General features: G+C 43.8%; 91 protein-coding genes, 1 tRNA gene, 2 rRNA genes and 3 pseudogenes (2 of these 97 running past the window's edge). 34 read left to right on the top strand and 63 right to left on the bottom strand.

The features are described 5' to 3' along the window. From JEZ96_RS05225 to nhaD, 3 genes are all read left to right on the top strand, one after another. On the top strand, positions 1 to 684 hold the 3' portion of the coding sequence (locus JEZ96_RS05225) for an aspartate carbamoyltransferase (RefSeq protein ID WP_011790313.1). 336 nt of this gene lie to the left of the window's left edge; the window shows 684 of its 1,020 coding nt (coding positions 337-1,020); its start codon lies beyond the left edge, outside the window; the stop codon is at positions 682 to 684. A gap of 26 nt (positions 685 to 710) precedes the next feature. Continuing rightward, entirely contained in the window at positions 711 to 2,003 is a 1,293-nt protein-coding gene (gene hemL / locus JEZ96_RS05220) for a glutamate-1-semialdehyde 2,1-aminomutase (RefSeq protein ID WP_011790314.1), read from the top strand. A 413-nt stretch (positions 2,004 to 2,416) separates the two neighbouring features. Then, positions 2,417 to 3,664 carry a sodium:proton antiporter NhaD gene (gene nhaD / locus JEZ96_RS05215; protein ID WP_025007371.1) on the top strand — a complete coding sequence of 416 codons (1,248 nt, stop codon included), beginning with the start codon at positions 2,417 to 2,419 and terminating at the stop codon, positions 3,662 to 3,664. Positions 3,665 to 3,724: 60 nt separating this feature from the next. On the opposite strand, the gene JEZ96_RS05210 is transcribed toward nhaD, so the two are convergent. Together JEZ96_RS05210 and JEZ96_RS05205 are read right to left on the bottom strand one after the other, a co-directional pair. Further along, positions 3,725 to 4,792, bottom strand: a complete 1,068-nt coding sequence (locus JEZ96_RS05210) for a general secretion pathway protein GspB (RefSeq protein ID WP_011918873.1) — start codon at positions 4,790 to 4,792, stop codon at positions 3,725 to 3,727. Beyond that, entirely contained in the window at positions 4,792 to 6,471 is a 1,680-nt protein-coding gene (locus tag JEZ96_RS05205) for an ExeA family protein (RefSeq protein WP_061782648.1), read from the bottom strand. The genes JEZ96_RS05210 and JEZ96_RS05205 overlap by 1 nt, the downstream gene beginning before the upstream one ends. 178 nt (positions 6,472 to 6,649) lie before the next feature. On the opposite strand from JEZ96_RS05205, the gene JEZ96_RS05200 reads away from it, so the two are divergent. Together JEZ96_RS05200 and JEZ96_RS05195 are read left to right on the top strand one after the other, a co-directional pair. Beyond that, on the top strand, positions 6,650 to 7,888 hold the full coding sequence (locus JEZ96_RS05200) for a multifunctional CCA addition/repair protein (RefSeq protein ID WP_025007370.1): 1,239 nt from the start codon (positions 6,650 to 6,652) through the stop codon (positions 7,886 to 7,888). 246 nt (positions 7,889 to 8,134) lie between these two features. Beyond that, on the top strand, positions 8,135 to 8,401 hold the full coding sequence (locus tag JEZ96_RS05195) for an Lpp/OprI family alanine-zipper lipoprotein (RefSeq protein ID WP_011790319.1): 267 nt from the start codon (positions 8,135 to 8,137) through the stop codon (positions 8,399 to 8,401). Between the two features lie 205 nt (positions 8,402 to 8,606). Here the strand turns inward: JEZ96_RS05195 and JEZ96_RS05190 are convergent, their stop codons facing one another. The 4 genes from JEZ96_RS05190 to folB form a co-directional block, all read right to left on the bottom strand. Further along, positions 8,607 to 9,464, bottom strand: coding sequence for a putative RNA methyltransferase (locus JEZ96_RS05190; protein ID WP_011918870.1), 858 nt, complete (start codon positions 9,462 to 9,464; stop codon positions 8,607 to 8,609). Positions 9,465 to 9,548: 84 nt separating this feature from the next. Continuing rightward, positions 9,549 to 10,349, bottom strand: coding sequence for an undecaprenyl-diphosphate phosphatase (locus JEZ96_RS05185; protein WP_011790321.1), 801 nt, complete (start codon positions 10,347 to 10,349; stop codon positions 9,549 to 9,551). An 18-nt stretch (positions 10,350 to 10,367) separates the two neighbouring features. Next, on the bottom strand, positions 10,368 to 10,871 hold the full coding sequence (folK, locus tag JEZ96_RS05180; RefSeq protein WP_011790322.1) for a 2-amino-4-hydroxy-6-hydroxymethyldihydropteridine diphosphokinase: 504 nt from the start codon (positions 10,869 to 10,871) through the stop codon (positions 10,368 to 10,370). Positions 10,872 to 10,955: 84 nt separating this feature from the next. Beyond that, positions 10,956 to 11,306 carry a dihydroneopterin aldolase gene (folB, locus tag JEZ96_RS05175; RefSeq protein WP_011790323.1) on the bottom strand — a complete coding sequence of 117 codons (351 nt, stop codon included), beginning with the start codon at positions 11,304 to 11,306 and terminating at the stop codon, positions 10,956 to 10,958. Between the two features lie 268 nt (positions 11,307 to 11,574). Here folB and plsY point away from each other — a divergent pair, with 268 nt between their 5' ends. Beyond that, positions 11,575 to 12,186 (top strand): glycerol-3-phosphate 1-O-acyltransferase PlsY, encoded by a 612-nt coding sequence (plsY, locus tag JEZ96_RS05170; protein ID WP_011790324.1) that lies wholly within the window; start codon positions 11,575 to 11,577, stop codon positions 12,184 to 12,186. Positions 12,187 to 12,264: 78 nt separating this feature from the next. Here the strand turns inward: plsY and tsaD are convergent, their stop codons facing one another. Further along, entirely contained in the window at positions 12,265 to 13,281 is a 1,017-nt protein-coding gene (gene tsaD / locus JEZ96_RS05165; protein ID WP_011790325.1) for a tRNA (adenosine(37)-N6)-threonylcarbamoyltransferase complex transferase subunit TsaD, read from the bottom strand. A gap of 218 nt (positions 13,282 to 13,499) precedes the next feature. Between tsaD and rpsU the strand changes: the two genes are divergently transcribed. The 5 genes from rpsU to JEZ96_RS05140 all read left to right on the top strand — a co-directional run bounded on the left by rpsU (position 13,500) and on the right by JEZ96_RS05140 (position 18,306). Beyond that, positions 13,500 to 13,715 (top strand): 30S ribosomal protein S21, encoded by a 216-nt coding sequence (gene rpsU / locus JEZ96_RS05160; RefSeq protein ID WP_006080725.1) that lies wholly within the window; start codon positions 13,500 to 13,502, stop codon positions 13,713 to 13,715. Between the two features lie 6 nt (positions 13,716 to 13,721). After that, positions 13,722 to 14,165 (top strand): GatB/YqeY domain-containing protein, encoded by a 444-nt coding sequence (locus JEZ96_RS05155; protein ID WP_011918869.1) that lies wholly within the window; start codon positions 13,722 to 13,724, stop codon positions 14,163 to 14,165. A gap of 83 nt (positions 14,166 to 14,248) precedes the next feature. After that, the gene (dnaG, locus tag JEZ96_RS05150; RefSeq protein ID WP_014610095.1) at positions 14,249 to 15,973 is read left to right on the top strand and encodes a DNA primase; all 1,725 of its coding nucleotides are present in this window, start codon (positions 14,249 to 14,251) and stop codon (positions 15,971 to 15,973) included. A gap of 139 nt (positions 15,974 to 16,112) precedes the next feature. Further along, the gene (rpoD, locus tag JEZ96_RS05145) at positions 16,113 to 17,954 is read left to right on the top strand and encodes an RNA polymerase sigma factor RpoD (protein ID WP_014610094.1); all 1,842 of its coding nucleotides are present in this window, start codon (positions 16,113 to 16,115) and stop codon (positions 17,952 to 17,954) included. 275 nt (positions 17,955 to 18,229) lie between these two features. Further along, positions 18,230 to 18,306 (top strand) — tRNA-Ile (locus tag JEZ96_RS05140). A 148-nt stretch (positions 18,307 to 18,454) separates the two neighbouring features. Here JEZ96_RS05140 and JEZ96_RS05135 read toward each other — a convergent pair. Further along, a complete protein-coding gene (locus JEZ96_RS05135) occupies positions 18,455 to 20,575 on the bottom strand; it encodes a methyl-accepting chemotaxis protein (RefSeq protein WP_011790329.1) in 2,121 nt (706 codons plus the stop codon). Positions 20,576 to 20,921: 346 nt separating this feature from the next. Between JEZ96_RS05135 and JEZ96_RS05130 the strand changes: the two genes are divergently transcribed. Together JEZ96_RS05130 and JEZ96_RS05125 are read left to right on the top strand one after the other, a co-directional pair. Beyond that, positions 20,922 to 22,475: a peptide MFS transporter gene (locus JEZ96_RS05130; RefSeq protein WP_128090150.1), complete on the top strand. Its 1,554-nt coding sequence runs from the start codon at positions 20,922 to 20,924 to the stop codon at positions 22,473 to 22,475. 523 nt (positions 22,476 to 22,998) lie between these two features. After that, positions 22,999 to 24,006, top strand: a complete 1,008-nt coding sequence (locus JEZ96_RS05125; protein WP_014610091.1) for an LLM class flavin-dependent oxidoreductase — start codon at positions 22,999 to 23,001, stop codon at positions 24,004 to 24,006. A 146-nt stretch (positions 24,007 to 24,152) separates the two neighbouring features. On the opposite strand, the gene gabT is transcribed toward JEZ96_RS05125, so the two are convergent. From gabT to JEZ96_RS05075, 10 genes and pseudogenes are all read right to left on the bottom strand, one after another. Then, positions 24,153 to 25,430 carry a 4-aminobutyrate--2-oxoglutarate transaminase gene (gabT, locus tag JEZ96_RS05120; protein WP_061782646.1) on the bottom strand — a complete coding sequence of 426 codons (1,278 nt, stop codon included), beginning with the start codon at positions 25,428 to 25,430 and terminating at the stop codon, positions 24,153 to 24,155. A gap of 32 nt (positions 25,431 to 25,462) precedes the next feature. Continuing rightward, on the bottom strand, positions 25,463 to 26,911 hold the full coding sequence (gabD, locus tag JEZ96_RS05115; protein ID WP_025007365.1) for an NADP-dependent succinate-semialdehyde dehydrogenase: 1,449 nt from the start codon (positions 26,909 to 26,911) through the stop codon (positions 25,463 to 25,465). A 50-nt stretch (positions 26,912 to 26,961) separates the two neighbouring features. Next, entirely contained in the window at positions 26,962 to 28,248 is a 1,287-nt protein-coding gene (locus tag JEZ96_RS05110) for an NAD(P)/FAD-dependent oxidoreductase (RefSeq protein ID WP_011790334.1), read from the bottom strand. 257 nt (positions 28,249 to 28,505) lie between these two features. Beyond that, complete coding sequence (locus JEZ96_RS05105; protein ID WP_198779860.1) at positions 28,506 to 29,321, bottom strand: ABC transporter permease subunit; 816 nt, start codon at positions 29,319 to 29,321, stop codon at positions 28,506 to 28,508. Further along, on the bottom strand, positions 29,318 to 30,223 hold the full coding sequence (locus tag JEZ96_RS05100) for an ABC transporter permease subunit (RefSeq protein ID WP_011790336.1): 906 nt from the start codon (positions 30,221 to 30,223) through the stop codon (positions 29,318 to 29,320). Before JEZ96_RS05100 ends, JEZ96_RS05105 begins: the two co-directional genes overlap by 4 nt. Next, the gene (gene potA, locus JEZ96_RS05095) at positions 30,220 to 31,356 is read right to left on the bottom strand and encodes a polyamine ABC transporter ATP-binding protein (protein WP_011790337.1); all 1,137 of its coding nucleotides are present in this window, start codon (positions 31,354 to 31,356) and stop codon (positions 30,220 to 30,222) included. Before potA ends, JEZ96_RS05100 begins: the two co-directional genes overlap by 4 nt. Positions 31,357 to 31,531: 175 nt before the next feature. Next, positions 31,532 to 32,632 carry a polyamine ABC transporter substrate-binding protein gene (locus JEZ96_RS05090; RefSeq protein ID WP_011790338.1) on the bottom strand — a complete coding sequence of 367 codons (1,101 nt, stop codon included), beginning with the start codon at positions 32,630 to 32,632 and terminating at the stop codon, positions 31,532 to 31,534. Positions 32,633 to 33,252: 620 nt separating this feature from the next. Continuing rightward, positions 33,253 to 34,608 (bottom strand): glutamine synthetase family protein, encoded by a 1,356-nt coding sequence (locus tag JEZ96_RS05085; protein ID WP_011790339.1) that lies wholly within the window; start codon positions 34,606 to 34,608, stop codon positions 33,253 to 33,255. Between the two features lie 2 nt (positions 34,609 to 34,610). Then, positions 34,611 to 35,372, bottom strand: a pseudogene (locus JEZ96_RS05080) (gamma-glutamyl-gamma-aminobutyrate hydrolase family protein). A gap of 407 nt (positions 35,373 to 35,779) precedes the next feature. Next, positions 35,780 to 36,328 (bottom strand): cupin domain-containing protein, encoded by a 549-nt coding sequence (locus tag JEZ96_RS05075; protein WP_014610087.1) that lies wholly within the window; start codon positions 36,326 to 36,328, stop codon positions 35,780 to 35,782. A gap of 236 nt (positions 36,329 to 36,564) precedes the next feature. On the opposite strand from JEZ96_RS05075, the gene JEZ96_RS05070 reads away from it, so the two are divergent. Next, complete coding sequence (locus JEZ96_RS05070; protein WP_061782643.1) at positions 36,565 to 37,872, top strand: NAD(P)/FAD-dependent oxidoreductase; 1,308 nt, start codon at positions 36,565 to 36,567, stop codon at positions 37,870 to 37,872. Positions 37,873 to 37,996: 124 nt separating this feature from the next. On the opposite strand, the gene JEZ96_RS05065 is transcribed toward JEZ96_RS05070, so the two are convergent. From JEZ96_RS05065 to JEZ96_RS05040, 6 genes are all read right to left on the bottom strand, one after another. Next, the gene (locus tag JEZ96_RS05065) at positions 37,997 to 38,506 is read right to left on the bottom strand and encodes a DUF2937 family protein (protein ID WP_025007362.1); all 510 of its coding nucleotides are present in this window, start codon (positions 38,504 to 38,506) and stop codon (positions 37,997 to 37,999) included. A gap of 59 nt (positions 38,507 to 38,565) precedes the next feature. Next, positions 38,566 to 39,423: a sulfurtransferase gene (locus JEZ96_RS05060; RefSeq protein ID WP_025007361.1), complete on the bottom strand. Its 858-nt coding sequence runs from the start codon at positions 39,421 to 39,423 to the stop codon at positions 38,566 to 38,568. Between the two features lie 193 nt (positions 39,424 to 39,616). Continuing rightward, positions 39,617 to 40,030, bottom strand: a complete 414-nt coding sequence (locus JEZ96_RS05055; protein WP_025007360.1) for a septal ring lytic transglycosylase RlpA family protein — start codon at positions 40,028 to 40,030, stop codon at positions 39,617 to 39,619. 743 nt (positions 40,031 to 40,773) lie between these two features. Next, positions 40,774 to 41,166 carry a GCN5 family acetyltransferase gene (locus JEZ96_RS05050; RefSeq protein ID WP_174704329.1) on the bottom strand — a complete coding sequence of 131 codons (393 nt, stop codon included), beginning with the start codon at positions 41,164 to 41,166 and terminating at the stop codon, positions 40,774 to 40,776. A gap of 97 nt (positions 41,167 to 41,263) precedes the next feature. Then, positions 41,264 to 41,641, bottom strand: coding sequence for a hypothetical protein (locus JEZ96_RS05045; RefSeq protein WP_041408240.1), 378 nt, complete (start codon positions 41,639 to 41,641; stop codon positions 41,264 to 41,266). A gap of 714 nt (positions 41,642 to 42,355) precedes the next feature. Continuing rightward, positions 42,356 to 43,852 carry an aldehyde dehydrogenase gene (locus tag JEZ96_RS05040; protein WP_061782642.1) on the bottom strand — a complete coding sequence of 499 codons (1,497 nt, stop codon included), beginning with the start codon at positions 43,850 to 43,852 and terminating at the stop codon, positions 42,356 to 42,358. A 280-nt stretch (positions 43,853 to 44,132) separates the two neighbouring features. Here JEZ96_RS05040 and JEZ96_RS05035 point away from each other — a divergent pair, with 280 nt between their 5' ends. The 4 genes from JEZ96_RS05035 to JEZ96_RS05020 all read left to right on the top strand — a co-directional run bounded on the left by JEZ96_RS05035 (position 44,133) and on the right by JEZ96_RS05020 (position 48,350). Continuing rightward, positions 44,133 to 45,485, top strand: a complete 1,353-nt coding sequence (locus tag JEZ96_RS05035; RefSeq protein ID WP_061782641.1) for an aspartate aminotransferase family protein — start codon at positions 44,133 to 44,135, stop codon at positions 45,483 to 45,485. A 69-nt stretch (positions 45,486 to 45,554) separates the two neighbouring features. Beyond that, positions 45,555 to 47,045, top strand: coding sequence for a CoA-acylating methylmalonate-semialdehyde dehydrogenase (locus JEZ96_RS05030; protein WP_025007356.1), 1,491 nt, complete (start codon positions 45,555 to 45,557; stop codon positions 47,043 to 47,045). Positions 47,046 to 47,075: 30 nt separating this feature from the next. Further along, positions 47,076 to 47,441, top strand: a complete 366-nt coding sequence (locus JEZ96_RS05025; protein WP_011790350.1) for a cupin domain-containing protein — start codon at positions 47,076 to 47,078, stop codon at positions 47,439 to 47,441. A gap of 186 nt (positions 47,442 to 47,627) precedes the next feature. Beyond that, on the top strand, positions 47,628 to 48,350 hold the full coding sequence (locus JEZ96_RS05020) for a TorF family putative porin (RefSeq protein ID WP_061782640.1): 723 nt from the start codon (positions 47,628 to 47,630) through the stop codon (positions 48,348 to 48,350). A 124-nt stretch (positions 48,351 to 48,474) separates the two neighbouring features. Here JEZ96_RS05020 and nagP read toward each other — a convergent pair whose 3' ends face one another. From nagP to JEZ96_RS04985, 7 genes and pseudogenes are all read right to left on the bottom strand, one after another. Continuing rightward, positions 48,475 to 49,773 (bottom strand): N-acetylglucosamine MFS transporter NagP, encoded by a 1,299-nt coding sequence (gene nagP / locus JEZ96_RS05015; protein WP_011790352.1) that lies wholly within the window; start codon positions 49,771 to 49,773, stop codon positions 48,475 to 48,477. 317 nt (positions 49,774 to 50,090) lie between these two features. Next, the gene (nagX, locus tag JEZ96_RS05010) at positions 50,091 to 51,245 is read right to left on the bottom strand and encodes a transmembrane glucosamine N-acetyltransferase NagX (RefSeq protein WP_025007354.1); all 1,155 of its coding nucleotides are present in this window, start codon (positions 51,243 to 51,245) and stop codon (positions 50,091 to 50,093) included. A 157-nt stretch (positions 51,246 to 51,402) separates the two neighbouring features. After that, positions 51,403 to 52,557: an N-acetylglucosamine-6-phosphate deacetylase gene (gene nagA / locus JEZ96_RS05005; RefSeq protein ID WP_061782639.1), complete on the bottom strand. Its 1,155-nt coding sequence runs from the start codon at positions 52,555 to 52,557 to the stop codon at positions 51,403 to 51,405. A gap of 133 nt (positions 52,558 to 52,690) precedes the next feature. Further along, entirely contained in the window at positions 52,691 to 53,689 is a 999-nt protein-coding gene (gene nagB-II / locus JEZ96_RS05000; RefSeq protein WP_198779859.1) for a glucosamine-6-phosphate deaminase NagB-II, read from the bottom strand. Positions 53,690 to 53,706: 17 nt separating this feature from the next. Continuing rightward, a pseudogene (gene nagK, locus JEZ96_RS04995) lies at positions 53,707 to 54,644 on the bottom strand (N-acetylglucosamine kinase). Positions 54,645 to 54,865: 221 nt separating this feature from the next. After that, positions 54,866 to 57,568, bottom strand: coding sequence for a family 20 glycosylhydrolase (locus JEZ96_RS04990; protein ID WP_061782638.1), 2,703 nt, complete (start codon positions 57,566 to 57,568; stop codon positions 54,866 to 54,868). A 254-nt stretch (positions 57,569 to 57,822) separates the two neighbouring features. After that, the gene (locus JEZ96_RS04985; RefSeq protein ID WP_025007352.1) at positions 57,823 to 60,441 is read right to left on the bottom strand and encodes a TonB-dependent receptor; all 2,619 of its coding nucleotides are present in this window, start codon (positions 60,439 to 60,441) and stop codon (positions 57,823 to 57,825) included. A gap of 424 nt (positions 60,442 to 60,865) precedes the next feature. Here JEZ96_RS04985 and JEZ96_RS04980 point away from each other — a divergent pair, with 424 nt between their 5' ends. Then, positions 60,866 to 61,882: a LacI family DNA-binding transcriptional regulator gene (locus JEZ96_RS04980; RefSeq protein ID WP_011790358.1), complete on the top strand. Its 1,017-nt coding sequence runs from the start codon at positions 60,866 to 60,868 to the stop codon at positions 61,880 to 61,882. A gap of 63 nt (positions 61,883 to 61,945) precedes the next feature. Here JEZ96_RS04980 and JEZ96_RS04975 read toward each other — a convergent pair whose 3' ends face one another. Both JEZ96_RS04975 and glnB read right to left on the bottom strand, forming a co-directional pair. Further along, positions 61,946 to 63,235, bottom strand: a complete 1,290-nt coding sequence (locus JEZ96_RS04975) for an NAD(P)/FAD-dependent oxidoreductase (protein ID WP_011790359.1) — start codon at positions 63,233 to 63,235, stop codon at positions 61,946 to 61,948. A 188-nt stretch (positions 63,236 to 63,423) separates the two neighbouring features. Beyond that, positions 63,424 to 63,762, bottom strand: a complete 339-nt coding sequence (gene glnB, locus JEZ96_RS04970) for a nitrogen regulatory protein P-II (RefSeq protein WP_011790360.1) — start codon at positions 63,760 to 63,762, stop codon at positions 63,424 to 63,426. Between the two features lie 250 nt (positions 63,763 to 64,012). On the opposite strand from glnB, the gene JEZ96_RS04965 reads away from it, so the two are divergent. Together JEZ96_RS04965 and JEZ96_RS04960 are read left to right on the top strand one after the other, a co-directional pair. Then, positions 64,013 to 64,525 (top strand): GspH/FimT family pseudopilin, encoded by a 513-nt coding sequence (locus JEZ96_RS04965; RefSeq protein WP_011790361.1) that lies wholly within the window; start codon positions 64,013 to 64,015, stop codon positions 64,523 to 64,525. A 150-nt stretch (positions 64,526 to 64,675) separates the two neighbouring features. Beyond that, complete coding sequence (locus tag JEZ96_RS04960) at positions 64,676 to 65,161, top strand: GspH/FimT family pseudopilin (RefSeq protein ID WP_014610072.1); 486 nt, start codon at positions 64,676 to 64,678, stop codon at positions 65,159 to 65,161. A 103-nt stretch (positions 65,162 to 65,264) separates the two neighbouring features. Here JEZ96_RS04960 and JEZ96_RS04955 read toward each other — a convergent pair whose 3' ends face one another. The 12 genes from JEZ96_RS04955 to murJ all read right to left on the bottom strand — a co-directional run bounded on the left by JEZ96_RS04955 (position 65,265) and on the right by murJ (position 78,975). Then, on the bottom strand, positions 65,265 to 65,561 hold the full coding sequence (locus JEZ96_RS04955; protein ID WP_011790363.1) for a TapY2 family type IVa secretion system protein: 297 nt from the start codon (positions 65,559 to 65,561) through the stop codon (positions 65,265 to 65,267). Continuing rightward, positions 65,558 to 65,950 (bottom strand): type IV pilin protein, encoded by a 393-nt coding sequence (locus tag JEZ96_RS04950; protein WP_011790364.1) that lies wholly within the window; start codon positions 65,948 to 65,950, stop codon positions 65,558 to 65,560. Before JEZ96_RS04950 ends, JEZ96_RS04955 begins: the two co-directional genes overlap by 4 nt. A 6-nt stretch (positions 65,951 to 65,956) precedes the next feature. Further along, positions 65,957 to 69,454, bottom strand: a complete 3,498-nt coding sequence (locus JEZ96_RS04945; protein ID WP_025007351.1) for a pilus assembly protein — start codon at positions 69,452 to 69,454, stop codon at positions 65,957 to 65,959. A gap of 4 nt (positions 69,455 to 69,458) precedes the next feature. After that, positions 69,459 to 69,893, bottom strand: a complete 435-nt coding sequence (locus tag JEZ96_RS04940) for a pilus assembly PilX family protein (protein ID WP_128090151.1) — start codon at positions 69,891 to 69,893, stop codon at positions 69,459 to 69,461. A 12-nt stretch (positions 69,894 to 69,905) separates the two neighbouring features. Continuing rightward, a complete protein-coding gene (locus JEZ96_RS04935; protein WP_025007349.1) occupies positions 69,906 to 70,889 on the bottom strand; it encodes a PilW family protein in 984 nt (327 codons plus the stop codon). Next, a complete protein-coding gene (pilV, locus tag JEZ96_RS04930) occupies positions 70,890 to 71,441 on the bottom strand; it encodes a type IV pilus modification protein PilV (RefSeq protein WP_198779858.1) in 552 nt (183 codons plus the stop codon). A 216-nt stretch (positions 71,442 to 71,657) separates the two neighbouring features. Further along, complete coding sequence (gene ispH, locus JEZ96_RS04925) at positions 71,658 to 72,587, bottom strand: 4-hydroxy-3-methylbut-2-enyl diphosphate reductase (RefSeq protein ID WP_174520865.1); 930 nt, start codon at positions 72,585 to 72,587, stop codon at positions 71,658 to 71,660. Between the two features lie 28 nt (positions 72,588 to 72,615). Then, positions 72,616 to 73,038 carry an FKBP-type peptidyl-prolyl cis-trans isomerase gene (gene fkpB, locus JEZ96_RS04920; protein WP_011790370.1) on the bottom strand — a complete coding sequence of 141 codons (423 nt, stop codon included), beginning with the start codon at positions 73,036 to 73,038 and terminating at the stop codon, positions 72,616 to 72,618. Continuing rightward, positions 73,035 to 73,550, bottom strand: coding sequence for a signal peptidase II (lspA, locus tag JEZ96_RS04915; protein ID WP_011790371.1), 516 nt, complete (start codon positions 73,548 to 73,550; stop codon positions 73,035 to 73,037). Before lspA ends, fkpB begins: the two co-directional genes overlap by 4 nt. A 9-nt stretch (positions 73,551 to 73,559) precedes the next feature. Beyond that, entirely contained in the window at positions 73,560 to 76,382 is a 2,823-nt protein-coding gene (gene ileS, locus JEZ96_RS04910; RefSeq protein WP_025007348.1) for an isoleucine--tRNA ligase, read from the bottom strand. 32 nt (positions 76,383 to 76,414) lie between these two features. Continuing rightward, the gene (gene ribF / locus JEZ96_RS04905; RefSeq protein WP_011790373.1) at positions 76,415 to 77,350 is read right to left on the bottom strand and encodes a bifunctional riboflavin kinase/FAD synthetase; all 936 of its coding nucleotides are present in this window, start codon (positions 77,348 to 77,350) and stop codon (positions 76,415 to 76,417) included. 65 nt (positions 77,351 to 77,415) lie between these two features. Next, on the bottom strand, positions 77,416 to 78,975 hold the full coding sequence (gene murJ / locus JEZ96_RS04900) for a murein biosynthesis integral membrane protein MurJ (protein WP_198779857.1): 1,560 nt from the start codon (positions 78,973 to 78,975) through the stop codon (positions 77,416 to 77,418). A 252-nt stretch (positions 78,976 to 79,227) separates the two neighbouring features. Between murJ and rpsT the strand changes: the two genes are divergently transcribed. Next, on the top strand, positions 79,228 to 79,494 hold the full coding sequence (rpsT, locus tag JEZ96_RS04895) for a 30S ribosomal protein S20 (RefSeq protein WP_011790375.1): 267 nt from the start codon (positions 79,228 to 79,230) through the stop codon (positions 79,492 to 79,494). Between the two features lie 55 nt (positions 79,495 to 79,549). On the opposite strand, the gene JEZ96_RS04890 is transcribed toward rpsT, so the two are convergent. After that, positions 79,550 to 79,846 carry an ArsR/SmtB family transcription factor gene (locus tag JEZ96_RS04890; protein ID WP_006084975.1) on the bottom strand — a complete coding sequence of 99 codons (297 nt, stop codon included), beginning with the start codon at positions 79,844 to 79,846 and terminating at the stop codon, positions 79,550 to 79,552. A gap of 135 nt (positions 79,847 to 79,981) precedes the next feature. Between JEZ96_RS04890 and JEZ96_RS04885 the strand changes: the two genes are divergently transcribed. Then, a complete protein-coding gene (locus JEZ96_RS04885) occupies positions 79,982 to 81,391 on the top strand; it encodes a M28 family metallopeptidase (protein WP_061782635.1) in 1,410 nt (469 codons plus the stop codon). Positions 81,392 to 81,450: 59 nt separating this feature from the next. On the opposite strand, the gene yaaA is transcribed toward JEZ96_RS04885, so the two are convergent. After that, positions 81,451 to 82,224 (bottom strand): peroxide stress protein YaaA, encoded by a 774-nt coding sequence (gene yaaA, locus JEZ96_RS04880; RefSeq protein ID WP_011790377.1) that lies wholly within the window; start codon positions 82,222 to 82,224, stop codon positions 81,451 to 81,453. Positions 82,225 to 82,352: 128 nt separating this feature from the next. Beyond that, complete coding sequence (locus JEZ96_RS04875) at positions 82,353 to 83,798, bottom strand: alanine/glycine:cation symporter family protein (protein WP_011790378.1); 1,446 nt, start codon at positions 83,796 to 83,798, stop codon at positions 82,353 to 82,355. A gap of 427 nt (positions 83,799 to 84,225) precedes the next feature. Here JEZ96_RS04875 and JEZ96_RS04870 point away from each other — a divergent pair, with 427 nt between their 5' ends. From JEZ96_RS04870 to JEZ96_RS04850, 5 genes are all read left to right on the top strand, one after another. Next, on the top strand, positions 84,226 to 86,592 hold the full coding sequence (locus tag JEZ96_RS04870) for a phosphoketolase family protein (RefSeq protein WP_025008792.1): 2,367 nt from the start codon (positions 84,226 to 84,228) through the stop codon (positions 86,590 to 86,592). A gap of 253 nt (positions 86,593 to 86,845) precedes the next feature. After that, positions 86,846 to 87,946 (top strand): OmpA family protein, encoded by a 1,101-nt coding sequence (locus JEZ96_RS04865; RefSeq protein ID WP_025008791.1) that lies wholly within the window; start codon positions 86,846 to 86,848, stop codon positions 87,944 to 87,946. Between the two features lie 249 nt (positions 87,947 to 88,195). Then, entirely contained in the window at positions 88,196 to 89,152 is a 957-nt protein-coding gene (gene tal, locus JEZ96_RS04860; protein WP_011790381.1) for a transaldolase, read from the top strand. A 20-nt stretch (positions 89,153 to 89,172) separates the two neighbouring features. Beyond that, positions 89,173 to 90,810: a glucose-6-phosphate isomerase gene (gene pgi, locus JEZ96_RS04855; protein WP_011790382.1), complete on the top strand. Its 1,638-nt coding sequence runs from the start codon at positions 89,173 to 89,175 to the stop codon at positions 90,808 to 90,810. Between the two features lie 216 nt (positions 90,811 to 91,026). Further along, a complete protein-coding gene (locus JEZ96_RS04850) occupies positions 91,027 to 91,212 on the top strand; it encodes a DUF3545 family protein (RefSeq protein ID WP_011790383.1) in 186 nt (61 codons plus the stop codon). Positions 91,213 to 91,305: 93 nt separating this feature from the next. Here JEZ96_RS04850 and JEZ96_RS04845 read toward each other — a convergent pair whose 3' ends face one another. From JEZ96_RS04845 to JEZ96_RS04830, 4 genes are all read right to left on the bottom strand, one after another. Continuing rightward, on the bottom strand, positions 91,306 to 91,842 hold the full coding sequence (locus tag JEZ96_RS04845) for a hemerythrin domain-containing protein (protein ID WP_025008790.1): 537 nt from the start codon (positions 91,840 to 91,842) through the stop codon (positions 91,306 to 91,308). A 221-nt stretch (positions 91,843 to 92,063) separates the two neighbouring features. Then, on the bottom strand, positions 92,064 to 92,819 hold the full coding sequence (locus JEZ96_RS04840) for a hypothetical protein (protein ID WP_025008789.1): 756 nt from the start codon (positions 92,817 to 92,819) through the stop codon (positions 92,064 to 92,066). Further along, positions 92,812 to 93,417, bottom strand: a complete 606-nt coding sequence (locus JEZ96_RS04835) for a sigma-70 family RNA polymerase sigma factor (protein ID WP_025008788.1) — start codon at positions 93,415 to 93,417, stop codon at positions 92,812 to 92,814. Before JEZ96_RS04835 ends, JEZ96_RS04840 begins: the two co-directional genes overlap by 8 nt. A gap of 86 nt (positions 93,418 to 93,503) precedes the next feature. After that, positions 93,504 to 95,423: a vWA domain-containing protein gene (locus tag JEZ96_RS04830; RefSeq protein WP_198779856.1), complete on the bottom strand. Its 1,920-nt coding sequence runs from the start codon at positions 95,421 to 95,423 to the stop codon at positions 93,504 to 93,506. Between the two features lie 202 nt (positions 95,424 to 95,625). On the opposite strand from JEZ96_RS04830, the gene dauA reads away from it, so the two are divergent. From dauA to JEZ96_RS04810, 4 genes are all read left to right on the top strand, one after another. Continuing rightward, the gene (gene dauA, locus JEZ96_RS04825) at positions 95,626 to 97,383 is read left to right on the top strand and encodes a C4-dicarboxylic acid transporter DauA (RefSeq protein WP_025008787.1); all 1,758 of its coding nucleotides are present in this window, start codon (positions 95,626 to 95,628) and stop codon (positions 97,381 to 97,383) included. A 280-nt stretch (positions 97,384 to 97,663) separates the two neighbouring features. Then, the gene (gene purE / locus JEZ96_RS04820; RefSeq protein WP_011790389.1) at positions 97,664 to 98,155 is read left to right on the top strand and encodes a 5-(carboxyamino)imidazole ribonucleotide mutase; all 492 of its coding nucleotides are present in this window, start codon (positions 97,664 to 97,666) and stop codon (positions 98,153 to 98,155) included. Then, positions 98,155 to 99,252 carry a 5-(carboxyamino)imidazole ribonucleotide synthase gene (gene purK, locus JEZ96_RS04815; RefSeq protein ID WP_061782632.1) on the top strand — a complete coding sequence of 366 codons (1,098 nt, stop codon included), beginning with the start codon at positions 98,155 to 98,157 and terminating at the stop codon, positions 99,250 to 99,252. Before purE ends, purK begins: the two co-directional genes overlap by 1 nt. 152 nt (positions 99,253 to 99,404) lie before the next feature. Further along, the gene (locus JEZ96_RS04810) at positions 99,405 to 100,673 is read left to right on the top strand and encodes a sensor domain-containing diguanylate cyclase (protein ID WP_025008785.1); all 1,269 of its coding nucleotides are present in this window, start codon (positions 99,405 to 99,407) and stop codon (positions 100,671 to 100,673) included. 92 nt (positions 100,674 to 100,765) lie between these two features. Here JEZ96_RS04810 and JEZ96_RS04805 read toward each other — a convergent pair whose 3' ends face one another. The 5 genes from JEZ96_RS04805 to JEZ96_RS04785 all read right to left on the bottom strand — a co-directional run bounded on the left by JEZ96_RS04805 (position 100,766) and on the right by JEZ96_RS04785 (position 107,096). Beyond that, positions 100,766 to 101,383, bottom strand: a complete 618-nt coding sequence (locus JEZ96_RS04805; RefSeq protein WP_011790392.1) for a transglycosylase SLT domain-containing protein — start codon at positions 101,381 to 101,383, stop codon at positions 100,766 to 100,768. A 7-nt stretch (positions 101,384 to 101,390) separates the two neighbouring features. Further along, complete coding sequence (locus JEZ96_RS04800) at positions 101,391 to 101,834, bottom strand: hypothetical protein (RefSeq protein ID WP_011918837.1); 444 nt, start codon at positions 101,832 to 101,834, stop codon at positions 101,391 to 101,393. Between the two features lie 17 nt (positions 101,835 to 101,851). Further along, a complete protein-coding gene (gene gshA / locus JEZ96_RS04795; RefSeq protein WP_061782631.1) occupies positions 101,852 to 103,501 on the bottom strand; it encodes a glutamate--cysteine ligase in 1,650 nt (549 codons plus the stop codon). A gap of 185 nt (positions 103,502 to 103,686) precedes the next feature. Beyond that, entirely contained in the window at positions 103,687 to 106,521 is a 2,835-nt protein-coding gene (locus JEZ96_RS04790) for a M16 family metallopeptidase (RefSeq protein WP_061782630.1), read from the bottom strand. Between the two features lie 149 nt (positions 106,522 to 106,670). Beyond that, entirely contained in the window at positions 106,671 to 107,096 is a 426-nt protein-coding gene (locus tag JEZ96_RS04785; RefSeq protein ID WP_011790396.1) for a YqaA family protein, read from the bottom strand. 374 nt (positions 107,097 to 107,470) lie between these two features. On the opposite strand from JEZ96_RS04785, the gene JEZ96_RS04780 reads away from it, so the two are divergent. Next, on the top strand, positions 107,471 to 108,730 hold the full coding sequence (locus JEZ96_RS04780; RefSeq protein WP_128090152.1) for a dicarboxylate/amino acid:cation symporter: 1,260 nt from the start codon (positions 107,471 to 107,473) through the stop codon (positions 108,728 to 108,730). Positions 108,731 to 108,903: 173 nt separating this feature from the next. Further along, the gene (locus tag JEZ96_RS04775; RefSeq protein ID WP_011790398.1) at positions 108,904 to 109,071 is read left to right on the top strand and encodes a hypothetical protein; all 168 of its coding nucleotides are present in this window, start codon (positions 108,904 to 108,906) and stop codon (positions 109,069 to 109,071) included. A gap of 40 nt (positions 109,072 to 109,111) precedes the next feature. Here JEZ96_RS04775 and JEZ96_RS04770 read toward each other — a convergent pair whose 3' ends face one another. The 6 genes and pseudogenes from JEZ96_RS04770 to JEZ96_RS04745 form a co-directional block, all read right to left on the bottom strand. Beyond that, positions 109,112 to 110,242, bottom strand: coding sequence for a sodium ion-translocating decarboxylase subunit beta (locus JEZ96_RS04770; RefSeq protein ID WP_025008783.1), 1,131 nt, complete (start codon positions 110,240 to 110,242; stop codon positions 109,112 to 109,114). 8 nt (positions 110,243 to 110,250) lie between these two features. After that, complete coding sequence (gene oadA / locus JEZ96_RS04765; protein WP_198779855.1) at positions 110,251 to 112,077, bottom strand: sodium-extruding oxaloacetate decarboxylase subunit alpha; 1,827 nt, start codon at positions 112,075 to 112,077, stop codon at positions 110,251 to 110,253. Between the two features lie 11 nt (positions 112,078 to 112,088). Further along, positions 112,089 to 112,355, bottom strand: a complete 267-nt coding sequence (locus JEZ96_RS04760) for an OadG family protein (RefSeq protein WP_011790401.1) — start codon at positions 112,353 to 112,355, stop codon at positions 112,089 to 112,091. Between the two features lie 448 nt (positions 112,356 to 112,803). Then, positions 112,804 to 113,803 (bottom strand): annotated as a pseudogene (locus JEZ96_RS04755) (IS630 family transposase). 288 nt (positions 113,804 to 114,091) lie between these two features. Further along, positions 114,092 to 114,207, bottom strand: a 5S ribosomal RNA gene (gene rrf, locus JEZ96_RS04750). A gap of 278 nt (positions 114,208 to 114,485) precedes the next feature. Then, positions 114,486 to 115,343 (bottom strand): 23S ribosomal RNA (locus JEZ96_RS04745) (it continues 2,035 nt past the right edge of the window).

Raw genomic sequence — 115,343 nt, 5'->3', positions numbered from 1 at the left:
TACTCGGTAAAAGAGTTTGCCGAAGGCAGCCGCGTCCCAGTGATCAACGGCGGCGATGGTTCGAACGAACATCCGACTCAAGCCCTGCTCGATTTATTTACTATTCAAAAAGAACTTAAGTGTGCTGGCCGCGGTATCGATGGCATGCACATCGCTATGGTGGGCGACTTGAAATTTGGCCGTACAGTGCATTCTCTGTCGCGCTTACTCTGCATGTATAAGAACATTAGCTTCACACTGATTTCGCCTGCTGAATTAGCCATGCCTGATTATGTGATCTCTGACATTGAAAATGCTGGCCATAGCATCAAAATAACCGACCAACTTGAAGGCCATTTAGATAACGCAGATATTCTGTATCTTACTCGCATTCAAGAAGAACGCTTCCCTTCACAGGAAGAAGCGAATAAGTATCGCGGCAAGTTCCGCTTAAATCGCAGTATTTACACTCAGCATTGCAAATCTAACACTGTCATTATGCATCCGCTTCCAAGGGATTCACGTGCGCAAGCCAATGAGTTAGATAATGATTTAAACAGCCATCCTAATCTTGCTATCTTCAGACAGGCGGACAATGGGCTGTTAATTCGCATGGCTTTGTTTGCATTGACACTCGGCGTTGATAATCAACTCGAAAAATATGAGTGTCCAGTTAATTGGTATTCACGTAAAGCCGATCGCTAATTGGCTACAGACTTTAAGGACTAAACATGACCCGTTCCGAAGCACTATTTGAACAGGCTAAAAAAACCATCCCCGGCGGTGTTAACTCTCCGGTTCGTGCATTTAATGGTGTAGGCGGTTCACCCCTGTTTATTGAAAAAGCTAACGGCGCTTATATTTACGATGCCGATGGCAAAGCTTATATCGACTATGTCGGTTCTTGGGGCCCGATGATCCTTGGCCACAACCATCCTAAAATCCGTGCGGCGGTATTAGCGGCGGTGGAAAATGGCTTGTCTTTTGGTGCGCCAACTGAGCTTGAAGTGCAAATGGCCGAGAAAGTCATCTCTATGGTGCCTTCTATTGAGCAAGTACGCATGGTGAGTTCAGGTACGGAAGCTACTATGAGTGCTATCCGTTTAGCGCGTGGTTTTACCAATCGTGACAAGATCTTAAAATTTGAAGGCTGTTACCACGGCCACGCAGATTGCCTGTTAGTGAAAGCTGGTTCTGGCGCATTAACTTTAGGTCAACCTAGCTCACCCGGTATTCCTGAAGATTTCGCCAAGCACACCCTCACCGCTGTGTATAACGATTTAGATTCAGTTAGAACCCTGTTCGAACAGTATCCAACTGAGATTTCTTGCATCATCATCGAACCCGTTGCCGGCAACATGAACTGTATTCCACCTGTCCCAGGTTTCCTCCAAGGTCTGCGTGATATGTGTGATGAGTTTGGCGCGCTACTGATCATCGATGAAGTAATGACGGGTTTTCGCGTATCACAAAGTGGCGCGCAGGGGTATTACGGCGTCACACCAGACCTAACCACACTCGGTAAAGTGATTGGTGGCGGTATGCCAGTGGGCGCTTTCGGTGGCCGTAAAGATGTAATGCAATTTATCGCACCGACTGGCCCAGTGTATCAAGCGGGTACTCTATCAGGTAACCCCATTGCGATGTCAGCGGGTCTGGCACAAATGGACGCCCTGTGTGAAGAAGGTTTGTACGAAGCACTGAGTGCAAAAACCAAACGTATTGCAGAAGGCTTTAAAGCCGCGGCGGATAAGCACGGTATTCCAATGGCGATCAACTATGTTGGCGGCATGTTCGGCTTCTTCTTTACCGAACAGGAGCAGATCACTCGCTTCGATCAAGTGACCAAGTGCAATATTGAGCACTTCCGCACTTTCTACCACGGAATGTTAGACGAAGGTGTTTACTTAGCACCTAGCGCCTATGAAGCAGGCTTCCTATCTATGGCCCATGGTGAAGAAGAACTGCGCCTAACCTTAGAAGCCGCAGATCGTGTTTTAGCGAGTATGAAAACCGAAAGTTAATTTGCTGAGCATGTTATACAGCAGTAAAAAGAGACGCATTAGCGTCTCTTTTTTATGACATTTGAAAAATCGCACCCGTTAAATAGGATTAATTAAAGAATCGCACGCTAATCGCTTAGACTTTAATCGTAGATTTCACTTTACACTCAAACCCATTCCAGCATAAAAAACCAAAACAACATTATTAGAAATAATAAAACCAGCATAAAACACCACATCAAAAACAAATTCACCGAGATATGCATCACAAAACAACACAAAAACGAGTTACACCTAACGGTTGCGTTATTCATATCATTATGTTTTGATCCGCACGCGTTAACACAGCAAGCTTAATTTAGCCTTGAAAACGCCAATCTATAGTATGCCTCTAGCCTGCTATTACACTAAAAACAGCCGTTGGAATTGCAGTTATGTTATATACCTTTCTGATCATATTGGCCGTGCTCGCCCTGCTCAGTATTATTTTCGAAGAAGTGACCCACCTTAATAAAGCAAAAACCACCTTATTTTTTGGCTGCATTTCTTGGGTAGCGCTGTTTATGGCAGCAGGCGATCCTGAGCATGAGAAAATTATTGCAAATCAACTCAACGAAAACTTACTCGAAATTGCGACTCTTTGGTTGTTTCTGATGTCAACAATGACTTTTGTCGCTTACCTCAACGCAAAAGGCATGATCCAAATCATGGTGCAAAAGCTGTTTCCACAACAAGTTTCTGTACGAATGTTGATGATCCAAGTGGCTTTGTTTGCACTGGTTTTATCGGCATTCTGCGATAACGTTACCGCCACATTAGTGTCTTTAGGCCTATTAACCACCTTTAAGCTTGATAAACAAATGCGTCGTAGGATGGCAGTATTAATTATTTTCGCCGTTAACTCTGGCGGTGTTGCATTAATCACTGGTGACGTTACTACCCTGATGATTTTCTTAGGCGGGCATGTTCATATGTCCGAGCTATTAATACTGTTTATTCCCTCTGCCCTTAGCGTTATTTTACTCGCGACCTTGTTTTCACTTAAAGCAGAAGGTGTTGTCGCCACAACACCTATCAAACATACCTATCAAATAGTTGATGTGCTGATTGCTCTAGTATTCTTCTGCACTATTTTAATGACTATGTTATTCAATATTCTCTTTGGGATCCCACCAGTGCTGACATTCCTAACGGGTCTATCTGTTATGTTCCTCATTGGTCACACTACACGTAGCGATAAAGAGGAAATTAAAATTCTTGAATATATTCGACAAGTTGAATATGACACTTTATTGTTTTTCTTAGGTATTTTATTACTCGTTGGTATGCTAAAAGAAATCGGCACCTTAGATATGCTGACGAAAGCATATGCTATGTTCAACCCAAACATTTCTAACTTCGTCACGGGGATGGGCTCAGCCTTAATTGATAACGTGCCATTAACGGCGGCGTTATTAAAAGCAGAACCCGTACTCAGTACACCAGAATGGCTTGGCTTAACTTACAGCGTCGGTGTGGGAGGTTCCTTACTCATCATAGGTTCTGCAGCTGGGATAGTCGCGATGAGTAAAGTGAAAGAATTGACATTCGTCAGTTACTTAAAATATGTACCGGCTTTATTCTTATGTTATAGCTTGGGCTATTGCCTCACGTTATTACTCGCTTACAAGCTGTTTGCTTAAAGTAAAGGCGACTAAACAAAAGGCGCCTACTAGAGCGCCTTTTGTTTTATTCAAATTAGGTCAAATTGCTGGCACCTTAAATTGCGTTCCTTGAATTTCTAACACCACATCCCTTGGACGAATAGAAATGATTGTCAGTTTTCCACTAATCTTATCGCCTTCCTGCAATTCCGCGCCGTCCACATTTAACCAGCGTTTGTTAGGATCAGTAGAATAGACATGAGCAACGATATTAAATTCAGGAACTTGTAGCTGTAACCCCGCTGGTAACTGACCATATTTAGGGATGTCATCGCTCTCTTGTTTGGGGATAGGATCTAACTTAGGTTGAGTTACGGGAGTTTTTGCCGAATTACCATATTCAACCTTTTTCAGCGCATCTTGAAATGTAGAAACTAATTTATCATCCTCACGACTTTGGTTCGTCTCCAACCCAACATCGACGGCTGCCGCGCTCACCTGTTGGCGTAATGCCTCAAGCTGTGCCAATCCCTGACGATTCGGATTAGCACCTAATATAATCGGCTCTTGCTCTGGCATCTCTTGATATTCAGGCTGTTCAAATTGATTTAACACATTGCTTTCGTCAGTATTGAGTTGTTGTACTGTGCGAGTGTTAGCATCAACCTGCGCCGAGGTTGCAAGATAGTCATCATAGCTTGGATCACGCTGCGGATTGTTTACATATCCAGTTGTCACAGCTAAAACTTGCCCTGCCTGCATATTGCCGACTTGCGGTAACTCTTGTGTCCTTGGCAACGCGACTTTGCCCGCTAAGCGGACTCCGCTCGAATTCGCATCAACAATTTGACTCTCCGTTACTTCAGTGGCTGATGCAGTTTGTGGTGGATTTACGGGCGACAAATTAGCTGCTGGAGCATTTTGCTTTATAGGTGTTGCGAGTCCTGCCATTACAGATAACGACTTCTCACTTTGCTCTAACACACTTACCCCCCAAGCAATCCCTACCCCAATAGCAACTGCCAACGCTAATAGCGATAGCTTAACCAGAGGGATACTGGCTTTACGGGACTCAGGATAATTTGTCCGTGGTGTTAACACGGCATCAGGTAAAGGAGATAACTGTTGTTGCTTATTACGCGTTACCGCATCGAGTAGAATGGACATTAGCCATGTGCTCCATTATCGGTTAAACGCGGGCCTTGCTCACTTAAATACAAATTCAGTCTCACTAATGTTTGGTTGCCAGCAATACCATCAGCTTTCAAGCCATGTTGGCTTTGAAAAGCTTTGAGATCATTTTCTAATTTAAGATCAAAGTGCGTTACCCTTCTCGCATTACGATTACTCACATGGGCAAGCGCATTTTCCAACCACTGAAGTTGTCCTACGCTCGACTTCTGGCTGATCTCCATCATAGGTAGGCTAGGTGCCTGCCATAAAATCTCAAAGGTACCGCTAAAATGTTGATTAAACCATGCCCTATCAACCCACAGTTGCTGCTCACCCAATTGCATAAGTAATTGTTCACCATCAACAGCAAGCACTGCACCGTAAAAATCCTGTTGATTATCATCTACTAAATATACTACTGCAGGATAATTTAACCGTGTAAGGGACATCCAATTTCCCTGTTGTTGATAACAGGAAAGCCCTTGTTCAATGGCTGATTGGCAGGCTGTTAGCCCTTTAAAAGGCACTTTCCCCCAAACACTGAACAATCCAGCAAAGGCAGTATCAATTTGACGACTTTGGTTTATTGCCTCATTTAAGACTCGTTGGCTGGGATCAGGTTTTACGATTGTAGCTTGGGTACTCGGTTGTTTGATTAAAGCCTGAGTTAACTGGGTTTCACTATTTACATCTTTTATGTCTTGAGCAGCAATACTAACATTTTGAGAAAGTTGACTATCTGCGGTGGAAGCTTGAACGCTCATAGTGCTTTGATTGAGGGTAAACAACCAATAGGATACGCCAAAGGCAATGGCGAGAGTCACAACAATAGCCGTTGGCCAGAGGTATGGATTCTGTTGTTTTTCTTCCTCACCTAATACTTCAGCCGCAGCTTGCCTCACCATACGATGATCAATTGGCACTCGGGATTGTGCATAACCAGCCATTAACGCACGTTCACAGAGCAAGTTAATTAGGCGTGGAATCCCCCCGCTATATTTCTGTAATACCTTAATCGCTTTACGGGTAAACAGTGGTTCAAATCGTCCCGCGACCTGTAAGCGGTGTAACACATAAAGTGCAATTTCATCTTCATTTAGCGGTAATAAATGATAACGAGCAGTAATTCGCTGTGCCAGCTGTCGTAATTCTTGACGTTTTAGTAACAATTGCAGCTCAGGTTGACCAATCAAAATCACCTGCAATAATTTTTTGGTATCTGTCTCCAGATTTGTGAGCAACCGTAATTGTTCTAACACTTCAGGTCGTAGGTGCTGAGCCTCATCAATAATGAGTACCGTGTTACGACCTTTCTCATGGTTCGCGAGTAAAAAATGGCTTAAATGATCGGTCAACTGCTTAAGTGTTGGATTTTCTCCATAACGGATCTTCAACTCATCGCAAAGAGTGGCAAGTAACTCCAATTCAGTCAGTGAGGGATTCAGGATAAATGCAGTATCGGTATTATCGGGCAATTGCCCAAGCAAACAACGAGACACCGTTGTTTTACCCGTCCCCACTTCACCTGTTAACAGCACAAAACCACCGGTTTCACCCAAACCGTAGGTAAGATGTGCTAGGGCTTCTCGGTGCCTATCACTCAAAAATAAATAATGGGGATTGGGTGCAATTGAAAAAGGGTTATCGCTGAGTCCATAAAAGGCCTTGTACATACCACCAATCATCCTTATCAAAAAATAACGCTCACGTTAAAGCGTCCTAGTGTACTTGTCAAAACATCTGCAACATCAATGTGACATCTAAATGTTAGATAAATTTCTGGGTTAGATTCATCCCTGCCCGCTACGGGCATGTTAAGCTACTACTATGACACATAGGCGAAGTAAATCCGTGAAAATATACTTAGTCGGCGGCGCTGTACGTGACAGCCTGCTCAATCTCCCCATTAAAGATAAAGACTATATGGTGGTTGGCGCGACACCAGAGCAAATGCTACAACTGGGTTACCGCCAAGTGGGTAAAGATTTTCCCGTATTCCTACACCCAATAACACAGCAAGAATATGCACTCGCCCGTACTGAACGTAAAGTTGGGTTAGGCTATGGTGGTTTTAGTTGCTATGCCAGTCCCGATGTCACACTTGAGCAAGACTTGCTCAGACGAGATCTGACTATCAATGCAATTGCACAAGATGAAGAAGGCAACCTACATGATCCTTTCAATGGTATTGGAGATCTTAACGCTCGCCTCTTGCGCCATGTCTCCGATGCATTTATTGAAGATCCACTCAGAGTATTACGTGTTGCAAGATTTGCCGCGCGGTTTCATCACTTAGGCTTTCAAATAGCTGACAGCACACTTCAGCTTATGCAGCAGATCGCCCAAAGTGGAGAGTTAAACGCCTTAACACCTGAACGAGTCTGGCAGGAAGTTGATAAAACCTTAAGTGGTTCAAACCCCGAGGTTTTTTTTGAGGTATTACGTCAATGTGGCGCACTGAAAGTACTTTTCCCAGAACTTGATGCCTTATTTGGTATCCCACAACCCGAAAAATGGCATCCAGAAATCGATACAGGCCTGCACACCTTGATGGTACTCGCCCAAGCCGCAATACTCACGCAGGATAAAGCCGTTCGTTTTGCAGCACTCGTTCACGACCTAGGGAAGGCGATCACGCCCATAGAACATTTACCTAAACATCATGGCCACGGACAAAAAGGATTACCAATAATCAAAGCTCTGTGTGAACGTTTACGTATTCCGAATGAGTTCAGAGATCTTGCATTAATTGTCAGTGATCAACATCAAAATGTGCATCAAGCCTTCAAACTCAGACCAGAAACAATTATCAAGATATTTGATAAAGCCGATTTTTGGCGCAAACCTGAACGTCTAAAACAACTCGTACAGGCCTGTATTGCAGATATGCGCGGTCGTACAGGATTTGAACATCAGGATTACCCGCAAGGTGAATACTTTAGCCAATGCTTTGCAGTCGCGAGTAATGTCAATATTAAGGCAATTATTCAAGCGGGCTTTAAAGGGGAGGAAATAAAGCAAATCCTCCACATGCATAGAATCGATGCCGTTGGTCAGTTAAAACGTGATAAACAAAATGCAGTGGATTAGAACGCACAGTCAAAAAGTAATAATTTTGTAAATACAGTACCGTTTTACGGTAAACTCGGAGCCATTTTTCACTCAAAAATGATGATATAACCAATAAAAAACCCTTTTAAAAAAAATTTATATGTCTATAGTGGATAAACCCATTAATATTCGTAGCAAATTAAAATAGCTATGTCATAATTAGGCAGTTTCGATTACAAAGTGACGAAACATTCAAATCCAACCTATTTTAAGGGATTTTTTACAATGAACAAAAAAGTACTGATGATTGCTGGTTTAGCAATGACTGCCCTACTAGGTGGTTGTGCAAACACTACTGCTCTGGAAGAAAGCGTTGCTACTCTGGGCAACAAAGTTGATCAATTGTCAGCTGATGTCGGCTCTCTGAAATCTGAGCAAAGCAAATTGTCTGCAGACGTTAAAGATGCTAAAGCAGCAGCTATGGACGCACAAGCAGAAGCTAAGCGTGCTAACGACCGTCTAGACAACGTTGCTACTCGTTACAAAAAGTAATGATAAGTAATTAACCTATAATTTAATAGGTTAGCATAAAAGGCTTGTGAGTGATGAAAGCGAATAGCCCATCTATCCAAGCCTTTTTTTATATCTATTCTTTAAGTGATTTCATTTGTAACAGCTTAACACCTGCAACCTAGAAACCAGTGTTATTGGTAAGCATACTGTACAGACTCTGCATTTTTCCCTTACATTTTTATTATTATGTACAACTCACTTGTGCCTCTCCGCTTAAGCATTTTCGCGCTAATACTAATATAAAATCAATTTCAAGGGACTCAAAATAATTGGATTGGATATTATGTTTCATCCTATCCGTTGCCCGCCAAGCATAGGGGGTCATATCCAGTAATGTTAAAGCCTGCTCACCCGTCACTGACAAGGTAAAATGCAGGGTTTGAGTTTCTATTATCAATAATCCAGACGGCAAATTTATTTGCACCGTCTTTTCGGCTAAATCAGGATAGATATATTCTTTCAATTGCCATAAATGTCTAGCTCCCGGCAACACTAACAACATGAGCCCATCTTCTTTGAGCACACGCACAGACTCCTTACCCTTAAGCGGTTTATCTATCACTGTAATAACATCAATACAATTGTCGCTAAAAGGTAATACTTTGGAGGTACTCAAACATAAGATCCCTGGTGTTTGTGCCTTAGCAGCAGAAAATATTGTATTTTCAGCATCTGCAACGCCCACGTATTGAATCGTTAATCCCTTTGCAATATCAGTCAACTTGGATGATAAAGCGCGTAAATAGAAACCTTCAGCACACTCATAATCCAACAAACTTATATCATCTTGCAATGAACCGACGAGCATTTCGGCCATTTTATCAATTAACGGCGCAAAAATACCTGACTCTAACAGAAAGCGTTTAGCCCGCACCTGCTGACGAGAATCGCCTGTTGGCTTTTGTCTTTGCGGCTTAGTAAAAACCCAATAGCCTTGTTCACTTTTATCGAAATGATGTTTATTTGTACAGTGAAAACCCTGCGATGATTGATGCTGCTGTAATGACAGACCACATGTCGGACATTGAAATTTAAGACTCATGGTTAGCTCCAAAAAAGGGCAATACTTAAAAATGTAAAAATCGGGTACTTAGACCCGATTCTTCAAAAGGTTCGCAAAAAGAAATTACAGAAATATAAATCCACATAACACCGCGCCAAGTATAAGGCGGTAAATAACGAAAGGTGTCATCCCCATGCGACTGATTATTTTTAAGAAATAATGAATACAAAGGTATGCGGCAACAAAAGAGACCAAAGTTCCTAAAGTAAGCGCCTGATAATCAATAGGAAGTGAACTTTCAGATAGATCTTTACCCACTAAAATGGCTGCGCCTAAACTCACAGGAACAGACATTAAGAATGAAAATCGGGCGGCAGCATCACGACTTAAACCCAGCATGAGCGCAGCAGTCATTGTAGCGCCAGAGCGTGAAGTTCCAGGAATTAATGCCAGTGCCTGTGCAAAACCAATCAATAATGCCTTACGCCATCCGGTTTGATAAACAGTTAAATCTTGATGTGACATCTTATCTGCCCACCAAAGCAATAAGCCAAAAACGATAGTGGTAACAGCAATCACTTCAGCACTGCGTAGATGCGTTTCAATAAAATCTTTTGCCATAAAACCAAAAAAAACTGCAGGTAGTGTTGCAAGAATTATCCACCAAGCCAGTTTACTGTCATCTGACTGTTTACCTTTAAAAATACTGGCAATCCAAGCTGTAAACATGTTCCACAATTCATGTCTAAAATAAATCACCACCGCAAGTAACGAGCCAGTGTTTACAGCCACATCAAAGGATAATCCTTGATCTTCCCAGCCTAACAGCTCAGCGGGTAAAATTAAGTGTGCAGAACTTGATATAGGAAGAAACTCAGTTAACCCTTGAATTAACGCTAAAATAATTACCTGAAACGTATCCATGACAACCTTATCAATAAATTAAAACGTCAGCCCACAGGGCCATTCAAACGTCACAGGCCAAAGTCGCTGTGAATCTTTGTCGTAGTCATTCCACAATTTTGCATAGGTTTGGTGGACTAAGGGGTGAACGAGATTTGGAGCTAACTCCGCTAACGGCCACAATACAAAAGCGTTATTAACTATCTCGGCCCGGGGTAACACCACTGGAATTTGACATACAATGTCATCATAAAGTAACAAATCTAAATCTAATGTTCTTGGGCTGAACTTCTTTGCACCAACAAGACGGCCGTGATTTTGCTCGATTTGCTTAAACTGCGCAACTACCGTAGCAATATTCAAATCGGTTTCAGCGCTTGCCACCATATTTAAAAAATTTGTGCCACTAAACCCAACCGCTTCACTCTCATACATAGAAGAAAGCCTGAGTGGACCAAAGCATTCTCTGAGTGACTGTAACCCTGCCTGCAAATGCTGAACGGGCTCAATATTACTACCTAAACTAATGTAAATACGTGCCATGCTGTTGTCCGAACCGTCTTTAAACGACTATACACTCGTCACTATTATTCATTGAACATTACTACATAGACGCAGTAATAAACGTTAACGTGAACGCTCAATTTCAACGCCAACAGAAGCTGCTGTAGCAACTGCACCGGGTTTCATCACCACCACTTTGACCCAAACCACGTTAAACTCGCTAATTAAACAGTCGGCAACACGTTCTGCAACGGTTTCAATAAGTTCAATGGGTCGCTCGGTAATAAGCTGAGTAATCCGTGTAGACACTGTTTCATAACAGAGCGCAAACTGATAATCATCACTTGCAGCGGCGGGTTTGTTATCCCAAGCCATATCTAAATCTAAAAATAAGCTCTGTTGGATTGTCTTCTCCCAATCATAGACACCAATCACAGTATCGACTCGTAATTGTCTTATAAGTACCTTATCCATATTGTCTCCAACTAACCTATTACTAAGAGGTCTGATAAGCTAAGCGTGATTGAGTCGGTATAATTCGCAATATTCTGAGAGATAACTAATTTACTTTCTACTCGAGCCAATCCGAAGTAGGATAACCTCCTAAAAGGATTTGTTCGTTCAGAAATGCTATCTACTTTCGACTGCGGAGTTATCGCTTTAGCCCATGACTGAATATACAAGCCAAACAGGCTTTTAAATTGTTGCGCGATAATACCTTAAGACGCGTAAGGAAACCAATGTGAGTCAATTAACACTGACACTTTTGATGATTGTGTCCGCCTATTTGGCAGGTTCTATCTCAAGTGCTGTGCTGGTCTGTAGGATGAGAGGTCTACCCGATCCAAGATCCGAAGGTTCGGGGAACCCTGGAGCGACGAATGTACTGCGGATCGGCGGTGCCAGTTCGGCCGCCATGGTGCTATTTTTTGATATGCTTAAAGGTGCGCTGCCCACTTATCTTGCTTATTTAATGGGTATCGATGCCATTTCCCTTGGGCTGATTGCCATTGCGGCATGTCTTGGTCATATCTATCCCATTTTTTTTGGTTTTAAAGGGGGAAAAGGAGTCGCAACAGCCTTTGGAGCCATGGCACCGATTGGCGATGATCTTGCTATCTGCCTTATGGCTTCATGGGTAGTGTTATTGCTAATCAGTCGCTACTCATCCCTCGCCGCTATTATTACGGCCTTACTAGCTCCTCTTTATACTTGGTGGTTAGACGAACGATTTACCATTCCCGTTGCCATGCTATCGACGCTTATCATTATTCGTCATAAAGACAATATCCAACGGCTACTTAAAGGTGAAGAGTCAAAGGTATCGCGTAAAAAACGTCCTAAAAATCCTTAATCAACATCGTAAATTTATCAACGAAAACTGCGCCTTAAGCGCAGTTTTTATCGACTATAAGATGTTTAATTAAAATGATTAGAACAGCGGTGGCAAAGTGTCTAGCGGCCACCTTGGTTGACCTTTTACCGCAAGATCTTCACGCTGCCCAGCCTTTAAACGCTGCAACCCTGCATAGGCAATCATTGCACCATTGTCGGTGCAAAACTCTCCTCTAGGATAATAAACTTTCCCACCAATTGAAGTCATCACTTCAGCTAGCGTTGCCCGTAAACGGGTATTGGCACTGACACCACCGGCGATCACTAAACGGTTATAGCCTGTTAGCTTTAAGGCTCTGCGGCACTTAATTGCTAAAGTATCAACCACCGCTTCTTCAAAGGCGCGAGCGATATTGGCGCGGGTCTGCTCATCATCAGGCTCTGCGGCTATCGTATTTGCCGTAAATGTCTTTAGGCCTGAAAAGCTAAAATCCAGACCAGGCCTATCCGTCATTGGACGGGGAAACTGATAGCCAGCGGGAACTCCTGTAGCGGCTAACTTAGCAAGTCTTGGGCCTCCTGGATAATCTAAGCCCATCAATTTAGCCGTTTTGTCAAAAGCTTCACCTGCAGCATCATCCACAGACTCACCTAAGACTTCATAAAGGCCAATGCCATCGACTTTAACCAGCATGGAATGGCCACCTGAAACCAACAAGGCAACAAAGGGAAACTCAGGTGCATCCTCTTCAAGCATAGGTGCGAGCAGATGCCCTTCCATATGGTGCACACCAATAGCAGGCTTATTCCAAGCAAAAGCAAGCGAACGCCCAACGCAAGCTCCAACTAAGAGCGCACCAATTAAACCGGGGCCTTTAGTGTAAGCAATACCATCTAAATCGGCGATTTTAGTATCAGCATTTTTTAAGGCTTGGCGAATAAGCGGCACAATTTTACGAACATGGTCGCGGGAGGCTAACTCAGGCACCACACCACCGTAATCTGCATGCAACTTCACTTGACTATATAGAGCATGGGATAACAACCCTAGCTTATCGTCATAGACGGCAATACCTGTCTCATCACAGGATGTTTCAATACCTAAAACCCGCATGGTGCCTCATCAAAAATAACCAAAGGGCGCTAATTCTACCTGCATGTCAATAATTACTCCAGCCATAGAGGCCTTATCTTACCCAGCAACCCAAAAGCTGAACTCAGTATTAGGGCTTTACAAGCCCTATGGTCTCGGTATAAAATTCCGCACCATTTTAAATAGACTTGGTTCGAGCAATTGAACCAGAACAACCTACACCTAAGGGGTGATGGCGTATGCCAATTATTAAAGTACGTGAAAACGAACCATTCGACGTAGCTCTACGTCGTTTCAAGCGCTCTTGTGAAAAAGCAGGTATTTTAGCTGACGTGCGTGCTCGTGAATTCTACGAGAAGCCAACTACTGCACGTAAGCGCGCAAAAGCGGCTGCAGTTAAACGTTTAGCTAAAAAGCTTTCTCGCGAAAACGCACGTCGCGTACGTTTATACTAATCTCTTATGAGCCTAATTGATCAGCTAAAAGACCATATGAAACAAGCCATGATCGCCAAAGAGAAGGTGAGATTGGGTACTATTCGTATGGCATTAGCCGCCATCAAACAGATTGAAGTGGATACCCGCGAATCTCTGACTGATGAGCAGGTTATAGCGGTCTTAACCAAAATGGTGAAACAACGTCGCGATTCGATTGCTCAATTTGAAGCAGCGGGACGTAACGAGTTGGCCGAAGCGGAAGCAGCAGAGATTCAAGTTATTGAAACTTTCCTGCCAACTCCCCTCTCAGAGGCGGAAATCGCAGCGTTCATTGATGCAGCTATTGTTGAAATGGGTGCATCCTCCATGGCGGATATGGGCAAAGTAATGGGAGCATTAAAACCTAAAGTTCAAGGACGTGCAGACATGGGCGCTATCGGCGCTATGATCCGCGCAAAATTGCAATAATTAGCGTTTCAATGTATGAACAAGCCGTGCCTATGCGCGGCTTGTTTGTTTAAATTCGCTTTAGGCGAGATTTTAAGCACTTAATGGCAATACCTCGTGATTTTATCAATGAGCTGATCGCTCGCACCGACATAGTCGAGCTAATCGATCGTAAGGTGCCCTTGAAAAAGGCGGGTAAGAACTACTCTGCCTGTTGCCCTTTTCATAGCGAAAAATCACCTTCTTTCACCGTTAGCCGGGATAAACAGTTCTATCATTGCTTTGGCTGCGGTGCCCATGGCAATGCTATCGATTTTGTAATGGAATACGATCGACTCGATTTTATTGATGCCATAGAAGATCTGGCTGGACAACTTGGCTTAGAAGTCCCAAGAGAACAAGGTACCGGCAAACGCCATGATGATGGTTTAAGCCGAGACTTATACCAATTAATGGAAGAAGCGAGCCGCTACTTTCAAAACCAGCTTAGACAACACCAAGATAAACAAAAAGTTATCGATTACCTCGCCTATCGCGGCTTATCCGATGATGTAGTAGAACATTTTGGTATTGGCTTTGCACCCGATGGCTGGGACGGTTTATTGGGACGCTATCGTCAGAATCAAGATGCGCAGGATAAGTTACTGACCGCTGGCATGTTAATAGCCAACGACAATGGCAAGCGTTACGACCGATTTCGCGATCGTCTTATGTTCCCGATCCGAGATAGGCGTGGGCGAGTTATTGGTTTTGGTGGCAGAGTTTTAGGTGATGGCACCCCAAAATACTTGAATTCGCCAGAAACGCCCATATTTCATAAGGGCAATGAACTCTATGGTTTATACGAGCTAAAACAGCGCCATCGCGATCCAGATAAAGTGCTGATTGTTGAAGGCTATATGGATGTGGTCGCATTGGCGCAATTTGGCGTCGATTATGCGGTCGCCTCATTAGGCACTTCGACCACAGCAGAGCAATTTCAGTTATTACTGCGCAGTGCTAAAGAAGTGGTCTGCTGTTACGACGGTGACCGAGCAGGTACAGAAGCCGCATGGCGCGCCTTAGAGACCGCATTGCCGCTATTAAAACCGGGGGATCAAGTCCGATTTATGTTCCTGCCTCAGGCCGAAGATCCTGATTCTATGGTGCGTAAAATTGGTAAAGAAGCATTTGAAACCTTAATGGGCAGTGCAATAGCACTACCCGAGTTTCTATTTGATACCTTAGCGACTAAATATGGTACTGATAAAAGTAATTTAGCGAAACAAGCCTTTATTTTGATTGAGAAGATTCAAGATACTGTGCTGCAAAACTTACTGCTTGAGAACTTAGCTCACAAGCTGGGTATGAATAGCTCTGAAGATATGAAAAAAAAGCTAGGTTTTAGTGTCAAACAAACTAAAACAGTAGCAAAACAAGGATTAAAAGGACGTGGTACACCATTGCGCCTCGCCATCGCACTGTTAGTACAACATCCTCAGCTGGGACTGGGTTTACCCCCACAACCCGCACTTAACCATCTGCAGATGCCAGGCATTGATTTGCTGCCACTGCTGTTGGATTTAACTCGAGAGCAAAGGTTAAACAGCGCACAACTACTTGAACAATTCAGAGACAATCCCCACAGTGGGGCGCTCCATAAATTGGCCCAATGGGACCATCAAGTGGCGGATGAAAACCTGCTCGAAAAGTTTAAACAAACCCTAGTTTGGTTGAACAATCAATATATTGAACAACGATACCAGGAATTGAGTCTCAAACAGACTCATACTAAAGAAGAAAAGATACAGCTACAGAAGCTGATCTCAGTCATGAAAGGATTAAACTGAGGCAAAAATGTCCTCATTCACTATCCCAGTGACTAGCACAGATATGTGCACACGGCTATAATTGACGATTTGCGCGGCACTTAAGCTTATTTAGCTAATTGTCCGTCGTTGTAACAGTTTCCCAACTTGGATGATATCTATGGATCATACTCCGCAGTCGCAACTCAAGCTGTTGCTTGCCAAAGGTAAAGAGCAAGGTTACTTAACCTATGCAGAAGTGAACGATCACTTACCTGCAGACATGGTCGATTCTGACCAGATCGAAGATATTATCCAGATGATAAATGACATGGGTATTCGGGTATTTGAAGAAGCTCCCGATGCCGATGACATGATGATGTCGGAAGACAACACAGACGAAGATGCAGCAGAAGAAGCCGCGGCCGCCCTAGCCACAGTTGAAAGTGAGCTTGGCCGCACAACGGATCCAGTACGCATGTATATGCGTGAAATGGGTACGGTTGAGCTTCTGACTCGTGAAGGCGAAATTGTGATCGCCAAACGCATTGAAGAAGGCATTAATACCGTTCAAAGCTCTGTCGCCGAATACCCACAAGCGATCGCGATGATCCTTGAACAATTCGACCAATTTGAAGCCGATGAACTGCGCCTGTCTGATATTATCTCTGGATTTGTCAACCCGGATGAAGAAGACGTAGCACCCACTGCAACACATATTGGCTCTGAACTGTCAGATGAAGACCTCGATGATGAGGACGATGAAGATGAAGACGATGAAGACGCAGATGAAGAAGATGATGCCAACAAAGGCCCAGATCCTGAAGAAGCCCGCGAACGCTTTAGTCAACTAAGAGCCGCCTATGAAAATGCGCTGAAAATCATCGAAGCTAAAGGACGTGAACATCCTGAGTCTGTCAAAGCGCTTTTTGAAATCGGTGAAATCTTCAAAGAATTCCGTTTAGTCCCTAAACAATTCGATCGTTTAGTGAAAAGCATGCGTTCTATGATGGATCGCGTACGCGTACAAGAACGCTTGGCGATGAAGCTTTGTGTTGAACAAGCTAAAATGCCAAAGAAAAACTTTGTGAAGTTTTTCACTGGAAATGAAACTAATCTCGATTGGTTCCATGCAGAAAAAGCTTCAAACAAACCTTATGCCGAAGGCCTAAGAATGGTTGAGGAAGACGTACTACGTTGCCGTAGCAAGCTTGCCGCCGTTGAAGAAGAAACCGGCTTAGCTATTTCAGCAATCAAAGATATCAACCGTCGCATGTCAATTGGTGAAGCTAAAGCACGCCGTGCGAAGAAAGAAATGGTTGAGGCCAACTTACGTCTGGTTATTTCTATCGCGAAGAAATACACCAACCGCGGTCTGCAATTCTTAGATCTTATCCAAGAAGGTAATATCGGCTTGATGAAAGCCGTGGATAAGTTCGAATACCGTCGTGGTTACAAGTTCTCGACGTATGCCACTTGGTGGATCCGTCAGGCGATTACCCGTTCTATCGCTGACCAAGCGCGTACCATCCGTATTCCGGTGCACATGATTGAAACGATCAACAAGCTAAACCGTATTTCTCGTCAAATGCTACAGGAAATGGGCCGTGAGCCGTCCCCTGAAGAACTGGCAGAACGTATGATGATGCCGGAAGACAAGATCCGTAAAGTGCTTAAAATCGCTAAAGAACCTATCTCCATGGAAACCCCTATTGGTGACGATGAAGATTCGCATTTAGGTGATTTTATCGAGGATACCACCCTCGAATTACCGCTTGATAGCGCCACCAGCGAAAGTTTGAAGAGTGCAACCCATGAAGTGCTCGCAGGCTTAACAGCCCGTGAAGCCAAAGTATTGCGCATGCGTTTTGGTATTGATATGAACACTGACCACACGCTTGAAGAGGTGGGTAAACAGTTTGACGTTACCCGTGAACGTATTCGTCAAATTGAAGCTAAAGCATTACGTAAGTTACGCCACCCTTCACGTTCAGAGATCTTGAAATCTTTCTTAGATGAATAGATAACCAGTCTGACAAACAAGCCCTGCCCTGTGCAGGGCTTTTTATTACATAACCATATGTCGTTAAAATATAGATTAAAAACAAGCAAATATTCACTGTATTGACTGATATGATCGCGATTTAAAGCCTGATTGACCTCTAATACTCATCTGATCTGATTAACAGATAACCAATTGAATCAATTGCGTGAATTTCACCCTAAAACACGGGTGACAAGCGCAAATAAGCTTAGTATACTTCCACCCGCTTTAGGTAATGACGATTACCTTAAGTCGGCCCCTTAGCTCAGTTGGTTAGAGCACACGACTCATAATCGTTAGGTCCACGGTTCAAGTCCGTGAGGGGCCACCACCCAATTCAACAAAAAAGCCCATTAATTCAATGGGCTTTTTTGTATCTAAATATTATCTCACGCCAGAAAAGCAACCCTTCGACCGATGCTTAACGATCAACACATATCAAAGGGTCTACTGCTATTCAAAGAGTCCTCTATAAATACCTAGGTTTTTAACTTACCTAACTGTTCATGCTGTTGTTTCACTAAGTCAGCTAAGACCACACTGCTTTGCTGTGCTTCGCCCGCAAGGCGGGCAAGCTCGGATGCTGAATCTGAGATCCCTGTGATATTTCGGTTTACTTCTTCCGTGACAGCACTTTGCTCTTCTGCAGCGGCAGCAATATGGGTGATCTGTCCTGATATTTCTTCGATTTGGCTGACCATTGAGTTTAGTGAAGCAAGCGCCTGTTCAGTTTGCAATACTGCCATTTGTGCGCGCTCAGCACCTTTATCTATAATACCCGATGCACTATGTACTTCTTTTTGCAGTGCATCAATAAGCACACTGATATCATCAGTTGAGCTTTGCGTCTTAGATGCTAATGCCCTAACCTCGTCAGCAACAACCGCAAAACCTCGGCCTTGCTCCCCAGCTCTCGCTGCCTCAATCGCTGCGTTTAAAGCGAGTAAATTAGTTTGTGCCGCAATAGAGCTAATGACCTCAAGGATACGGCTGATATTTGTGCTGCTTTCGGCCACTTTACTCACAGCCATTTTGGCTTGCATAGACTCCTGCGACATGGTTGCCACAAAATCCATCGCCTTAGTTAAACTCTCTTCACTTAAGCGAATATTACGTGACATAGCCTCGGTTTCAGATGCCGTTTGCTCCGAAGCTTTAGCGACTTCAAGCGCCGTGGCACTCATTTCGTTAACGGCTGTCACCACACTCTCAATTTCACCATACTGGCGATGGACACTATCACGGGTCAATTGGGCAATTTGAGCCGATGATTGACTCTCTTGCTGGGTGCGACTTGCAAGAATTTTTAACTCAGCAATAAGATTTTTTAACTTATAGATAAAGGAGTTAAATCCTTTGCCTAATGCAATAAGCTCTGCGTGCGCATCCACCTCAATCGATTGAGTCAAATCACCTTCAGCACTGGCTAAATGTTCAACACGACCTTGGATCATTTTCAGTGGAGAGATAATGCTACGAATGACAAGGCTGATTGTGATTACTGAAACCACAGAAACCACTAATCCCACAATCAACAGTAAACTACCAAGAGAAGTAGCCATTTCATCCATATTTTTATCTAGTTCAATTGACGCTTTAAAGGCTTGTGCCTTAGGTACTTGAATGACAAGTGACCATTCCGCGTTAGCTAGGGGAATTTTGATAGGATAAGCAACGATAATTTCATCGTCATTCATTATGTACTTAGTATTTTTATGGAGCGAAATAATTTGTGCCGCCAGTGTAGGATCAATTGATTCTGATAAAGGTCGGGCCTTCTTACTATAATGACTCGCAGCCACAACTAAACCTCGATGACTCAATAAGGTCACCTTAGCTTGCCCGTCGTAAAGGCTTCTAGATAAAGTGTCAATCAAAGACTGGAATACGGGTAAATTAACGTCAACACCAACGACCCCGATAAACTGTTTATGCTTAAGCACAGGGACAGTGAGTGATGTCATTAACATATTATTACCAGGAGTAATTTCGTATAAATAGGGCTCCATCAAACACGGTTTTAAGGTTTCTTTAGCACAGAGGTACCATTCTGCATCACGGATCCCAAACTCGTTCACGGTAGTGAGGTATTTTTCTGATGAATCATCGACTTGTTGATGAACAACGCTACCATCATCATTACGAGTATAATAAATTTCTAACACGCCAGATGAAGCAACACTGTGACTTATCGACACATTTAAAAACTCACTATCCAGCCCATCATATCCATTAGGTTCAAATTGAGCATACATGGAAGATGTTTGTGCATTTTTCTTCAAAACAGCAGCAACTGAAAGTTCTAAGCGATCACGCTTTAACGGTAACTCCTCAGCAGTACTTTCAAGCATTCCCGCAAAAGAATAGGGAATACGATAAGACTCATTAATAAAGCCCGCGACCATTGCCCCATACTCCCCTGCGCGCGCTTCCAGCTTATCGCGAGTTTCATTCTGAAGGGATGTTTGTACTTGGTCAGATAATTGAGAATTTTGCTCTGATAAGGTCCACCAGAGACTCAGGGACAAGATAGCAACAATTGATAAAAACAACGCAGATGTGATCCATAACAACTTAGTACTGATGGACAAATGCTTCATCGAGTAAACTCCCAAGAAAACGACTGTAGGGTAATAATTTTGATCTGATTAATTTTTATATTGGCTTACCTGCCTTAAAAATAGCACTCCATATAGGTATTACCAGTGATCAAGATAGATATTTGTTAACCATAAGTAAAATATTTGAGGGGCAACCGCCTAATAATGCGGCAAAGCTCGATAAGCTTCGTTAAATCTGCTCCCTCTATTTATTAATCTCAACTTAAAATACATAAATTGATTTGTAACAAAGTCTTTTATGCCGCTTAGCACCATTGGTTTGCAATCCTTATCGCCTTATACTCTTGCCCTCAAACACAAAACAACAAAAATGGAAGCAAGCTATATGACTCTTGGTACCAATCAGGTAAGCAAGACACATTCATTTATGACTGTGTCTCTTATTGAATTATGGGAACGCTTTGGTTATTACGGCATGCAAGCGCTGATTGTCTACTTTATGGTGCAGCGCCTTGGCTTTGATGACTCACGTGCAAACTTAGTCTGGAGTGCTTGTGCGGCACTCATTTATGTATCACCGGCCATCGGCGGTTGGGTTGGGGATAAGATCCTCGGCACAAAACGCACTATGCTGCTCGGTGCAGGGATCCTCTCTCTAGGGTATGCGCTAATGGCCGTACCCACTGAAAATACGTGGTTTATGTTCTCTGCGCTCGGCGTGATTGTGGTCGGTAACGGCCTATTCAAACCGAATGCGGGCAACTTAGTTCGTAAAATCTATGAAGGTGACGATTCTAAAATCGACAGTGCTTTTACCATCTATTATATGGCGGTAAACGTAGGTTCAACCTTCTCCATGTTACTCACGCCTTGGATTAAAGATTACGTTAACGCCCAGTATGGCAACGAATTTGGCTGGCATGCAGCCTTTGCCGTATGCTGTGTAGGCTTACTTGTCGGTTTAGGTAACTATGCGCTTATGCATAAGAGCCTAGCAAACTATGGATCTGAGCCTGATACGCGCCCTGTCAACAAGAAGAACCTTGCGATTGTATTAATACTCTCAGCACTTTCCGTGGTCGCATCGGCGATTATTCTTGAATATGAAGATGTTGCCCGTGTATTCGTTTATGCCGCGGGTGTGGCTGTGTTAGGGATTTTCTTCCATTTGATTCGAACCAGTGAACCAAGTGAGCGCGCTGGACTTATCGCGGCGCTTATTCTCACGGTGCAAACGGTATTCTTCTTTATCTTCTATCAACAAATGTCAACGTCACTTGCCCTCTTTGCGCTACGTAACGTCGATTGGGATTTCCAAGTTTTTGGTACTCATTTATGGACTTGGTCTCCAGCACAGTTCCAAGCACTTAACCCAATCTGGATCATGGTGTTAAGCCCTGTTCTGGCGTGGAGTTATTCGTGGGCAGGTCGCAATGATAAAGACTTTTCTATCGCGGCGAAATTTGCACTTGGTTTTGCCGTAGTGGCGATTGGCTTCTTTATCTATGGTTTTGCAGGTCAATTTGCCGTCAATGGTAAAACCTCCTCGTGGATCATGATCTGGGGTTGTGCCTCTTACTCCCTAGGCGAACTGCTCGTGAGCGGCTTAGGTCTTGCGATGATTGCTCGCTATGTACCTGCACGCATGGGAGGCTTTATGATGGGCGCCTATTTTGTGGCATCAGGCATTTCACAATATTTAGGTGGGGTTGTCGCCAACTTTGCCAGTGTGCCACAGGATTTAGTCGATCCACTGCAAACCTTACCTGTGTATACTAGTCTATTCAACAAATTAGGGATTGCAGCCGTGGTTTGTACCTTTATCGCCTTAGCCGTATTGCCGCTAATGCGTCGCCTAACGGACAGCCACCATTCACATAATGTGATTGATGATGACAGTGCCGCTGCATCACTGCGCGATGTAAAAGCCGAGCAGTAATGCTTAACTGGCGATAGCCAGTGATCTTTACATAACATCAACTGCCGATAGCCCTGCTATCGGCAGTTTTTTATCACCTCATTCAACATCGTTTATACCCTTATATTGCTACTCATAACCAAATGAGCTTTAGCAAAAGTCATGCAATCCCACTGTGACTGGCTTAGCGCTGAGTTGCTGAGAATAAGAACTTCAGTTCCACATTATCACCCTACACACGCGGATGACTTCAGCCCCTCGATTTGTTACAAAGCGAATACACACTCAGTTTAATGGCGCAGCTCAAGTGCAAACTCACATTGAATAACGAATGAAATAACCAAAGGGAAAGTGTTATCCGTTAAAGCTTGAGAAGTCGTGTCGTTAGCCCCATATCAATAACACTGAATACCTTTTATTCATCAAGACTGAGCCGTTAACGCTTTTTCTTAGCAATGAGCCTAGCAATGCAACGAACAATACGTCTAACACAGTTAGCACCTCTTGTTGTCGCTAGCAAAAACGGCAGTCACTTGGAGACACTATGTCACAACAGACATCAATATTGGCCGATATTCCCTTCTCGCTATTGGAACTCGCGCCCATGCGCCAAGGATCAACCGTGGGTGAAACGCTGCACAACAGTTTGCAGTATGCCAAGGAAGCCGACCGGCTCGGCTTTAATCGTTTCTGGTTTGCCGAACACCACAATATGCCCGGTATCGCCAGCTCGGCAACCTCGGTATTAATTGGCTATATAGCGGGCAATACCGAGCGTATTCGCGTCGGTGCGGGTGGGATTATGCTGCCAAACCATGCGCCGTTAGTGGTCGCCGAACAGTTCGGCACCCTTGAAAGCTTATATCCTGGTCGAATCGATTTAGGACTAGGGCGTGCGCCCGGCAGCGATCAAATTACCAGCCGAGCACTGAACCGTGATAGCAATCGCGCCGAACAATTCCCTGAAGAAGTCAGTGAATTACAAACTCTACTTGGCCCTTACAATGGTCGCCATGCGGTGCGAGCGATTCCCGGAGAAGGCACTAATGTACCCATTTGGTTATTGGGCTCGAGTCTTTTTAGCGCACAGTTAGCGGCGCAGCGCGGCTTACCCTATGTGTTTGCGGGCCACTTTGCACCACGTTTTCTCTACGATGCGATTGAAATCTATCGCCGCGACTTTAAACCTTCTCAAGTGCTGGATAAACCCTATGTGATGCTCGGCTTGCCGTTAGTTGCCGCCGATACAGATGAAGAGGCCCAATATTTGGGCACGACCTCAAAACAGCGCGTACTGGCACTTATCCGTGGTCACGAGTTATGGCTAAAGCCACCGGTTGACACTATGGATGGCTTATGGAGTGCGCAAGAAGAAACCTATATCGATAACTTCTTAGGTTTATCTGTTACTGGTGGCCCAGCGACAATTAAGCATCGTTTGGAAATGATCGTAAAAGAACTCGGCGTGAATGAGTTTATCTTCACCAATGACTTGTATGATCTTGATAAACGTAAGAAAGCACTGCAGATCCTAATGGAGATTAAACAGTAGCGATTCATTTAACTGATGAGTGCTGAAAGTCACTGGCAGTAAAAACAGCCAATTTCAAAACAATCGCCCCCTAATAAAAATCCCGCCGAAGCGGGATTTTCATTGAGCAATAACTGTCATCTAAACCTTTTTATATCAAAGCGATATTAGCTTTTCAGTACAGCATCGAAACTGGCTTTAAGAATACCAAGACCCGCATCAATTTGTGAATCCGGCGCCGTTAATGGCACCAAAATACGCAGCACATTACCGTAAGTGCCGCAGGACAATAAAATCAATCCACGGTCACGGGCATCACTCAACACTTGCGCGCAATAGTGCGGCGCGGGTTTACCTTCTTCAATCAGTTCGATGGCGATCATGGCACCTAAACCACGCACGTCGGCGATTTGTGCATGTTCGACCTGCATCATATTCAGTGCAGACTTAATACGCTCGCCTATAGCATTGGCGCGGTCTAACAGCTTTTCTTCTTCGAACACTTCAATAACAGCAAGTGCTGCGGCGCAGGCTAACGGATTGCCGCCATAGGTGCCACCTAAGCCTCCGGGGCCAACTGCATCCATCACCTCGGCGCGACCAGTAATGCCTGAAAGTGGGAAACCACCCGCTATGGATTTAGCAAAAGTAGTGATATCCGCACTCACGCCCATTTGCTCCATGGCAAAGAAAGTGCCGGTACGGCCAGCCCCCGTTTGCACTTCATCGGCGATAAGCATTATGCCTTCACGGTCGCATAGTGCCCGCAGGCGCTGCATAAAAGCGGGCGATGCGGCGTAAAAACCTCCCTCACCCTGCACAGGTTCGAGAATAATTGCGGCAATATCACTTGGCTCGGCATCATTTTTAAAGATACGTTCAATCGAGGCCATGGCATCATCATCGGACACGCCGTGCATCTCGCACGGGAACTCGGCGCGGAACACATTCGCCGACATCAGCCCCATACCTTTACTGTAAGGCGCGACTTTTCCGGTCAATGCCAAGGCTGCGATAGTGCGACCATGGTAACCAGAGGTGAACGCAATCACGCCAGCACGTTTAGTGTAGGCGCGAGCCACTTTAACCGCGTTTTCAACCGCTTCTGAGCCGCTGGTGAATAATGCCGTCTTCTTAGCAAAATCCCCTGGCACTAAGTGATTAAGTTTTTCACACACTTGGATATAGCTCTCGTAACCGAGCACCATAAAACAGGTATGGGAGAAATTATCGAGTTGAGCAGCAACCGCCGCCTTAACCTTAGGGTGAAGATGACCCGTATTGAGCACGGCAATGCCGCCCGCAAAATCGATAAACTCGCGACCTTCAACATCCCATACGGTCGCATTTTCGGCGCGCGCAGTAAAAATAGGGTGTATTTGCCCGACACCACCCGCAACCGCGGCTTGGCGACGTGCCATCAATGAATCATTGGTTGTTGTCATTTAGTGTTCCTCACTCGCCAAATCGGGCCGTATTAAACGGACATACAGATATATTTGATTTCTAAATATTCTTCGATGCCAAACTTAGAACCTTCGCGGCCCAGCCCTGAAGATTTAATCCCACCAAAGGGCGCGACTTCCGTCGAAATCAAACCAGTGTTAACGCCAACCATGCCGTATTCCAAGGCTTCGGCGACTTTCCAAACCAATGAAATATCGCGGCCATAGAAATAGGCGGCGAGGCCAAATTCAGTATCGTTAGCCTGTTTAATCACATCGTCGACATCACTGAATTTAAACAGCGGCGCGAGTGGCCCAAAGGTTTCTTCGCGGGCAACACGCATGCTTTTATCGACATTGGTGAGTACGGTTGGCTCGAAGAAATTACCGCCAAGATCATGAACTTTGCCGCCCGCGAGCACTGATGCGCCTTTTGCAATGGCATCAATAAGGTGACTTTGCACTTTCTCGACTGCGGCAGCATTGATCAGCGGGCCAGTCGTGACCCCCTCGTTGATGCCCTCTCCAACCTTAAGCTTGCCCACAGCAGTGCTAAGTTTTAAGGCGAACTCGTCGTATACCCCGTCTTGCACATAAATACGGTTAGCGCAGACACAGGTTTGGCCGGCATTACGGTACTTAGCTATCATGGCGCCTTCAACGGCGGCATCGATATTTGCATCGTTAAATACGATAAATGGCGCATTGCCGCCAAGCTCTAGCGACAGTTTTTTTAAGGTAGGCGCACATTGCGCCATTAATTTAATACCGATATTGGTTGAGCCCGTGAAGGATAATTTACGCACTATCGGGTTGCTGCACATTTCATTACCAATCTGCACCGCATCACCCGTTAACACACTAAATACGCCCGCAGGAATACCGGCACGTTTAGCGAGTTCAGCCATCGCTAATGCGGTAAAGGGGGTTTGGTGCGCAGGTTTTACTACCATAGTGCAACCCGCAGCTAACGCTGGAGCGGCTTTGCGGGTGATCATCGCAGCAGGAAAGTTCCACGGCGTAATCGCGGCGGTTACACCGACAGGCTGCTTAATTACCATCAAGCGTTTATCCCCTTGATGCCCAGGAATGGTATCGCCATAAATACGTTTCGCTTCTTCGGCAAACCACTCGATAAACGAAGCGGCATAGGTTACTTCACCCTTGGCTTCTGCCAGCGGTTTACCCTGCTCAGTCGTCATGAGCAATGCTAAGTCATCACTGTTTTCATTGAGTAATTCAAACCAACGCCTTAACTTAGCGCCGCGCTCTTTGGCTGTGAGTGCGCGCCATGCAGGTAAAGCCGCTTCTGCCGCCTTAATCGCCATCTCAGTTTCAACTTGTCCCATATTAGGAACGTAACCAATCACGGCATTGGTTGCAGGATTAACCACCTTTAGCGTGTCACCAGAAACGGCATCACACCATTGACCATTAATAAAAGACTGTTGACGTAGCAAACTCGGATCATTTAATTGCACAAGGATTTCCTCGTATTATGAAGCTACCTAGCTTCTTAAAAGTGATGATGTTAGAGACCTAGTTTGTCTCTTAACGTGTAATACCAAGCTCCAATAGCACTAAAAGGGACGCGAAGTGCGTGACCGCCGGGGAAAGGATAATGTGGCAATGCAGCAAAGGCATCGAAGCGCGTGGCTTGGCCGTTGAGTATTTCAGCCAGCAACTTGCCCGCCAGATGGGTATAAGTGACACCGTGGCCACTGCACCCCTGTGAATAATAGATGTTCTTACCGATACGACCGACCTGTGGCAGGCGCGACAGCGTCAGTAGGAAGTTACCCGTCCACGCATAATCGATCTTCACATCCTTTAATTGTGGGAAGGTTTTGAGCATATTCGGAATAATGATCGATTTGATATCTGCCGGATCTCGGGCGCCATACACTACGCCGCCACCGTAAATCATCCGCTTGTCGCCAGACAGACGGAAATAATCGAGCAGATAGTTACAGTCTTCGACGCAGTAATCCTGTGGTAATAAGCTCGCAGCCAGATCGGCACTCAAAGGCTCTGTGGTGATCACTTGCGTGCCGCAGGGCATCGATTTTGCCTGCAGCTCTGGCATTAACTTACCTAGATAGGCGTTACCTGCCACGACCACAAACTTGGTTTTTACACTGCCCTGCGCCGTATGCACAACAGGGCTATCGCCCTCATCAACACGCAGCACTGCTGAGTCTTCAAAAATTTTACCGCCGAGGGATTCAACAGCGCGCGCTTCGCCTAGGGCTAAATTAAGCGGGTGAATATGACCACCGCTTTTATCCAGTAGTCCACCGACATAACGCTCAGTATTTACCACACCGCGAATGTCTTTAGCATCGAGAAGTTCGAGCTGATTAACATGGCCGTGGCTTTCCCACAGTTTTTTTTGATGACGTAGATGGCCCATTTGCTTTTCGTTCATCGCGGCAAACACACCGCCATCTTTTAGATCGCATTGAATATTATACTTAGCAATACGATCGCGGATGATTTGCCCGCCTTCAAAGGCCATCTGGCCAAAGAGTTTACCTTGTTCTTTACCGACTGTTTTTTCAATAGTATCAATGTCACGGCTATAACTATTAACGATTTGTCCGCCATTACGGCCCGAGGCGCCCCAGCCAATGCGAGCGGCTTCTAACACCACCACACTCATGCCTGATTCTAATAAATGCAACGCAGCAGAAAGGCCGGTATAACCCGCGCCAATCACACAAACGTCGGCTTCAATCGATTCCTGTAGACGCGGACGCTCGACTTTATCGTTAGCCGATGCGGCGTAATATGATCCTGTGTGGGGTATGGCAGACATGTTGTTCCCTTGAATTCTAATGTTCATTATTTTAAACAGCTATCACATCCTACACTTTCATAAAACGAAACACTAGCCAGAAAAGCGCAATATTTTACATTTTGTTTGATATATCAAACACGCGATTATTTTTAGCTCAGTGATTCAATTATGGTGATCTTAAGTCACAGGGCTAGCCTGCAAAGCAAAGCGGGTGATGGGTGTGGAGAGAATAATTAAGGATGGCTTTGCAGAAACAAAGCCATCCCAAGATTAAGCTAATTCATTGGTGTACGGTCACGTTTCTCTGCCCGCCTTGCCATATACCAAGAAAGGAAAGCGATGAGTGAAACACACAGTATGATCAGCGTTGCCAAGGCATTAATCTTCGGCGAAACCCCTAAACGTACCAAAGAGAACACCACCATAGGCAAGGTCGTAGCACCCGGGCCCGAGGCAAAGCTTGCGATCACTAAATCATCTAATGACAAGCTAAAGGACAATAGCCACCCCGCCATTAATGCTGGAGAAATAATGGGCACAGTGATAAGGAAAAAGGTCTTTAGCGGGGTAGCGCCTAAGTCCATAGCGGCCTCTTCGATTGACATATCTAGCTCACGTAATCTTGATGACACCACCACAGCTACATAGGCGGCACAAAATGTTGAGTGTGCAATCCACACTGTCACCATTCCGCGCTCCCTAGGCCAGCCCAATAAATCTGCCATATGCACAAACAGTAAAAGCAAAGACAAACCTGTAATCACCTCAGGCATAACCAACGGCGCGGTAATCATGTTCGACAGAGTCAGCTTTGCCCATGAACGCTTAAAGCGCGTCATCACAAAGGCTGCCATAGTGCCAATAATCACCGCCATGGTTGAGCTATAAAACGCTATACGCAGACTGGTCCATACGGCATCTAAAATCTGTTGATCTTGAAATAATTCACCATACCATTTAGGGGAAAATCCTCCCCAAACGGTCACGAGCTTGGAGTCATTAAATGAGTAAATAACAAGGATCAGCATAGGTGCGTACAAAAAAATCAGTCCGAACCACAACATCACAGAAGAAAAACTTAACTTTTTCATAGGTCTTTCTCCAAGCTACGCGCTTGATAGCGATGGAATAAAGTAATAGGAATAATCAAGAGTGCCAACATGACAATCGCCAGTGATGACGCCACAGGCCAGTCACGATTATTGAAAAATTCTTGCCACAGCACTTTACCTATCATTAATGAATCAGGACCGCCAAGTAATTCGGGGATCACAAACTCACCCACTGCAGGAATAAACACCAACATGGAACCTGCAATCACACCGCTTTTAGAGAGTGGGAAAGTGATTTTCCAGAAGGTATTTAAACGACTTGAACCTAAGTCCGATGCGGCCTCAATTAAACTCATATCGAGTTTCACTAAATTGGCGTATAGCGGCAGGATCATAAAGGGTAAATAGGCATAAATGATGCCGATATACACTGCAATATTGGTATTTAAAATTTGTAATGGCTCAGAGATAACACCTAACCATATGAGTGCATTATTAATAATGCCAGTATTGCTGAGCAGTCCCATCCAAGCATAAACGCGAATTAAGAACGAGGTCCATGAGGGCAACATCACCAGTAATAGCAAAACTGTCTGCAAACGCGCGGGGGCACGGGCGATGGCATAAGCCATTGGATAACCAATGATCAAGCAGCCTAAAGTAGAAATAAATGCGGTTTTCAACGAACTCAGATAGGCCGAATAATAAAGCGAATCATCAAGTAACATCAGATAGTTACCTAGATGCAAAAAAATATTTAGCACATCATCTGCGTATTGGAACGTCGGCTCATAGGGTGGGATAGCGATAGCAGCCGTTGAAAAACTGATCTTGAGCACAATCGCAAAAGGTAAGGCAAAAAATAACAGCAGCCACGCATAGGGCAATCCTATGGTCCAGAAGCGTCCCCTTGGCCATTTTAATCTTGAGAGTAATTTCATGATCTCAACACCACGCCACTGGTGTCCTCCCAACTGATAAACACTTCATCATCCCAAGTAGCATGATCGGCACGGCGTTCACGGTTAGTCATACTACACTGTACAATTTGGCCATTCTCTAAGCGAATGTAATACACTGATATACCACCTAAGTAAGCGATATCATGCACAATACCTTTCGCCCAATTATATTCACCTTCGGGTTGCTCACGGCTAATTATCGTCTTTTCAGGGCGCACCGCTAACCATACATGCTTATCTTCAAGGCTGGTCGTTACTCCGTAGCCGACATAAAAAGATTGAGCTAATTCATTGGGCTTAATGATCAAATGGTCAACTTCATCCACTTCAATTTCACCACCAAACAAATTCACTGAACCAATAAACTCGGCAATCATACGACTGTTCGGGCTTTCGTAAATGTCCATCGGTGAGCCTGTTTGAGCAATCCAGCCATCACTCATAATGGCAATCCGTCCGGCCATGGTCATCGCTTCTTCTTGATCGTGAGTCACCATTACGCAAGTCACACCAACACGCTCAAGAATTTCAACCACTTCGAGTTGCATCTGGGTACGCAGTTTTTTATCCAATGCGCCCATAGGTTCATCAAGCAGCAATAATTTAGGACGCTTAGCAAGCGAGCGTGCCAGCGCAACACGCTGACGCTGACCGCCAGATAACTGGTGAGGTTTACGCTTACCATATTGTTCCATGTGCACAAGTTTAAGCATCTCTTGCACGCGCTGCTCAATTTCAGCTTTAGGTAGCTTGTCTTGCTTCAAACCAAAAGCAATATTTTGCGCCACCGTCATATGGGGAAATAAAGCATAGGATTGAAACATCATATTGATAGGACGTTCGTAGGGCGGTAAGTCGGTGATATCTTCACCATCAAGATAAATGCGGCCCGATGTCGGTTTTTCAAAGCCTGCGAGCATACGCAGTAAAGTCGATTTCCCAGATCCAGAACCACCAAGTAAGGCGAAAATTTCACCTTTATTGATCGTCAATGACACATCATCAACTGCACGTACATCGTCGAATAATTTACTGACCCGCTCAATCTTGAGCAGTACATGTTCTTGCGTCTTTGTTGTGGGTTTATTGGTGACGCCCGAGGTGCTTGCCATAATACTTCTCCGCCCAAATACCGATACGCTTCGCGTTCAAGTCTTGAGATTTACGCAATAAATGAATGATAAGGCTAACTCTGTTTATCCATCCAAGCCCGGTTTTGAAAGGGGTTTTCCCCTCTGCAAATGAATAAACCAAAGCAGGGGCAAGCTAAACTTGCCCCAAAATCGATTATTTACCTGATTTCACTTTGGTCCAAACGCGGGTTAATACACGTTGGATTTTTAAAGGACGGACTTCGCCGATATACAATTTATCTAACACTTCTTTAGATGGATAAATCGCAGGATCGGTGCGAACAGCTTCATCAACCAAAGGTTGAGCAGGGTCATTAGGATTAGCATACGCCACATAGTTAGAAATAGGCGCAATCACTTCTGGACGTAATAAATAGTTGATAAACTTATGCGCATTTTCAATATTTTTAGCATCGGCAGGGATAGCTAACATATCAAACCAAAGATTTGCGCCTTCTTTTGGAATGGAGTAACCGATCTTATTGCCATTACCCGCCTCATCGGCACGTGCTGCCGCTTGGAATACATCTCCAGAGAAACCATAAGCAACACAGATATCCCCGTTGGCAAGGTCAGAAATATAACGAGATGAATGGAAGTATGTTACATAAGGGCGAATTTTTTCCAGCAACTCACCCGCTTTTTCATAATCTTCAGCTTTAGCACTATTGGGATCTAAGCCTAAATAAATCATGGCCTGTGGCACCATATCGTCGGCAGAATCCAACATAGCAAAGCCACACTTAGCGATTTTTTCGGCATATTTAGGGTTGAAGATCAGTTCCATAGAATCAAATGGCGCATCTTCCCCCACGGCCGCTTTCACTTTGTCGATATTGTAACCTATACCATTAGTTCCCCATAAATAGGGCACTGCGTACTGGTTACCAGGATCGGCCTTTTCAAGCTGTTTCATATGCTCCGCGTTGAGATTTTTAAAGTTACTCAATTTAGAACGATCTAATGGCTTAAAAGCACCTGCTTTAATTTGTTTCGCTAAAAAGTGATTGGAAGGAACGACGATGTCATAACCGCTACGGCCAGACAATAACTTAGCTTCTAGCACCTCGTTACTATCAAATACATCGTAAATAACCCGAATGCCTGTTTCTTTCTTGAAGTTTTCTAAGGTATCTTCCGCGATATAATCAGACCAGTTATATACGCGAACCACTTCCTCAGCTTGAACAGTAACACTTGCTAGCACGCCTGTGGTCACTAAAGCCAAGGTGGTCATCTTATTAAATAGCTTCATGCTTTCTCCTTTCTCGGGTAGCAGAATTGCCTATATCAATCCTGAAATTGTGTCACCGACCAACAGCTCGGTTATTGTTGTTATTCTCGACCAATGCTACACCTTAAAAACCGCATCGGCAGTCTTCACAGCACCATAATCATGCCTTCTGTTTGAGGTGACTGCAATTTGTTCGTAATCAGATTTCATGCCAAACCTACTAATTTGTTCAGATTGCATTATCAATCATAAAAACAGACTAGATATGAAAAATCCGCTACATATTGCAACATAAAGACAAATGTCTCAAGTCCCTAAAACAAGGATAAAGCCTATTGCAGCAAATCCATTTTTAGCATTACTAACAATAGGTTACTAAAAATAAATCTGATACAGCCTCCTATGTTAGCGCTAAATTTAAAAAATCTTTCGATTGAGGCCCTTACTGCATGGCTTATCGAATTACCCTTTAAGCTTAATAAGAATAGTTGAAGATATTTTATTCAAAAAATTCTGCACCAAAGTAAAGCAAAATCACCACTATGGTGCAGGGGTTTTCTAACTAATCTAGCCACACCATTTATCCGCATATCGAAACTATGTAAAAATTGGTGACTAATTTATGTTCAAACCTGCATAGATTACACACTTAACAACAAGAACTCCCGTTCCCACGAACTCACTACACGGCGGAAGTTTTCAAGTTCGGCTTGTTTTACTGCCACAAATCCTGTGGTGAACGACTCACCTAAATACTCCTTACAAGCGTCACTTTCTTCCATTGCTGCCAATGCCTCTTCTAACGTCAATGGTAAGCAATGGGGATTGTTGCTTCGACTTTCATTTGATTTACCTTGAACGGGCGTTGATGGTTTGAGCTTTTCTACCATACCGATATAACCGCAGAGTAAGCTCGCTGCAATAGCGAGATAACAGTTAGCATCCGCGCCTGGAATACGGTTTTCGATACGGCGATTTTGTGGCGACGATTCTGGTATGCGTAAACCACAGGTACGGTTTTCAACCCCCCATTCCAAATTTACCGGTGCCGATGTTCCGGGCAAAAAGCGGCGGAACGAATTAGCATTGGGCGCCATTAATGGCAGTAACTCAGGAATAAATTTTTGTAACCCAGCGATATAACTCAAAAATAATGCACTTTGAGTACCATCTTCATTAGTAAAAATATTCTTACCCGTTTCTTTATTAATCACACTCTGGTGAATATGCATCGCACTACCTGGTTCATCTGTAACAGGTTTCGCCATAAAAGTAGCGCAAACATCATGCTTTAATGCCGCTTCACGCAGGGTACGCTTAAAGATAAAAACTTGATCAGCAAGCGATAATGGATTGCCATGACTGAAGTTAATCTCCATCTGTGCGGGTCCATCTTCATGGATCAAGGTATCGATATCTAAACCTTGGATTTCGCACCAGTCATACATATCTTCAAACAGTGGGTCGTATTCATTAGCCGCATCAATAGAAAAAGATTGGCGACCCGCTTCTGGTCTACCCGAACGACCAATCGGAGGCTTTAAGGGTAAATCGTGGTCGTCACTGCGACGAGTTAAATAAAACTCCATTTCGGGCGCAATAACAGGCTCCCAGCCCTGTTCATCATACAGAGACAACACTTTTTTCAACACGTTACGCGGTGAAAGCTCTATGGGGTTACCCATTCTGTCGTAGCAATCATGAATAACCTGAGCCGTAGCTTCGATTGTCCATGGCAACATGAAGACCGCGTTTTCGTCAGGGACACATACAAAATCAATATCTGCATCGTCGAGTAACCGGTAGTAGATTTCATCGTCAACAAAATCCCCTGTGACTGTTTGTAGCAATACGCTCTCTGGCAAGCGCATGCCTTTTTCATCGAGAAACTTATCGACGGGTGCGATCTTGCCGCGAGCGATGCCAGTCATATCACTGATAACACATTCGACTTCTGTGATTTTTCGTTCTTTTAAAAAAGCGATTAGCTTATTCATTATTATTTCACTCGAGTTTTAGCCCTACGTCGGCAGGCATCACCAAACGCATTGAAAATAGAGAGGTAAAATGGATTTTCAGCCACCTTCCACTCTGGATGCCACTGCACACCAAGGGCAAATTCTTTGGTATCGATTACGGAGAAGGCCTCCACTAATCCATCTGGAGCATAAGCTTCTGGCCGTAACCCAACACCCAAACGCGCTACGCCTTAAGTATGAACAGAGTTAACCTCTGCAGAGTTACGGCCCCAAGCCTCGTAAATGACCCCCCCAGGCTCAACAGTAATACTGTGTGACGGCCCATATTGCACCTCTAAAGCGGCATTTTCATTTTCTCTATGTTCGATCAAACCAGCAACTTCATATAACTTTTGATGCAAGCTGCCACCAAAGGCCACATTCATTTCTTGAAAACCACGACATATTCCGAGGACAGGCACTCCTGCCGCAATAGCAGCGTGGATTAATGGCAAGGTAGTGGCGTCACGTTTGGGATCATGGTGAGTACCAGTCTCACTCGGTTGACCTGCATAATGGCGTGGCTCAACATTAGAAGGTGACCCCGTAAACAAAATGCCATCAAGCCGTGCCAAGATACTGTCAATAGGTGAATCATGCCCGAGTGATGGGATCACCAAAGGCCAGCCTTTCGCACCATCAACAACACCTAAAAGATATTTTTCACCAACAATATTAAACGGATGTGAACCCAATTGTTGATTACACGCAATAACACCAATGAGGGGTAACTCTGCAGACATAACTCACCTTAGGGTCTCATTTTACTAGCATATCGAACACTTTAACTTTAAATGTTCATTTTTTCACACAGTACACCGAAATTTAAAACTAGGCAAGAGGTTATCTATTTGTTAAACCCACTGTCCATACCGTTTTTATTTTTTATGAATAACATCGTGTTAGCTGCTATTGTTCGTTCGTTTCAACAATAGCACTCTAGTAGTCTGCTGTAATTAAAGACGAATAAAGCCATGGCGAGTGAACATCAATGGCATCATTGAAAGTTCATTTGACTAATATTATTTACACAGGGAAGGAATACTTAAAAGATAACGCGGCGGGCTATTGGGTAAAAAGATAAACAATGACTCTGAAAATAAGCTCGCCGCTCTATTCTAAATAGAGCAGCGCAACAAAATAGCGAAAATTAGAAGTTTGCAGGTGTCGTTGCACTAATGAGTCGGCAAGGCTCATCGAAAGGATTACGGAATCGATGGGGTAGCTCACTGTTAAAATAATAACTGTCACCCGCTTCCAAAATATACACTTCATCCCCTACAGTGAGTTCGAATTTACCTTCTATCACCATAGCGGCCTCTTCGCCTTGATGTTTTAACATCTCTTCACCGGTATCTGAACCCGGTGGATAAGTTTCACTCATTACAGACATAGCCCGGTTTGGATAATCACGGCCAATTAACTTAAATTCTAGCGGACCTGTGCCTATATCAAGCAGTTCATCGGATCGATATACCACTTTTTGTTCACACTCTGATGTGGCTTCAATAGAGAAAAAGTCCACTAAAGACATCGGGATACCCGACAATACTTTTTTTAAAGAACTGACAGATGGGCTAACACTGTTTTTTTCGATCATTGAAATCGTACTGTTAGTCACACCAGCACGCTTAGCTAATTCCCGCTGAGATAAGCCTTTCATTTTTCGAACAGTTTTGAGACTGGCACCAATATCCAAATTTCACATCCCCCAAAAGGTTCGGGCAACCCCCGATAGATGACGAACAGATTGTTCAGGATAAACATCATCCCAAATGTATTCACACCCCAAAAGCACCTGAATTAACGCTTTAATTGTATTCTATAGAAAAAATGTGTTAAATAAAACGAACACTTTTTCTGAACATCTGAAAAGTGTGATGAGTATACTGAGACAAGTCCAATTTACAATAAAAACAATTTTTTGGAGCCATCATGGCACACAAACCACCAGTGCACAGTGAACAGTATCCACACTCTTATTATCTTGATACTGCTAAAGAAATTTACGCACACCCACAACTCGAAGGTAGTATCAATGCCGATGTCTGCATCGTAGGCGGTGGTTTTAGCGGTCTCAATACCGCCATAGAACTCGCACAGCGCGGCATGAGTGTCGTGCTGCTAGAAGCGAGGCGTATTGGTTGGGGCGCATCGGGACGTAATGGCGGCGAACTCATCCGCGGCATAGGCCATGATCCTTCGCAATTTCAAAGTGAAATAGGCACTGAAGGTGTTCAAGCAATTCAACAGATGGGCTTTGAAGCCATTGAAATAGTGCGAAATCGCATACAAGAACACAGTATCGACTGCGATCTGCAAATGGGTTACTGCGATTTAGCGGTTAAATCTCGCCATATGGATGAGCTTGAAGAAGAATTTAGCGCACTCAAAGCCATGGGTTATCCGCATGAGATCAAGCTATTAGCTAAGCCACAATTAGGTGAAGTCATTGGCTCAAATTTTTATCAAGGTGCGCTGGTTGATATGGGCAGCGGCCATCTACACCCACTTAATCTTGCCCTCGGTGAGGCTCGCGTTGCGCGCAATCTCGGTGCGCAATTGTTTGAATACAGCGCCGCCGAAAAAATCATTCAAGGCGCTAAACCAAGAGTCATTACCGCTAAGGGCGAAGTCAGTTGCCAATACTTAGTACTGGCGGGCAATGCGTATATTGGCCATAAACTTAATAGCTTTGTAGGGGGGAAAGTGTTACCTGCGGGCAGTTATTTATTGGCGACAGAGCCCTTAACTGAAGCCCAATGCACGAATATTATCCCGCAAAACATGGCCTTCGCAGATATGCGAATTGCCTTAGATTATTTTCACTTATCCGCAGATCGTCGTTTGTTATTTGGCGGCCTTTGTACCTATTCAGGTAAAGATCCGAAAGACATTGAAGCGGCACTGAGACCCAAGTTGGAGAAAGTTTTCCCGCAATTAAAAGGAGTACATATCGATTATGAATGGGGCGGCATGATAGGTATCGGCGCTAACCGTATGCCACAAATTGGTCGCCTTCCCGATGCCAATAATATTTTTTACGCCCAAGCCTATGCGGGACACGGCGTGAATGCCACCCATATGGCGGCAAAACTGCTTGCTGAAGCCATTTGCCAACAGGCGGGACATTTCGATGTGTTCGCTAAAATCAAGCATATGACCTTCCCCGGCGGCCCGACATTCCGCTCACCTATGCTCGCCGCTGGCATGCTATATCATAGATTTAAAGACTTGTTTTAAAGACTTGTTTTAACGGCTGGTTTTAAGCTCTAACGGATGATGCCCATCGAATAAGCGATTCGATGGGCATCACTATCGTTTAAGTGCCAATTGTTTAAATGCAAGCCGTTTAAATGCGAGTTATCTAAGTGCTCGCCAATCTCTGCCGCTTTCTACGCCTTGCCCACAGGATAAAAGGGATTGAGCAAAGGTAATGCACGACTAACGCCACTAAGACACCAAAACCGATCCCACTGGTAGTTAAAGGGATCCCCGGCGTAAAGTTACTGATGGTTTTCTCAAGATAATCAAAGCGAGTAGGATTAAACATATAGGCCGTTTTCTCAAACAAATTACCCGTATTAAAAATCGCCATACCCTCTGTTAACGCTTTATAACGTGCCAGTGTCTGCAGCTTTTGCTCTGCGTCTGCGCGTACACTGGGCTCCTCATTCTGTTGATGGCGAGCAATCATTTCATTGGCATCGACGTAATGATATTCCTTAGCCGTTGCTTCATAACCTTCTACCTGCCAACGAGTCGATTCATAGAATCCGGACAAAAATTGCTGATAATGATCAGCCAGTTGCGGCAATTGTAGTGCAAGCACTAGAATAAACCCAAACACTAACTTATCAATTAATCTACCAATCAAAACGATCTCCTTAATATTTTACCAAAGTGCGCAAAGTTGAATATTTTAGGCTTAAACAACTAGCACTCGATTGGCAAATCTGTTCGACTACCCCAATCCGCCCATGAACCATCATAGAGGATGGGCTTTGTATGTCCCGCGGCAACCGAAGCTAAGATCAAAATACACGCCGTAATCCCAGAACCACAGCTGAATATCCTTGCGGATTTATCCGCTGCTAGCCCTTGATAAATAGACTGTAGCTCACTGACCGTTTTGATTTTATTACCATCGAGCACTTGAGCAAAAGGTAAGTTAACCGAGCGAGGAATATGCCCCGAACGCACACCTGGGCGTGGCTCACTCACTTGGCCTAAAAAGCGAGGCGCACCACGGGCATCGATAATCGCCGTGTCGGGATCTTCAATTCGTTTAAGCACAGCCTCGGCATCCATTACCCGCTCAGGGTGATATTGCAGCACATCAGCCAAAGTATCGACATCCGTAGGACCATAATCGACACCTTCGGCTTGATAACGCGATGAGATAATGCGGTCTTCTTCAATCCACTGGGGCAAACCGCCATCGAGTACATAGACTCGATTAAAGCCCATGACTTTAAAGGTCCACCACGCCCGTGGGGATGAATAAATACCTTGGTTATCATAGATAACAACAACACTGTCAGGCTCAATGCCAAGTTGCGCTATCCCTTGAATAAATTGCGCAAACGTCGGCAGTGCATGAATTTGGGTTGAAGTCTTATCGCAAAACTTATTCTCCACATCGAAACGACGTGAGCGCGGAATGCAAATAGGCTCATCGTATATCAAGGGTTCCTTACCAATCACGATTTCCATACTGGCATCGAGCAAGACTAAATAGGGATCGGTGAGGTGTGCTTCGAGCCACTGCGTACTGACAAGCGGGTATTCCATAAGGGGTCCTTTTATTGTTATCCGAGCCTGCCACCAGTCTCTCACCAAATGCCACAAAGCCCAAATATTGGCTTAAAAATTGAGACCTTGGATATTTCTATTAACGATATGAACTCAGTTTTATGGCACTAAAACACTAAATTACGAGTATCTTAGCCACGATACAGCTTGCCACAATTTTAAATCTTAACCGCTACTTAATCACTTCAATTTTCACGTCAATCAAACCAGAAGAAGTGTTACCTATACTGCTAAAAGCCGATTTTGACAGATCAATGATGCGGCCACGCACAAAAGGCCCTCTATCATTGATTTTTACAATGACACTTTTACCATTCTTAACATTGGTGACCTTAACACTCGAGCCAAAGGGTAACTTTTTATGCGCTGCTGTCTTTAATTTATGTTTGTAAAGTTCACCACTGGCCGTCTGCTTATTTTGATGTTTATCCCCATAAAATGAAGCCTGACCAGCTTCCGTGAATCCTACCCAGTTACCATTTTCACCCGTCTGCAGCGAAGAACAGCCAGCCAAAAAGCTTAGCAGTGCCAGTGCAAATAGTTTGACGAAATTGAACTGTCTAATTGGGTTTTGAAGTGCATTCACATGACACCCTCTCTAATAAGTGAACTCATTGCTAGCGGCTATTTGCCAGTAACGTCACGGGAAAAATAACGAAGAACCTTAGATGGCAAAGCTCGAATTTTGCATCCTAAAAGATCAAAAACCAGAAACAATAAATTCCCACGAGGCTACAGCAGTTACACGCTAAAATCACGTATTAGCAGGTAAATGCTCTCGGTTTGAAGTCAAATGGTTGCGGACATACTGACTTAGAAACAGACATATATGTGTTGTAGACCAGTTTTTTGGGGACCTGTAATTTTAGTTATTAACAGTTTAGCGTTTGCTGGTATCCACTAACACAGGCTTGCCATGGCATTCGCTCGTCGACTCAGTGAATAGAAACCTAGGGTTTCTGAGCTTATGAACGAGAGCCATGGACGGCGAACTGGCAGTTAAACAGGGATGTTGTTCAAGTCCATCCGTAGATGCAGGGTCGCCCCATCTGACGTGACAGGATTCACAAATGTCGCGGTGGCATGGACGCCAAAGAGCGGCCATGGGGCGGACGGTCGTCTCGCTAATCACCATGGCTCACCTTTTTGGCATTAGCGTAACCTGCAGATTTAAAAGCGTTACGCAGCACGCTTTGGGACAAAAACCTTGTTAGATATTTTACTCTAAGTCGTTGGTTTCGGATTAATATTTCTATGGATTAACGCCCTCCACGCACGCGAGCAACTTGTTGCGAGTCGAGCGCCAAAGGCGCATTGTGCTGGCGATTGTTATGCCACAACATTGGCCTCTATAAACTGCGAAATTGTATGCTGAGCTCTTTTATTACCTTGTAACCATTCAACTAACCACTCGGTCACGCGCTCACCTTTCATGGGAATAAATTGACCTAGTGTTGGTTCATCTATCCACTCAATTTGCTTCACCAAAACCAGCGGTTGCTCAGAGCCTTTAGTGTTATCGGAAAATTCCTTAGCTGCCTCGAATGAAGAAAACGCGTAGTAGTAAACTTCACCATCAAACTCATCTGGTGCGCCAAGCCAAGGGCGACACCAGACATGATATTCAAGCACATCATCATAGAAGTAGCCGCCGCCAGATTTTGCCTCTGCCGGATATTCGCCAACCATTTTTTCATCAACAGCAACGGGAAAAATGCTCATATATCTCTCAAGGAATAACGCCCAAATTTAGCGCGGAAAGTCGCGCAGCGGGTTGACGTCGCAGCCAGAGCTTTTTGCTGGCGATAAAATTTGCTTGTTAGCTTTGGGGCTTCTTATCTTTATCTAGGGTTACCTGATTCATGCGGTAGCCAACTAGAAATGCAAAGGCAACTACTAAAAGAAAATGAGCACCAGGAAACACTTCGTTTAAACCAGTAAATTTTGAAATCTGAAAAGGCACTACAAAGCACAATGGCGCAGCCCAATATACTGGCTTTAATACAAGTTTTTGACCTGATATTTTTTGACCAAGCCAGAACCCAACAAAGCCTACCAAGAAATAAATTACTAAAGTGATCAATATACTTATAGCGCCAATACCAAGATTACCTCTTATAACTGGCAACAATATAAAAAAAAGCGCTGTAGCCGATAATACGGCTGAATATACGATTGTTTCCTTCTGATACTCCATTTTCACCTAACTTCTTAGTATTTATGCGCTGCGCTGTTTGCAGGGCATAAATCGCTTGTTGGACTTGGCCGCTGCCACATCCATGTCCATTGGTATAAATGATGCTATAGGAATTTGCTTTTTTACGGTAGCGTTTTTTTATACAGCTTGGTGGGTAATCACTTGATATCGTTTTAGCTTTCTCGTTCTTTCATGCTTATTTTTTTGCTGATGAATCGCTATCTAACGACTCAAAACTCCAAGGAATACACCTCCCCTCGGAGTTGCCGCTGGGCGAATAGACAAATTGCGTGAGTCTCGCCATGGATGGCGAGCTAGCTTCCGCAGGTACAGGGACGCATCCTTCGGAAGCGATAGCAAATTTGGCAATGAGCACAAGGGGCTTTCAACTCCGTTGGGGGGCGTCATGGAACATCCAAGGAGGATAGGACGAGCAGTCCTCCTTGGTCGGATGTGGGGTGAAGCCCCACGACTTTGACTTTGATTAAAGAATTCAAACTAAATAAGCAAAGCTTTAAAGTTGATATTCTTAGTATTCACTAGAGCTATAGAAAAACCTCGTAAACCCTATGGTTTGTTTGTATTGTTTGGGGCAAAACCGCCCTAAAAATAAAAACCTCTTTCCATGCAATATGAAAAGAGGTTTTAGTATTGAGCGAAAGCGACTCCTTCTTTTATATAGACAAAAAAAGAGCGGTTATAAAAACAGAGCGCTTATAGCACGATCCACGTCGCTTTCAGTTCTGTGTATTTGTCGAAGGAGTGCAGAGATTTATCTCGGCCATTACCTGACTGTTTATAGCCACCGAATGGCGCTGTCATGTCGCCGCCATCGTAATGGTTGATCCACACCATGCCAGCGCGCAGGGCTTTGGCCGTTTTATGGGCCTTGCTGATATCGGATGTCCACACACCAGCGGCTAAACCATAGATGGTATCGTTGGCTATTGATATCGCTTCTTCCATGCCATTAAATTCAATAACAGATAACACTGGGCCGAATATCTCTTCGCTGGCAATTTTCATCTGATTGTTTACGTTAGAAAATACCGTTGGCTGCACATACACGCCGCCTGTGTCGGCCATAACTTGGCTGCCACCGTGGACTAAGGTTGCACCTTCATCTTTACCCGCTTTGATGTAACTGAGTACTGTATCTAACTGTTGTTTATCAACAACGGCGCCGCTCACTGTCGCGGGATCGAGTGGATGCCCCGGATGCCATGAGGCTAACTCCTCAGCAATAAGCGCGATAAGCTCATCTTTCACCCCAGATTCCACCAGCAAACGCGAACCTGCGGTGCAAACTTCACCTTGGTTAAAGGCAATGGCTTCGGCCGCAGCAACAGCAGCAGCTTTCAGATCTGGCGCGTCATTAAAGACGATATTGGGGCTCTTGCCTCCGGCCTCTAACCACACGCGTTTCATGTTCGATTCACCTGCATAAATCATTAATTGCTTGGCAATTTTGGTGGAACCTGTGAACACCAACGTATCCACATCCATATGCAACGCTAAGGCTTTACCCACAGTATGACCAAATCCTGGCAACACGTTGAGTACGCCTTGTGGGATCCCAGCTTCAATAGCCAATTGCGCCATACGGATAGCCGTTAAGGGTGACTTTTCAGAGGGTTTTAATACTACACTGTTACCCGTGGCAAGCGCTGGCCCGAGCTTCCAACACGCCATCAGCATAGGGAAGTTCCACGGCACAATCGCGGCCACAACCCCGACTGGTTCACGGGTGATCATGCCAATTTCGTTGTGAGCCGTTGGCGCAAGTTCATCGTAAATTTTATCAATCGCTTCGCCAGACCAGCGAATCGCACGGGCAGCACCCGCCACATCCACCGCTTTAGAGAAACGAATCGGTTTACCCATGTCGAGGGTTTCTAACAGTGCGAGTTCATTGGCATTTTCCTCCAGTAACTCGGCGAAACGTATCATCACTTGTTTGCGCTTTACCGGAGACTGCTGCGACCAAACACCAGACTCAAATACGCTGCGACCATTAGCAACCGCAAGATTAGCATCCGCAAGATCGCAACTAGCCACTTTTACCAACAAGCGGCCATCGATAGGACTAATACAATCGAAGGTGTTACCCGAAACGGCATCTTGGTATTCGCCATTGATAAACGCCTTACCATTAATAGATAGACTGGCAGCCAGACTTTCCCATTCGCTGCGGCTCTTCGGTGTGCTCATGATGACCTCTTAATCATTCGTATAGGTGTGGTTTATCGTTCATCGACAAGAAAATAGTGGTCTGTGACGACTTTAGCGCAAATGCTAAACATCATCACAGTCATAATCTGAGCTTCAGGTTACGCTGTTTAAACCATAAAATTCAATATTTTTTACAAAAATAGCTTTTTTGCCATAATTAACTGCACACACCTCTTCCATGTTCATTATTTCTAACATAGCATAGCAAATATTAGCCACCCTAAAACAAGACCTGAAAATACAGGACAAGGTAGACACTATGGCCGATTTGCCGCTCAATTGTGCAAGCGACTCCTCACTTGATCATCCCTCACTTGAACATTTCTGGATGCCTTTTACCGCCAACCGCCAATTTAAAGCTAGCCCGCGGTTACTCGCCAAGGCCGAAGGCATGTATTACACGGATATTGATGGTAATAAGGTATTAGATGCCACCGCAGGTTTATGGTGTTGTAACGCAGGCCATGGTCGCAAGGAAATCAGCGAAGCGGTCAGCAAACAAATTAAAGAGATGGACTACGCGCCCTCCTTCCAAATGGGTCACCCTATCGCCTTTGAACTCGCAGAGCGTTTAACAGAGTTAAGCCCAGAGGGATTGAACAAGGTCTTCTTTACTAACTCAGGTTCTGAGTCCGTCGATACAGCACTTAAGATGGCACTTTGCTATCACAGAGCCAACGGTCAAGCCTCTCGCACCCGCTTTATCGGCCGCGAAATGGGCTACCACGGCGTCGGCTTTGGCGGCATATCTGTGGGGGGCTTAAGCAATAACCGCAAGGCCTTTAGCGGCCAATTATTACAAGGTGTCGATCACTTACCCCACACCTTAGATATCCAAAATGCGGCATTTACCCGTGGACTCTCGCCCTTTGGCGCTGAAAAAGCCGAGGTATTAGAACAGTTAGTGACCCTGCACGGCGCCGAGAATATTGCCGCCGTAATCGTTGAACCTATGTCGGGTTCTGCCGGGGTGATATTGCCGCCCCAAGGTTACTTAAAACGTCTGCGTGAAATCACTAAGAAGCACGGCATCCTACTGATTTTTGACGAAGTCATTACCGCTTTCGGCCGTGTTGGCGCCGCTTTTGCGAGTCAACGTTGGGGCGTTATCCCAGATATAATCACCACGGCTAAAGCCATCAATAACGGCGCCATCCCTATGGGCGCAGTGTTCGTTCAAGATTTTATCCACGACACTTGCATGCAAGGCCCTAATGAACTGATTGAGTTCTTCCACGGCTACACCTATTCCGGTCATCCAGTGGCGGCAGCGGCGGCGCTTGCCACCCTATCGATTTATGAAAATGAGCAATTATTCGAGCGCAGTTTTGAGCTTGAACGCTACTTTGAAGACGCTGTGCACAGCCTCAAGGGCCTGCCGAATGTGATTGATATTCGCAACACAGGCTTAGTGGCGGGGATCCAATTTGCCCCTAACGCCCAAGGCGCGGGTAAACGGGGTTACGGCGTGTTTGAACACTGCTTCCGCCACGGCACTTTAGTACGAGCCACGGGCGACATCATTGCCATGTCACCGCCACTGATTGTCGATAAACGCGAGATTGACCAAATGGTTAATGGCCTAAGCGATGCCATTAACGCCGTTGGATAATAGCACCAGCGGTTCGTTCCACTCTCACATTTAACACCCCGCTGCGGCGAGGAACTTCAAAGGTTAACTATGCTCAAGATCACTCACTTTGTTAATGGTCAGCACACCCCTGCCAGTACCAGAAGCCAAGATATTTTTGAACCCGCCACGGGTGAACTACGTGGCCAAGTCTCACTGGCAAGCGAAACCGAAGTCGGCGAAGCCATCGCGATCGCTAAAACCGCCTTTGAAACCTGGTCACAAGTCACGCCGCTCAACCGTGCTCGAGTGCTTTTTAAATTCAAAGCCTTAGTCGAGCAGCACCTGGATGAAATGGCGCAGCTTATCACCCGTGAGCACGGCAAAGTGATCGACGATGCTAAGGGCGAGTTGATCCGTGGTCTCGAAGTGGTCGAATTTGCCTGTGGTATTCCGCACTTGCTTAAAGGTGAACACACCCAGCAAGTCGGTGGCGGCGTCGATTCTTGGTCAGTTAATCAAGCTTTAGGTGTTGTCGCAGGCATAGCGCCCTTTAACTTCCCCGTGATGGTTCCCATGTGGATGTTCCCAATCGCGATTGCCTGCGGTAACACCTTTATTATGAAACCCTCGGAAAAAGACCCAAGCTCAGTGATGCGGATTGCCGAGCTGCTTAAAGAAGCGGGTCTTCCCGATGGCGTGTTTAACGTGATTAACGGCGACAAAGAAGCCGTCGATACCTTACTCACCCATAAAGATGTGCAAGCGGTGAGCTTTGTAGGCTCAACGCCGATTGCCGAATACATCTACAGCACAGCCTCTAAACATGGCAAACGCGTGCAAGCCTTAGGCGGCGCGAAAAACCATATGTTACTCATGCCAGATGCAGATTTAGATCAAGCCGTTAGCGCCTTAATGGGTGCCGCTTACGGCAGTGCTGGTGAGCGTTGTATGGCAATTTCAGTCGTACTCGCGGTAGGCGATGTGGGCGACGCGTTAGTGGAAAAACTGCTACCGCAAATCCAAACCTTAAAAGTCGGCAACGGCCTGACGCCAGAGATGGAAATGGGCCCGCTGATCTCAAAACAGCACCTTGCCAAAGTCACCCAATATGTTGAAGCCGGTGTGCAAGAAGGTGCAGCGCTGCTGGTCGATGGCCGTAAACTGAGTGTTGAAGAAAATCCACAGGGTTATTTCCTCGGCGCCTGTTTGTTCGACCATGTCACGCCTGAAATGAGCATCTACCGCGAAGAAATCTTTGGCCCAGTGCTGGCGATTGTGCGCGTGAAAGATTACCCAACGGCGCTTGAGCTGATTAACCGACACGAATTTGGCAATGGCACGGCGATTTTCACCCAAAGTGGTGAAGCGGCGCGACATTTCTGTCACCACGTGCAAGTCGGTATGGTTGGAGTGAATGTACCGATCCCAGTGCCGATGGCGTTCCACAGTTTTGGCGGTTGGAAGCGTTCACTGTTTGGGCCGCTGCATATGCATGGCCCCGATGGCGTGCGTTTTTATACCAAGCGTAAGGCAATTACTGCCCGCTGGCCTGTGGGTAAACAGACTCAAGCCGAGTTTGTGATGCCAACGATGAAATAGCCGAATATCAGCTCAACAAGGAAATCGCAAATGACTGTGAGCATCAACGCCATTATTCGCTTTGCTTCGGCGCAAACACCCGTCGAAACCTACCAGTTACCGACGGAAAAGTTGTTAACTGGCAATCCAACTCAAAGGTTAGAGAATCATTATTCTAGCCCTTGTGATCAATTTCACAGTGGGATTTGGCAAAGTGAATCAGGTGCTTGGAAAATAAACTACACTGAATACGAGTACTGCGAAATCCTCGAAGGGATAAGTGTTATCACAGATCTTCAAGGTCAATCGCAGACTTTCACTGTGGGCGACAGGTTTATTATACCCGCGGGTTTTCAAGGCACTTGGGAAGTAGTGGAACCCTGCCGTAAGGTTTACGTCATTTTCGAACAAAAGTAAGAGGAAAGGGGCCAATTTAAGCCCCAGCAAAACAGCTAAGTTATCTTAGCAATAACTCGCCATGAGGTCACAGCAACGGGTATTCCTAGGCTGTTGTTTGGCAAACCAACGGATGCACTGGCGCGATTGGATTAGCATGGTCGCTAGTAGCACGTCCGAGTCAACAAAGAAAATGGGAGAAATACCGTGTATAATAATCTGAATAAAAAACGGCTGATACAGCTTGTCGGACTCGCGCTAACCACAACCCTATTCTCCGGCATTGCCGCCGCCGAAGTCACTGGGGAAATTAGTCTGACTAACGACTATCGTTTCCGTGGCATATCACAAACCGCAGGCGATCCCGCTCTCCAAACGGGTATAGACTGGGGATTTGACTCTGGCCTATCTGTTGGTGCTTGGGCAAGTAATGTGGACTTTGACGAGCCAGGCTATAACGGTCCGGATGTTGAGTACGATTTTTATGTCGCCTATGGCAACGATCTCAATGATGATTTGAGTTACGATATCACGCTTTATCGTTATAACTATTCAGGTGAGAGTGATCTTGGTTACTTTGAAGTAACTGCTGGCGTTGAGTTTAAAGGTTTTCGTCTAGCCTATTGGTTTACCAATGATTATGGAGGAAGCGACTTAGACTATCACTATACCGAACTCAACTATTCCTACACATTTGTGGAAAATTGGAATCTCGATCTACACTACGGCTACAATGCTGGCGATGCCCTAGATGATGGCGAAGGTTTCGACAGTTACTCCGATTATTCTATTGGAGTGTCAACTGAATTTGCAGGTTTTGGTCTATCACTTGCGTGGTTAGGGACAGATCTTACTGGAGCTCAAAAAGTGACTGATGGTGCCTTTAAAACTAAAGATACTGTACTCGCCACCCTGAGTTACGCATTCTAACGCCCCACAGTTGTGATATCGCAATGCAAAACCGCCCTATTACTAGCATAATAAGGCGGTTTTATTTTTTATCTGAATACCATTAAATACGTTATTTATTAAAGACTTTTTGAATAATCACTGATTACCAACGACGCATTTTATGGCCTTTCACCGCGTAGAACAGGATGAATAGATAACAGGGCAACATCACAATATAACCGCCCTGCATGCCCATATCTGTCGCTGAGCTCATTAATCCCCAAGACACAGGCCCAAATGCGCCCCCCGCAATCCCCATGATAAGTAGCGCTGAACCTGTACTGGTCAATTTCCCCATACCAGACAGTGCTAGCGGCCACACCGCAGGCCAAACAATCGCATTGGCTAAACCAAGAAAGGCAATCATCAACAAAGTATCAGGCAGCGCCACACCACCAAAAGGCACTAACAGAATATTTGCGATGGCGTAAGAGTTATTGTCGCCAAATAAAATGCCACATGTCAGAACTAAACCTAAGATGGCTGAAACCATCAAGGCCTTAGGTTGGGAAATAAAACGCGGGATTAACAGGATACCTAAAGAATAACCCAGCACCATACACACCATGGTATAGGAAGTCATCACACCGTATGACTCTATGCCTAAAGACAAAGCAAATGTGCCAATGGTATCGCCAGCAATCACCTCTACAGCCACATAAACAAACAGCGCTAACACGCCAAAGGCTAAGTTAGGGTGAGATAATGCCGCTTTAAGTTGCCCTTTATCAGTATTTTCAGCAGCTTCATCTTCATTCAATAACTCTGGTAAGGGAGATTTTTTTACCGCGAGCGCTAAGATACCGATAAAAATGGCCATGCCTAAATAGGGCAATACTAAACCGTCAGCCATTTCTTCAATTTGCACTTGAGTCAGCTCAGTACCTATACGATCTTTAAAGCTGTCTAAAATCAACGCCGAAAACACCAATGGCGCAATCACACCCGCACCTTTATTTAAAATGCCCATCACACTCACACGGGCAGCGGCAGACTCTTCCGGCCCCAAACGCACCACATAAGGGTTAACCGCAGTTTGTAATAAGGTTTGGCCTGCGCCCATCACTAATTGGGCGAAAAGGAATAAGGCAAAAATTTGTGTTTCCGCAGCAGGGATAAACAGTAAACCCGCCAACATCATCACGCCCATGCCTATCGCCATGCCATTCTTATAGCCGACTTTGCGAATAAGCCAAGCGGATGGCAAGGCTGTAAAGGTCACTGCAATGTAGAAAGAAAACAGGATCAACGACGCTTGGAAGGGATTAAGTTGCAATATTTGTTTCAAATACGGCATCAAAGAACCATTCAACCAAGTGGCGAATCCGAGGATGAAAAAGAGCGCGGCCACTATGGCCATAGGGAGAAAGCTGCTTTTCTGCTGGCTTTTATCGAGTGTCATTTCCATAAACCTGCTTCTTATAGTAATTAATTATTTAGGTGATAACGGGATTTAAATTAATGCCTAAGTTCCCGAATATCCGTATCGCGACTCGTCCGCAATGGCTAATGTTACTATCTAAATGCACCATTGTTTCAGCGATGTTAAAACAAATAATACAAAAAGACAACGCTGTCATTTACGATTTACCACTCAACGCTATATAACTCTGACATTGGCACCGCAACCAAACTGCTAGGGCGTAAGCCATATCCAAATAGTAATAAGCCACAAACACAACATATCTACGGCCTATCTGAATAAAAGAACCTAACTGACTAAATCCTGAAAAAAATCTTGCGCCGATACATCCAATATAAAACCAGCCACTGCACCGCAAGTAAGCTGATAACCGCAGCTAACGCTTGAGCGCTTTGAGGTAAAGCAGCTACTAGCCCGCCAAACACGCTTTGGGCGATATATTTCCAATCGACTAAGCTCGACGCTAAATAAATAATGATGGCGTTCGTGCCTATCACCACGAAGAAAAATGCGGCCTTTTGCCACTTAAGCACATCGACTAAGGCATAGAATAGCGCCAGCAGGATCATGCTCCAGCCCGACGTAACCAGCACAAATGAACTGGTCCACAGCTCTTTATTGACAGGAATAACACCATCCAACAGCCAACCTAAGGCTAACCAAGCGCCACCTGCAGTGGCGAGTAATCCCACTTTGACCCACTCACCTTTAGGATGGGATTTAACAATAAAGTGGCCGACAAACACACCCGCTAACGCATTGACTATGGCGGGGATGGTCGACAATAAACCTTCAGGATCGGGCGTGCGCCCCTGATAGCTTATGCCGGGTAGTAAAACTGAATCGACATAGGCATTGATGGATTGCGTTGGCGAGAGCACGCCCGCCTGTCCACCAGGGAAAGGCAACCAAAGTTGCATTGCGCCATAACCGAGCAAAATGCCCAAGGCGACAATAATTTGGTTTCGTAGACTCGTATGCCACACCAGTAATGCGGCAAAGAACCATGCAAAGGCGATTCGACCTAACACACTGGCATAGCGAATTTTTTCAGGATCGGCAGGCGCGCCCGTACCCCAACCGTGATTGTATAAAATGCCCAGTAGCAGCAATAAAAAGAGTCGTTTAATCCCATGCCGATACACAGGTAATCGCTCCTTCATCGGTAATTTATCTAAACGTTTGGGAGATAAACCTAAGGCCATACCAGAGAGGAAAATAAACAGCGGAAAGATTAAATCGTAAAACTGAAAGCCATGCCATTGGCTATGGTGCATTTGTTCATCGCCCCATTGCCAACCTGCCCAGCCCGTTAAAATAAGCAAGCCCCCAAACAGGGCCTCACCGCCCAAAATCCAAAACATATCGAAGCCGCGCAGTGCATCCAGAGACATCAACCTAGGCTTATTCACCTTTACTGGCACAATCGCGTTTGTCTGTGTAGTCCCCATGCCATCATCCTTTATTATTGTTATTAAAAGCTTTTATAAAAGTTGATCAAAACTAATACTGTTTAAAATGAGTGCTGTACAATAAAAAAACTTAGCCCCTGTCATCAAAATACGACAAGGGCCAATTGTTACACATCACCTAAACTGCGAAAGCGATTTAAGGGTGTCCCCCTATCGTCTGTCCTGAATAGACGGCCCGTCCCGCAATGTAATTTGCCAGCACTTTGTTCTGCGCATCGAGCAAGACAAAGTCAGCCCTATGTCCCAGTGCTAAACGGCCAGCCTTATGGTCAATCCCGAGGAACTGTGCGGGATATAACGCCGCCATTCTCAAGGCTTCCGCCAAAGGTAAACCTAACAAGTTCACCGTATTATTGACCGCAGTCGCCATATCGAGCACACAACCCGCCAGCTCACCGGTCACGGCATTTAATCTGTCGCCGACTCTCTGCACTTGAGTACCAAAAAGCTCAAAGCTAGTCTCATCGTCCATACCGACAGGCGGCATAGCATCGGTGACTAACATCATTTTGCCTCTAGGTTTTGCCCGTAGTGCGACCTTTGCGGCAGCGGGATGCACATGGTGACCATCGACAATCAAACCACACCAAGCGGTTTCACTCTCAATCGCCGCGCCAACCATGCCCGGCTCACGGGAACCAAGTGGTGACATCGCATTATAAAGGTGGGTAAAGCCCGTCGCGCCTGCCGCTAATGCCGCAACCACAGTATCGTAGTCGGCATTAGAATGACCCAAACACACCTTAACACCCGAGGCGACAAGCGTGCGGATCACCTCTGGAGACACATTCTCAGGCGCAAGCGTGACCACTTTAATCCCCAGATCTTGGCGACAAAATACCGCGAGTTCAGCCTCTGAGATTTCGCGAATAAAACCCTGTGGATGCACACCTTTTTTAGGCACAGATAAATGTGGCCCTTCAAAATGCACCCCTAAAACGCCAGCGCTACCTTTCACTAATGCCTCGGTCACGGCATCAGCCGCATTGGCCATCACGCTGACATCATCGGTGATAAGTGTGGGTAAAAATCCCGTCGTGCCAAAACGCGCATGGGCACGGCCGATAGTCTCAATGCAATTAACACTCGGATCGGCATTGAATAACGCCCCGCCGCCGCCGTTCACTTGTACATCGATAAAACCAGGCACCAGCGTTCCGGCTTGGCGGATTTCCTTCGCGCCAACAACCGTATCAAACGCCAGAATATGCCCGTCTTCAACAGTCACAGGCACATCTTGATGGAAATATTCACCATCAAAAATACGCTCAGCGATCAAGGTGATTTTCATCGCAAACCTCTTTCAATAAATAACGCAGTTAGCTTAAGGCTTAAATTAAGTTAACCGCGTGGGCTTAGCTGCAGATGCTTAATCGTGCAGCCTACCTAGACCTCTTACACTTTGCCGCTTAAAGCTAGGCAACTTAAAGCGTTTGGGTTACTTTTTTAAGGCCAGCCGGTTGGTCGGGATCGATACCACGGGCAATCGCAACCGCAGCCACATCGATATAAAAACGTTGTAACAAGGCTAACGGCGCCACACGCGGGTGAATGTCGGTCGAGGTTTGATTCAGGTGCACTAAATCGGCGCCGCGTTGGCTTACGTTTTCAATTTGTTCAATATGGCTAGCATAGGATTCATCGCCAATACAGACATCGACGATAGTGAGTTTTTTCTCAACTAAGGTCACAGGGCCGTGGAGGAACTCGGCGCTGCTGAACGCTTCGGCATGGATTGAGCACACTTCTTTTAACTTAAGCGCGATTTCCTTAGATACCGCATAACCTAAACCACGGCCGAGTACGACTAAGTTCTTCACGTCGGCAACGGATTCTGGCGTGAGTTGTGGCTCAGCATCCACCGCGGTTTGCAGCGCTTGGGGTAAAGACGCTACGGCGCTAGCGAGCGATTCACTCTGGGTCCAAGCGGCGGCGAGTTGTAAAATCGCCGACAAAGTTGCGAGGTAACTCTTAGTCGCAGCAACGGCTTTTTCTTCGCCGGCACGTAAAGGCACAACGACATCGACGATATCTTTAATCGGTGCACTTTCATCATTCACTAAGGCAACACAGAAAGCACCGGCATTTTTTGCCATACGCGCCTGCGCCAAAATGTCAGGGCTACGGCCAGATTGTGAAATAACAATGACTAACGCGCCTTCGAGTTTCAAGGTTTTACCATACACACTCGCCACTGAAGGTGCGACGGCGAAGGTCGGTACACCCGCTTCAATTTCAAATAAGTATTTAGCGAACACTCCCGCATGATCCGATGAACCGCGACCAACGATCATTACAAAACGGGGGGCAAAGGCGCGAAGTCTTTCACCTAACTGCTGCATGATGCCAGCGTTAGCTTCTAATTGATCCGCGATTTTTTGCGGTGCAGTGCGAGCCTCTTGCTCCATAATAGTGTTTGTCATGTCTTTTACCTTCACATTCAAATACAGGATTTAGCTTCAGTGCCTATGCGCACTGACAACGACTTATTAAATTCTTGCTGGGCGAAATACATAGCGCCGAGTTCGGGGGGGGGGCTAAGGTTTCTGAAATTTTGGCAACCACATCAGCACCGAGCCAAGCTTGTAAAGGCTCAGCAAGACCACCGATCATCGAAAAACGCACCGGATTTAGGCTAAATAACTTACGTGCCATGTCGCTTATATAGTCCGCTCCTTCTTGTACGATAGCAGTCGCTACAGCATCACCTTCATTGGCACAATCGAGTACGCTTCTGGCTAATGCGGCGTAGCAACTTGAGGACTTTCCGGCTAGATTTTCGACAATGCCTAGCGCATCGGTGACACCAAATTCATTCAACAGCATATCGGTTAATCGAGTTGGTACGGCAAAGCCATCGAGTGCTAACAACACGTGTTCGGCGGCTTTTAATCCAAGCCAAGCACCGCTGCCCTTATCGCCCAAGGCAAAACCATAACCACCAATACTCAAACTGGTATCGCCAACATGGGCATAGCCGCAAGAGCCAGTACCCGTGATGATCACAGCACCATCGGCACCACCGTGGGCACCAATACAAGCCGTATGCAAATCTGTAGTGACATACATAGCAGCAAAAGGATGCTGCCAGTTAGTAACGTCTCGATATAACCGAGGAACATTTACCCCAGCAAGACCGAGGCCCGCCACCAGCAAGTAACTATCACTCTCGTTCATTCCCGCATCCAGCAAGGCGAGGCGAGTCGATGCTTCAACGGATTCAAATGTTTGTGTTAGACCATGCAATGGATTGGCACGTCCAGCAACACCAGTACCTAAAACGGTACCGTCTGCGCAGTAGATGGTGGCTCTACATTTACTGCCGCCCCCATCTACACCTATAAACAGTGGTTGATCTTTTGTCTGGACTAACCCCATGACACCCTCTTCACCTATCATGCAGTGCTACCGTTGCTTATTCTTTATCGTTAAGACTGCATTTAAACTTAGTTAACCCAATGTTATAACAAAAATGACAGCGTTGTCATTTGCTTTTTAAGACAATTTTTCATCTAAAATAAATTTTCTGAAATTACCGACACAGAAAAATAAAAAGGCTGTATTTTATTTTTAAAATACAGCTAGATATAAAAATTTATTTAGTTAACGATTAAACTTCGGCCTTTACGAATACCATCGGCCGCAATGGCTCTGATCTCAATTGGTGCAGTGACCGCCAATCCCACTTGATAAGCTTGCCACTGGCCATTGAGACTACGGTATTCGAGTTTAAGCCCGGGATAGGCGATATTGGCAAACAGTTTACCGTCACGGATCTCAGCGCCGACCGTCGGTACGCGATAATTAATTCCCGCTTTATCTAGCTTGATAAACTCTTTGTGGCCCAAAGTATTCGCGAGTTGTTGCCAATCTTTTGCCTGTGCCTCACGCATGGCTAAGGTAAAAGCTCCGGAGTTTTGGTTATACACAGCGCCTTGATACTGATAAGGCACTTCCCACGCAGCTTGATGCCAAGCACGCTCAGCCAGCATCAACAAACGTGGAAATATCATGTACTCGGCAGTATCGTCACTGCGAATTGTCTCGCTCCAGATCTGCCCTTGAAGGCCGCTAAAAGCTTTGCCTTCTTCCCTTGGACCCGAGACTTTTTTACCCGCCTCATCGAGTTTTATTCTGTCATCTGCTTCGAATGGCTGATGTTGAATATCGGTCCATTGCTCGGCGTTAGCGGCTAAATTATCAGGCATAAAGCTAAAGACTTTATGGCTATTGGTCGTGCGGCTTGCCCAGTAATAACCATGCTCTTTAGGATCGGCCTCATAGGGGAAGTCAAAGTACAACACCTCAGGATTAGAAAGTACGGTTTCCCAGCCGAGATTCGCCTGCTGATTGGCGCGCGAATGACCTTTGTGGGCAATCACATCCCAAATATTAGACTGTACCTTAGCGGGCATATTCTCAGGGCGAACATGGCTCATACCATCGCTCCATCCCGCAGCTTCAATGCCTTTATTCGCCAACTGATTTGAGATGCGCTCAATAAAGTAAGCGCCTAATTCGTCGATTGATTTCACGCCCTTGTCGTTATTGGCCACAAACGCCAAACACTGGGGCGATTGCTTCCAAGCGCCAGCGGTTTCATCCGCACCGATATGATAACGGGTTAATGGCTGACCAGCGGCTTGATGTAACTTGGCAATCTCATCAATCACTTTATCGACAAACTGATAGGTCGATTCCATGCATACGTTCAGCGTGTTGTCGTCATAATACTGCACCGAGGAATAAACGGTTTTATCGTCCGCATCCGAAAGCAGGTAAGTCTTAGCCTCAGCGGCTTTACCTTCGGCGAGTAACTTACGGTAGCGCGCCTCCATCGACTTAATTGCCGCTCGGCTGTGGCCCGGCATATCCATCGATGGGATCACTTGAATTTGACGCGCCTCAGCATATTTCACTATGTCGATATAGTCTTGTTTAGTATAGAAACCATTAACACTCAACTCCGCAAAAGGGCCGCTACCCAGCTGCGGTAACAGACAGGTATTCTCAGCAAGATCATGACAACGTTGACTACCGATGTCGGTCAGCTCAGGTAACCCGTCGATTTCGAGTCGCCAACCTTCATCGTCAGCCATGTGTAAATGCAGTTTATTGAGCTTATAAGCCGCCATTTGGTCGAGCAAATCCAGCAACAATTGTTTGCTGTGGAAATTACGAGCCACATCAATGTGCATACCACGAAACGGATAACGTGGACTATCTTCGATAGTCATCGCATTGACTCGCAAGTCTTGCACATCAATCAAACTCGCCAGCGAAGATAGCGCATAGGAAAAACCGGCAGCATCGGCTGCGGCGATGTTGATTTCGTTAGCCTTGATATCGAGCTGATAACTGCCCTCATTGCCCGCACTATGCTGCAATTTAACCGCTAGACCTTGATCGTTTTCAGCCACTCCAAGACGGGCTAAACGCGCTAATGCGGCCGCAACTTGACTTGGCGTCAGCAGTGTTGGATCAAGCTGTTGATAATCAACTTTAATACCCGCAGCTAAAGACACGGCTTTATCGGTGCCATGTACTTGCACTTTTTGCGGCGTAGGAATAATAGCATTAGTCGCTAGTGCGGCATCTTCGCTTACTGCTTGATTATTGATAAATAACCTTGCTGCATCAGCGGGTTGCAATTTATCAGTTTCAGTGCGGCGATATTGCTTCACCATGTCAGTGTAACCTTCGACATAGGGACGCACTTCTAATTTGGTTTCAGGGTCTTGCACCACCTGAGTACTCGCAATCAATACTGGCGCTAAATGTTCGGCCACTAAGTAGTAATTAGGCATGGCATCAGTTTCTGACAATTGCCATAACTCACCACGGAATCGCAGGGTCTTTTTCACACCTTTGCTAAAACCGGTAAAAGCCGCAGTCGGTGCAATGCGGTATAAGTCGCCCTTTACGTGGGAGATTGTAAATTCATCGCTCTGAACCGATTGCACCGGACGCATTTGGCTGAAGTAAATCGACCAGTCGTGACTGGCAATATCGATTCCCGGTACAAAATCGATTTCGGCCACAAAGCAGCGACCCTCGGCCAGCGCTTTGTTACATTGCTCATCGGGAATATTAGTCACAACACGGTAAGTGGCTGTTAAGGTATCCCCCAATTGCTGCAATTGAGTTTGAGTTAATGCACCTGAAACGGCGTTAACCTCACTGGCAGGCGAGGCGTGTGCAGGTTTGGGAGCCTGATTTACTACCTGAGCATCTGGCACATCTGAACATGCAGTCAAACCAAGTGCGACGAGTATAGCGGTCGCGGCAAATGTTTTATTCATGATTATCCTTATCTCATTCCTGAAATGACTACAAACTGGAGAAAGTAACTGATTTCCACTGAGTAAACATTTTATTTAATACTTAAACTTTAGATTTTATATCTCACCCTTATGATTAAATTGTTACTAATTAATTTAGTTGAACTAACACAGCCAATTTTTTACTCATTAAATACAATCAACATACCAACTTTACTCTTTTCATAGTAAAAAAAGCCCAGCAAATGCTAGGCTTCTACATTAAATCAACTTGTTTAAAAGCGTAATGCGAGACCAAGTTTATAACGAGCCTCACCATCGAAGCTCCATACTGGGTAATTATCTTTAAATTCACTGATGACACCAGGTGCATTCACTGGTGAAACACCTTTCTGGATACTATCCTCTTCAAGTAAGTTAACCACTTCAAAGGTCACAGATAAATAATCTGTCACATTATAGTTAGCACTGAGATCTAGTGTTCCATAGGCTTGATGTTCACGGTTGCCATAAAACCCGGGTAATTCACGCATCATATATTCTGAACGCCAGTTATACGCAATACGAGTAGAGAAATTATCCATCTCGTAATAACCAACTAAGTTAACAGTGTGCTTAGACGAATCTGAGAACACGCCTACACGATCTGCATAATTCTCAGCAGGCGATGAAGCATCAGCAAAAGTATAATTCACTGAATAACCTAAACCATTGTCAAAAGAATCCTGCAACTGGAGTTCAATACCATCGATTGAACCACCAGTCGCATTAAAGTTCTCACTCACTGTCCAACAATCGTAAATACCGACACCACATGAACTGCCGCCTGCAATCACTAAATTAGGATCTTCTATACCGATTTCTTGATTTAACTTTTCTCTAGTCGAAATAAATGAGCTTACATCTTTAATAAAATAGGTTGCCGCAAATAAACCTTCACCACTGAAATACCACTCCAAACTTAAATCCGCTTGCGATGCTTTAAAAGGCTGTAAATTAACATTACCAGTTACTTTCTTTTCATTACCAGGCGTTCCATCATTAAAACCGGGTAATTTTGAAGTCGCAAATAAATCAGCATAATTGGGGCGAGAAATAACTTGAGCTGCCGAGGCTCTTAAAATTAAATCACTAGCTAAATCAAATGCAATATTTACGCTTGGCAATACATCGTTATAGCTAGCTTTATCTGTGCTTAATACATCAGCATAAACCCCGCTGTCACTCAATGCATAATAATCAGATTCAACATCTGTAGAAATATATCTTAAACCAAAGTTACCGCGAACACCTTCACTCGCAAATGTCGCCATGGTATATAGCGCTAAATTCTTTTCTTGTAGTGTACCGTACCCTGATTTATCGAGAGTAAAACCATCAATAGCAGCGTAAGCATCATTAATCATGTTATTAAAGATGGGTTTAGGTAAAGTAAAGCCTGCGCCTGATGACATAGTGCCAGAGTAATAGGCTGATGCATCTTTAGCCATGATATTCGATGATAGTGCAGCTTCCGTTGTTTGTGTCACATCATGATCGGCATAGCTAATACCTGATTTAATCGACGTTATGACTCCTAATTCAACAGGGATTGTAATATCAAATGTTGCAAACGCCTCTTCATCCGTATTCGGTTGCTTTTTAAGTGCCCAACCTGCCGTTTCTAGCTGACCATTGAAATCACTTGCATCAAATGAATTATTAGCAATATTGATTTTTATCACATCTCCAGTAGCATCATAAATGCCAGCAAAATCTTCAGGTTTACCGATTGATTGCCCGTAGTTAGATGTAAGATCTGTTCCACCTTCAGCTTTAGTTTTACCAATTCGCCCTTCTAATTTGTAATCATCTGCTTGATAGGTAAAATCTAAATCAATAGTGTCAGAGGACATACTTGCTTTACGAGCCCATGTCTGTGCCCAAGCAAAACCGTCTTTATCTGTATGCTCAACTAAGGTACAAACACCTGCAGCGTTTTTCTTAAGGCAAGTATTTTCCCCTCGCTGCGTCGGAAATAAAAAAATTGACGTATTAGCATTATTTGCATCAAGTTGAAGGCTCATGATATTCAGACCAAACTCGAGCGCATCCGTTGGCCGATATTGAAATGCAGCATTTAAAGCCGTACGTTCACGATCTTGCTGGAAAGTTGTTGGAACAATTTCTCCCCAACCGAGCAGAGATTCAATACCATTGCGTTGATATTCAGTTTTATCTAACGAACCTGCCACTAAAAAGCCAAATTTCTCATCTTCTGTTTTCCAGCTATATAAGCCTGAGGTTTGTGGATCAATTTCTTCAGAAACACTACCATAATCCCCCTTAGCACTTAAAAAAACTGAGTTTGCATCCAAATCGAGGGGTTTGCGGGTTTTAACTGTAACCGTGCCACCAATCCCACCTTCAGCAATATCTGCTTGAGATGACTTATTTACTTGAATGCCACCCACAAGTTCAGGGGGAAGTAGACTATAATTGAAGCTACGATCAATGTTTTGTTGATCAAACCAACCTGTTGAAGCAACAGAATGACCATTTAATAACGTACTGGTTAACTGGCTTGAAGCACCACGAATCGATACTTGTTGACCTTGACCAAATTGACGATTAACCGCAACACCAGGAATTCGTCCTAAAGACTCACCCACATCTCCATCTGGAAATTTACCAATATCTTCAGCGGTAACAGCATCAACAACAGCGTCAGAAAAACGCTTATCGTTAACAGATGCCTTCATTGAAGCTCTCATTCCTCGAACTTCAATTTTTTCGATGTTTTCTGGAGCAGCAACTGCATCATTCGCAGCAACTGCGCTGACAGATACAGCACTGCCCAATAGGATAGCAATATTTGTAGCTAGTACACTTTTCTTAAAGGTAGATGGTCGCATCTCGTTTCCCTTCCATAACTTTATTATCGTTTTAGTATTCATAACCATTCCTAGCGGAATGACAACGCTGTCATGTCTGGGTAAACATTACACAATAATCAACATTCTTGCCACAACAAAATAACTAAAGACAATAAAAAATGTCATAATGTAGGATGCTTACATATCTGAATAAAAGTTTTTACTTATAAAACATAATGTTAATATTTACTGTGATTTTACGACTCAACACTCCTTTGTAACAGAATTAAAAATAATGCCAATTTGTAACAATTCAGCATTGCTAAGCCTTCTAAAAGCCCGCACTATAAAGTCACACAAATATAAAGATGGCTACAAAATGTAAGCCTGTAAATCGCTCATAAAGGATTTACGTTCATGGAAATATTAGCCTTTCGGGGCCTTAGACAGAGTTTTTACATCAATGAAAGTCACTATCAACGACGTAGCTAAGTATGCTGGTGTGTCTATTAAGACAGTATCGCGTGTAACCAATAATGAACCATCGGTGAAACAGGCCACTATTGATAGAGTGAATGAAGCGATTAAAGCGCTAAATTATCAGCCTAATCTCGCAGCAAGAAATCTAGCGGGTACGAAATCCTATGCGATTGGTTTTATTTACGACAATCCCAATGCCTACTACATTATTGATATGCAAAATGGCATTTTGTCCGCATGTAAAGATAAAGGGTATGAACTTGTAATACATCCTTGTAATGCTAAATCTAACACCATTTGCGAGGAACTCACTGCCCTAGTGAAATATTCAAGACTCGCAGGTCTAGTACTTACACCTCCTCTGTCCGAAGATCCAAAAGTATTAAAAGCACTGAGTGATATTGATGCAAATTATGTCCGCATCATTGCAGGTGAAGATGAAAAATCTCAGGATGGACTCACTATACTAGTCAATGATAAATTCGGAGCGATTGAAATCACCCAACATTTAATTGATTTGGGTCATAAAAAAATCGCATTTTTGAGTGGTGATTTACACCATGAATCGACTAAAGAGCGCTTACTTGGTTATAAACAAGCATTAACAAAAAACCATTTAGTCTTGAATGAAGATTACATAATTGAAGGAAAATACTCATTTGAGTCCGGTGTTGAAGGCGCTAACAAGCTAATCAAGCTAGCAACTCGTCCAACAGCTATCGTCGCCTGCAACGATGAAATTGCTGCTGGAGCACTTTTTTCCGCTCGTTTAGCAGGGTTAGATATCCCGACTGATCTTTCAATTGTAGGTTTTGAAGATAGCCCATTTTCACGTCAAACTTGGCCGAAACTCACCACTGTACATCAACCTAACTCAGAAATAGCACAAGTGGCGACAAAACTGTTAATTGCAAATCGCCGAGAACAAGATGCAAAGTTTGCCAGAGTATTCACTCCAGAACCTGTGATAAGAGACTCATCGACCATACCAAAGACGTAAATCACCTAGTATCAAATAAAACAGAGCCCAATCGAGCTCTGTTTTATTTGGTTCATCACACAGTTAGTGCAATTTAAGCTTTGGTCGCTGCCATTTCAATAGCTTTTGCGCAACTCGATAGACTATCGCCGAAAACCACCCATATAAACTTGCTAAATGTCTCTGATATAGCGAAATATACATAATTCTCGCAATATGTCCTTCCACAAAGAAAGTGCCTGAACGTAGATTACCCATTAAATTACCCACCGCAGAAAACCGACTCAAGGAAACCAGCGAGCCATAATCTTTATAAACAAAGGGTTTTTCTGGCTTATCTTGTAACCGGTTAACGATATTATCAAATAACGTGTCTGCCATTTGCGCTGCTGCTTGGGCCCTTGGAGGAACAGGCTGTCCAGAGTCTTGAATTAATAAGGCACAATCACCTAGGGCATAAATATCTATCTGCCCTTTAACTCGCATACAAGCATCAACCTCCACTTGATTGCGTGGAGTAATTGGTAATTTAGTAAAGTTTTGAAAGGCTTTAGGCCCTTTTACACCAGCGGCCCATACTTTTAAACCCGCTTCAATCACATCGCCATCTTGGGTGATAAAACCCTCACGGGTCACTTCTTTAACTTGCACACCAATATGTAAACGTATACCAATTTTATCCAAAACAGCCTGCGCCCTTGCGCTAACACGTTCAGATAATTGGGGGAGAATTTTAGGTGAGGCTTCAATGAGATGCACATCAAGATGATTCTTAGATATGTTAAGATAACCATATTCTTTAACAGACTCAATGACATGATGAAGCTCAGCAGCTAATTCAACTCCCGTGGCCCCAGCACCAACAATGCCGATACTGACTCTTTCTTGAGTTTCATTTAACTGCAGTAAAGCATCGAGTAGTTTATGATGAAATAGATTGGCATTTTCTAAACTATCGAGAAATATACAATGTTCCTCTGCACCTAATGTATTAAAGCTATTAGAAACACCACCTAATGCAAGCACCAAAAAATCATACTCTATTGGACGTGGGTCTAATAGTAATTCCCCATCATCGTTATAGACCGCGGCCAATTGGATAGTTTTAGTATCAGGATCGCATTGCTCAATCTCACCACGAATATAACGGTAGCCATTTTTAAGCCCATGATCACGATAAAGCAGTCCTTCGATAGATTGATCTATTACTCCAACAGCCACTTCATGTAATTTAGGCTTCCATATATGGATAGGACTTCTGTCAATCAAGCACACATCAATGATATCACTACCACCCCATTTACGGCCTAACTTAGATGCAAGAGCCAAACCAGCAGCACCACCACCAACGATCACTATTCTTTTCGTAGTCACAACGACAACCTCGTAACCTATTCGCGTCGCTAAGTTATACCATGTTACAGATAAGAGATAACTACATTAGTGAAGCAAACCATTCTAATTTCCATTAAAGATATTTCAGAAAAGTCAGCACCATATGCAACTACCGCGAATTCATTGTATAAAAAAGGGCCGTGAGGCCCTTTAATATCTAAAATGGATTATACGGCTTCTTCATTCTCTTCGCCCGTACGTATCCGAATCACACGCTCAACATCTGAGACAAAAATCTTACCATCCCCAATTTTGCCAGTCCGAGCGGTTTCAACAATGACATCAATAGCTTGATCAACCAAATCATCTTGGATCACCAACTCAATCTTCACCTTAGGTAAAAAATCTACCATATATTCAGCACCACGATACAACTCTGTATGCCCTTTCTGACGACCAAAACCTTTGACTTCGAGCACCGTCATCCCAGTAATGCCTATCTCTGCAAGTGATTCACGCACATCATCTAATTTAAAAGGCTTAATAATGGCTTCAACTTTTTTCATCAAAAACTCCTCATCCCTTGCATCAACATAAACAAACAGAATAGCACTAGCTTACACGGGCTTACGTTAATATTGAAGTGAATGTCATGCTTTACTCATAAAACACAGTTTCTACAAAAATCGCTTTTAGCACATAAAAGTCTAAAAAAAATTTAATGATTATCTGGTCAGATTTTATACTTACTACTTAAGTTATCACTTAATCAACTCGCTCGCGGGATGCTAAGCGTAATTAAGACAAGGATATGTCATGCATACTCATCAAAAAGGTTTTAGCTTGATTGAGCTTATTACCACCCTATCCATTTCAACCATCTTATTGACAGTTGGAGTACCTTCATTAAACGATATTTATACCAGACATCGAGTTGATAGCAGTATTCGCAATATTCAACAAACGATCCAACTTGCACGGAATCAAGCAATTTCATTCAATAGGAAAATCACTGTTTGTGCACTCATTGACGACAAGTGTTCGCAAAACTGGCAGGTAGGCCTCACCATCTTTGTAGATACTAATGAAAATAATCAACTCGATAATGATGAAAAAACACTCTTTAAAACTAATGCTTTTTATTCCAAAGATATAGTTAAATGCAATCGTATAGCGATACGTTTTCAACCTGATGGATTGGCATCAGGGACAAATGCGACACTTAAATATTGCCCAGGATCAGCTACAAGCCCCTATGCGAGAGCGGTTATTGTCAACCAAGCTGGACGCGTTCGGTTCTCCACTGATAGCAACATAAATTGTAGCTAATCAAACATAAATTGATATAAAGCTCATCACTAGTTATTTAACTATATTTATTTAAATATCAAAAGATAGAATTTAGAAGAGTAAGTTAGATATGCTGAAAATAGCCATATTATCGCTTATACTAAACAAAGTATTTGCGAGGATTAACTTATGCTAAAAATTTTTACTGGTTTTACTTTAGTTGAATTGATGGTGACCATTGCCGTTGCGGCAATATTATTAAGCATAGGAGCACCATCATTAATATCACTTTATGAGTCAACACGTGTTGATAATAATATCAGAAAAATCAATGACACCTTAGTATTTGCCCGAAACCAAGCCATCAATTATGGTAATGCTGTGACTGTATGTGCATATGAATCGGAGTCAAGTTGTAAAGCAGGAACTGATTGGAGCACTGGAATTCGAATATTTTCAACTGCAGATAGCACAAAATCCTTGCGAGTAATTGAAGGGTTTCACTCCTCTGATATAGTGAAATCCTCTGTAGAAACAATTACCTTCTCAACGGATGGATTAGCCACTGGTGGCAGCATTATTTATTGTGCTAATGCAAAAGCCTCTTCCGCTAAAGGAGTAATCGTTAATATTGGTGGATTAATCGCCTATGGTGAAACAGGTATAAGTTGCTAAAAAGCGATATTAAGGCATCTACACATCTCTTATAGTTGTGAAATGATACGACTTAAAATTATTACACTCTACGCTGATACAAATATAAAATAAAATCAATACGTTACCTTGGTGTTTTTTTGTCTAGCTCTTGACTTTTTTCATTACTAAATTCATCACCTAAAGGAACACACTCAACAACATCTTGAATAAAATGCTTGCGCCCTAAATTATCCGTCAACTGTTTGCTCGGTAACTTAGCCATATTAAGTTGAGCTTTGCTCGATTCCCAACGATAAAAAGCTATCTGTTCACTTTGAGCAAAAGTGATATGGCACTTGTAATCCTGAATCATATCAATTGAAGCGGCATCTACCAGTAATGGCACTGAAATAAATATGAGCACAATAGGCTTAATCATTTCCAACACTCCTCAGATGGCCCTTTAACACCGATATCTGTTAATGTGATAGTTGCACAAACAGAATCCCGACTCGCCTGACTTCCCTTCGCAGTCGCCGTAATTTTAAAACTACTCGTCCCTTCAGAAGAAAGACTATAATGTCCATGTTCAGTGATGAACGGGCTTGCAGATAACCCTAACTTAGTCATATCTGTAGCATAAGCCTTATTATCTAAGTAATACTGTTCCTGTAAGTTAGCAACTCGCATCACTGCTGCAACGCCTTCAGAACGGCCACTTTTAGTAACGTATTCAATATAAGATGGATAAGCAATCGCCGCTAGAATTCCGACTATCGCAACGGTAATCATTAACTCTATTAGCGTAAAACCTCTGGCGATCTTCATTCAATATCACTCATTAATATGGTAGTAAATTTTATTAGCGCCCAAGCCGCTACCTAACTCAATCGTACCTTTACATTCACCATTTTCACACTCACCTTTACCAACACCGATGATATATGCTTTAACCTCCTCACCGTCCTCAGGTTTTGGAATGACGATTTGGGGTGTATCAGGTACCCGCTCACCAACCTCATAATAAACCTGATTATAGGTACGCGTGCCCTTATGTAAATCAAATACATATAATCGCCCTTGACCAGAAAAACCACAAACGCCGGCATCTAAATCTACCGCTTGATTTGTGGGGGGCACAAAGGATGTAAAATAAACTTTGCCATCAAAAATAAGTGAAGCAGATAAGCTTTTTTCTCCGTTGGCAGTAAAATCGTAATACCAGCCCCTCGTTTTACCAAAAGCAACATTATCTGACTCACTAACTGGGGAACTACTGCTAACGTCGTAAAGATCGTTAATGGTTAGTACTGAAGGTTTTTCTTCAAAAATTTGCGTGACAACATTTCTATCTTGAAAGACATAAAACATATCGTTTGTCGTCATATCTAAAGGATGGTTGCGGTTTCCTGTTCCTATAGTGACCGCATCATAAGGTATTTTTTGATAACTTAAGACACCACTCTCTGAATGAACATTATTAAATTGAGTTTGTGCGACGACAGGCTCAGCAAAGAACATTCGATTGTTAGGGGACTCACCCGCAATGGAAGCAAATTTAAAAATAGTCCACTCACTTTGAGTCGTGCTAGCCAAATCAATACGCCATACATTACCCGTAATATCACTGGCATATATACGATCCGTTGCACCATCGTTGTCACTGTCTAGCACAGCCACTTTGGTAACAACACTCCCCATATCGTCAGCAGTAAATTTAGTGATAAATGCACCAGTATCCGCATTAACAATATAAACTGCAGCACCAGAACCATCAGATGATGCCATTCCCCCACCGAATATCAATATAGGGTCCTTGACTCCGGGAATGTAAGTGACTACAGGTTCAGACCATGTTTGGCCTAGATCCTCAAAGGAAGTGCTATCCGAGTTAATCATCCATTTAAATGTTGGGGCATCAACGGCTGTAATATCTAAAGCGTAGTAGGATGCACCGCCACTTCGCATACCTAAATACACCCAAGCCTTAGTGAGCTTACCTGTTGCATCGCTTTCAGTGTATGCCACAGGTGATAGATCCATACCGTATATTGAATGCACCCCGGTCGCTGGATTTTGCCTTAATAGCGGAATATTGCCCCAAAGTTCATTAGGAATAAATGCCCATGACTCCTCAACAGAACCCACACTATAATCATTATTACCTGTATCTGAATCCTTAAACATATGCACTAACCCTTGGTTAGTGCCAACAAGAATCCGTACATCCAAATTTGTTGTACTACCATAATTGATAGCTAAGGGTTTAGAGTGAAGTGGATCGCCCATAACGTCTTCTCTAGCGTCTGATGTATTGTTGTTGTTATTTTCATCATCAACATCCACACCATATAACCAATCAAAATCCGCCTGAGAATGCCCTGAGATAAAAGAAGAACTGGAAAAATTAATCAAACTTGAACCATTATTGGTATAAATAGTTCGATTTTTAAGCTTAGCTCTCAACGAAGGTAAGACTCCTCCAAAAAGAACTTTATTACCATCATTTGATTCGGAGCAAGTATTCCAATATGTGCAAACATCATTTGCAATATTACCATTTGAATCAATTGCTTTATTATTTCCACCAGGGCCTACAATTTCGCCTGCCGTATTGACTTTTAGTTTTTTAAGATTACCACTCCATCGAGGTCCATTGCCGGGTAAAAACATTGCATAATATGCTGAATTATAGGTTTGAGTCTTATCAAAGTTATTACTCGCAATACTTGGTGAGGTAAAAGATGAATCTATTGTCAAAATTGATTTCAAAGCATCTTCTAACGCTGAAACTAAATCGAGCCCATTTTTAGCGACATAATATCCCTTAGAGATATTATTACTTCCACGAGGATTACCTCCCCTAAAAGCAGTCTCTTCTAACAGAGCTGCGGCCTCATCTGCACCATCAGAAAAACCGATAGTAAACACCCGTATATTTTGTTTATTATCAACACCTAAAGAGTCTTTATTTCCAATAACAATATCATTGTTATACATATAAGCAGCGAGTGCAGGCATGTAGCTTGTTTCTGTCTTATTTCCAGCATTAGTAAACGAGAATGCAGCATAGTTAGCAGCTTGGTTTTTGGCGTTTGCAACTAAACCATTAATAAGCGTATCTGCCGATTTATCTAATGTTGGCGCGCCATCGGTAATATAGATAACATAAGCGGTATCGGGACATTTTTTAAATGGCGTCGTATAACTCCCAGAGGTTAATATACTTGGAGGATTATTTGGAGTATATCCATCAATTTTATTATTCCCTGTGCCATTTTTATCTTTATTGCCAAAAGTCACTTGCCCACCACTAAAATACTGATATGCTTCATAAAGTGTTTCGCAAAGTGGTGTATTAGTTTTTGCTGGCATATTTTTAATAAGTGAAGTCAGATTCACTTTATTAATGCTGTTCATCTCAGTTAGATCATAAACGATTCGACCACCGTCAGCATCACCCTCATTAGGGTAATTTAAATTAAAAATTGCAAGTCCAGCATCAATAGGAATTGCTAACGATTCTAGTGCAGAAATCAACGCACTTTTGGCAACATCAAGCCGAGTACCGACACCACCACTACTTTTACCTTCTTCTGTTGTCGTCGCCCATTTATGCCAAACAAGATAATGTGCACTATATAAGGTAACAGGCTGACCAGAACCAAATTGAGTATTACTCAAACTCGACAAACGATCTGCTTCACCACTCTCTGTGGTATACATTGATTTATTATTTATTGGATATCCATTTTTAAAAGCTACACCTTTTAGTTTACCTGGATTAACAGGGTCTCCATTAAGAATATCTTCATAACAATCCACTATATCATTCTGATTAAATCCATTATTATCCGCTAGATTATTCCAAGTATTTCGGTTGCTGCTAAACTCTCGTAAATAACCTGTATAACGTCCTTTATCCACTAATGCTTTTGCTGCTGTATTACAGTTATTATTATCTAAATAGAAGCGTCGAGCATCATTAGGCTTATCCGGTGTTGGCATATTATTAGTATTATCTATACCACCCGCATTCCAATAGGTCCCTTTATTATTGATATAACCAGAATAACCCGAGAGGAAATTATCAAATCCAGTAGGATAACTACAAGTCCCCGCAGCTTTACCTGCTTCAGAACAGTAAGACGTCACGGCATTCTCTTCAATTGTCGACATGCTGCCAGAGTTATCGAAAATAAATAACACTTGTGGTCGCTTACCTGAACGGACTGTAGAATCAATAAGATATAGTTCAGTATCATCGGCATATACTGCATCTAACATAATAATTAATGCAGTCAAAAGACCTATTAAGCACTTATTTAACATGATATTAATCTCCTGTTAGTACTTGCTGTTCAATCCCAGCAACAACAGTGATCTGCCCTAAATTGTCTCGACCAAACGTTGTTGTACTGCTAATTTCCACTCGTCGACAACTCACTAAATTAGCGCCAGTCGCCCTGTCTGTTCGCTGACAACTAACATCCCTAACTCCAGTAAGTGGGAGCGGAGTTAATTGCTGCGTTCCATTAAAGAGAGTTTCCGAAGTTACTAAGCCAAGGTTAGCAAAAAGTGCCCCTTGGTAATTTGTAATAACCTGCTGTAAACCACCATCAGCAAGCGCTTTTGCCTCAATTCGTTCAGAACCTGCGCCTGACATACGAAGTGATTGCGTAGAATTGACAGCCAATGCAACACCAATGACGGTCATAATGATCAATACAATCAGTGCAAAAAAAAGCACTATTCCACGCTGTTTGCTCATCAGAAACCTCATTTAACTACGGATCAATACTGGGTTTTCCAATACAACTGTCGTAGACATCACCTTACGCCGATAACTATCCTTAGGTGCTTCAATTGTTTTGTCACCTAATTGATACTGAGTTTCGTTAGTGTAGCTAGTATCAACTTGTACCGATCGCACTAATACAAATAATTTCAAGGCAACCAGTCGCTGAAAAGTCTGATTTTCCCACATTAAATTACTAACATTCTCGGCAGAAAGAAAACTATCTGGCGTATCATCTCCATCATTATCAAAACCATAGAGAATACGGAGATTTTCAATTCCCTCAACCAATTGCTCGTCGTTATTCATTCCAGAATTAGTCAAGGTTTTACGACGTAACACTGGAGTTTTAGCGGCATCATTACTAATAAAGTACACATGATGCTGGTACTCCCATATCCGCCCATTCGTCATAGTGGGAGAAGAGTTACCTGTAAAAAAAATCGCTTGGCTAGCATTAGCTACAACAAAAATATTATTACCAGAAGGAGCAGCAAGGGATGGACCAATTAACCTTTTAATTTGTACTACATCGGTATTGTTATTGACGTTGTTAAGGCAATCGAAAGGGGATGCACCAACGCCCTGCTCATAGCCCCACAAGCGTCGAAAATGTGCAGGTGTATTATTTGGCAAGGTAGCATTATTCAAACCATCACCAACACAATCATTCGCTACAGCAGCAATATTCACTTGGGTGTTGGAACCAAGAACAAAGTCAGTACCCGTCATATCACCCATAAAGCCAAGTTGGCTCAAATCACGCTCAAGAATTGCTAAAGCTATGCGGCCATTTTCCTGTAATTGATTAAATTGGCTTGTGGTTGTCACATTCGAAGATGACATACTAAACATGGTAAATACGCCCGCGGTTAAAAATAGGCCAATAACCATAGCGACCATAAGCTCAACCAATGACAGCCCAGTTTGATAATGAATAATCGCTATATTAAAGCGTTTTATCGCCATCTAAATCACCGCCTGCAGAGTAAAAACGCGCCGTCTTTTACTGGCGGTTCCACAATCTACGTTATCTATGCCATCACTCGTTTCAGTAATCCCTCGCCATGTCATAGTGATAGAAACTGTATTGGCGTTAACTCGAATACAGGCAGTTGGCGTATCTAAACCACCAACATGCTGAGAACCAACGACCTCATTCTCACCGGAAAAAGCGGACTGCCATTCATACAAATCCCAATTAACTAATTGGGCTGGCGTACAGAGAGTAACTCCCTCGCACGCAGGGGATACAGGCGTGATCGCCGTTTTAGCACCAGCATAATCACCATGGTAACTTGCCAGTTGTGTTGGATTAAGCTTCATCCGATTGATAATGTCACTTGCATAATAAGAAGCTTGCGTCTGTTGAAATGATTCAAAACTTCCGCGCTTGGCGATAATATGAAGATTAAAAATGCCTATTAAGCCAATGACTAAAATCACTAACGCGACAAGCACTTCTATCAATGAGAAGCCTTGTTGAAAATGACTTTGTTCAAACCGTTCGATTCTAGTCATGTTTTTGACAAGCTTTTCAGCTGCTTACCTTTTAAAAATCTTAATGTTACAACAAAGGCACCACGGTAGTTAATAATAGATGAGTAAAATGTAACTATCCAGTAACAATTATATCTAAGTACGACTACCATTATGCTTTACATGAATTTCAAATATTCAGGGCAAAAAAAAGAGGCATGATACCTCTTTTTATCATTTGAATAAAACAACTTAGTGTTACCGTAATTCAGCAGGTACCGCAAAAACTGTATCTTCTTTACGGCCTTCAACCTCTGTGACCACACTAGGGGCGAGTGTCGCGATAGCTTGAACAACTTGTTGAACTAAGACCTCGGGAGCAGATGCGCCTGCAGTCACTGCTACACGTGTAACATTATCAAACCAACTAGACTCAACATCATCCGCGGTGTCCACCAGATAAGACTGGGTTCCTGTTTTCAATGCTAGCTCGCGTAAACGATTAGAGTTAGAGCTATTCTTTGAGCCAACAACAATCAACAAATCAACGTCTGCAGACAAATTACGTACCGCATCTTGACGATTCTGCGTTGCATAACAGATATCGTCTTTTCGCGGACCTTCAATAGAGGGAAACCTTTTTTGTAAGGCAACAATAATGTCCAAAGTATCATCTACAGACAAAGTAGTTTGTGTCACGAAGCAGAGATTATTGGGGTCACGCACTTCCAAAGCTTCAACATCGGCTGGCGATTCAATCAGATAAACTCCACCATTAGGATTATCGTATTGACCCATAGTACCTTCGACCTCAGGGTGCCCTTCATGGCCAATCAGGATGCACTCAATACCTTTGCGGCTGGCACGCGTCACCTGAAGATGTACTTTAGTGACTAAGGGACACGTTGCATCAAAGACTCTCAGCCCTCGCGCCTTAGCTTCTTGTCTCACCGCTTGAGATACACCGTGGGCACTGAAAATAACGATATTATTATCAGGCACTTGATCAAGCTCTTCGACAAAAACCGCACCACGATCTTTCAGATTTTGCACGACATAGCGGTTATGCACAACTTCATGGCGAACATAGATTGGCGGTGAAAACAATTCCAACGCCCGTTCGACAATACTGATAGCACGATCCACTCCAGCACAAAAACCACGTGGATTGGCGAGTAAAATATTCAAGCTTGGGCTTGTAGGATCGAGTTTCATCTTATAGTACCTTTACGACATCCAATTCAAATGTCACCTTACGGCCCGCTAAGGGATGATTAAGATCAACGGTAATTGAATCCCCCGCGACTTCACGCACAATCCCAGGGATCTCGCTGCCGCCTGGACCTGCAAAGCTCACTATCACTCCTGCTTCCAAGTCCATATTCGCAGGGAAACGGCTTCTATCCATATAATGGATAGCATCAGGATTAGATTCACCAAAAGCATCAATCGCTTCGAGGGTAAAACTGTGTTTGTCCCCCTCATAAAGATCGGCTAACTGTGCCTCAAATGCCGGACTCAAAGTGCCGTCGCCCACATTTAATCGAGCGGGTTTACCCGAGGCTTTAGTGCTATCGGCGGTTGAACCATCCTCTAGTACAATATTCATATGACATAATAAAGAACGAGTTATAGTCACTTCTTAACTCCTTCCGTTGTATCTTGCTCTGATTTACCGCTTAAAAATGCATCCCAAATGATCAACACAGCACCAATACAAATCGCCGAATCGGCGATATTGAATGCTGGGTAGTGGCTCTTACCCCAAAAGAAATCGATAAAATCAACCACGAAACCGTGCATTAATCTGTCGACTAAATTGCCTAGGGCACCACCAATCACTAAGGTGTAGGCCAGATTCAGCTTCCACAAAGAAGCCGATTGCTTACGCAACCATACCGTCAGTAAAGTACTGAATCCAACTGCGACAATCGTAAACAACCAGCGTTGCCAGCCTCCGGCTTCACTTAAAAAGCTAAAAGCTGCACCGTAGTTACGTACGTAAGTAAAATTAAAAAAGGGCAATAACTGCACCGATTCAAACAAATCAAAATTGGCTAAGACCCATTGCTTAGATAGCTGATCGGCTAAAAACACCAACACAGCTACCCAATACCAACGTAAGCCACTGTCTTTCCAAGTTAATGGCATACAGATCCTTTATGCAAACTGACGAACTTCGCCGTCGCCTTCAATGTTAGTTACGCAGCGAGTACACAATGTTGGGTGAGCCTCGATAGTGCCAACTTCTTCTCTATGATGCCAGCAACGCTCACACTTCTCTGCTGTGCTTGAAGCAACCACTAATTTAAGTGATGCCAACTCAGTCTCAACCGCTTCAGTTGTTGCATCAGCTAAAGGCAATACTTTGGCTTCAGAGGTCAACAACACAAATCTTAATTCATCGCCAATATGGGTTAATTGCTCAGTCAAAGTGGCATCCGCAAACAAGGTCACTTCGGCTTCTAATGAACCTCCGATACGTTTGTCGCGCCGAGCTTGTTCAATCACTTTGTTCACTTCATTACGAACTGCCAGCAACTGCTGCCAATAGTCATCACTCAAATCCGTCGCTAACGTGACTGATTTCAAGCCTTGATACCATTCTTGGGTAAAGACATAAGCATCACGCTCACCAGGCAATAGTTGCCACACTTCATCGGCAGTGAAGCTGAGAACTGGCGCAATCCAACGCACCATAGCTTCAGCAATGTGGAACAGCGCCGATTGACAGCTACGACGCGCATGACCTTCTTGCTTAGCCGTATATTGACGATCTTTAATGATGTCCAGATAGAAACTGCCTAACTCAACCGAGCAGAACTGCATCAGTTTTTGGGTCACTATATGGAAGTTATATTGATCATAGGCTTCGATAATTTCCTGTTGCAGCGCAGCGGCACGGCGAACAACCCAACGATCTAACGCCACCATATCTTCCACGGCCACTAGATCCTTAGCGGGATCAAAACCATTTAAGTTGGCTAATAGGAATCGAGCCGTGTTACGAATGCGACGGTAAGCATCGGCACTGCGATTTAAAATTTCGTCAGAAACCGTCATCTCACCGCTGTAATCGGTTGCTGCTACCCATAAACGCAGAATATCGGCGCCTAATTTGTTAGTGACAGTTTGCGGCGCAATCACGTTACCGATAGACTTTGACATCTTACGGCCTTTACCATCAACGGTAAATCCGTGGGTAAGCACTTGTTTATAAGGAGCTTTACCATTCATCGCAGTTGATATCATCAAGGATGACATAAACCAACCGCGATGTTGATCGCTACCTTCAAGATACAAGTCAACACCATGACCATGGAATTCAGGGCGTGCAGCAACTACTGATGAAAAGGTTGAACCTGAGTCATACCAAACGTCCAAAGTATCAGTCACTTTACGGTATTGATCCGCCTCATCACCCAGCAATTCAGCGGCATCAAGATCCCACCAAGCTTGAATGCCCTGCTGTTCGATACGATTCGCCACGCGTTCCATTAACGACACGCTATCAGGATGCAACTCTTCGGTTTCTCGGTTCACAAACAGCGTGATAGGCACACCCCAAGTACGTTGGCGTGAGATACACCAGTCAGGGCGGTTTTCAACCATTTTTTCGATACGACTTTGGCCCCAATCAGGGATCCATTGGGTTTGTTCGATTTCTTTCAATGCTTGCGTGCGTAGGCCGTGGTTATCCATAGAGATGAACCACTGCGGTGTCGCGCGGAAGATAATTGGTGTTTTGTGGCGCCAGCAATGTGGGTAGCTGTGACGGTAAGCCACGTGATTCAGCAAGGCACCTTTTTCTCTCAGCAAAGCGACGACGTTATCGTTAGCTTTAAAAACATGTTGCCCAGCAAAATACTCAGTATCAGGCTTGTATACACCGTTGTCGCCAACAGGGTTTGCAACTTCTAAACCGTACTTTTGACCAACAACAAAGTCGTCTTGGCCATGACCCGGTGCAGTATGAACGATACCGGTACCCGCATCAGTAGTGACGTGATCGCCTAAAATTGCAGGCACATCAAAATCCAAGAACGGGTGATTAAAGCGGACAAGCTCAAGCGCGGCGCCTTTGGTTGTACCAAGCACTGTATGGCTTTCTACGTTATAGCGAGTCAGGCAAGATTCAACCAAGACTTCAGCTAAAATAAGCGCTTGTGTCACACCGTCTTTTTCGAATTCGACTAAGCTGTAATCCAGCTCCGGACTCAAAGACAAGGCGCGGTTCGCAGGTAACGTCCATGGCGTGGTCGTCCAAATGACCATAGAGACAGGATGCGAGTAATCGCTTACCCCAAACTTAGCCGCAACGGCTTTGCTGTCAGCGGCGACAAACGCCACATCAATAGCAGGTGATGTCTTATCTTCATATTCGACTTCGGCTTCAGCTAACGCTGAACCACAGTCGGTACACCAATGCACAGGTTTGACGCCTTTATGCAAGTGACCACTTTCAATCACTTTCGATAAAGAACGAACGATATTAGCTTCTGTTGAAAAATCCATCGTTAAGTACGGATTTTGCCAATCACCCAACACACCTAAACGGATAAAGTCTTCACGTTGGCCGTTAACTTGCTCTGCAGCGTATTTACGGCATTCTTCACGGAATTCTGCTGCAGTGATTTTTTGACCAGGCTTACCCACTTTTTGCTCAACTTTCAGCTCAATAGGTAAACCATGGCAATCCCAACCTGGAACATAAGGCGCGTCAAAACCAGACATGGTTTTTGACTTAACAATAATGTCCTTGAGGATTTTATTAACTGAGTGACCAATATGAATACTGCCATTTGCATACGGTGGGCCGTCATGCAAAATGAAGGGAGTACGGCCAATTCGGCTATCACGGATCTGCTGATACAAACCGTCTTTTGTCCAGCGCTCTAACATCTCTGGCTCGCGATTTGCCAAATTACCACGCATCGGAAACTCTGTTTCCGGCAAATTCAAAGTAAATTTATAGTCGCTCATTGATCCTATACCGTTAATTAAACTGATAAATTTCAGCCTGCATCATTACCAAATAAAGCTCGGGCTTCATTTGCATCATTTAAAATCTGTTTTTTTAGCGCATCCAATGAGTCAAAAGGCTGCTCATCTCGGAGTTTAGCCACCAACTCGACTTCAACATGTTTGCCGTAAATGTCATCTTCAAAATCAAAAAGATGCACCTCAAGCTGACACACTTGACCGTTCACTGTCGGGCGAAACCCAATATTGGCTACGCCCTCATAAATATCGCTGTTATCCCAATAACATTTAACCGCAAACACACCGCGTACCGGCACAACATTGCGCTTTAAGGCAATATTCGCAGTAGGAAATCCGATAGTGCGGCCAATTTTTTGCCCATGTGCAACACGACCACTGAGTGTAAAAGGATGACCTAATAGACGTCTTGCCTGCTCAAGATTGCCCTTCGCCAATTGTTCACGCACAGCAGTGGAACTCACCCGCTGGGACCCCACAATAAAACTCTGCGTACTCACAACCGTAAAGCCGAAACGCTCCCCAGCATGCATGAGCATGTCAAAATTACCTTTACGGCCTTGGCCAAAACAAAAATCATCACCCACAACTAGATATTTGACACCGAGCTTACGAACTAACAATTCTTCAATAAAATGCTCTGCAGGTTGACTCGCAAAAGCGCGATTAAAGTTAACACACACTAACCGCTCAACACCTAGCTCATCGAGTAAAATGACTTTATCACGTAATAAACTCAAACGAGCAGGAGCATTATCACCGCTGAACAACTCTTGTGGTTGAGGTTCAAACGTCATCACCGTCGATGGCAGCGATAATTGCTTCGCCTTCTGCACTAAGTTGGTAATCACTTGAGCGTGACCACGATGAACACCGTCAAAATTACCTATAGTCAAAACACACCCATGGTGAGATGACAAAATGTTATGTATACCGCGGATTAATTCCATAACGTTAGACAACTGCTAAGCGCAAATCGGCTGATTATATAACAGCTAGCGATGAGAATCAGCAATCATGCTCCCCGTTTCATTGACCAAGGACGAATTCCAAACACAAGTAACCCAAGCAGATAAGTTACAGCCCCCAAAGCGATTAAGCCCATCAAAGCCTTCCCACGCTCAATCAGGTGCCATTCTAGCCATTGGGATTGTGACGGCAAAAAGTAGTATAAGACTACCACCATCAAGGCTGTAGAGACCACGGCTTTAGCAAAAAACACCATCGTTGGCTTCGAAACTCGATATACCCCCGCTAAATGCAAGCCTCGGTATAGTAATGTCGCGTTGAGCAATGCTGACATGGAGGTGGCAATCGCCAAGCCAACATATCCAAAAGGTACCGCAAACAAGAGGTTAAACCCCATGTTAGTAATCATAGCAATAATGCCATATCGTACGGGCGTCTTAGTATCTTGGCGAGAGTAATATCCTGGCGCCAGCACTTTAATCAGCATAAAGCTAAGTAAACCACTACCGTAAGCCATCAAACTATAGGAAGCCATTTCTACATCGTGAACAGAGAAAGCGCCGCGCATAAACAGCACCATCAACATGGGCTTAGCTAATACGATTAATCCCATCATTGCAGGCAACCCAAGCAATAAAATCGCTTTTATTCCCCAGTCCATGGTTTTACCAAAACCAGCGCCTTCTGCATTAACATGGTTTCGTGAAAGTGCAGGTAAAATAACCGTTCCAATCGCAATCCCAAAAAGCCCAAGCGGAAACTCCAACAATCGATCAGAGTAATAAAGCCAACTAATTGAGCCTGTCATCAAAAAACTAGCGATAAAGGTATCAAATAAAAGGTTAATTTGTGAAACAGACACACCAAATAATGCAGGGATCATTAGCGCTCTAATCTTAACGACACCAGGGTGATTCCAGCCCCAAGAAGGTTTAACAAGCGCCTTTTCTCGCAAAAGAAAGGGAATTTGAAATAAAAACTGAATCAATCCACCACAAAACACCCCCCAAGCGAGAGTGATTTCAGGTTGAGTCGATGTTGGTGCATAGAAAATAGCCGCAGCAATAATCGCCACGTTAAGAAATACAGGCGTAAAAGCCGATACCGCAAAACGTCCTCGGGTGTTTAAAATTGAGCCAGCTAAGGCAGTAAAAGTGATAAACCACAAATAAGGGAAAGTAATTTTAAGCACGACGGTAGCAAGTTCAAATTTCGCACCATCAGGCTCATTGTTAAGCCATGCGATGAACCAACCGCCACCAAATAGTGCCGATAATACAGGTGACGCTATTACTCCAACTAAGGTGACTATTGTCACTAACAAACCAAGTGTTCCCGCTACCTTACTCAATAACTCACGGGTTTCCTCCGATGAATGCTTTTCCTGATATTCAGTTAAAACAGGAACAAATGCTTGTGCAAATGCACCTTCTGCAAATAAGCGGCGTAAAAAATTTGGAATTTTATTGGCGAAGAAAAAAACATCCGCACTGGTTCCTGCTCCCATCAAGTTTGCAACTACAACATCTCTTATCAAACCTAAAACACGGGATATCAATGTCATTGCACTGACTATCATACCAGATCTTAATAATTTTCTACTCAAACGTCCCCCAGACCTACATCGAATTGATTAGGTGATTCATCTCAAAAAATCGACTCAGGCTCTGTCACACCGCGGCAATAGCTGTTAGAATTGCGCCACATATTACACGAGTTGGGTTGAAGATAGCCAAGGCAGGTTGGATTAATTTATCTTTATGATGAATATTCAATCATAGTCATTGACAAAGTGACTAAATGCAGGCATATTCCTCGGCCTTTAAAAGTATCAAATCCAGTTTTTAGGAGTTGCACCTTGGCTAATAGCAAGTCTGCAAAGAAGCGCGCGCTTCAATCTGAAAAGCGTCGTCAGCATAACGCCAGCCGTCGCTCAATGTTACGTACATACGTTAAAAAAGTAATCGCTGCAATTAAAGCAGGCGATCACAAAACGGCAACAGAAGCTTTTGCTGTTGCACAACCAATCGTTGACCGTATGGCGACTAAAGGTCTTATTCACAAGAATAAAGCCGCTCGTCAAAAGGCTCGTTTGAACGCTAAGATCAAAGCAATCGCTGCTTAATGACTAGCAAATCAAAAAAACCGGCAATTGCCGGTTTTTTTATATCTGAAAAATATCAATGACAATAGATGTTATTCAGTAGGTGGATCATCTCCCGTACTTCATCACTTTTCAGTGAGTAAAATACCGTTTGCGCTTCTTTGCGTGTGGTTACTAAATTATCTTTGCGTAACCAAGCAAGGTGTTGCGACAGTGCCGATTGACTTAAGCCTAATTTCTTGTTCATTTCGCCAACACACATTTCTCCTTCATTCAATAAATAACAAAGGATAAATAAACGGCGTTCGTTTGCGAGTGCCTTTAATAGCACTACAGCATGATCGGCTCGCTCCTGCATTAATTCAATATTCATTACGCACTTCTTCTCCTAAATCTAACCCCTGCGCTAATATAGCGTTGCCTTACAGATATAGTCGGGACATAAAGCACACTTTTTGCTAGATTGTTTTTAAAAGTGGGACATGCTTAATAAAAATAAAGGAAACCTATGAAGCGCTACCAAACAACATTGATGACAGGTCTTTTAATTAGCAGCTTAAACGCTTGCCAAAATCACGTTGAAACAATGTCAATAACAAATAATGATGCCTACCTATTACAACAAACCGCATTATCCTCATCATTAGGATACGACATCGTAGAATCCTTAACCGTTGAAGTCGGACCTAGACTAGCTGGAAGTCCTAAAGATATTATTGCGGTAAATTGGGCCATGGATAAATTAACTCATCTCGGGTTTGATCGAGTATATAAAGAACCAGTACAAGTCCCCATATGGGAACGCGGTGAAGCCAAAGCTAAGATAACCTTTCCCGTTGAACAGCCCCTGGTAATCACCGCTCTTGGTGGTAGTGTTGCAACACCAACGACAGGAATCCAAGCGAAGATCATCCGTTTTGATAGCTTAGAAGCGCTTAAACAAGCAAACCCTGAGGATGTCAAAGGTAGGATAGCCTTTATTGACCAAAAGACTGAACGGCATATCACTGGTGAAGGATACGGTAAGAGTGTTGGAGGACGTTCTAAAGGTGCTGTTGCTGCGGCAGAGAAAGGAGCTGTAGCGATTATTATCCGATCGATTGGCACAGATCACGATCGCATGGCCCATACAGGTGTGATGCGTTACCAAGATGGTGTACCCAAAATCCCCGCAGCGGCAATGTCAAATCCCGATGCAGACTTAGTCACTGCAATGCTAAGACGCGATCCAAATGCAATACTCGAGTTGCAGATGTCACCAAAGAACTCTGGTTTTAATACCTCTTACAATGTCATTGCCGAAGTAACGGGCAGTAGTAAGCCCAATGAAATAGTACTCATTGGTGCTCATTTAGATTCCTGGGATGAAGGTACTGGCGCGATTGATGACGGTGCCGGTGTTGCCATTGTCACTGCGGCGGCAAAACATATCCAAGATTTACCGATAAAACCTGCACGTACGGTAAGAGTAGTACTTTATGCAGCGGAGGAGATTGGTCTCATGGGAGGAAAAGCCTATGCTGAAGCCCATAAAGCAGAATTACCCTTGCATTATATTGCCGCTGAATCTGATTTTGGTGCTGGGCGCATTTACCAAATTGATACAAAAGTAAATGAAGGCGTATTCACAAAAGTGCAAAATATATTAAAACCTATGACCTTGAATGGCGTTATGCTTGGAAGTAATCAGGCTTCAGCGGGACCCGATATTTCAATGTTGCCCGCACAGGGAGTACCCGTTGCCTCTCTGAGACAGGATGGCCGCGATTACTTTGACTATCATCACACCCCAAATGATACTTTAGACAAAATTGATCCCGCGGCATTAGCGCAAAATGTTGCTGCCTATGCACAATTTGCTTATCTCATGGCAAATTCGAATATAGTACTTACTCCATTGGCGAGTGAAATAAAATAACAAGTAAATGGAGTAATAGAGAATGACGTTAACCGTTCTCTATTATTCCCTTCTATTTCCTATTGTGCTTCACGTAAAAAAGTCGGCTCACTCTGCGTACTATGCTCTTCGCTGTAGTAATAGCCTGCAGCATCAAATTTTATTAATTCATCGATAGAGTTTATCTGCTGTTTAATAATATACCGCGCCATCATGCCTCGAGCTCGCTTAGCAAAAAAGCTAATCACTTTATATTGACCATTTTTATAATCTTTAAATACTGGTGTGATTAATTGCCCATCTAACTGTCTCACTTTTATCGCTTTGAAATATTCATTAGAGGCTAAATTAACGACTATCCTATCACCCTGTTCCGTTAGCGTTTTGTTAACGGCTAGCGTTAATATATCTCCCCAAAAATCATAAAGATTCTTACCTCTAGCATTATTTAATGCAGTCCCCATTTCTAAACGATAAGGCAAGATTAAATCCAAGGGGCGCAATAAACCATACAACCCCGACAAAATACGCAACTGTGACTGAGCGCGTTCTAGCTCTTGTGATGATAATGTATCGGCATCAAAGCCTGTATACACATCGCCTCTAAAAGCAAAAATGGCTTGTTTGGCATTTTCTAAAGTAAATTGAGGTTGCCACCCTTCAAAACGGGCAGCATTTAAACCTGCAATTTTATCACTGACTTTCATTAGTGTTGCTATATCACTCGGAGCTAACTGTCGACAAACTTGGATCAACTCTTGGCTATGGTATAAAAAATCAGGCTGAGAATAGACTTGAGTTAAGGGTGGCTGCTCAAAATCGAGGGTTTTAGCCGGTGAAACCAATATCAACATCAAAAACTCCAATTGAAAAAGAAGACCTTACCATCATACTTACCAGAGATAAAAAAACCACGTATTGCATACGTGGTTTTTGCAATAGCAATAATAAACAAACTAAAGAATAATGCTAAACTAATGAATTACAGTACTTTAGCTGATTTAGCATCACCTGTATCTTGCCAAATATCATTATCTAGTTGATCCATAAGCTCAGGAAACTTACTGCGATCAAATTCTGGCATTTTCCCTGTTTTAAGCTGCTCACGATAATCGTTAATGACTCGGATAGCCAACCCAGATAAAAGCAGTAATGCCACAATATTTACTGTAGCCATAAGCCCCATTGAGACATCAGCTAAATTCCACACTAGACTAATCTTTGCAACGGCGCCAAACATCACCATACCTAATACACATAAGCGGAATAAGGGTAGTGCCTTGGTACTATTGCCAGTCAAAAACATCACATTCGTTTCAGCATAAGAATAGTTTGCAATAATAGAGGTAAAACAAAATAAGAAAATTGCGACTGCAATAAATGCCCCCCCCCAATCTCCAACATGAGTAGACATGGCATTGATAGTGAGTCGAATACCATCCTCACTAGTGCCAATATCCCCAGATAACAGGATGATCGCAGCCGTTGCAGTACAAATAACGATAGTATCGGCAAATACCCCCATCATTTGGACAAAGCCTTGAGATGCAGGATGATTAGGGTTAGGTGATGCACTTGCTGCAACATTTGCCGCACTCCCCATACCCGCTTCATTCGAGAAAAGTCCACGAGCAATACCCGCTTGCATCGCTTGCGAGACAGTATAAGCCACACCGCCAGCCGCAGCCTCTTGCCACCCAAAAGCACTCTTCACAATTAAGCTAATAATTGCAGGGAGTTGATCTAAATTGAACATAACGATAATGAAAGCAACGAGAATATAGGCTAACGCCATGATAGGCACTATAAACTCTGAGACTCGCGCCACTTTACGTAGACCGCCTACAATCACAAAGCCACTAGCGACGACCAATCCAATCCCGACATAAGTAGGATTAAAACCAAATACCCGTTCCATAGCACCAGTGATAGTATTTGCTTGTACTGCATTGAATACTAAACCAAATGCAATAATCAGAAAGACTGCAAATAAAATGCCCATCCATCTCTGACCCAGTCCTTTCTCCATATAATAAGAAGGGCCACCACGAAACTGACCATTATGATCTCGAACTTTATAAACCTGTGCTAAGGTTGATTCAACCATAGCAGTCGCCATACCTAAAATAGCGATGAGCCACATCCAAAATACCGCACCAGGGCCTGCTGCACCGATAGCGACAGCAACACCTGCCATATTACCGGCACCGACACGAGCAGCCATACTGGTGCAAAAGACTTGAAATGAAGAAAGTCCGCTATCGCAACCTTGTCGGCTCATGGTCATAACTTTAATGGAATGTTTAAAGTGAGTTAACTGGATAAAGGCAAGTCTAATACTGAAATAAAGACCAGCACCTACCAGTCCATAAACTAACAACTTGCCCCAAAGTAGCGCATTCAAAAAATTAACTATGGTTTCTAACATATTATTTTACTTCTTCCCGTAGCAAATGCTCCTCTAATGGTAATTAAAGGTACAACATCTGTGGTGAATGAATCCTTCCAAGTTAAAGGTAAGAATTTCAGTAGATTTATTTTTTCAAATTATCCTTCCGTGAATTTACAACATCACGGCTACCGAATTCAACGCAGCAAAGTAGCACAGTATTCGAAATCACTCATGTGATCAAGCCTACATTTACACGCTCAAACACCGACCGCGTCACTAGACATAACTTCACGCAAGCCTTTGTTAAAGCTAAATTAACAAATGAGAAAACTCAAACCACCAAACGTAACATCAAAAACAACTTTTAAAATTTGGATGTAGGGCACATTTTTGTAATAAAACTACAAATATAGTAACCCCATCGAAACTCAATTTACTTTTGTCAGCTCTAGTGAGGCTAAATATGACACACATCCATGAAATAAACGCTCTGAAAAAGTACGTCAGAGCAACAAACTTCCTTGCCACATCACAAATTTACCTCAAACAAAATGTCTTACATAAACGTCCACTAGCACACTCTGACATAAAACCACGCTTACTCGGTCACTGGGGAACGTGTCCTGGTATCAACTTTGTTTATGCCAACATTAATAGACTCATCGTTAAACATAATCGTCCATTCATCTATTTAGTTGGCCCTGGTCACGGTTTCCCTGCCGTACAAGCTAACTTGTTCCTCGAAGGTTCCTTAAGCCACTTCTACCCTGAAACGATTCCGTATAACGAAACTGGTATCGAAGATATCTGTAAAAAGTTTTCAGCAGCCTATGGTTATCCTTCACACGCGAACCCAGAAGCTCCAGGGCAAATCCTTGAGGGGGGGGAATTAGGCTATTCACTTTCAGTAGGTTGGGGTGCCGTTCTCGATAATCCTGACCTAATCGCCACGGTTTTGATTGGTGACGGTGAATCAGAAACTGGCCCACTCGCCGCCTCATGGTATGCAAACCGTTTAGTATCACCGGCCACCAACGGGGCCGTGCTTCCAATAGTGCATATTAATGGTTATAAAATTTCTGGTCCAACTCGTATGGGGCGCATGAGCCATGAAGAGCTAGATCTTGAATTCCGAGGCTTAGGTTATTTCCCCATCATTGTTGACAGTGATGCAGAAGAAGATATCTATGTGCAGATGACAAATGCCATGGATACTGCTTACAGCATGATCAACGAGATTCAAACCCGAGCTCGTAGTGGTGAAGATGTCGTCAAACCTCGCTGGCCAGTGATCTTGATGCGGACAGCTAAAGGTTGGACAGGCGTGAGCGAATACAATGGTGTCAAGCTAGAGGGCAATTGCGAATCTCATCAAGTCATTGTGAATAAATGTGCGACTGACAAAGGCCACCTTGATTCACTCAATAACTGGCTAGCCAGCTATCATTTCCAAGAGCTTTATCATATGAATGATAAAGGTGAGCTGATTTTTGATGCCGATATCTGCTCATTAATCCCACCGAAACAACTTGCCTGTGGCCGCCAACACTTAACCTATGGTGGCGAAGTAGTTAGAGCTTTATCTAATCCCGATCTTGAAAAACTCTGCTACGGTCCAGAAGTTCCACGTGGTCAACGTGGTTTTTCAATGCTGAAAATGGGCCAGTGGATGCGAGATGCATTTAAGCTTAACCGTGATCAAAATAATCTACGCATTTTCAGTCCAGATGAAACCTATTCAAACCAATTACAAGCGGTATTTGAAGAAACAGATCGCGCATGGCAGTGGCCAATCGAAAGCTGGGATGAAGATATGTCCCGCGATGGACGAGTGATTGAATTATTATCAGAGAACTTGCTTTTCGGTATGTTGCATGGCTATACAGTAACGGGACGACATGGCATGTTCCCAACTTATGAGTCCTTCTCGCAGGTCGTTTCATCCATGGCAGATCAATACTGTAAGTATGTATATGCAAGCCAAGGTGTCCACTTCCGTAAACCACTACCAGCATGTAACGTCGTGCTATCTTCCCTCTTAGAGCGTCAAGATCACAATGGCTACTCACACCAAAACCCTTCATTTTTAGGGGCAATGTTAGAAAAACATCCAAAAATTATTTCGGCTTATTTACCTGCTGATGCCAACAGTACTCTCGTCTATACAGAGCGCGCATTTGCCGACCGTGACAAGCTCAATATCCTTGTTGCAGGTAAAAAAGAACTCCCTCAATGGTTAAGCCTAGAAGAAGCCCGTAAGCAAGCAAAAGACGGTGTTATGGTATGGGATTTTGCTTCTGACGAGAATCCCGATATTGTTCTTGCAGGCTGCGGAGACTATGTCACTCAAGAATGTATGGCATCCTTGGTATTAATTCGGGAATTATTACCAAGAGCAAGAATTCGCTTCGTTAGTGTAACGGAATTAAGCAGTGATGGCTTAGGTAGCCGTAAGTTTAAAGAAAAGCCTTGGTTAATGGATGAAATATTTACTCAAGATAAAGGAGTCGTATTTAACTATCATGGTTATCCAAATACAATTAAAAAGTTAATTTTTGATTACAAAGGAAGTCGCCGTTTTAGAATTAAAGGATATGAAGAAGAAGGTTCAACAACCACACCATTCGATATGGGCGTTCGTAATGGAACATCACGCTATCACCTTGTTATTGATATGGCTTATAAGTTGTTCCAACAAGGCGTAATAGATGAAACTCAGCATGTTTCAATTACCACAGATATGCTGCAGAGACTTGTTGATCATCGCAACTATATTAAAGCAAATGGTGTTGATCCAATCGAAATTGAAAACTGGGTTTGGACACGTTAATTAACAAAATTAGCTAACAATATCGATACATTTTAAAGGCACTCTTTTGAGTGCCTTTTTAACATTCAAACGCATTAACGGAATGGTGAACGATAAAAACATTAGACTTAACACTGGAAAAATTTAACAAATGAGGTGATAATTAACCGCTGGCTACAATACCATAAGGATCCCCACACTCAGTGCTAGCAATGTTTTGCATAAAACCGCAAAGCATATTTTGTGGAGAATCATAAACAATGGACTTAAACAAATGATGAAGAATACATTAAAAGTAGTTTTACTTACGTCAATGCTCCCACTTGCTGCCAGTGCATCTCAAGAACTCACGCCTTGGTATGTTGGTGCAGGTCTAGGCGTTAATAACTATGAACACATTGCAACTCAAAACGGTGATGACAACCCATACGCATGGGATATATTTGCCGGCTATATGTTTAATGACTACTTTGGTGCAGAAATCGGCTACCGTGATCTAGGTAACGCTGATTGGACCACTTCAGGCATTAGCAACGATGCTGACGTAAAAGGCGCGACACTTGGTTTAGTTGGTCTTTGGCCATTAGCTAACCGTTGGAGCCTATCAGCTGAAGCTGGAGCAATGTATTACACTCTTGAAAATAGCCAACGTAATACTATTTCTGGTGATCGTAGTTCATATAGCTCTGACGACTTCGCCCCATACTTTGGTGCAGGTATCGGCTACAACTTCACTGACAACTTGAAGTTACAAGCCAAATACCGTCGTTATGAAAACTTAGATGACAAATACAACATCGTTGAAGCAGATAGCAACTACTGGGGCCTAGAGCTTAGCTACCGTTTTGGCACTCCAGTTGCCGCCGCTGCACCAGTTGTAGCAGCCGTTGTTGCTGCACCTGTCGACTCAGACAACGATGGTGTATACGACGATAAAGATCAATGTCCAGCGACACCAGCAACTCATAAAGTTGACTCTGTGGGCTGTACCATTTATGAAAATGTGAAAAACAAAGAAGACGTAGGTTCAATCCAGTTTGCTAACGACTCTGCTGTAGTTAAAAATGTATACTACAAAGACATCGAAAGACTAGCTAACTACTTGAACAAGAACCCTGAATTCACAGTTGAAATTGCTGGTCATGCCTCAAACGTAGGTAAACCAGAATACAACATGGTTCTGTCTGACAAGCGTGCTGACGCTGTTGCCAATATTCTTGTAGAAAAATTTGGTATTAGCAGAAGTCGTGTGACCTCCAACGGTTACGGTATTACTCAGCCGTTAGTTGCTGGTGATTCGAAAGAAGCTCATGCTGCGAACCGTCGCATTGAAGCTATCGTTACAACCACAACAAAACAACCTGTTCTGAAGTAATTCATTACAGTCCATTACAAAAGTCGCTGCTTGCAGCGACTTTTTTGTTTTTTGGCATCTATAATACCTAAGCGATTGGTACTTCCCTCCAACTGAAATGAATGACTTTAGTTCCTTACATTGAAATCGACATTGTTTTGTCATTTTTGTAATTTTTTTACATTCGAGGTTGGAAAAGTTGGTAAAATCGCTTCTAATAGTCATCAGTGAATTCCGAGTTTAGACAGTTACCTGAGAAGGATGTTTTCCATGGCCAATACGTTAGAACAACTCAAGTCATATACAACTATTGTTGCAGATACCGGTGATATAGAAGCAATTAAACGCTATCAACCTGAGGATGCGACAACAAATCCATCTCTCATCTTAAAAGCAGCTCAAATCCCTGAATATAGTTATTTAATTGATAATGCCATTGCTTGGGCACAGACACAGAGCACTGAACTTGAGCAACAAATTGACGATGCGAGTGACAAGCTAGCAGTCAATATCGGCGTTGAAATTCTGAAGCTCGTTCCAGGCCGAATCTCAACAGAGGTCGATGCCCGCCTCTCATTCGATAAAGAAAAATCCATTGCTAAAGCCCATAAGCTAGTACGTTTGTATCAAGAAGCTGGGATTGATAAATCTCGTATTTTGATCAAATTAGCCTCTACATGGGAAGGCATTTGTGCAGCCAAGGAATTAGAGCAAGAAGGGATTAATTGCAATCTCACATTATTATTCAGTTTTGCTCAGGCTCGAGCTTGCGCTGAAGCAGGCGTTTACCTGATTTCTCCTTTTGTTGGCCGTATTCTAGATTGGTATAAAAAAGACACAGGTAAGGATTATGCACCAGCCAATGATCCAGGTGTTGTTTCGGTCACTGAAATTTACAACTACTACAAACAGCACGGTTATAACACTGTGGTAATGGGAGCCAGTTTCCGCAATATAGGTGAAATCATTGAGTTAGCAGGCTGTGACCGCTTAACTATTGGCCCTTCACTCCTAGAAGAGTTAGCCAATTCTCAAGCGCAAATTCAAGCTAAACTCTTACCAGCGACAACGACGGTTGCAGCAGAGACGCCTCTGACTGAAGCGCAATTCCGTTGGGACTTCAACCAAGATCCAATGGCGGTTGAAAAGTTAGCGGAAGGTATACGTAATTTCGCCATCGACCAGGGCAAACTTGAAGTAATGCTCAAGGCAAAACTCTCAAACTAAGCTTCTTCGGAGACGATTCGATGACACTCTTGACCCAAAGCTCAACCTGGCAAGCTTTATCAGCACACACACAAAACTTACCCCATATGCGGGAATTATTTGCAACTGATGCGGCACGTTTCAAAAATATGTCACTATCGGCTTGTGGTTTGTTTCTCGATTACTCAAAAAATAGAGCAACGGCTGAAACTCTTGAACTGTTATTTTCCTTAGCCAAAGACAGTCAACTCGAAGCCAAGATTAAGGCAATGTTTGCCGGCGAGATAATAAATACCACGGAAAAGCGCGCTGTATTGCATACCGCGCTTCGCAGCAAAGCTAGTCAGTCAATTATTGCCGAAGGCCAAGATATCGTCCCAGAGGTTCAGCAAACCTTGAGTAAAATGCAGGAATTTGTTGAAACAGTGACTTCTGGACAATGGAAAGGATACACAGGCAAAGCAATAACCGATATTGTGAGTATCGGTATTGGGGGCTCTTTTCTTGGCCCTAAAGTGGTTTCTCAAGCCCTACGTCCATACTGGAACCAAGGTTTAAATTGCCATTTTGTGGCAAACGTTGATGGCACTTCTATCAGTGAAAAACTGAAGTTGCTCGATTCTGAAACCACACTGTTTATCATGTCTTCTAAGTCCTTTGGTACCCAAGAAACACTGACAAATACCTTAACAGCCAAGGCCTGGTTTTTAGCTAAAGGCGGCTTACAATCCGATGTGGCTAAGCATTTTGTTGCAGTCACGTCAAACGTGACTAAAGCAACTGAGTTTGGTATTGATGCCGATAACATCTTCCCTATGTGGGACTGGGTTGGTGGCCGCTACTCGCTTTGGTCTGCCATAGGTCTGCCTATTGCATTATTGGTGGGTATGGATAATTTCAGAGCCCTACTCAATGGTGCTCACCAAATGGATGAGCATTTTGCCAGTGCACCCTTGGCAGAAAATATGCCCGTCATCATGGGACTACTGTCTCTATGGTATGGTAATTTTTTTAATGCTCAATCCCATGTGGTATTAACATACGATCACTATCTACGTGGTCTACCAGCCTACTTCCAACAACTCGATATGGAAAGTAACGGCAAGTCAGTCACACTCGATGGAACTGACGTTGATTACAGTACAGGTCCCGTAATTTGGGGAGGTGAAGGCACGAATGGTCAGCATGCCTACCACCAACTCATCCACCAAGGTACAGCATTGATCCCTGCCGACTTTATTATGCCGCTGCAAAGCCATAATCCCATTGGCGTACACCATGATCAATTAGCATCAAACTGCTTTGGACAAACCCAAGCACTTATGCAAGGTAGAACCTTCGAGGAAGCGTTAGCCGAATTGGCGAATAGTTCGTTAACTGATGAAGAAAAACAGCTAATAGCAAAACATAAAGTGATGCCCGGAAACAAACCAAGCAATACTTTATTGATGAACAAGCTAACGCCAGAAACCTTAGGTGCGCTAATTGCGCTGTATGAACACAGAACCTTTGTTCAAGGGGCAATATGGGATATCAACTCCTTCGATCAATGGGGAGTCGAGTTAGGTAAAAATCTCGGTAACGATGTGCTCGCGAGGATCAGTGCTGAACAAGATTCCAGCGCCTTAGACGCTTCAAGTAATGGACTGATTAACTTGTATCGACAAGGTGCAATTTAATTGAACAAAAAGCCAGCAATTGCTGGCTTTTTTATTGTATGCCTTTATTTATAAACACTTTATAGTCAACTCGATCGACAATATCTGTACCTAATATCCAGAATATATCATCCAAACTTCATTTCAAGTTAACACAAATGAAACATAATTCTTGCACCCTGTTTTGAAAATATGTTATTTAATCGCTGACAAAACATACAACAACAGGAGGTTACCATGGATCGTTTAGATTATGGTTGTGCGCTAGATGAAGTCGTTGAAAGACCCGATCGCTCGCGAGGCTCCAACAAGAAGCGTAAATGGCGAGAGATTGAAGCGTTAAAGGATAAACATCGTTTGCTTAAAGAACTCCAAGAAATTGATAATAACTTTGACTACGATATTGATTCGATCCAGTTGTAACCTTATGTTTGATAATGCTTATACCATCGTATTAAACATAACCGAATGAAAAAAGCGCACTAGGCGCTTTTTTCATTCGCCCAAATATTACTTCTATTCAGACTCGGAAAGATAAGATCGTAGCTCATCAAATGCCTGTTGCTCTCGGTCCAAAAACAGTGGGTCATCAATAAGGGATTGTTGGCATTCCTCTTCAATCACTAACCAGTCCTCTTCCGTTAGGTTTTGAGCGAGGAGCGGAAATATCTCTCTCTCTTCCATTTGCATATGCCGCTCTTGTAATTCAACATACTCAGCAAAATCTGTAATTAACTTTTCTCTCGCAACAACGATATCACTCAAAATCAAATTTAAAGTATTCATCAACGTCGCAGAAGCTTGGATCACCGTTTCATGCTCATTGCTCAGTTTATTAATATCGTCATTGGCCTTATGTGCTAAATAGTAAGCATAAATAATGTCTTCAATAGGATGATGGCTGCGCTCGGCATACTCTTGCATATACTCGACGATGTCTCTTACCACGATAAAATTAATCGCTTCACCCTCAGATAGTTTCATCTGTTTGTTTTTTAAGACATTCAATAAAACTGCGATATGTTTATGATCATGCATAAGTCTTTTGAGCATACTGCCTCCTGAATTTAGGCCATGACTATTGATACTAGTCAAGTCATAGTGCGAACTCCAATATAACAGGCTAAATCCTGTTCACTTTATGACGGCGATCAAGTAAATCATATACCTTAGGGTAAAAAACTGCCGCACCAACAAGACTAACATCCTTTCATTACATTCGGTTTTATAAATCGAAGCATCCTCTAACATCATCCAGTAAAATCACGATAGTATTACTTAACAGCTTGATGTAACTGTTGTTGTAGTATCTTAAATTCTGCACGGAGTGTTTGAGATAATTCATCTTTCGAGTTATTAAGCTCCTCCGTCATCGCGAGTTCGGGATACCTAGTCAACAGTATTTGCTCTAGTGCTAATGCTTGCTCATTTTCTTTTGTATCGATAAATACTTTTAATCTTTGTAGTGACTTCTCTAAGGATTCTTTATCTTCGATATCTCGACCAACATGTTCAGAATTTGCCCCATGTTGTGGCAATACTGGGCTTGCTGCGGCTATGGAAGTGACATCTTGCTCAAGGGATTCTTCAGTAGCTTGAACAGCCATACGTGATCTCGCTTGCATGGCTTCTGACTGAGCGGCGTCGACTGAGCGGCGCTCCGCTTGCTCGCTTTGCCCGGCTCTCATCTTCGCTGCGACCATAGGCTCAATTGTTTGAGGTACTGGTGCACTCATACTCAGTTCAGGAACAATGGCTACATCATCAATTTGTGGACGAATTAAGATGGCTACACTAATCACAATGATCAATGATGCTACGCTAGATAGAGCTAATGGAAAACGTCGCCAAAAAGGTACCATCACAGGTTTTTGCCTAGTCCTATCCATATCAACAAGACGGGTTTGGGCAAGCGCTAAAATATCTTGATCTAACTTTGCGGATGGCATTTCTAACGACTGCTGGTGATACCAAATAGAGACTTGCTTTCGTGCTTCAGTTTCTTCGGTATTGACTGTGACATTATTCATGGCCCGCCTCCTGCCATTTCGCATTTACGCACTCTTTTAAGCTTTGATAGGCATAGCGAATTCGACTTTTTGTTGCTTCGAGGGTTACCCCTGCGATATCGCTTATCATTGCAGCAGTAAATCCCATTTCAATGTTAAGAATAAAGGCTTCTTTCTGTACTTGGGGCAATAGTGAAATACAGGTTTTAAGTAGCAAACTCTTTTGGGCTTCTTGCCAGTGGATATCAGGTTTATCTTGATCGCATCCCTCAAAAGTATCTAAGCCAGTCACATCGGTATCACTTGCGATGAAATCGACAGGCTTGACAGCTCGGACATGGTCAATCAATAAGTTATGTGCAATGCGGTAAAGCCAAGTACTGAATTTAGCACTAACTTGATAATTTACTGCGGCACGGATAACCCGCCCCCACGTTTCTTGGTATAAATCCTCAGCCAGTTGCTTATCACCCAACTGGCGCACAAAATAACGATAAAGTGCCCCCTTGTGCTTCAGGTATAACAGCTCAAATGCCTGACTATCTCCTTGTGCATAGCGTTGCATCAGTTGTTCATCGCTATGCTCATGGGCGTGTATTTGCGGTATCGCTAGTGCCACAATTGTTCCCTCATTATTTGGCTTACCCCTACACTGATTGATCCAATTCTTTTGTCCGTCTTTCAAGATTTGCCGAAAATTGACCTTTAATGGAGTTTATCCTCTGGGGGAAAAGGTTTATCGCCGTGTGCAATTGATTGATTTATCGCTGCGGCATTAGATTGTGCAAGCACTGCAGCGGTATCCACTAGTTGCATAAATTCATGCCGATAACCGAAGGTATCATCTCCCAGAGCAGAACGAGTCAGCGTACTTAGCTTAGTATAATCAAATTGATGTAAATAGTGACTATGATTCAATAATTGCCCAAAACCAGCGACTGCTGCCGCAAAACGAAAGTCATCACTAGTCTGATTTAAATGCTTCACACTTTGGTCGATTCGTATTGGGTAGGTAAGCAGTTGGCTCTTATTCTCATCGGGTAATTGGTAGCGTAGCTTCAAAAAGGCAATTTCTTCGCGGCTGTATTTTTCTTGTCCCGTTTGAGGATTATAGCCGTATCGCAACTTATCATTAGCCATTCCCCCCATTTCTGCATAGCGTAATTCATACAATGCCGTCACAGTATGACCCGCACCAATTTCCCCTGCATCCACTTTATCATTGTTAAAATCCTCACGAGCTAAGGCGCGGTTTTCATAGCCGATTAAGCGATACTCGGAGACTAATGCCGGATTAAATTCTATTTGTACTTTTACATCCTTAGCGATGGTCAGTAAGGTCGAACTTAACTCATCCACTAGTACTTTTCGTGCTTCATTCAGCGTATCAATATAAGCATAATGCCCATTACCTTTATCGGCTAACTGCTCCATCAGTTGGTCATTATAATTGTCCATTCCAAAACCTAAGGTGGTAAGGCCAATTCCTCGCTGCTTTTCTTTTTCAATTAGACTGATTAACTGGTCAAAATTGGTTACGCCGACATTAAAATCACCATCAGTTGCAAGAATAACGCGATTAATGCCACCTTGGATAAAATGCTTTTGTGCTAATTGATAGGCTTGCAAAATACCTTGACTACCGTTTGTTGAGCCCCCCGCTCTTAATTGCTCTAATGCATAGGTTAATGCCTGTATATCATCACCCGAAGCGCCATCAAGCACCACACCTGCAGCGCCTGCATAAACCACTATAGAAACTTTATCTTGAGCACTTAATTGCTGGGTAAGCATTTTCAGTGCCGTTTGCAACAGAGGCAGTTTATCGGCTGAAGCCATTGATCCTGAGACATCGAGTAAAAAAACTAAATTACTCGCACCGAGTTCGGATTTAGTCAATTCATAGCCCTTCAGCCCAATACGTAGCAGCATCATGTCGTCATTGTAGGGTGAGGGAGCAAGTTCAGTCGTCACACTAAATGGCGCTGCATTTTTATTCGGCAAGGGGTAATCATAGGTAAAATAATTGAGCATCTCCTCAATACGTATCGTGCCCTTTTCGGGTAGGCTCCCCTCTTTAATCATCCGTCTCAGCGTTGAATAACTCCCTGTATCAACATCAATCGAAAAAGTCGAAATGGGGATTTCACCCGCGACCATAATGCCATTTTGTATTTGTTTCTCGAACCTATTACGCTCAGGTTGCTTAATACCATACCAAGCGTCGCTCGCGATGGGGGCGGCGACATCATAATGAGTATTGATAGCATGCTTGGCAGATCTCTGCTTTGCAGCTAACGATGCATCGATTAAGCGTTCAGAAGATTGCACCTGCTTCAACTGATGGAGCTCCTCCGATTTATGTATCGCTAATGCTTTGCTCTGTTCGCTCTCTAACCTCACAGTCTCAGCTTGATCAGTCAAAGGATGCACGACTAAGGATTTATCCCCATCACTTTGCTTATCAGAGCAACCACTCAATCCGAAAAAGATTGCTAATGTCAGACTCGATAGTAAAAACACTCGGTTCCTTGCTGATTGACGGCATAAAGTGCTATGCGCAAGCGGCACAATTGAAAAATGATGAGCAGATAAGTATTGCTGCTGAGTTGGGGCCTGTTCCATGTAAAAACCTCTGCGATTAACTTATCCCTATTAACGCAGCACAATGTCAAAAGGGTTAAATGTCGCACTTACAAACTAGCCCAAGCATACTATTTTCACAAAACAAAGTAACTTAACCGTAATTTGCAATCATGATCACACAGTAATTTATATCTGGCCTTTAAAATAGAGCCTTGTAATAACCCGCACTCTGGACCCACTCGTGTCACACTCTGCCCATTTGTTTTCATTAAGAATTGCTCACGCTCTCACTGAAGCCTGTGTAAAAGATAAATACTCCCTAAAACGATTTGGGCAAGACCTACTTGCTGGTTTAACCGTGGGAATTATCGCCATTCCTTTGGCAATGGCCCTCGCGATTGCTAGCGGTGTCGCGCCACAATACGGTTTATATACTGCGATTATCGGTGGCTTTATCATTGCGATGTCAGGTGGTTCACGCTACAGCGTATCTGGGCCTACCGCGGCCTTTGTCGTGTTGCTTTATCCAATAGCACAACAATTTGGCTTAGCCGGATTATTGGTCGCTACCGTGATGTCAGGCATGATATTAGTCGCCATGGCGATGCTGCGTCTTGGGCGCTTAATCTTATATATCCCAGAATCAGTGACCTTAGGTTTTACGGCAGGGATTGGCGTTGTTATCGCCACGTTACAACTCAAGGATTTTTTTGGCTTACCTATAGAGCACATGCCGGAGCAATATTTTTCAAAACTTATTACTCTTGGCCAAGCACTTCCTACAATGCACTTACCTAGCTTCTTGGTCGCAACGATCACCTTAGCGACTATGCTGCTTTGGCCCAAACTAAAAATTCCAGTACCTGCACATCTGCCCGCTATTGCTCTTGGCAGCATCATCGCCTTAGCACTCAATGCTATGGGAGCGGATATAGAAACCATTGGTACACGTTTCCACTACCAATTAACCGATGGTACTACAGGGATGGGGATCCCACCCGTACTACCCAGTTTTGAATGGCCTTGGTTACAAGCCGGAGCCAATGGACAACCCTTTGAGTTTAATCTCACGACCTTCCAAGCACTATTACCCGCAGCCTTTGCAATAGCCATGTTAGGCGCCATTGAATCCTTACTCTGCGCCGTGGTGCTCGACGGTATGACCGGAAAACGTCACAGTGCTAACAGCGAATTACTCGGTCAAGGGATAGGTAATATTATCACGCCCTTCTTTGGCGGGATCCCAGCCACAGCGGCGATTGCCCGCAGTGCTGCAAACGTTAAAGCAGGGGCTCAGAGCCCGATTGCATCGATGATCCACGCGATAGTGGTGTTAATTGGTTTAGTTGCCCTAGCTGGGGTGTTAGCCTATTTACCTATGTCTGCTATGGCAGCATTACTACTTGTCGTCGCTTGGAATATGAGCGAAGCCCCTAAAGCGGTGCATTTAATTAAAACCGCGCCCACCAGCGATATCTTAGTCTTTATGAGCTGTTTTTCATTGACGGTTATTTTCGATATGGTTATCGCCATTAGTGTGGGGATTATTCTTGCAGCTCTGCTATTTATGAAAGAAATTGCGGAAATGACAAGACTCTATGATATCAGTAGCAATAAACGCTATGTCGATCAGCCCCTGCCCCCAGATTGGACAGTGCTCAAAATTAATGGACCATTATTCTTTGCGGCGGCAGATCGTATTTTTGCCGAAATAGCCAGTTTAGCCCAAGATAAACGAGTGATTGTATTGTATCTCGATGGGGTATCAATACTGGATGCTGGAGGCTTAGCAGCGTTGACAAAACTGATTGAAAAATGCAAGAAAAGTAATACCAAACTCATTGTTGCCGATCTGCAATTTCAGCCCATCCGCACACTCGCAAAAGCAAAAGTGCAACCCATTGAAGGGGTGCTTAAGTTTTACCCAACCCTGCGTGAAGCCTTAGCAGAAGCTCCATTGGTTTCTGAACAAACTGAACCAGTAGCAGACAATCTTTAAGATAGAGCACATTTTCCTAAGCCAACTCAAGCCCCCCACAGACACATTTAATGGCCTTTGGGGGCTAAAACCATCTCAACTTGGCGCCGATTTCACATCATCAATCTTTGAATACACAATCCGCGTTCTCAATGCTATTTTGCGCGCAGAAATAGCGTTTTACATGGTATTATTCTGCGCCATGATGCACCTAGCAATGAATGGCTTAATAGGCATCAACTGTACCCAGACCTAATACAAGGTCAGAATATAATTAAAATTAGTGAGTTAAGGAGTTATCATGCAAGCCCTTGTTGCTGTTGTTATGGGTTCTAAGAGTGACTGGCCCACAATGGAAGCCGCCGCTGAGATTATGGATAAACTTCAAGTGCCTTATCATGTTGAAGTCGTCTCAGCCCATAGAACGCCAGATAAACTCATGGAGTTTGCAGCCTCTGCCGCTGATCGTGGTTTTAAAATCATCATTGGAGGTGCAGGTGGTGCCGCCCACTTACCCGGTATGATTGCTTCTAAAACTCGCTTACCCGTATTAGGTGTGCCAGTACAAAGTAAAGCCCTGTCGGGTATGGATAGCTTATTATCGATTGTACAAATGCCCAAAGGCATTGCCGTTGGCACCTTAGCCATAGGTACTGCTGGCGCCTTTAACGCCGGATTACTGGCTTGCCAAATCCTCGCGAATAACGATGCCGCCCTAGCAACTCGTTTAGAGGCTTTCAGAGAAGAGCAAACCCGTGCAGTGTTAGACAACCCGGACCCGAGGGAAGTCTAATGACCCAGACAAACATAAAACCTAAGGTTTGGGTATTAGGTAATGGCCAGTTAGGCGCAATGTTAACCCACGCAGGCGAGCCATTAGCAATCGATGTTCACGCTGTAGATATTATGGCGCCAACAGACGAAATACTGCCATTATCCCCCCACGATATCATTACGGCTGAGCGTGAACAGTGGCCAGAATCTGCCTTGAGTTTACAACTCAGTTCCCACCCCCATTTTGTTAACGGCCCCGTTTTCAGCCGCTTAGCTGACCGTTACAGTCAAAAATGCTTACTTGATCAATTAAGCGTCCCCACTGCGCCTTGGGCACTGGTCGATGATGCAACACAGGTCGATGAGCTTTACCAGCGTTTTGGCCCCCGCGTGCTGATGAAGCGTCGTACTGGCGGGTATGATGGCAAGGGCCAACATTGGCTCAAACAAGCCGAAGCGAGTGATATACCAAATGATTGGCGTAACCTTGCAATTGCTGAACAAGCGATTAATTTTGATGAAGAAGTGTCATTAGTAGGTGTTCGTACCCGTGAAGGTCAATGTGTGTTTTATCCACTGACGCTTAATCTTCATCAAGATGGCATATTAATGGCGTCAATTTCGCCGCTAGCGCGTTTAAACCACTTGCAAGTACAAGCGCAAACTATGCTAAGTGCCATTATGCACGAGCTAGAATACGTTGGTGTGATGGCGATGGAATGCTTCCGTGTTGGCAATAATTTGCTTGTTAATGAGTTAGCACCACGTGTACATAACTCAGGACATTGGACGCAAGCGGGTACACATATGGATCAATTCCAGTTGCACCTAAGGGCACTGTGCGGCATCGCAATACCTGAACCACAGGTGAACTTTCAATGTGTTATGGTCAATCTTATTGGTATCGATAATGACCCACGTTGGTTAAGCCTGCCTAATGCTGAACTTTATTGGTACAACAAAGAAGTGCGCCAAGGTCGTAAAGTTGGCCATTTAAACCTTTCGGTACCTAATCAAACTGTGCTCAACACGAGTATCACCGCCCTACAAACTTGGATGCCAACCCAATACCAAGCCCCCCTTGCGTGGATATTGGCCGAGTTTGCCAATACATAATATGAATTAACACTGAGTACCGATATGGAATTATCTTTCTATATCGGTTTATTTTTTAGCATTCGTTATACTAAACCTACTCAACAAGAAGGACTGAGTAGCGTTTTAAGTTCGACCGGCACAAGCAAGAGTACGAATAAAGGAATTTTCGAGTGAAATTAAGGGATAACTTTAAACGTAAGACCATAGACCGCTTAGATTATCGTTACCATTTACTCTTACTTATTGTACCGATAGTACTATTTGTTCTACTGTTCTCTTTCGACACCCGCACCCAAGGTTGGACTATCCAGCCGCTGCTGTTTGTTTGCCTCATTTACATTTTTGCTTATAGCTTAATCTATTATTTACACCAAGGTAGACTCAGTCGACTATGGCTACATTTAGAACAAGTTGTCACTATTAATGATGCTATCTACGAACTTGCCCACCTTTCAAATCAATATAAAGATGAGCACGCCTTTCTTGATGCGCTACTAAACAAAGCCGTTTGTATTATCAATGGTGCAGAAATGGGCAGCATTATTAAAGTCAATGAAACCAGCCATAAGCTGCATTTTGAATCCGTGGTTGGTCTCGACTTAACCAAACTTAAACAACTTAACTTCACCTTAGAGCAGTCCTTTGAATATCGTCTCACCGATGGCAAGTGTGATCGAGTCGTTGTCGTAAACGATATGGAAAATATCAATTCTGGTAGTGGGTTATCTAAAAAAGATCAACAAACCTTATTAACTGTCGCAAAATCGCCCATTCGTTCAACACTTTCAAGCCCTATTCGTGTCGACGGGAAGCTCTATGGAATGCTCAATCTTGACAGCAGCCATGTTGACGCCTTTAACGATTATGATCGCAACTTGGTTTCTATTTTGACCCACGAAGCCAGTAATGCTATCGCTCTTTATCAGAAGTCCCAACAAATTATAAAGCTCGCTAATTTTGACTCTTTAACAGGACTTTACAATCGTAAATACTTCGAGGACAGCTTACTGCAATGGCAACATAAAGCACATTTTGGAAGCTTTGTAGTAATCATTGATATGGATGATCTCAAAACCATCAATGACACTTATGGGCATCAGGCGGGTGATCTCGCCATAAAACAAGTTGCGGATACCATTTTGAGCTACTGGCAAAATAAAGGGATAGTCTCACGCTTTGGAGGAGATGAGTTTGTTGCCCTATGCCATGGTGCACAAGCTGAGCTCGAGCAAGATTTGCAAAATATGCAGTTCAGTCTGCAGCAAAATACGGAGCTCTGTTTAGGCTTTAGTTTTGGTATTGCGCTATTCGAAAGCGATTGGTCAAAATCCTTTAAACAGGCCGATCATGCAATGTATGAGCATAAACGAGCGAAGAAAATAGCCCTTAAAGCATCAGAAGCCTTTACAGATACCGTCGATAATATCACGGAGCAATAATCACCGCACAATCGCGGAATACGCTTAGCTAAAAATAGACACCAAACGCCATCAACATGCAAATTTCAACATTCTGATGGCGTTTGGTTAAATCATCCAAAGAATAATCGCCACAACCAAGAAGAGTCTAAATCTGCTTTACAGGTTTGATATTGAGCGGCATAACGCTTGGATCTCTCATCAACCTTATTGGCAACTTTTATCAACCACGCCTTTGATTTATGGGAGCCACGTCGATAGCCTCCCCACCCCTCGTGGTAATTGAGATACTGAGCACGGGCATCCCACTTAGATACACCATTTATTTTATTGGTCTTATTGATATACCAGCCCATAAAGTCCATCGCATCATCGAAATTACTGCGACTCGACCAACTGTTACCCGTTTCGCGGACATAATCATCCCAAGTCATATTCTTTGCCTGAGCATAGCCATAGGCATCACTCGCGCGACCAATTGGAATAAAGCCTAAAAAATATTCCATTGGTGGTGCGGCGTTATGCTTGAATGAACTTTCTTGATACATCATGGCAAGCGGCACATGTACTGGTACGCCCCATTTATCACGGGTGTCTTTAGCGGCTTGATACCAAGAACGGTGCTCTTGAAAAATATCACAAAGATTATCGGGGGATTTAGGTGGAGAGGTTGCACATCCAACCAATCCCACCATAGTAATGCAGAGCAATGCCGTAGAATACCTATTCATTAATCATCTACTTAGTTTCTGGGCTTAAATCAAATTGACATTCATGGTCTTCTTGCTGCCATACTCCCGGCGCCCAATAGGAACTGTCTTTTCCCATATAACGCTTATCGGTGTGAAATAACGCTCCGATGTGGTAACGCTGATCACTCTCTACTGTCAATTTGAACACCTTGGGAATGCGGGCACTAAGGGAGACGCCTAAGGAGGGATCATCAATCAATTCCGCGACTGTAAACTCGTAGTCTCCAGGAGCTAATTGGTAATTGGGTTTGGACACCACGGCTTTACCATTTAAATGAGTTACCACAACACGGTACCAATGCGTTTTCGCATCAGGCTTCAAATAGCCGGATACTGTCCCACAACTTAAAGTTTCCTCAGGCGAAGATGCACAGCTAGAGAGAAAGAGACATAGGCTTATCGCTACTGCACCCCATTTCAAACTTGTCATACTCCCCCTCCGGATGATCAAAATTGGGCTCCAAAATAGTCTTTAAGATAATCATCAAAAGAAATTGCGCTTTGGGCTGCTTCTAATTCAGCTTGCTTTTCAAGCGAACTTTTTGCCTCAGCTTGATACTGCGCAATCGTTTCTGCAGAAAGTGGATAATCAATGAAATATTGATGATATTGCTCGGCAAGTTTCATCACCCATTGCCCATGATCTTGACCTTTAGCAATTAAATGCTGGATCACTTGTCCTGATAAGGTCTGATTGGGGTCATCTACTGCACGGCGCCAATGGGCTAATGCCGTTTGGTAATCCGATGCCTCACCGTCTAACAGCTTTGCAAGAGGCTGTAATGTATCAAACAGGGTTTCTAGCCAGCTTTTTAAGGATAAAGTACCTGTCGACGTTAACAACTTAAGATCGGGTTTACGTCCTTCAAGCACGACAGATTTAAGGTTGGCACTCAAACGAGCCTCTTCTTTGATATCTGACTTAGGCGATTCAGTTAATAAACAATAGAGTAAAAATAAATCGAGGAAACGAACTTGGCTTGCTTCAATACCGATAGGGCTAAAGGGGTTTACATCCAGCGCCCTGACTTCGATATATTCCACTCCTGCACGCGCTAGCGCCTCTGAAGGTTTTTCGCCACTACGTGTCACACGTTTAGCACGAATAGGCGAGTAAAACTCATTTTCAATCTGCAGGACATTGGCATTGAGCTGTCGATATTCACCATCTACCTTAACCCCAATATTGGCAAAATTTGCCGAAGGCATTTTAATGGCAGCATTTACACCCGCTAAATATTCGGGTAAGGAGTTATAGCTGATGTTGAGATCTTCTTGCTCTTTATTGGTATAACCTAAGTCACTCATACGTAATGAGGTGGCATAGGGTAAATACAAAGTACCTCGGCCTGACTTTTCAAACTGTAGATCGGTTTTTTGCCCTTTAATAAACGAGCTACACAAAGCTGGTGAAGCCCCAAATAAATAAGGTAGCACCCAGACTAAACGGCGATAATTACGAATTAATCCAAAGTAAGATTCAGAAATAAAATCTTCAAAGGTCAGGCTCTTATCACCTATCTCATAGAGGCTTTGCCACAATTCTTGGGACACAGAAAAGTTAAAATGTACCCCAGAAATAATCTGCATCAGGGCACCGTAGCGGTAAGTTAAGCCCTTACGATACAAGGTTTTCATCTTGCCAGTGTTAGATGAGCCATAACGGGCAACCGGAATATTGTGCTCATCTTTGACATAGCATGGCATGCTGACAGGCCATAAACGCTGTCCATGCAAGTGACGCACACTAAACGCATGGGTTTCGGTCAGCCCCTCTAATAGTGGCTCAACCTTGTTATTCACTGGTGTGATAAATTCGAGTAACGCCTCACTGTAATCCGTAGTAATGCGCGAATGCATCAATGCCGAGCCCAATTCGAGAGGATGTGTATCTAATGCGAGATAGCCAGCCACATCGATTCGTAAGGCCTCACGCTCTATACCACGTAACATACCTAAGAGTGCGGTGCGCCCATGAGCGTCCGAGAAATGTTCTACTAATTCATTGAATGACTTCAATTTGCGCTTCTCTGATTGGTGATTCGCTATCGCGACAAAGGTAACAGTCAGACCTTTATTTTGAGGCTTATCTTTCAAAATACGCCTCAAAATAAATCTAAACCTGTTAGTAGGGCAAGCCAAATTGCATTATTTAGTGGTTAAAAGCAGACGGTGACAGCTAATGCTGTCACCGTCTCACTATTTATTGACACTTTAGACTAACAATGGATTTCATTGCCAAATTGACTTGTCTGACATCTATATAAGGCCAAAAAATCAATTTACAACACTAAGGTTTCAATTGGATAGCCCAATGTCGATAAATCCGCCTCAATTTTTGCTTTATCTCCTACCACTAAGATCACCATTTGCGAGATATTGAGCTCAGCGGCAGCAAGGGAGTTGAGTTCATCTTTTGTTACAGTATTAATGATTTTATCCTGCTGAGCGGTAAAATCTTTGCTTAACTGATAGCGCTGGATCATCCGCATAAAGCCCGCTTTTTGGTAAGGGGTTTCATAGTCCAGAGCCTGCCCCTGGGAAACCGAGTTACGCATAAAAGCAAGTTCAGCATCCGTCATCCCCATTTGCTGATAAGCATTAATTTCCTTAATAAATTCAGCAACAGCTTTAGCGGTTACATCGGTTCGTACATCGCTTGATGCCACAAAATTACCAACCTCCGCTCCGCCTGAAAAAGCAGTGCGGGCGCCATAGGTATAGCCCTTATTTTCTCGTAGATTTAAATTAATACGGCTATTAAAAGCACCACCCAGCGGATAATTCATCAAATAAGCTTTAAAGTAATCCCCCGTCGCATCATAAGGCAAAGCACGTTTAGCAATATTGATCACCGACTGCGCAGCGCCCGGTTTATCAATCAGATAAATAGTGCCACCTTTAAGTTCTGGGAATGGTTTCAAGGCTGGAATCGATGTGGCCTCCCCTTTCCATCGGCTTAATCCCGCTAACTTTGGCAAGAGAGCTGATTCAGGCAAATTGGCTACGGTAATAATTTTTGCATTAGCACCACGATATTGCTCTGCATAAAAGGCTTTAACATCATCTAACGTCAGCGCAGCAACAGAATCTAATGTGCCTGAATCACTCACACCTAATGCGTTATTTTTACCATATAACAGGCTAAACAAGGCCGAGTTAGCCAAATAACTTGGATTTGACTGCATATGCTGAATTTGCTGTAACTGTTGCTGTTTTACCCGAGCAAAATCGGCATCAGTGAAACCAGGTTGAAAGAGCTTTTCCTCCATAATCGCAAGTGTTTCATCTAAATGCTCGGTCAGTGTCGAGATTTTGATGGTACTTTGATATTCGGAGGCACTGAAATCGACTGTGCTACCTAACATTTCCAAGGCCTGTGATAATGCCTCAGTACTACGTTTTTGGCTGGATTCATTCAGCATTTCGGCAGTAAGGCTCGCAAGTCCGGCCTTTTCCACGGGTACTAATCGATGACCACCATTAAGATAAACGATTAATTCAACCGTTGGTGTTTCAGTGCTTTGTGTGCCCATCACCTCAATACCATTGGCTAACTGAGTCGTCCATATTTTGGGCACCTTTAGCATGGGCGCAGCACTCGATATCGGCATCTTAGTGCGGTCAAAACTTGATACTAGCTTAGCCGTTGGCAACGGCCCTTCCACGGCAGTTTCGGCTATTGGTAAATCTGTGGGGATAAAATTATCAGGATGAGCCACCAATGCAGTCATACCTTGGGGGACAACACTCATAACCACCATCGGCTTATCTTTAATATATTGCTTAAAAACACGCATCACGTCGTCTTTAGTGACGCTCTCGTAGCGTGTAAGATCAGCCGAAATCAAATCGGGATTATCAAACAGGGTTTGGTTTAAAGCTAAAGTTGATACTTTGCCTTTGACACTTTGCAAAGCAAAAATAGTATCCGCTTCAAACTGCACTTTGACTTTTTGCAGATCCTCATCGGTCACACCGCGCTGTTCAAACTCATTGATAGAGTCAAGGATGAGCTGCTCAAGATCTGCAAGCTTACCGCCTTTTTCTGGGTTTGCCAGTGCATAAATTGACATTTGACAGGCCAACTCTTGGCATGGATGGCTCACACTCGCTTGGACGGCATGCCCTTCTTTTACTAAGTTTTTATACACTAAAGACGTTTTACCACCGCCTAAAATATTCCCTAAAAGATCCAGCGCGGCTTCATCTTGGTGCCTTGCATACACTGTCGGGAAACCAATACGAATAAGGGGCAAGTGAACATTATCCTCCATCGAGATATAACGAGTCTTATCTAAGTTCACCGATGTTTTAGGCTCTGGCGACACCTCAGGGCCTCGAGGTATTTCACCAAAATACTTATTCACCCATGCTAAGGCTTGCATTTCATCGAAATCGCCGCCTATGGTTAAGGTCGCATTATTAGGGCCATACCAACGTTGGAAAAAGTGTTTAACATCATCGACCGTTGCGCGATTCAGATCATCCGGCCACCCAATAACAGGCCAAGAATATGGGTGTCCAACTGGGTATAGAGCTTGATTAAATCGCTCGCTCATACGGCCATAAGGCTGATTATCGATACGTTGTGCCCGCTCGTTTTTAACCGTTTCACGCTGCACTTCAAATTTTTCGCTGGTCAGTGCAGGCAATAAAAATCCCATTCTGTCCGACTCTAACCACAACATTTTTTCTAATTGATTGCTCGGCACGGTTTCAAAATAGTTTGTTCTGTCGGTGTTCGTTGATCCATTTAGCGTACCGCCAGCTTCGGTAACGACTTCAAAATGCTGTTCATCGGCAACATGCTCCGAGCCTTGAAACATCATATGTTCAAACAGATGTGCAAAACCGGATCGTCCCGCAAGTTCACGAGCGGAACCAACATGATAAGTCACGTCAACATGCACTAAAGGATCGGAATCATCCTGATGCAGAATAACAGTTAACCCATTGGCTAATTGATACTTTTTATAAGGAATACCAACTTGTGAGTCGGCTAGTTGCACACTTTCAATTAATTTCACGCCAGCAGGCAAATTCGTTGTCGTCTTTTGTGCCGCACAACCTGAAAGAGCAGCAGAAATCGCGACTGCTAATATCCATTTTTTCAAAATACTCCCCTTATAACATCAATTTGTCGGAAGACTGTTAACCATTAAATAATGACAGTTAAGACTCAGTATAGAGTGACTAAGTTCCTATCGTTATTATGAATTTTCTTGAAGTATTACTGACAAATATATCGCTTAAAAATTTTATTTCACATAAGCCACTGCATAAACACAGCAACAATTAATAAATAACGTATTGTTTTACCGATTAATATCATCAATATTGATGATATTACTGGCAGTTTTAGCCACCCCGCTAAGACACATAAAATATCCCCCACAACTGGCGCCCAAGAGAGTAGCAATGCCCACACGCCATAGCGTTCAATCAAACCTAAAGATCTTAAATACTTTGAGCCCATTAAATCTTCAGGTGACTTAGCAAACCGCCCCATTCGGCCGAGATAAAAACTGGTTATCGCCCCTAACGTGTTACCAATGCTGGCGACAACGATAAGTGATACCCACGTTTCAGGGGCTTGATTTAAGAGAGCGATGAGTAGAACTTCCGATCCACCTGGCAACAATGTGGCCGCTAAAAAGGCGCCAGAAAACATGATCCATAACTGGGACATAACAGCTTACTCAATGAAAACATGAATTTTTGTAATAAAGCACCTAGCGTTACTAAGGGAGTAATAACGACACTTTACTCCGAGTTTCACAAGCACAAACTGACTAGAGCGAATAATATTTAATCTTTAAATATCAACACTCCATTGGTTAAATAATTGTATTTTCTCAATCATTTTCTAACAAACTCATTTATGACAATAAGTTATAATTAAAACGGTTTGTTATAACCCCACCTCTATCGATACAATGCACCTAATAGCAAAATATCATATGCCTGAGTAGCTTGTTGTTATCAATTGATTTACTTTAACTGAATACACATCTTAGCATCTCAACCCTATCGATTTACACTTTATTATTTTTTGGAAAATGCATGATTCTTCAAACTATTAGCCGCATTCCTTTTTGGCAAAAAGTGCTCACAGGTTTTATCTTAGGCGCACTTGTTGGCGTCATTTTAGGTGAAACCGCCACAATGCTAAAACCTTTAGGCGACTTGTTTATCAGTGCCATTAAGATGCTAGTTGCGCCGCTGGTTTTCTGCGCCATTGTTGTGAGCATTACATCTCTAGGATCACAAACCAGCCTGAAGCGTCTTAGCTTAAAGACCTTAGGTATGTTTATGTTAACGGGAACGATTGCGTCATTAATTGGTTTAGCCGTGGGCTCATTAATGGACATGGGCGGCACCATGGCGCTCTCGACGACAGAGGTTCGTGAGCGCAATATTCCAGGCTTTGCACAAGTATTACTCGATATGATCCCAACCAACCCTTTTGCCTCTCTTGCTGAAGGTAAGGTATTGCAGATTATTGTTTTTGCAGCTTTAGTCGGTATTGCTATAAATAAAGTCGGGGAGAAAGCCGATCCACTGAAGCACACCATCGAAGCCGGTGCCGAAGTCATGTTCCAACTGACTCGCATGGTATTAAAACTGACGCCTATCGGTGTTTTTGGGTTGATGGCGTGGGTTGTGGGCGCATATGGTTTATCCACATTATTGCCCCTTGGAAAATTTATTGCAGCTATTTATATTGCAGCCTTAATCCATATCATTTTTGTATACGGTGGTTTAGTCAAATTTGTAGCAGGTTTGAGCCCTGTACAATTTTTCCGTAAAGCCATGCCAGCGCAATTAGTTGCCTTTAGTACATCTTCAAGCTTTGGTACTTTACCTGCGAGCACCCGTGCGGTTGAAACTATGGGCGTATCTAAGCGCTATAGCGCCTTTGTGATGCCATTGGGGGCGACTATGAATATGGATGGCTGTGGCGGTATTTATCCTGCTATTGCCGCTATCTTTATCGCACAAATTTACAATACCCCACTCGACACCTTGGATTACATAATGATTGCCATCACCGCAACCGTGGCCTCAGTGGGAACCGCTGGCGTTCCAGGAAGTGCAATGGTAATGCTAACGGTGACTTTGGGTGTAATCGGCTTACCACTCGAGGGCATTGCCTTTATTGCCGCGATCGACCGCATTATTGATATGATCCGTACAGCAACAAACGTGACAGGTGATATGATGACGGCTGTTGTGATTGGTAAATCAGAAAATGAGCTTGATGTAGCGCAATTCTACTCAAACGAACCCCAAGATCCTGAATCGGTAAATTCGCTACAATAACGCCGTGCTTATTGATAAAGACCGCTGAGGCGGTCTTTTTTATGAACAGAATAAAACAATAGACACAAGATGGATAAGCCTAAAACATGAATCAATTACCACCAGTAAGATCAAACTGTTAAACTTCAAAGTCTACGCTATGCTATTACTATTTATTCAGAGTAGAACTCACTATGACTAAACTTTTTCTGTTTCCACTTATCCTTTGTCTGCTATGGACGCTTTTTTTACAAGCCAATGGTATTCCCCTTAAACAGGGCAAACGTGGGTTTATTTACATTATCGCTATCAGTGGCACCTTAATTTTGATCCTAATGCTACTGCTTTGGTTAACTGCATAAAAAAGCCAACTTATTCAGTTGGCTTGTAAGCAAAAACAACTTAGCCAAGTACCGCCAGTAAAATCCCCGCCGCCACTGCGGAACCTAATACACCTGCTACATTTGGCCCCATTGCATGCATTAGCAGAAAATTGTGTGGGTTAGCTTCTAAACCGACTTTATTCACAACGCGTGCCGCCATAGGGACGGCAGAAACACCCGCAGCCCCAATCAGAGGATTAACCTTACCACCGGAAAGCTTGCACATCAGCTTTGCCATCAGGACTCCCGCCGCAGTGCCAATACTAAACGCTAACGCCCCAAGCACTAAAATACCCAGAGTCTCAATCCTTAAAAATTGCTCCGCAGAAAGCTTAGAGCCCACAGCTAACCCTAAGAAAATCGTCACTATATTGATAAGTTCGTTTTGCGCAGTCTTAGATAGTCTATCAACAACACCCGATTCACGCATCAAGTTGCCTAGGCAAAACATGCCAACAAGCGGGGTTGCCGCAGGTAAGAACAAAATCGTCAATCCTAAAACCATCAGAGGAAAAATGATCTTTTCCTTCTTACTGACTTCGCGTAACTGCTCCATTTTAATTTCGCGCTCAGCTTGGGTCGTTAGTAAGCGCATGATTGGGGGTTGAATTATCGGGACTAAAGCCATGTAGGAATAAGCCGCAACCGCAATCGCGCCTAACAACTCTGGCGCCAGTTTTGAAGCTAAGAAAATCGCCGTAGGACCATCGGCACCACCAATAATAGCAATAGCTGCGGCATCTTTCATGGTAAACTCAAAACCGGGTACTAAGTTAAGTGCTATCGCACCAATGAGTGTTGAGAAAATACCAAATTGCGCTGCGGCACCTAACAATAAGGTTTTTGGATTAGCTATCAAGGCGCTAAAATCTGTAAGTGCACCTACCCCTAAAAAGATAAGTAATGGAAATATTCCAGTTTCAATTCCAACATGATAGGCGTAATACAAGATACCGCTTTCCTCGGTAAACCCAGCATGGGGAATGTTTGCCAGCACAGCACCAAAACCTATGGGTAGCAATAGCAAAGGCTCAAACCCCTTCACGATAGCGAGATACAAGAGCAATGCTCCTACCGCCATCATCAATACTTGACCACCAGTAAAGTGAGCAATTCCCGTTTCGGCCCAAAAAGCCATTAACCCTTCCATAATGACTCCTACGCCAAGGCCAATAATTGAGAACCCACAGACACTGAATCGCCTTCTTTTACCCAGAGTTTAGCGACTATGCCATCCCCTTGAGCACGGATCTCAGTTTCCATCTTCATAGCCTCAAGGATAATCACCACATCCCCCTCGCGTACCCTATCGCCTGCCGAAACATGTACTTTGAAAATGTTGCCCGATAAGGGGGCACTCATTTCAAGTCTTACTTCACCATGACTTGTTGCTGGCGTTGTACTCTCAGACGCAGCTTGTACGGCATGAACACTTTGTCCCTGTGGCTGGATTTGCGAGATCTCACCGCCTGCGGCGACTTTAACTACGTACTCTTGCCCTTCGACAGTGACAGTGTAGGCTTCAGGGCCACGATCCGCAGCATTAGAAGCAGCAAGTACCGAAGTCAATTCAGGTTTAGGCTCAAAGGCGCTCGGATCGTCACGATTCTTTAAGAACTGCAATCCTATTTGTGGGAAGAGTGCATAGGTCAGCACATCATCGTCATGCTCTGACGATAGGCGAATGCCTTGTTCCTGCGCTTTTTCTGCCAAGTCCAGCCTTAACTTAACCAGCTCTGGCATTAATAAGTCCGCAGGACGACACGTAATAGCTTCTGCGCCTTGCAAGACTCTGGTCTGCAATGCGGCATTAACTGGCGCAGGCGTCGCACCATATTCTCCCTTGAGAACACCTTCAGTCTCTTTAGTCAGTGACTTGTAACGCTCACCCATTAGCACATTGATGACTGCCTGAGAGCCAACAATCTGCGATGTAGGCGTCACTAAAGGCAAAAAACCCAAATCCGCACGAACGCGGGGAATTTCTTCCAAGACCAAGTCCATCTTATCGGCCGCGCCTTGTTCCTTAAGTTGGCTCTCCATATTGGTCAGCATGCCGCCAGGCACTTGTGCACGTAAGATCCGCGAATCAATGCCTTTAAGCGCACCTTCAAACTTAGCGTACTTCTTACGCACTTCACGGAAATAAGCGGCAATCTCCTCAAGCAATACCATATCGTAACCAGTCGCACGCTCAGTATCTTCCACCATAGCGATAACGGTTTCAGTTGCAGTATGTCCATAGGTTTGGCTCATCGACGAAATTGCCGTATCGAGCACATCGATACCCGCTTCAATGGCTTTCTGGTAAGTGGCGGTACTTAATCCTGTCGTTGCATGGCAGTGCATAGATAACACGAGTTGCGTTTGGGATTTTAGTCGACTGATAAGCTCAAACGCCTCCATAGGCTTAAGTAATCCCGCCATATCTTTGATACACAAAGAATCACATCCCATATCTTCAAGACGCTTTGCCATATCCACCCAAGTCTCTATGGTATGCACTGGGCTAGTTGTGTATGAGATCGCCCCCTGCGCATGGCCGCCAACTTGACGCACCGCTTTCACTGCAGTCTCAAGATTGCGTACATCGTTCATCGCATCGAAAATACGAAATACATCGACGCCATTGGTATGGGCACGCTCAACAAAACGCGTGACTAAATCATCGGCATAATGGCGATAGCCTAATAGGTTTTGACCACGCAGCAGCATTTGCTGCCGAGTATTTGGCATGGCCTTTTTTAGCTCACGAATTCTGTCCCAGGGATCTTCACCAAGATAACGAATACAGGCATCAAAAGTCGCCCCGCCCCAAGACTCCAACGACCAGAAACCGATCTTATCGAGTAACGGCGCTATCGGTAACATATCATCGATTCGCAGACGCGTTGCTAAGATAGATTGATGTGCGTCTCGTAGAACAACGTCAGTTAAAAGTAACGGCTTAGTCACAGCCATCTTAGCGAGTGGTACAAAAGTCATACTGCTTCCCATTATTCTATCTGTGAACGATACTGTCTAACGGCCAATGTAATTGCAGCCACAACTTTAGGATCTAAAGGTGCAACACTCAGAGGCAATGTAGATTGTTTAATTTTTTGCAATTCTTTTGAATGACTATCAAGAGCAACATCCTTAGCACACCACTTTGCAACCAAATGGATCCCAAGGATCAGTAAACTTAAAAACAGATAGACCAAACCCATCCCCAAAAGCATAATGCCAACAGCATCCAGCAACTGCAGAGTTAACTCCCCCATAGCCCCACAACTCCTTCAAATTTTAACCTAATTAGACTTAAACTATTTTTGTTCACATGCACTAATTCAATTTGAACTTAAGAGCCCCATCACCACTCAACAGCAAGGTGCAAATGCAGCATATAAAATCACACACAAAGACTAAATATTCACAACAAATACAAAGTACAGATCTAACTCGCACTTACCAAACATAACCAATAGATACCAAAAACACCAATGCAATGTAAATTGGTCTTACCATGTAAGTGAATTTATAAGGATATCTATATGGATTTCTCATAAAATCGAGGAATAAATCCATATTCCTCAACAAAAGATAAGCAAATCCTAAGTGGCATAAATCCCTAAACAAAGATTGTTTGAATAAAGACAAAAAGTAATAAGAGCTACCTGGTGATAAATTATGCAAATAGTAGCTATCCTCCAATATTATAAATTATATTAATTAATTGGTCGGATTTGCCCACTGTCTAGTACGCAATTTACTCACTCTTACTTTCTTCCCAATGAAGGTATTCCACGCGATGGAACACTCGTCATAACCACTAAAACAACGGTTGGCTAACACATTTTGACGCAGCCATTGCCATACCTGCTCTATTGGATTCAACTCCGGTGAATAAGGAGGCAACTTGAGGAGGGTGAGATTATCAAAGTCATCGGCCAAATCCTGTTGATGCCAACTAGCTCCACCCATGATGACCAGCACATGGCGTCCGAATGTCGTCGCGATTGAGATCAGCTTTAAATATTCGTACATATATTCGCAATTGGCATGCCGCTTGTGTCGCCCCGTTGCCGGACACACTACGCCATATAGATATGTAGATTCAAATTGTTGCTGCTTGATTGCCCGTGGACGAGTGCCTTTCTTGGCCCAAATACGGGTGGTTGTATTCTGTTGGCCAAATCGGGCTTCATCTTGAAAGCAAACATCGATGCAATCGAGCGCAACATGCCCAAGCGTGTTAAGGATCGTTGCCATCTGGACGTTTTTTAAAAGCCTCTTGTACGGCTTCAGATTGTTTTGGGTGGCGAGAGCAAGTGGTCATCCAGAGAAGCCAAGTTGATGTAGCAAGCGGTAGATATTCGCTTGCTTGAACGTCACGCCAAATTCAGTCTGGATAAAATGGCCGACATCCTTGGCCATCAACCTGCCCCCCTGTTCAGATAGGCTTTGATGCTGTACAAACGCTTTGAGTTTGGCCTGCTGTGCTGTGGACAATGTAGCAGGGTGGTCCAGATTGGGCGTATCGTCTAGACCACTAAGCCCTTGGTTAAATAGGCGGTGATCCATCGATTCACACTCGCTCTACTAACCTTGAGCATGCTTGCGATAGGGTACGAGAATAGCCATCAGTAAAATGGAGTAAGGCAAGATAGCGCATACGTTTACGTGTGCTTTTCTCCGATTTCACTAAGGCTGTGATGTTGGGATTATTCATATTTTGTATGATTAAAAAACTGATAATCAATTAGATCATATAATTAATGGAAATGGTATAAATACAAAAAGTGCTGATGTAGAGAGAAAAGGATAAAAACTGACGGGCTAGCGGAGCAATTTATTGCGCAGCTGGAGACCCCGCTTAACGGCGGGCGACCGCCATGGATGGTGGAAGTGTCAATAATGAAGGAACATTTATTGACCGACATCGAGGGAAGTTTTTCGCGAAGCGGATAAACACAAAAGCCCTAGCGGTTTATGCTAGGGCTTTTGTGTTTATTTGGGCGCTTGGCGATGACCTACTCTCACATGGGGAGACCCCACACTACCATCGGCGCGATTGCGTTTCACTTCTGAGTTCGGGATGGGATCAGGTGGTTCCACAATGCTATTGTCACCAAGCAAATTCTTACTGGTTAATTGTCCGTCTGACGGCATTGTCTCCTCGCTACTGCGACCTCCATGGATGGAGGAAGTGTCATTAGATGTAAGGAACATCTTTGACCTCATGTACTAACGTACACTCCGCGCCTCGCTCGTCACGGCTTTGTCAGCCTAACAATTTCCTGCGTAATTAACCTTTTAATTAAAATTTGAAAAGCTGATTGTTTTTTGAGTCCACACTTCATTAAGTGTTTATATTCTGTCTAAGGCTTCTTTGTAAAACCCATCTGGGTTGTATGGTTAAGCCTCTCGAGTCATTAGTACATGTTAGCTCAACGCCTCACAACGCTTACACACCATGCCTATCAACGTCCTAGTCTCGAACGGCTCTTTAGTGGACTTATAGTCCAAGGGATGACTCATCTTGGGGCTCGCTTCCCGCTTAGATGCTTTCAGCGGTTATCGATTCCGAACGTAGCTACCGGGCAATGCCATTGGCATGACAACCCGAACACCAGCGGTTCGTTCACTCCGGTCCTCTCGTACTAGGAGCAACTCCCCTCAATCATCCAACGCCCACGGCAGATAGGGACCGAACTGTCTCACGACGTTCTGAACCCAGCTCGCGTACCACTTTAAATGGCGAACAGCCATACCCTTGGGACCGACTTCAGCCCCAGGATGTGATGAGCCGACATCGAGGTGCCAAACACCGCCGTCGATATGAACTCTTGGGCGGTATCAGCCTGTTATCCCCGGAGTACCTTTTATCCGTTGAGCGATGGCCCTTCCATTCAGAACCACCGGATCACTATGACCTACTTTCGTACCTGCTCGACGTGTATGTCTCGCAGTTAAGCTGGCTTATGCCATTGCACTAACCGTACGATGTCCGACCGTACTTAGCCAACCTTCGTGCTCCTCCGTTACTCTTTGGGAGGAGACCGCCCCAGTCAAACTACCCACCAGGCACTGTCCCTAACCCCGATTAGGGGTCTAGGTTAGAACATCAAAACTACAAGGGTGGTATTTCAAGGACGACTCCATCAGGACTAGCGTCCCAACTTCATAGTCTCCCACCTATCCTACACATGTAGGTTCAATGTTCAGTGCCAAGCTATAGTAAAGGTTCACGGGGTCTTTCCGTCTAGCCG

It is taken from the genome of Shewanella putrefaciens, from assembly GCF_016406325.1.
In the GTDB taxonomy this organism is placed as follows: Bacteria; Pseudomonadota; Gammaproteobacteria; order Enterobacterales; family Shewanellaceae; genus Shewanella; species Shewanella putrefaciens.
The sequence above is the reverse complement of the archived record's forward strand: the minus strand, read 5'-3'. Positions and strand labels throughout refer to the sequence as shown.

What these genes read in the sequence shown, in the direction of transcription:
- JEZ96_RS05085 (WP_011790339.1), bottom strand. Translation starts at nt 34,608, where the DNA reads ATGAATAAGCTAATCGCTTTTTTAAAAGAACGAAAAATCACAGAAGTC.
- JEZ96_RS04770 (WP_025008783.1), bottom strand. Translation starts at nt 110,242, where the DNA reads ATGGAAGGGTTAATGGCTTTTTGGGCCGAAACGGGAATTGCTCACTTT.
- JEZ96_RS04955 (WP_011790363.1), bottom strand. Translation starts at nt 65,561, where the DNA reads ATGATTAAGCCTATTGTGCTCATATTTATTTCAGTGCCATTACTGGTA.
- JEZ96_RS05125 (WP_014610091.1), top strand. Translation starts at nt 22,999, where the DNA reads ATGTCACAACAGACATCAATATTGGCCGATATTCCCTTCTCGCTATTG.
- JEZ96_RS05105 (WP_198779860.1), bottom strand. Translation starts at nt 29,321, where the DNA reads ATGAAAAAGTTAAGTTTTTCTTCTGTGATGTTGTGGTTCGGACTGATT.
- JEZ96_RS05060 (WP_025007361.1), bottom strand. Translation starts at nt 39,423, where the DNA reads ATGGAATACCCGCTTGTCAGTACGCAGTGGCTCGAAGCACACCTCACC.
- JEZ96_RS04935 (WP_025007349.1), bottom strand. Translation starts at nt 70,889, where the DNA reads ATGGCGATAAAACGCTTTAATATAGCGATTATTCATTATCAAACTGGG.
- JEZ96_RS05190 (WP_011918870.1), bottom strand. Translation starts at nt 9,464, where the DNA reads ATGAGTCTTAAATTTCAATGTCCGACATGTGGTCTGTCATTACAGCAG.
- lspA (WP_011790371.1), bottom strand. Translation starts at nt 73,550, where the DNA reads ATGCCATTAACTTGGAAAGACAGTGGCTTACGTTGGTATTGGGTAGCT.
- JEZ96_RS04940 (WP_128090151.1), bottom strand. Translation starts at nt 69,893, where the DNA reads ATGAGCAAACAGCGTGGAATAGTGCTTTTTTTTGCACTGATTGTATTG.
- potA (WP_011790337.1), bottom strand. Translation starts at nt 31,356, where the DNA reads ATGGCAAGCACCTCGGGCGTCACCAATAAACCCACAACAAAGACGCAA.
- tsaD (WP_011790325.1), bottom strand. Translation starts at nt 13,281, where the DNA reads ATGCGGGTTTTAGGTATTGAAACATCCTGTGATGAGACAGGTATTGCC.
- nagP (WP_011790352.1), bottom strand. Translation starts at nt 49,773, where the DNA reads ATGACACTCGATAAAAGCCAGCAGAAAAGCAGCTTTCTCCCTATGGCC.
- JEZ96_RS04990 (WP_061782638.1), bottom strand. Translation starts at nt 57,568, where the DNA reads ATGAATAAAACATTTGCCGCGACCGCTATACTCGTCGCACTTGGTTTG.
- JEZ96_RS04785 (WP_011790396.1), bottom strand. Translation starts at nt 107,096, where the DNA reads ATGTCCCAGTTATGGATCATGTTTTCTGGCGCCTTTTTAGCGGCCACA.
- purK (WP_061782632.1), top strand. Translation starts at nt 98,155, where the DNA reads ATGACCCAGACAAACATAAAACCTAAGGTTTGGGTATTAGGTAATGGC.
- JEZ96_RS05035 (WP_061782641.1), top strand. Translation starts at nt 44,133, where the DNA reads ATGGCCGATTTGCCGCTCAATTGTGCAAGCGACTCCTCACTTGATCAT.
- JEZ96_RS04890 (WP_006084975.1), bottom strand. Translation starts at nt 79,846, where the DNA reads ATGAATATTGAATTAATGCAGGAGCGAGCCGATCATGCTGTAGTGCTA.
- JEZ96_RS04805 (WP_011790392.1), bottom strand. Translation starts at nt 101,383, where the DNA reads ATGAATAGGTATTCTACGGCATTGCTCTGCATTACTATGGTGGGATTG.
- JEZ96_RS05045 (WP_041408240.1), bottom strand. Translation starts at nt 41,641, where the DNA reads ATGGAGTATCAGAAGGAAACAATCGTATATTCAGCCGTATTATCGGCT.
- JEZ96_RS04945 (WP_025007351.1), bottom strand. Translation starts at nt 69,454, where the DNA reads ATGTTAAATAAGTGCTTAATAGGTCTTTTGACTGCATTAATTATTATG.
- hemL (WP_011790314.1), top strand. Translation starts at nt 711, where the DNA reads ATGACCCGTTCCGAAGCACTATTTGAACAGGCTAAAAAAACCATCCCC.
- JEZ96_RS05210 (WP_011918873.1), bottom strand. Translation starts at nt 4,792, where the DNA reads ATGTCCATTCTACTCGATGCGGTAACGCGTAATAAGCAACAACAGTTA.
- yaaA (WP_011790377.1), bottom strand. Translation starts at nt 82,224, where the DNA reads ATGTTGATATTGGTTTCACCGGCTAAAACCCTCGATTTTGAGCAGCCA.
- pilV (WP_198779858.1), bottom strand. Translation starts at nt 71,441, where the DNA reads ATGACTAGAATCGAACGGTTTGAACAAAGTCATTTTCAACAAGGCTTC.
- pgi (WP_011790382.1), top strand. Translation starts at nt 89,173, where the DNA reads ATGACACTCTTGACCCAAAGCTCAACCTGGCAAGCTTTATCAGCACAC.
- nagX (WP_025007354.1), bottom strand. Translation starts at nt 51,245, where the DNA reads ATGGGGACTACACAGACAAACGCGATTGTGCCAGTAAAGGTGAATAAG.
- nagA (WP_061782639.1), bottom strand. Translation starts at nt 52,557, where the DNA reads ATGAAAATCACCTTGATCGCTGAGCGTATTTTTGATGGTGAATATTTC.
- JEZ96_RS05205 (WP_061782648.1), bottom strand. Translation starts at nt 6,471, where the DNA reads ATGTACAAGGCCTTTTATGGACTCAGCGATAACCCTTTTTCAATTGCA.
- JEZ96_RS05050 (WP_174704329.1), bottom strand. Translation starts at nt 41,166, where the DNA reads ATGAGCATTTTTCCCGTTGCTGTTGATGAAAAAATGGTTGGCGAATAT.
- JEZ96_RS05135 (WP_011790329.1), bottom strand. Translation starts at nt 20,575, where the DNA reads ATGAAGCATTTGTCCATCAGTACTAAGTTGTTATGGATCACATCTGCG.
- JEZ96_RS05070 (WP_061782643.1), top strand. Translation starts at nt 36,565, where the DNA reads ATGGCACACAAACCACCAGTGCACAGTGAACAGTATCCACACTCTTAT.
- rpoD (WP_014610094.1), top strand. Translation starts at nt 16,113, where the DNA reads ATGGATCATACTCCGCAGTCGCAACTCAAGCTGTTGCTTGCCAAAGGT.
- JEZ96_RS04850 (WP_011790383.1), top strand. Translation starts at nt 91,027, where the DNA reads ATGGATCGTTTAGATTATGGTTGTGCGCTAGATGAAGTCGTTGAAAGA.
- JEZ96_RS05030 (WP_025007356.1), top strand. Translation starts at nt 45,555, where the DNA reads ATGCTCAAGATCACTCACTTTGTTAATGGTCAGCACACCCCTGCCAGT.
- ribF (WP_011790373.1), bottom strand. Translation starts at nt 77,350, where the DNA reads ATGGAATTAATCCGCGGTATACATAACATTTTGTCATCTCACCATGGG.
- JEZ96_RS05155 (WP_011918869.1), top strand. Translation starts at nt 13,722, where the DNA reads ATGAGCCTAATTGATCAGCTAAAAGACCATATGAAACAAGCCATGATC.
- JEZ96_RS04960 (WP_014610072.1), top strand. Translation starts at nt 64,676, where the DNA reads ATGCTAAAAATTTTTACTGGTTTTACTTTAGTTGAATTGATGGTGACC.
- folK (WP_011790322.1), bottom strand. Translation starts at nt 10,871, where the DNA reads ATGGCACGTATTTACATTAGTTTAGGTAGTAATATTGAGCCCGTTCAG.
- JEZ96_RS05040 (WP_061782642.1), bottom strand. Translation starts at nt 43,852, where the DNA reads ATGAGCACACCGAAGAGCCGCAGCGAATGGGAAAGTCTGGCTGCCAGT.
- JEZ96_RS04800 (WP_011918837.1), bottom strand. Translation starts at nt 101,834, where the DNA reads ATGACAAGTTTGAAATGGGGTGCAGTAGCGATAAGCCTATGTCTCTTT.
- rpsU (WP_006080725.1), top strand. Translation starts at nt 13,500, where the DNA reads ATGCCAATTATTAAAGTACGTGAAAACGAACCATTCGACGTAGCTCTA.
- JEZ96_RS05130 (WP_128090150.1), top strand. Translation starts at nt 20,922, where the DNA reads ATGACTCTTGGTACCAATCAGGTAAGCAAGACACATTCATTTATGACT.
- tal (WP_011790381.1), top strand. Translation starts at nt 88,196, where the DNA reads ATGGCCAATACGTTAGAACAACTCAAGTCATATACAACTATTGTTGCA.
- JEZ96_RS04865 (WP_025008791.1), top strand. Translation starts at nt 86,846, where the DNA reads ATGATGAAGAATACATTAAAAGTAGTTTTACTTACGTCAATGCTCCCA.
- JEZ96_RS04780 (WP_128090152.1), top strand. Translation starts at nt 107,471, where the DNA reads ATGATTCTTCAAACTATTAGCCGCATTCCTTTTTGGCAAAAAGTGCTC.
- JEZ96_RS04830 (WP_198779856.1), bottom strand. Translation starts at nt 95,423, where the DNA reads ATGGAACAGGCCCCAACTCAGCAGCAATACTTATCTGCTCATCATTTT.
- JEZ96_RS04950 (WP_011790364.1), bottom strand. Translation starts at nt 65,950, where the DNA reads ATGAAGATCGCCAGAGGTTTTACGCTAATAGAGTTAATGATTACCGTT.
- JEZ96_RS04845 (WP_025008790.1), bottom strand. Translation starts at nt 91,842, where the DNA reads ATGCTCAAAAGACTTATGCATGATCATAAACATATCGCAGTTTTATTG.
- glnB (WP_011790360.1), bottom strand. Translation starts at nt 63,762, where the DNA reads ATGAAAAAAGTTGAAGCCATTATTAAGCCTTTTAAATTAGATGATGTG.
- JEZ96_RS05110 (WP_011790334.1), bottom strand. Translation starts at nt 28,248, where the DNA reads ATGTCTGCCATACCCCACACAGGATCATATTACGCCGCATCGGCTAAC.
- nhaD (WP_025007371.1), top strand. Translation starts at nt 2,417, where the DNA reads ATGTTATATACCTTTCTGATCATATTGGCCGTGCTCGCCCTGCTCAGT.
- JEZ96_RS04775 (WP_011790398.1), top strand. Translation starts at nt 108,904, where the DNA reads ATGACTAAACTTTTTCTGTTTCCACTTATCCTTTGTCTGCTATGGACG.
- JEZ96_RS05185 (WP_011790321.1), bottom strand. Translation starts at nt 10,349, where the DNA reads ATGGATACGTTTCAGGTAATTATTTTAGCGTTAATTCAAGGGTTAACT.
- oadA (WP_198779855.1), bottom strand. Translation starts at nt 112,077, where the DNA reads ATGACTTTTGTACCACTCGCTAAGATGGCTGTGACTAAGCCGTTACTT.
- JEZ96_RS04870 (WP_025008792.1), top strand. Translation starts at nt 84,226, where the DNA reads ATGACACACATCCATGAAATAAACGCTCTGAAAAAGTACGTCAGAGCA.
- gabT (WP_061782646.1), bottom strand. Translation starts at nt 25,430, where the DNA reads ATGACAACAACCAATGATTCATTGATGGCACGTCGCCAAGCCGCGGTT.
- JEZ96_RS05090 (WP_011790338.1), bottom strand. Translation starts at nt 32,632, where the DNA reads ATGAAGCTATTTAATAAGATGACCACCTTGGCTTTAGTGACCACAGGC.
- JEZ96_RS04840 (WP_025008789.1), bottom strand. Translation starts at nt 92,819, where the DNA reads ATGAATAATGTCACAGTCAATACCGAAGAAACTGAAGCACGAAAGCAA.
- JEZ96_RS04885 (WP_061782635.1), top strand. Translation starts at nt 79,982, where the DNA reads ATGAAGCGCTACCAAACAACATTGATGACAGGTCTTTTAATTAGCAGC.
- JEZ96_RS04760 (WP_011790401.1), bottom strand. Translation starts at nt 112,355, where the DNA reads ATGGGGGAGTTAACTCTGCAGTTGCTGGATGCTGTTGGCATTATGCTT.
- JEZ96_RS04980 (WP_011790358.1), top strand. Translation starts at nt 60,866, where the DNA reads ATGAAAGTCACTATCAACGACGTAGCTAAGTATGCTGGTGTGTCTATT.
- JEZ96_RS05195 (WP_011790319.1), top strand. Translation starts at nt 8,135, where the DNA reads ATGAACAAAAAAGTACTGATGATTGCTGGTTTAGCAATGACTGCCCTA.
- JEZ96_RS04965 (WP_011790361.1), top strand. Translation starts at nt 64,013, where the DNA reads ATGCATACTCATCAAAAAGGTTTTAGCTTGATTGAGCTTATTACCACC.
- JEZ96_RS04985 (WP_025007352.1), bottom strand. Translation starts at nt 60,441, where the DNA reads ATGCGACCATCTACCTTTAAGAAAAGTGTACTAGCTACAAATATTGCT.
- purE (WP_011790389.1), top strand. Translation starts at nt 97,664, where the DNA reads ATGCAAGCCCTTGTTGCTGTTGTTATGGGTTCTAAGAGTGACTGGCCC.
- JEZ96_RS05100 (WP_011790336.1), bottom strand. Translation starts at nt 30,223, where the DNA reads ATGAAATTACTCTCAAGATTAAAATGGCCAAGGGGACGCTTCTGGACC.
- nagB-II (WP_198779859.1), bottom strand. Translation starts at nt 53,689, where the DNA reads ATGACAAACACTATTATGGAGCAAGAGGCTCGCACTGCACCGCAAAAA.
- ileS (WP_025007348.1), bottom strand. Translation starts at nt 76,382, where the DNA reads ATGAGCGACTATAAATTTACTTTGAATTTGCCGGAAACAGAGTTTCCG.
- JEZ96_RS04875 (WP_011790378.1), bottom strand. Translation starts at nt 83,798, where the DNA reads ATGTTAGAAACCATAGTTAATTTTTTGAATGCGCTACTTTGGGGCAAG.
- folB (WP_011790323.1), bottom strand. Translation starts at nt 11,306, where the DNA reads ATGGATAAGGTACTTATAAGACAATTACGAGTCGATACTGTGATTGGT.
- JEZ96_RS05025 (WP_011790350.1), top strand. Translation starts at nt 47,076, where the DNA reads ATGACTGTGAGCATCAACGCCATTATTCGCTTTGCTTCGGCGCAAACA.
- dnaG (WP_014610095.1), top strand. Translation starts at nt 14,249, where the DNA reads ATGGCAATACCTCGTGATTTTATCAATGAGCTGATCGCTCGCACCGAC.